This is a genomic window from Clostridioides sp. LIBA-7602, assembly GCF_056688945.1.
This window is the reverse complement of the sequence record NZ_CP196991.1, coordinates 3,517,957-3,633,299: the sequence shown is the minus strand read 5'-3', so window position 1 is coordinate 3,633,299 and position 115,343 is coordinate 3,517,957. Positions and strand designations below refer to the sequence as shown.

At 28.4% G+C, this 115,343-nt stretch carries 96 protein-coding genes, 1 pseudogene and 2 riboswitches (1 of these 99 running past the window's edge); of the genes and pseudogenes, 80 read left to right on the top strand and 17 right to left on the bottom strand.

What is annotated here, in order from left to right; translation table 11 throughout:
* Both ACTG45_RS16940 and ACTG45_RS16935 read left to right on the top strand, forming a co-directional pair.
* Positions 1-1,438, top strand: the 3' portion of a protein-coding gene (locus tag ACTG45_RS16940; RefSeq protein ID WP_479919461.1) for a beta-glucoside-specific PTS transporter subunit IIABC. It extends 491 nt beyond the left edge of the window; the window shows 1,438 of its 1,929 coding nt (coding positions 492-1,929); its start codon lies beyond the left edge, outside the window; its stop codon occupies positions 1,436-1,438.
* Positions 1,439-1,517: 79 nt separating this feature from the next.
* Entirely contained in the window at positions 1,518-2,945 is a 1,428-nt protein-coding gene (locus tag ACTG45_RS16935; protein ID WP_479919460.1) for a 6-phospho-beta-glucosidase, read from the top strand.
* Between the two features lie 451 nt (positions 2,946-3,396).
* On the opposite strand, the gene ACTG45_RS16930 is transcribed toward ACTG45_RS16935, so the two are convergent.
* Positions 3,397-3,945, bottom strand: coding sequence for a PadR family transcriptional regulator (locus ACTG45_RS16930; RefSeq protein WP_021385958.1), 549 nt, complete (start codon positions 3,943-3,945; stop codon positions 3,397-3,399).
* A 188-nt stretch (positions 3,946-4,133) separates the two neighbouring features.
* On the opposite strand from ACTG45_RS16930, the gene ACTG45_RS16925 reads away from it, so the two are divergent.
* The 4 genes from ACTG45_RS16925 (at position 4,134) to ACTG45_RS16910 (ending at position 11,376) form a co-directional block, all read left to right on the top strand.
* Positions 4,134-5,390: an L-lactate MFS transporter gene (locus ACTG45_RS16925; RefSeq protein ID WP_479919459.1), complete on the top strand. Its 1,257-nt coding sequence runs from the start codon at positions 4,134-4,136 to the stop codon at positions 5,388-5,390.
* A gap of 19 nt (positions 5,391-5,409) precedes the next feature.
* Entirely contained in the window at positions 5,410-7,365 is a 1,956-nt protein-coding gene (locus tag ACTG45_RS16920) for an oxidoreductase (protein WP_479919458.1), read from the top strand.
* A 1,390-nt stretch (positions 7,366-8,755) separates the two neighbouring features.
* Complete coding sequence (locus ACTG45_RS16915; protein ID WP_021386030.1) at positions 8,756-9,964, top strand: hypothetical protein; 1,209 nt, start codon at positions 8,756-8,758, stop codon at positions 9,962-9,964.
* Positions 9,965-9,996: 32 nt separating this feature from the next.
* Positions 9,997-11,376, top strand: coding sequence for a M20 family metallopeptidase (locus tag ACTG45_RS16910; protein ID WP_479919457.1), 1,380 nt, complete (start codon positions 9,997-9,999; stop codon positions 11,374-11,376).
* Between the two features lie 203 nt (positions 11,377-11,579).
* Here the strand turns inward: ACTG45_RS16910 and ACTG45_RS16905 are convergent, their stop codons facing one another.
* Positions 11,580-12,905, bottom strand: a complete 1,326-nt coding sequence (locus ACTG45_RS16905; RefSeq protein ID WP_479919456.1) for a hypothetical protein — start codon at positions 12,903-12,905, stop codon at positions 11,580-11,582.
* Between the two features lie 252 nt (positions 12,906-13,157).
* Here ACTG45_RS16905 and ACTG45_RS16900 point away from each other — a divergent pair.
* From ACTG45_RS16900 to ACTG45_RS16890, 3 genes and pseudogenes are all read left to right on the top strand, one after another.
* A pseudogene (locus ACTG45_RS16900) lies at positions 13,158-13,349 on the top strand (helix-turn-helix transcriptional regulator); the annotation flags it as partial.
* Between the two features lie 27 nt (positions 13,350-13,376).
* Entirely contained in the window at positions 13,377-13,592 is a 216-nt protein-coding gene (locus ACTG45_RS16895) for an AbrB/MazE/SpoVT family DNA-binding domain-containing protein (RefSeq protein WP_479918803.1), read from the top strand.
* A 33-nt stretch (positions 13,593-13,625) separates the two neighbouring features.
* Complete coding sequence (locus tag ACTG45_RS16890) at positions 13,626-14,801, top strand: macrolide family glycosyltransferase (RefSeq protein ID WP_479917510.1); 1,176 nt, start codon at positions 13,626-13,628, stop codon at positions 14,799-14,801.
* A gap of 198 nt (positions 14,802-14,999) precedes the next feature.
* On the opposite strand, the gene ACTG45_RS16885 is transcribed toward ACTG45_RS16890, so the two are convergent.
* Entirely contained in the window at positions 15,000-16,217 is a 1,218-nt protein-coding gene (locus ACTG45_RS16885; protein ID WP_479917509.1) for a 6-phosphofructokinase, read from the bottom strand.
* Between the two features lie 390 nt (positions 16,218-16,607).
* Between ACTG45_RS16885 and ACTG45_RS16880 the strand changes: the two genes are divergently transcribed.
* Together ACTG45_RS16880 and ACTG45_RS16875 are read left to right on the top strand one after the other, a co-directional pair.
* A complete protein-coding gene (locus ACTG45_RS16880; protein ID WP_479917508.1) occupies positions 16,608-17,324 on the top strand; it encodes a ribulose-phosphate 3-epimerase in 717 nt (238 codons plus the stop codon).
* A gap of 135 nt (positions 17,325-17,459) precedes the next feature.
* Positions 17,460-18,086, top strand: coding sequence for a YitT family protein (locus ACTG45_RS16875; RefSeq protein ID WP_021386047.1), 627 nt, complete (start codon positions 17,460-17,462; stop codon positions 18,084-18,086).
* Between the two features lie 68 nt (positions 18,087-18,154).
* Here the strand turns inward: ACTG45_RS16875 and ACTG45_RS16870 are convergent, their stop codons facing one another.
* Positions 18,155-19,699, bottom strand: a complete 1,545-nt coding sequence (locus tag ACTG45_RS16870) for a BglG family transcription antiterminator (RefSeq protein WP_479917507.1) — start codon at positions 19,697-19,699, stop codon at positions 18,155-18,157.
* Positions 19,700-19,724: 25 nt separating this feature from the next.
* Positions 19,725-20,366 (bottom strand): transaldolase family protein, encoded by a 642-nt coding sequence (locus tag ACTG45_RS16865; protein WP_021385967.1) that lies wholly within the window; start codon positions 20,364-20,366, stop codon positions 19,725-19,727.
* Positions 20,367-20,671: 305 nt separating this feature from the next.
* Here ACTG45_RS16865 and ACTG45_RS16860 point away from each other — a divergent pair, with 305 nt between their 5' ends.
* The 6 genes from ACTG45_RS16860 (at position 20,672) to ACTG45_RS16835 (ending at position 29,502) form a co-directional block, all read left to right on the top strand.
* Entirely contained in the window at positions 20,672-21,823 is a 1,152-nt protein-coding gene (locus ACTG45_RS16860) for an iron-containing alcohol dehydrogenase (protein WP_021386097.1), read from the top strand.
* Between the two features lie 12 nt (positions 21,824-21,835).
* A complete protein-coding gene (locus ACTG45_RS16855; protein WP_479919455.1) occupies positions 21,836-22,648 on the top strand; it encodes a Cof-type HAD-IIB family hydrolase in 813 nt (270 codons plus the stop codon).
* A gap of 25 nt (positions 22,649-22,673) precedes the next feature.
* Positions 22,674-23,165 carry a PTS sugar transporter subunit IIA gene (locus ACTG45_RS16850; RefSeq protein ID WP_021386018.1) on the top strand — a complete coding sequence of 164 codons (492 nt, stop codon included), beginning with the start codon at positions 22,674-22,676 and terminating at the stop codon, positions 23,163-23,165.
* Positions 23,166-23,525: 360 nt separating this feature from the next.
* Positions 23,526-24,929, top strand: a complete 1,404-nt coding sequence (locus ACTG45_RS16845) for a Sapep family Mn(2+)-dependent dipeptidase (protein ID WP_479919454.1) — start codon at positions 23,526-23,528, stop codon at positions 24,927-24,929.
* A gap of 19 nt (positions 24,930-24,948) precedes the next feature.
* Positions 24,949-26,589: a PTS transporter subunit EIIC gene (locus ACTG45_RS16840; protein ID WP_479919453.1), complete on the top strand. Its 1,641-nt coding sequence runs from the start codon at positions 24,949-24,951 to the stop codon at positions 26,587-26,589.
* 90 nt (positions 26,590-26,679) lie between these two features.
* Positions 26,680-29,502, top strand: coding sequence for a DEAD/DEAH box helicase (locus tag ACTG45_RS16835; RefSeq protein WP_479919452.1), 2,823 nt, complete (start codon positions 26,680-26,682; stop codon positions 29,500-29,502).
* A gap of 18 nt (positions 29,503-29,520) precedes the next feature.
* Here ACTG45_RS16835 and ACTG45_RS16830 read toward each other — a convergent pair whose 3' ends face one another.
* On the bottom strand, positions 29,521-29,910 hold the full coding sequence (locus ACTG45_RS16830; protein ID WP_479919451.1) for a (deoxy)nucleoside triphosphate pyrophosphohydrolase: 390 nt from the start codon (positions 29,908-29,910) through the stop codon (positions 29,521-29,523).
* A gap of 166 nt (positions 29,911-30,076) precedes the next feature.
* A riboswitch (cobalamin riboswitch) is annotated at positions 30,077-30,242 on the top strand.
* Positions 30,243-30,389: 147 nt separating this feature from the next.
* Here ACTG45_RS16830 and ACTG45_RS16825 point away from each other — a divergent pair.
* The 9 genes from ACTG45_RS16825 to ACTG45_RS16785 all read left to right on the top strand — a co-directional run bounded on the left by ACTG45_RS16825 (position 30,390) and on the right by ACTG45_RS16785 (position 40,875).
* Positions 30,390-31,970, top strand: coding sequence for an ABC transporter substrate-binding protein (locus tag ACTG45_RS16825; RefSeq protein WP_479919450.1), 1,581 nt, complete (start codon positions 30,390-30,392; stop codon positions 31,968-31,970).
* Complete coding sequence (locus ACTG45_RS16820) at positions 31,970-32,917, top strand: ABC transporter permease (RefSeq protein WP_479919449.1); 948 nt, start codon at positions 31,970-31,972, stop codon at positions 32,915-32,917. Before ACTG45_RS16825 ends, ACTG45_RS16820 begins: the two co-directional genes overlap by 1 nt.
* Position 32,918: 1 nt before the next feature.
* Positions 32,919-33,755, top strand: coding sequence for an ABC transporter permease (locus tag ACTG45_RS16815; protein ID WP_479919448.1), 837 nt, complete (start codon positions 32,919-32,921; stop codon positions 33,753-33,755).
* 14 nt (positions 33,756-33,769) lie between these two features.
* A complete protein-coding gene (locus tag ACTG45_RS16810) occupies positions 33,770-34,720 on the top strand; it encodes an ABC transporter ATP-binding protein (RefSeq protein ID WP_479919447.1) in 951 nt (316 codons plus the stop codon).
* Entirely contained in the window at positions 34,704-35,468 is a 765-nt protein-coding gene (locus ACTG45_RS16805; RefSeq protein ID WP_021386011.1) for an ABC transporter ATP-binding protein, read from the top strand. Before ACTG45_RS16810 ends, ACTG45_RS16805 begins: the two co-directional genes overlap by 17 nt.
* A 126-nt stretch (positions 35,469-35,594) precedes the next feature.
* The gene (locus ACTG45_RS16800) at positions 35,595-36,413 is read left to right on the top strand and encodes a class I SAM-dependent methyltransferase (RefSeq protein WP_021386104.1); all 819 of its coding nucleotides are present in this window, start codon (positions 35,595-35,597) and stop codon (positions 36,411-36,413) included.
* A 121-nt stretch (positions 36,414-36,534) separates the two neighbouring features.
* Positions 36,535-36,714, top strand: a riboswitch (Lysine riboswitch).
* A gap of 147 nt (positions 36,715-36,861) precedes the next feature.
* Positions 36,862-38,253: a YfcC family protein gene (locus tag ACTG45_RS16795; protein ID WP_021386101.1), complete on the top strand. Its 1,392-nt coding sequence runs from the start codon at positions 36,862-36,864 to the stop codon at positions 38,251-38,253.
* 13 nt (positions 38,254-38,266) lie between these two features.
* Positions 38,267-39,454 (top strand): M20 family metallopeptidase, encoded by a 1,188-nt coding sequence (locus tag ACTG45_RS16790; RefSeq protein ID WP_479919446.1) that lies wholly within the window; start codon positions 38,267-38,269, stop codon positions 39,452-39,454.
* Between the two features lie 281 nt (positions 39,455-39,735).
* A complete protein-coding gene (locus ACTG45_RS16785; protein ID WP_479919445.1) occupies positions 39,736-40,875 on the top strand; it encodes a glycerate kinase family protein in 1,140 nt (379 codons plus the stop codon).
* Between the two features lie 152 nt (positions 40,876-41,027).
* On the opposite strand, the gene ACTG45_RS16780 is transcribed toward ACTG45_RS16785, so the two are convergent.
* Entirely contained in the window at positions 41,028-42,941 is a 1,914-nt protein-coding gene (locus tag ACTG45_RS16780) for a BglG family transcription antiterminator (RefSeq protein ID WP_479919444.1), read from the bottom strand.
* A 245-nt stretch (positions 42,942-43,186) separates the two neighbouring features.
* On the opposite strand from ACTG45_RS16780, the gene ACTG45_RS16775 reads away from it, so the two are divergent.
* The 11 genes from ACTG45_RS16775 (at position 43,187) to ACTG45_RS16725 (ending at position 53,039) form a co-directional block, all read left to right on the top strand.
* Positions 43,187-43,504: a PTS sugar transporter subunit IIB gene (locus tag ACTG45_RS16775; protein WP_009898152.1), complete on the top strand. Its 318-nt coding sequence runs from the start codon at positions 43,187-43,189 to the stop codon at positions 43,502-43,504.
* Positions 43,505-43,526: 22 nt separating this feature from the next.
* The gene (locus ACTG45_RS16770; RefSeq protein ID WP_479919443.1) at positions 43,527-44,759 is read left to right on the top strand and encodes a PTS sugar transporter subunit IIC; all 1,233 of its coding nucleotides are present in this window, start codon (positions 43,527-43,529) and stop codon (positions 44,757-44,759) included.
* A 28-nt stretch (positions 44,760-44,787) separates the two neighbouring features.
* Entirely contained in the window at positions 44,788-45,147 is a 360-nt protein-coding gene (locus ACTG45_RS16765; protein ID WP_021385998.1) for a PTS lactose/cellobiose transporter subunit IIA, read from the top strand.
* Positions 45,148-45,164: 17 nt separating this feature from the next.
* A complete protein-coding gene (locus ACTG45_RS16760) occupies positions 45,165-46,613 on the top strand; it encodes a glycoside hydrolase family 1 protein (protein ID WP_479919442.1) in 1,449 nt (482 codons plus the stop codon).
* A gap of 87 nt (positions 46,614-46,700) precedes the next feature.
* On the top strand, positions 46,701-47,318 hold the full coding sequence (locus ACTG45_RS16755; RefSeq protein WP_479919441.1) for a YczE/YyaS/YitT family protein: 618 nt from the start codon (positions 46,701-46,703) through the stop codon (positions 47,316-47,318).
* Between the two features lie 282 nt (positions 47,319-47,600).
* The gene (locus tag ACTG45_RS16750) at positions 47,601-48,353 is read left to right on the top strand and encodes a MurR/RpiR family transcriptional regulator (protein WP_479917493.1); all 753 of its coding nucleotides are present in this window, start codon (positions 47,601-47,603) and stop codon (positions 48,351-48,353) included.
* 101 nt (positions 48,354-48,454) lie between these two features.
* Positions 48,455-49,375: a 1-phosphofructokinase family hexose kinase gene (locus tag ACTG45_RS16745; RefSeq protein ID WP_021386048.1), complete on the top strand. Its 921-nt coding sequence runs from the start codon at positions 48,455-48,457 to the stop codon at positions 49,373-49,375.
* 2 nt (positions 49,376-49,377) lie between these two features.
* Positions 49,378-51,294 (top strand): fructose-specific PTS transporter subunit EIIC, encoded by a 1,917-nt coding sequence (locus ACTG45_RS16740; protein ID WP_479919440.1) that lies wholly within the window; start codon positions 49,378-49,380, stop codon positions 51,292-51,294.
* Positions 51,295-51,313: 19 nt separating this feature from the next.
* The gene (gatY, locus tag ACTG45_RS16735; RefSeq protein ID WP_479917491.1) at positions 51,314-52,183 is read left to right on the top strand and encodes a tagatose-bisphosphate aldolase subunit GatY; all 870 of its coding nucleotides are present in this window, start codon (positions 51,314-51,316) and stop codon (positions 52,181-52,183) included.
* Between the two features lie 339 nt (positions 52,184-52,522).
* Complete coding sequence (locus ACTG45_RS16730; protein WP_479917490.1) at positions 52,523-52,903, top strand: nucleotidyltransferase domain-containing protein; 381 nt, start codon at positions 52,523-52,525, stop codon at positions 52,901-52,903.
* Entirely contained in the window at positions 52,893-53,039 is a 147-nt protein-coding gene (locus tag ACTG45_RS16725) for a hypothetical protein (RefSeq protein ID WP_479917489.1), read from the top strand. The genes ACTG45_RS16730 and ACTG45_RS16725 overlap by 11 nt, the downstream gene beginning before the upstream one ends.
* Positions 53,040-53,112: 73 nt before the next feature.
* Here ACTG45_RS16725 and ACTG45_RS16720 read toward each other — a convergent pair whose 3' ends face one another.
* Positions 53,113-53,679, bottom strand: coding sequence for a CD3073 family putative ECF transporter S component (locus tag ACTG45_RS16720; protein ID WP_021386034.1), 567 nt, complete (start codon positions 53,677-53,679; stop codon positions 53,113-53,115).
* 164 nt (positions 53,680-53,843) lie between these two features.
* Between ACTG45_RS16720 and ACTG45_RS16715 the strand changes: the two genes are divergently transcribed.
* The 6 genes from ACTG45_RS16715 to ACTG45_RS16690 all read left to right on the top strand — a co-directional run bounded on the left by ACTG45_RS16715 (position 53,844) and on the right by ACTG45_RS16690 (position 59,555).
* Positions 53,844-54,365 (top strand): CD3072 family TudS-related putative desulfidase, encoded by a 522-nt coding sequence (locus ACTG45_RS16715; protein ID WP_479919439.1) that lies wholly within the window; start codon positions 53,844-53,846, stop codon positions 54,363-54,365.
* Between the two features lie 602 nt (positions 54,366-54,967).
* A complete protein-coding gene (locus ACTG45_RS16710; protein WP_479919438.1) occupies positions 54,968-57,046 on the top strand; it encodes a glycoside hydrolase family 31 protein in 2,079 nt (692 codons plus the stop codon).
* Positions 57,046-57,825 (top strand): PTS mannose/fructose/sorbose/N-acetylgalactosamine transporter subunit IIC, encoded by a 780-nt coding sequence (locus ACTG45_RS16705; RefSeq protein WP_021385973.1) that lies wholly within the window; start codon positions 57,046-57,048, stop codon positions 57,823-57,825. Before ACTG45_RS16710 ends, ACTG45_RS16705 begins: the two co-directional genes overlap by 1 nt.
* Positions 57,812-58,627, top strand: coding sequence for a PTS system mannose/fructose/sorbose family transporter subunit IID (locus ACTG45_RS16700; RefSeq protein WP_479919437.1), 816 nt, complete (start codon positions 57,812-57,814; stop codon positions 58,625-58,627). The genes ACTG45_RS16705 and ACTG45_RS16700 overlap by 14 nt, the downstream gene beginning before the upstream one ends.
* 20 nt (positions 58,628-58,647) lie before the next feature.
* Positions 58,648-59,130, top strand: coding sequence for a PTS sugar transporter subunit IIB (locus ACTG45_RS16695; protein WP_044213929.1), 483 nt, complete (start codon positions 58,648-58,650; stop codon positions 59,128-59,130).
* Positions 59,131-59,150: 20 nt separating this feature from the next.
* Positions 59,151-59,555, top strand: a complete 405-nt coding sequence (locus tag ACTG45_RS16690; protein ID WP_021386091.1) for a PTS sugar transporter subunit IIA — start codon at positions 59,151-59,153, stop codon at positions 59,553-59,555.
* Between the two features lie 474 nt (positions 59,556-60,029).
* Here the strand turns inward: ACTG45_RS16690 and ACTG45_RS16685 are convergent, their stop codons facing one another.
* Positions 60,030-61,211: an ROK family transcriptional regulator gene (locus ACTG45_RS16685; protein ID WP_479919436.1), complete on the bottom strand. Its 1,182-nt coding sequence runs from the start codon at positions 61,209-61,211 to the stop codon at positions 60,030-60,032.
* Between the two features lie 213 nt (positions 61,212-61,424).
* Between ACTG45_RS16685 and xylB the strand changes: the two genes are divergently transcribed.
* Positions 61,425-62,969 (top strand): xylulokinase, encoded by a 1,545-nt coding sequence (xylB, locus tag ACTG45_RS16680; RefSeq protein WP_479919435.1) that lies wholly within the window; start codon positions 61,425-61,427, stop codon positions 62,967-62,969.
* 87 nt (positions 62,970-63,056) lie between these two features.
* The gene (gene xylA, locus ACTG45_RS16675) at positions 63,057-64,394 is read left to right on the top strand and encodes a xylose isomerase (protein ID WP_479917485.1); all 1,338 of its coding nucleotides are present in this window, start codon (positions 63,057-63,059) and stop codon (positions 64,392-64,394) included.
* Between the two features lie 171 nt (positions 64,395-64,565).
* Here xylA and ACTG45_RS16670 read toward each other — a convergent pair whose 3' ends face one another.
* From ACTG45_RS16670 to ACTG45_RS16660, 3 genes are read right to left on the bottom strand one after another with little or no spacing between them, the layout of a single operon-like run.
* Positions 64,566-66,296, bottom strand: coding sequence for an alkyl sulfatase dimerization domain-containing protein (locus ACTG45_RS16670; protein ID WP_479919434.1), 1,731 nt, complete (start codon positions 66,294-66,296; stop codon positions 64,566-64,568).
* Positions 66,297-66,326: 30 nt separating this feature from the next.
* A complete protein-coding gene (locus tag ACTG45_RS16665) occupies positions 66,327-67,586 on the bottom strand; it encodes a DUF1254 domain-containing protein (protein ID WP_479919433.1) in 1,260 nt (419 codons plus the stop codon).
* Positions 67,587-67,600: 14 nt separating this feature from the next.
* Positions 67,601-68,374: a sulfite exporter TauE/SafE family protein gene (locus tag ACTG45_RS16660; RefSeq protein WP_479919432.1), complete on the bottom strand. Its 774-nt coding sequence runs from the start codon at positions 68,372-68,374 to the stop codon at positions 67,601-67,603.
* Between the two features lie 354 nt (positions 68,375-68,728).
* Between ACTG45_RS16660 and ACTG45_RS16655 the strand changes: the two genes are divergently transcribed.
* The 8 genes from ACTG45_RS16655 to ACTG45_RS16620 all read left to right on the top strand — a co-directional run bounded on the left by ACTG45_RS16655 (position 68,729) and on the right by ACTG45_RS16620 (position 77,461).
* Positions 68,729-69,928 carry a S41 family peptidase gene (locus tag ACTG45_RS16655; RefSeq protein ID WP_479919431.1) on the top strand — a complete coding sequence of 400 codons (1,200 nt, stop codon included), beginning with the start codon at positions 68,729-68,731 and terminating at the stop codon, positions 69,926-69,928.
* A 339-nt stretch (positions 69,929-70,267) separates the two neighbouring features.
* A complete protein-coding gene (locus ACTG45_RS16650; RefSeq protein WP_021386031.1) occupies positions 70,268-70,726 on the top strand; it encodes a helix-turn-helix domain-containing protein in 459 nt (152 codons plus the stop codon).
* 20 nt (positions 70,727-70,746) lie between these two features.
* Positions 70,747-71,103 carry a DUF4180 domain-containing protein gene (locus tag ACTG45_RS16645; protein WP_479919430.1) on the top strand — a complete coding sequence of 119 codons (357 nt, stop codon included), beginning with the start codon at positions 70,747-70,749 and terminating at the stop codon, positions 71,101-71,103.
* Between the two features lie 159 nt (positions 71,104-71,262).
* A complete protein-coding gene (locus ACTG45_RS16640; RefSeq protein WP_479919429.1) occupies positions 71,263-72,015 on the top strand; it encodes an ABC transporter ATP-binding protein in 753 nt (250 codons plus the stop codon).
* Positions 72,016-73,923, top strand: coding sequence for an FtsX-like permease family protein (locus ACTG45_RS16635; RefSeq protein WP_479919428.1), 1,908 nt, complete (start codon positions 72,016-72,018; stop codon positions 73,921-73,923). It abuts the gene before it with no gap.
* Positions 73,924-74,077: 154 nt separating this feature from the next.
* Entirely contained in the window at positions 74,078-74,755 is a 678-nt protein-coding gene (locus ACTG45_RS16630; protein WP_479919427.1) for a response regulator, read from the top strand.
* A complete protein-coding gene (locus ACTG45_RS16625) occupies positions 74,752-75,771 on the top strand; it encodes a HAMP domain-containing histidine kinase (protein WP_479919426.1) in 1,020 nt (339 codons plus the stop codon). Before ACTG45_RS16630 ends, ACTG45_RS16625 begins: the two co-directional genes overlap by 4 nt.
* 628 nt (positions 75,772-76,399) lie before the next feature.
* Positions 76,400-77,461 (top strand): transglutaminase domain-containing protein, encoded by a 1,062-nt coding sequence (locus tag ACTG45_RS16620; protein WP_479919425.1) that lies wholly within the window; start codon positions 76,400-76,402, stop codon positions 77,459-77,461.
* Between the two features lie 115 nt (positions 77,462-77,576).
* Here ACTG45_RS16620 and ACTG45_RS16615 read toward each other — a convergent pair whose 3' ends face one another.
* Positions 77,577-78,551 carry an aromatic acid exporter family protein gene (locus ACTG45_RS16615; RefSeq protein WP_479917475.1) on the bottom strand — a complete coding sequence of 325 codons (975 nt, stop codon included), beginning with the start codon at positions 78,549-78,551 and terminating at the stop codon, positions 77,577-77,579.
* A gap of 470 nt (positions 78,552-79,021) precedes the next feature.
* On the opposite strand from ACTG45_RS16615, the gene pepI reads away from it, so the two are divergent.
* The 6 genes from pepI to ACTG45_RS16585 all read left to right on the top strand — a co-directional run bounded on the left by pepI (position 79,022) and on the right by ACTG45_RS16585 (position 87,542).
* Complete coding sequence (pepI, locus tag ACTG45_RS16610; RefSeq protein ID WP_021386032.1) at positions 79,022-79,903, top strand: proline iminopeptidase; 882 nt, start codon at positions 79,022-79,024, stop codon at positions 79,901-79,903.
* A gap of 290 nt (positions 79,904-80,193) precedes the next feature.
* Complete coding sequence (locus tag ACTG45_RS16605; RefSeq protein ID WP_479919424.1) at positions 80,194-80,997, top strand: hypothetical protein; 804 nt, start codon at positions 80,194-80,196, stop codon at positions 80,995-80,997.
* A gap of 11 nt (positions 80,998-81,008) precedes the next feature.
* Positions 81,009-82,139: an ATP-binding protein gene (locus ACTG45_RS16600; protein ID WP_479919423.1), complete on the top strand. Its 1,131-nt coding sequence runs from the start codon at positions 81,009-81,011 to the stop codon at positions 82,137-82,139.
* 3 nt (positions 82,140-82,142) lie between these two features.
* Positions 82,143-83,552: a vWA domain-containing protein gene (locus ACTG45_RS16595; protein WP_479919422.1), complete on the top strand. Its 1,410-nt coding sequence runs from the start codon at positions 82,143-82,145 to the stop codon at positions 83,550-83,552.
* Positions 83,553-83,757: 205 nt separating this feature from the next.
* Entirely contained in the window at positions 83,758-84,261 is a 504-nt protein-coding gene (locus ACTG45_RS16590) for a CarD family transcriptional regulator (RefSeq protein WP_234781145.1), read from the top strand.
* 1,925 nt (positions 84,262-86,186) lie between these two features.
* A complete protein-coding gene (locus tag ACTG45_RS16585) occupies positions 86,187-87,542 on the top strand; it encodes a peptide MFS transporter (protein WP_479919421.1) in 1,356 nt (451 codons plus the stop codon).
* 199 nt (positions 87,543-87,741) lie between these two features.
* Here ACTG45_RS16585 and ACTG45_RS16580 read toward each other — a convergent pair whose 3' ends face one another.
* Positions 87,742-88,623 carry a PhzF family phenazine biosynthesis protein gene (locus ACTG45_RS16580; protein ID WP_479919420.1) on the bottom strand — a complete coding sequence of 294 codons (882 nt, stop codon included), beginning with the start codon at positions 88,621-88,623 and terminating at the stop codon, positions 87,742-87,744.
* A complete protein-coding gene (locus tag ACTG45_RS16575; protein WP_479919419.1) occupies positions 88,616-89,362 on the bottom strand; it encodes a TrmB family transcriptional regulator in 747 nt (248 codons plus the stop codon). Before ACTG45_RS16575 ends, ACTG45_RS16580 begins: the two co-directional genes overlap by 8 nt.
* A gap of 254 nt (positions 89,363-89,616) precedes the next feature.
* Between ACTG45_RS16575 and trxA the strand changes: the two genes are divergently transcribed.
* Both trxA and ACTG45_RS16565 read left to right on the top strand, forming a co-directional pair.
* Positions 89,617-89,934: a thioredoxin gene (gene trxA, locus ACTG45_RS16570; RefSeq protein ID WP_479919418.1), complete on the top strand. Its 318-nt coding sequence runs from the start codon at positions 89,617-89,619 to the stop codon at positions 89,932-89,934.
* A gap of 171 nt (positions 89,935-90,105) precedes the next feature.
* Positions 90,106-90,990 carry an NAD(P)/FAD-dependent oxidoreductase gene (locus ACTG45_RS16565; RefSeq protein ID WP_479919417.1) on the top strand — a complete coding sequence of 295 codons (885 nt, stop codon included), beginning with the start codon at positions 90,106-90,108 and terminating at the stop codon, positions 90,988-90,990.
* Between the two features lie 231 nt (positions 90,991-91,221).
* On the opposite strand, the gene ACTG45_RS16560 is transcribed toward ACTG45_RS16565, so the two are convergent.
* Positions 91,222-92,496 carry an aminotransferase class V-fold PLP-dependent enzyme gene (locus ACTG45_RS16560; protein WP_479919416.1) on the bottom strand — a complete coding sequence of 425 codons (1,275 nt, stop codon included), beginning with the start codon at positions 92,494-92,496 and terminating at the stop codon, positions 91,222-91,224.
* A gap of 343 nt (positions 92,497-92,839) precedes the next feature.
* On the opposite strand from ACTG45_RS16560, the gene ACTG45_RS16555 reads away from it, so the two are divergent.
* From ACTG45_RS16555 to ACTG45_RS16490, 14 genes are all read left to right on the top strand, one after another.
* Positions 92,840-93,511, top strand: a complete 672-nt coding sequence (locus ACTG45_RS16555) for a response regulator transcription factor (protein ID WP_021386039.1) — start codon at positions 92,840-92,842, stop codon at positions 93,509-93,511.
* The gene (locus ACTG45_RS16550; RefSeq protein WP_021386085.1) at positions 93,499-94,545 is read left to right on the top strand and encodes a sensor histidine kinase; all 1,047 of its coding nucleotides are present in this window, start codon (positions 93,499-93,501) and stop codon (positions 94,543-94,545) included. Before ACTG45_RS16555 ends, ACTG45_RS16550 begins: the two co-directional genes overlap by 13 nt.
* A gap of 63 nt (positions 94,546-94,608) precedes the next feature.
* The gene (locus ACTG45_RS16545) at positions 94,609-95,970 is read left to right on the top strand and encodes an FtsX-like permease family protein (protein WP_479919415.1); all 1,362 of its coding nucleotides are present in this window, start codon (positions 94,609-94,611) and stop codon (positions 95,968-95,970) included.
* Between the two features lie 10 nt (positions 95,971-95,980).
* Entirely contained in the window at positions 95,981-96,685 is a 705-nt protein-coding gene (locus ACTG45_RS16540) for an ATP-binding cassette domain-containing protein (protein ID WP_479919414.1), read from the top strand.
* A 901-nt stretch (positions 96,686-97,586) separates the two neighbouring features.
* Positions 97,587-98,423 (top strand): PRD domain-containing protein, encoded by an 837-nt coding sequence (locus ACTG45_RS16535; RefSeq protein WP_021386110.1) that lies wholly within the window; start codon positions 97,587-97,589, stop codon positions 98,421-98,423.
* A gap of 433 nt (positions 98,424-98,856) precedes the next feature.
* Positions 98,857-100,434 carry a PTS transporter subunit EIIC gene (locus ACTG45_RS16530; RefSeq protein WP_021385997.1) on the top strand — a complete coding sequence of 526 codons (1,578 nt, stop codon included), beginning with the start codon at positions 98,857-98,859 and terminating at the stop codon, positions 100,432-100,434.
* Positions 100,427-101,608: a MalY/PatB family protein gene (locus tag ACTG45_RS16525; RefSeq protein WP_021386044.1), complete on the top strand. Its 1,182-nt coding sequence runs from the start codon at positions 100,427-100,429 to the stop codon at positions 101,606-101,608. Before ACTG45_RS16530 ends, ACTG45_RS16525 begins: the two co-directional genes overlap by 8 nt.
* Positions 101,609-101,627: 19 nt before the next feature.
* Positions 101,628-102,227 (top strand): KpsF/GutQ family sugar-phosphate isomerase, encoded by a 600-nt coding sequence (locus ACTG45_RS16520; protein WP_021386113.1) that lies wholly within the window; start codon positions 101,628-101,630, stop codon positions 102,225-102,227.
* 24 nt (positions 102,228-102,251) lie between these two features.
* Positions 102,252-102,722 (top strand): PTS sugar transporter subunit IIA, encoded by a 471-nt coding sequence (locus tag ACTG45_RS16515; protein WP_021386073.1) that lies wholly within the window; start codon positions 102,252-102,254, stop codon positions 102,720-102,722.
* A 353-nt stretch (positions 102,723-103,075) separates the two neighbouring features.
* Positions 103,076-103,822 carry a DUF2087 domain-containing protein gene (locus tag ACTG45_RS16510; RefSeq protein ID WP_021385955.1) on the top strand — a complete coding sequence of 249 codons (747 nt, stop codon included), beginning with the start codon at positions 103,076-103,078 and terminating at the stop codon, positions 103,820-103,822.
* Between the two features lie 67 nt (positions 103,823-103,889).
* Positions 103,890-104,564 carry a 4Fe-4S binding protein gene (locus ACTG45_RS16505; protein ID WP_479919413.1) on the top strand — a complete coding sequence of 225 codons (675 nt, stop codon included), beginning with the start codon at positions 103,890-103,892 and terminating at the stop codon, positions 104,562-104,564.
* Between the two features lie 61 nt (positions 104,565-104,625).
* On the top strand, positions 104,626-105,582 hold the full coding sequence (locus ACTG45_RS16500; RefSeq protein ID WP_479917463.1) for a DUF1848 domain-containing protein: 957 nt from the start codon (positions 104,626-104,628) through the stop codon (positions 105,580-105,582).
* Positions 105,583-105,746: 164 nt separating this feature from the next.
* Positions 105,747-106,679, top strand: a complete 933-nt coding sequence (locus ACTG45_RS16495) for a TDT family transporter (protein ID WP_479919412.1) — start codon at positions 105,747-105,749, stop codon at positions 106,677-106,679.
* A 105-nt stretch (positions 106,680-106,784) separates the two neighbouring features.
* Positions 106,785-107,252, top strand: coding sequence for a C-GCAxxG-C-C family protein (locus ACTG45_RS16490; RefSeq protein WP_479919411.1), 468 nt, complete (start codon positions 106,785-106,787; stop codon positions 107,250-107,252).
* Positions 107,253-107,369: 117 nt separating this feature from the next.
* On the opposite strand, the gene ACTG45_RS16485 is transcribed toward ACTG45_RS16490, so the two are convergent.
* The gene (locus ACTG45_RS16485; RefSeq protein ID WP_479919410.1) at positions 107,370-108,224 is read right to left on the bottom strand and encodes a GRP family sugar transporter; all 855 of its coding nucleotides are present in this window, start codon (positions 108,222-108,224) and stop codon (positions 107,370-107,372) included.
* Between the two features lie 165 nt (positions 108,225-108,389).
* On the opposite strand from ACTG45_RS16485, the gene ACTG45_RS16480 reads away from it, so the two are divergent.
* The 5 genes from ACTG45_RS16480 to ACTG45_RS16460 all read left to right on the top strand — a co-directional run bounded on the left by ACTG45_RS16480 (position 108,390) and on the right by ACTG45_RS16460 (position 114,960).
* Positions 108,390-110,354 carry a BglG family transcription antiterminator gene (locus ACTG45_RS16480; protein WP_479920302.1) on the top strand — a complete coding sequence of 655 codons (1,965 nt, stop codon included), beginning with the start codon at positions 108,390-108,392 and terminating at the stop codon, positions 110,352-110,354.
* The gene (locus ACTG45_RS16475) at positions 110,354-110,812 is read left to right on the top strand and encodes a PTS sugar transporter subunit IIA (protein WP_479917459.1); all 459 of its coding nucleotides are present in this window, start codon (positions 110,354-110,356) and stop codon (positions 110,810-110,812) included. The genes ACTG45_RS16480 and ACTG45_RS16475 overlap by 1 nt, the downstream gene beginning before the upstream one ends.
* A gap of 2 nt (positions 110,813-110,814) precedes the next feature.
* Positions 110,815-111,135: a PTS fructose transporter subunit IIB gene (locus ACTG45_RS16470; protein ID WP_479919409.1), complete on the top strand. Its 321-nt coding sequence runs from the start codon at positions 110,815-110,817 to the stop codon at positions 111,133-111,135.
* A gap of 15 nt (positions 111,136-111,150) precedes the next feature.
* On the top strand, positions 111,151-112,251 hold the full coding sequence (locus ACTG45_RS16465; RefSeq protein ID WP_479919408.1) for a PTS fructose transporter subunit IIC: 1,101 nt from the start codon (positions 111,151-111,153) through the stop codon (positions 112,249-112,251).
* 132 nt (positions 112,252-112,383) lie between these two features.
* Positions 112,384-114,960 (top strand): alpha-mannosidase, encoded by a 2,577-nt coding sequence (locus ACTG45_RS16460; protein WP_479919407.1) that lies wholly within the window; start codon positions 112,384-112,386, stop codon positions 114,958-114,960.
* The last annotated feature ends 383 nt before the right edge of the window (positions 114,961-115,343 follow it).

The following is a 115,343-nucleotide window of genomic DNA, read 5'->3' as shown; positions in this document are numbered from 1 at the left end:
TTCAGCTAAAAAATTTGGTTTAAAACCAATGTTGGGATTAGCACTAGGAGCTGCAATGTGTTATCCTGCTATACAAGGTAGCAGTATATCAGCAGGTACAGATGCGATGTATACTTTATTTAAAGGGACTATGTTTGCATCACCAGTATATATTGATTTCCTTGGATTACCAATAATATCAATGGATTACACTGGAACAGTTGTACCAATTATATTTATAGTGTATTTTGCATCTAGGTGTGAAAAATTATTTAATAAGTTTATTCCAGACTTAGTTAAGTTCTTCTTTGTACCAATGCTTACATTATTAGTTACATTACCTGTTGCACTTATAGTTATAGGTCCTATAGCAACATTTGGTTCTACACTTATTTCACAAGTTGTACTTTCAGTAAGAGATTTTAGTCCATTATTAGCAGGTGCTATAGTAGGATTTACTTGGCAAATTCTTGTTATTTTTGGTATGCACTGGGGATTTATTCCTGTATATATAAACAATGTTATGACTTTAGGATACGATAATGTTATGATGCCATTCTTTGCTTGTACATTTGCAAGTTCAGCAGTTGTATTAGCGATATTTTTCAAGACTAAAGATAAGAAATTAAGAGAGATGGCAATACCAAACTTTATATCTGGTATATTTGGAGTTACAGAACCAGCAATTTATGGAATATTACTACCTTTAAAGAAACCATTTATAATAAGTTGTATTGCTAGTGGTATTGGAGGAGCTTTCTATGGATTCTTTAATCTTAGAAAGTTTATAACTGGAGGTATGGGAATATTCGAACTTCCAGCGATGATTGAGCCAGATGGAGGAATGGGCAACTTAATAGTAGCTATTTCTGGTATAGCCATATCAATGATTGTAGCTTTTGTATTAACTATGGTTTTATATAAAGATGAGAAAACAGAAGAAGCTAAAAAGATAGAAAATGAGGTAAAAGAAGAAATAAAAGAAGTTAAGTCTGCTAAATTAGAAAAAGAAATAGTAGTAAGCCCTATAAAAGGAGAAGTATTAAAATTAAGTGATATAGAGGATGCGGCATTTGCATCTGGTGTACTAGGTCAAGGTGTGGCAATAATACCTAGTGATGGAAAAGTAGTTGCGCCAGTAGATGGAGTGGTTACAACTTTATTTCCAAGTTTACATGCTATAGGAATTCTTTCAGATGAAGGTGTTGAAGTACTTATTCATATTGGATTAAATACGATTCAGTTAGAAGGAAGAGGTTTTGAGGCATGTATAAAACAAGGTGACAGGATTACAAAAGGTCAAACAATACTAAAATTTGATATTAATGTAATAAAAGAGTCAGGATATAGTGTTGTAACTCCAGTTGTTATTACAAATTCATCACAGTTTTTAGATGTAGTAGAAACAGAAAGTAAAAATACTGAATTAGAAGATAATCTGATTACAGTTATATTTTAGTAAAATATTAAAGTATTAATAAAAGACTAAAGTATTCGCATAGGTTAATGCTTTAGTTGTAATTTTAGGAGGCTTAACTATGAGTTTTAAAAAAGATTTTCTCTGGGGAGGAGCTACTGCTGCTAATCAATGTGAAGGTGGATATAATGAAGATGGAAGAGGTCTAGCAAATGTAGATGTATGCCCAACAGGAAAAGATAGAACGGCAGTTATTACAGGAAAATTAAAAATGCTTAATTTTGACGATGAGCATTACTACCCAGCTCAAACTGGTATTGATATGTATCATAATTATAAAGAAGATATAAAGTTGTTTGGCGAAATGGGATTTAAAGTATACAGAATGAGTATCGCATGGAGCAGAATATTCCCAAAAGGTGATGAAGAAACACCAAATGAAAAGGGACTTCAATTTTATGAAAATATATTTAAAGAATGTAAAAAATATGAGATAGAGCCACTAGTTACTATTACACACTTTGATTGTCCAATGTATTTAATTGAAAAGTATGGTGGATGGCGTAATCGTAAAATGATAGATTTCTATGAGAAACTATGTAATGTTATCTTTAGAAGATATAAAGGATTAGTGAAATATTGGTTAACTTTTAATGAAATAAATATGATTTTACATGCTCCATTTATGGGTGCTGGTATTTATTTTGAAGAAGGCGAAGATGTTGAAAAGATAAAATATCAAGCTGCTCATCATGAACTTGTAGCTAGTGCAGTTGCAACTAAGATAGCACATGAAGTTGATGCAAATAACTTAGTTGGATGTATGTTTGCAGCTGGAAGTGTATACCCTTATAGTTGCAATCCTAATGATGTATGGGAAGCTACGAAGTTAGATAGAGAAAATTATTTCTTTGTAGATGTACAATCTAGAGGAAAATATCCTAACTATGCACTAAAGTATATGGAACAAAGAGGTATTACACCAAAAATGGAACCTGCTGATATTGAATTATTGAATAAATATACAGTAGATTTTATTTCATTTTCATATTACAATAGTCGTTGTGTTAGAACTGATGAAAATACAGATGATGTGGCTGAAGGAAATATATTTACATCTGCTAAAAATCCATATCTTTCATATAGCCAATGGGGATGGCCAATTGACCCATTAGGTTTAAGAATTACATTAAATCATGTATATGATAGATATGAGAAACCACTATTTATTGTAGAAAATGGATTGGGTGCTAAAGACATAGCTGACGAAAATGGTTATGTAGAAGATGATTACAGAATTGATTATTTAAGAGAACACATAAAAGCTATGCGTGATGCAGTTTATATAGATGGTGTAGATTTATTAGGTTATACTACATGGGCACCTATTGATTTGGTAAGTGCTGGTACGGGTGAAATGGAAAAGCGTTATGGGTTTATATATGTAGATAGAGATAATAGTGGTAATGGAAGTTTAAGAAGAACGAAAAAGAAAAGCTTTGAATGGTATAAGAAAGTAATTGCTTTAAATGGTGAGGATTTATATTAAATAAAAAGAATATAAAACTAATAGTGGGTATAATTTTTCATCCTTGTATCGACTATTTAAACTCACAAAAAGATATTGGAGAAATAACTTATAATTATTATATTAGATTGATTGTGACGAAGATTCGATTTAATATCCATAAAAAGATATGAAAATAGAGTTAAATTAAAATGTACCCTATAGAGTAGATACCTAAAAAGTCTATTTTGTAGGGTATTTTTACATATAAAATAAATATAGCGTGGATGATTTAATATGAACTGTAGTAGTTTTTATAACTTTAAGAATGAATTAAATATAAAATCATGCTCTAATTTTAAATAGTTAAAAGATGAGATAGATTAGTATATGTATTACTGTAATAGTTAAAGGAATCATTGAGAGTAAAAAAGATGACTCCTATTCAAAATGGAAATCATCTTTTTTATGTTGTATAGCTCTTTAAAAACATTTATTTTTTACTTTGATTTAAACAAATATCTATACAGTTATTTAGCCATTTAATTTGACCCTCTTCTCTTATAATGGCACCATCTAATACAAGATAATCACCAAAATAATCATCATAAAAATCAGGAATTTCAGTATAAGCATTTTTTTGACTTATTAAGAATTCAAGTCGTTTACTATGCTGAACAAGTTGGTGTTTAAGTAAAGCAATTCGATTTTCTAAATCTAAATTATTATAAAAATACACTCTCAAGCGAAACTTATTTTTAGGAGTAGGTTCCATTGGAATATCTTTAGATAACCAAATTAAAAATTCATCTTTTCCTTTTTCTGTTATGTAGTAAACTTTTTTTTCTAATACATCACCACTAATTTCAACTTCATGAACTATCAAATCTTCATTAGTTAATTTTTTTAGTTCTGGATAAATTTGGCTATGTTTTGCACTCCAAAATTCATTTAGTTGAAAATTAAACTCTTTACTTAAATCATATCCTGTCATAGGTTTTCTATTTAATAGTCCTAATATTGCATATTTAAGGGTTCCCATGTTTCACCTCTTTAGTTTTATTATCAATAAGTCTATTATATCATTATTTATAAAAAAATAGATTAAATAAAAAAATGTAAATACAAACATGTAATTTATTACATGTTTGTATTTACATGAAAACATTATTATGATAATATTAACCTAAATAAAAGGAATAGATTGAATTATTTGGAGGGGAAAAGATAATGAACTATACTAAAAAAAGATGGATTATATTAATCGCAAGTTGTTTTATTAATTTGTGCATTGGGTCAATCTATGCATGGAGTGTATTTGCTACACCTATGGCAGAATACTTAAGTGGAATTAATGGAACAGTATTTACTGCAGGAACTTTAGCAATAGTATTCACGGTTACTAATTCTGTTGGACCTATAACTATGATTACTGGAGGAAGAATAAATGATAAGTTTGGGCCTAAAAAAGTTATTTTTGTAGGTGGTCTTATATTTGGTATTGGAATGATTTTATCTGGATTTTCAAAAAGCTTACCAATGTTAATTTTAACATATGGAATCATACTAGGACTTGGGGTAGGTATGGTATATGGATGTACAATAAGTAACTCTGTTAAATTTTTCCCAGACAAACGTGGGTTAGTAGGGGGAGTAACAACTGCCGCCTATGGATTTAGCTCTGTAATTATACCACCAATAGCAAATAGCATAACTACTAGCTTTGGTATTACAATAGCATTTAAATCAATAGGAGTTGTATTTCTTATAATTGTATGTGGAGCATCATTTTTTATTGAAAAATGTCCAGATGATTTTGCACCAGAGGGATGGACTCCACCAGTTATGAAAGGCAAACAATTAAAAAATAAAGATTGGAGAGAAATGCTTTCTTCATCTATATTCTATGTGATGATTATTTTATTAACATGTGGAGCGTTTTACGGATTGATGTGTACATCAATGGCATCTGCTTTAGCACAAAATATGATAGGAATGACATCAGCAACAGCTGCGATGGCAGTTTCTATTTTAGCTTTATTCAATACAGCAGGTCGTATTGTAGCAGGTTATATATCAGATAAGATAGGTAGAATAAATACTTTATCAATGGCATTTCTAATTTCAATTGTAGGTTTATTATGTCTATCAACTTCAGTACAAGGAGATGTAGTGAAGTTTTACATAGGGATTTCTATTATAGGAGTATGTTTTGGGTCATTTATGGGTGTATTCCCAGGATTTACAGTAGATCAGTTTGGTCCTAAAAATAATAGTGTTAATTATGGAATCATGTTTATAGGATTTGCATTTGCAGGATACATTGGACCTACAGTAATGAAAAATGTTTATGCAGTAGATGGTAATTATACAAGAGCATTCACAATAGGAATTGTTATGGCAATAATAGGATTAGGATTAACATTTGTTTATAGATTTGTAAATAATAAAGAAGTATCAAAATATCAAAGTAAAAAAATAAGTTAATATGGGGGGAAATAATATTATGAAAAGAAAATATCCAAATTTATGTAAGCCAATTCAAATAGGAAATGTAGTATTCAGAAATAGAATGTTTTCTGCACCAATGGGTGGAACAGATATAACAGCTGATTGTACAATAGGACCAAAGTCAACAGCATTTTATGAATTAAGAGCAAAGGGTGGAGCTGGAGCTGTAACTATAAGTGAGTGCATGGTTCATCCAGAAACTGATGGTTCACATGCGTATCATTTAGATTTAAAAATAGTTGATTCTTTAGCTAGTTTTACATATACAGCAGATGCTATAAGACGCCATGGAGCAATACCAAGTGTAGAACTATCACATTCTGGTCAATATGCGGGGACTTACCTAGTGGATAAAAATAAAAAGCAAGGTTTGTCACAATATGGAGTAAGTCCAAGTATAAGGGCTGATGGTCTAGAAATAAAGGAATTAACTCAAGAATTAATTGATGATATAGTAAAATCTTATGGTGAAGTTGCAGGTCTTGCTAAAAGAGCTGGATTTGAAATGATAATGGTTCATGGAGGACATGGATGGTTAATCAATCAATTCTTATCACCATACTTTAATAAAAGAACTGATAAATATGGAGGTACTTTAGAAAATAGAGTACGTTTTGCACAAGAAGTATTAGATAGTGTTCGTAAAGCTGTAGGTCCAGGGTTCCCAATAGAATTTAGATTAAGTGGTTCTGAATTATTTGAAGGTGGATATGATTTAGATGAGGGTATTGAAATATCTAAGTTATTAGAGTCAAGAATTGACTTACTTCATGTTTCAGCAGGAACATATCAAAGAGGATTTGGAATAACACATCCATCTATGTTTGTACCTCATGGCTGTAATGTTTATCTTGCATCAGAAATCAAAAAACATGTAAGTGTACCAGTTGCAACTCTTGGTGGATTAAATGACCCATCTCAAATGGAAGAGATAATAGCAAGTGGAAAAGCTGATGTAGTTGAAATGGCAAGAGCATTATTGGCAGACCATGAACTTCCAAGAAAGGTAATGTCAAATAGAGATGAAGATATAGTTAAGTGTTTAAGATGTTTCACTTGTATGGCTGAAAGAGCTGCAACTTCCACTAGAAGATGTACAGTAAATCCACTTATAGGTCGTGAAATAGAAGGTATGGAAATAACTCCAGTATTAAAACCTAAAAAAGTTTTAGTAGCAGGTGGAGGGCCAGGTGGATTAAAAGCAGCAATAACAGCAGCACAACGTGGTCATAAAGTAATACTTTGCGAAAAATCAGATGCATTAGGTGGAATATTAAAAGGAGAAAAAGCTATACCATTTAAATACGAAATGTATGAACTTGGAAATACTTTTAGCAAATTAGCAAAAGATGAAGGTGTAGAGATTCGTTTAAATACAGAAGTTACTAAAGAGTATGTAGAAAAAGAAAATGTGGACGCCTTAATAATAGCAGTAGGTTCGTCTCCTTTAGTTCCACCAATTCCAGGACTTGATGGTGATAATGTAGTAGTTGTAAATAATTATTATCTAGAAAAAGATAAAGTAGAAACTGCAAAAGAAATAATAGTACTTGGTGGAGGTCTTGCTGGATGTGAAACAGCAATACATTTATCGAAAGAAGGTAAGAAGGTTCATCTAGTAGAAATGAGAGGAGAACTTGCTCCAGATGCAAATATAAGACATCGTCCAATACTTTTAAGTGAAATAGAGAAACAAGATATTAAAGTACATACAGAGTTTAAAGGATTAAAAGTATCAGAGAAGGGTGTTCTTTGTGCTGATAAAGATGGTAATGAAATTTTAGTTTCAGGAACACATGTTATATGTGCACTTGGTCAAAGAGCTAATCGAAATATAGTAGATGAGTTAATAGATTGTGCTCCACATGTGGCACAAATAGGTGACTGTGTACGTCCATCTACTATAACAACTGCAGTATATCAAGGATATCATGCAGCACTTGATATATAATATATGTGAAGTTTATAAAATAATAAAGTTTGAATAGTGGGTATAGGTAGATTTTTGTGAAAATAAATCTATCTATACTCTTTTTTTAACAAATTAATAATTGTGAATATGATTTTCTATGAAAAAAGTAAAATTTGTATTGAAAATAATACTAATTTTTTCGGTAATTAGGAATTTTAGATATTATTCTTAAAATAAGATAGGCAAAGGATTTACATAGTGACTATAATATAACATTTAATAGTATCAATTTAATATGTGAATTTTATAGTGGAATTGCTTTTTATAATAGATATAAAGAAGAGATAGCTTTATTTAAAGAAGTGGGCTTTAGTGCATTGAGAATATCTATAGATTAGTCAAGGATTTTTCCAAATGGTGATTATAAGAATCCTAATGAGTTAGAGATTAAATATAATTACTATAACTGGAGGTACACATTTTTTATGTATAGTAAAAGTATTCACTCTTATAGATATCATATTCGTTTAAAATATGATGAATTGTGATAATTAAAGTATTAAATATTATGGCAATAAAAGATAGGGACACTTTTATGGTTTTGTTTAAGTAAAGAGATGTACACGTTCATAATATGATTTATTTACTATATAAAACTATAAATTTACGATTTATTGTCAGAATATATTGACAAAAGTAACGTTTGAAATTATAATTTATATCAAGAATAGTTTGACAAAATAAAAACTAGTGACTTTAGAACTTAATAAATTTTTTTATTTTTATTTTAAGAATAATTTAGGACTACTATGTCTATATAGTTCATCATTGATTTAATATGATAAATAATTTTTGTTTTTGGACATATGATTTCTAAAGTCTCTAGAGATAGTCTAATTTATAAATGAGGGGGGGGATGTACTAGCAGATAGAATTTGCACCAAAAGGAAGGCTTAAATTTAAGAATTGAAATAATATATGTTTTAACTGTGATGATGTACATGTTATTAATTTATATTAGATATTTTAGGAATAATTTGAGACGTATATACAACGTAAATTACATATTCAATATTTAAATTAATATAAGTATTCTAACATGTATATTAAAATTGAAGCTGATTGTAGTATAATTCTGTATTTATACAATGATGCAGAAAGTTAAATACTTAAAAGAAGTCTAGTAAATTAATAAATAGTGATGAAGAAAGCGAAACACTTAAAAGAAATCTAGCAAATTAATAAATATGGTTAATATTTAAAAGTTAACTCTAGTTGTCTTTATTTAAGTATTTTAAGAATAATTTGAGACGTATAAAAAACGAGAAATATCAAGCTGTACTATTTGTAGTTAAAATAACTACAGTATATACATTTTATAATTATTGTTTTATTGATAAAAAATTATTATATTCAGGAGGAAACAACAATGGAAAATTTTTGGAATCCACTTACTTGCTTTACTGTATGTGTAATGATTTATGCTTTTAGTGAGTTTTTATCTAAGAAAACAAAAGGTGCAATTTCAACATTGCTATTTGTATGTATTATATTTTTAATAGGATTTTGGACAAATATTCTACCAAAAGACATTACAGGAGCATCAGGCATATTAGCTGCAATGAGTAACTTTGGTATAGCTTTATTAATAACTAACCTAGGGACACTTATAAATCTTGAAGACTTATGTCATGAATGGAAAACGGTTGTAATTGCATTAGTAGGTATTGTAGGAATAGGGGTTGGCTGTTTAACAGTGGGTAGTATGTTATTTGGTAGAGAGTATGCTTTAATAGCAGCACCTCCAATAGCAGGTTCTACTGTTGCTGGTATTATTGTAACAACTGTTGCAGAAGCAGCAAATAGACCTGAACTTGCAGCATTTGTAATTCTAGTATTATCATTTCAAAAATTCTTTGGTATTCCAATAACTACATATTGTATAAATAAAGAACTAAAATTTAAAAGAGATAAAGGAGATTTCTTAAAAGATGAATCAAAAAGTGATTTTAAGCTTCCAAGTATGAGGATTTTTAAAGAAGAATCAGGTAAAAAATCGTCTACTTTAGTATATCTTGCAAAACTTTCATTTGTTGCTATGATTGGTAACTTTGTAGGATTGGCTACTATAATACCAGGTTTTACTCCTGCAAACTATTATTTAAATCCCAATATAGCATGTTTGTTAGTGGGATTAATTTTTACAAGAATAGGATTTTTAGAAAAGGGAATTTTAGATAAATCTCAATCTAATGGGATTATAATGTTTGGTTGTATGTTAATGTTACCTGGAGGACTTGCTAAGGTAACTCCAACTGCATTGTTTTCAATGATTGTTCCAACTGTAGGAATACTTGTTGTAGGAGCTGTATTTATCATACTCTTTACTGCAATCGTAGGAAAATTATTAGGATATTCTCCAAGAATGTCAGCTGCAATTGGTGTAACTTGTATGCTTGCTTATCCAGCAACACAGATAATTTCTAATGAAGGTATTGATGCTATGGAAGGCACTTTAGAAGAAAAACAAAGGGCAACAGATTATTTATTGCCAAAGATGATTATAGGGGGATTTGTTACAGTTACTATTGCCTCAGTGGCATTTGCTAGTATAATAGGTCCACTTATATTTGGTTAATATTAAAATAGATTTATAGGGGGTATGAAATAATGATAGGAAGTATATCTATAAGTGAGATAGAGGAAAAAAGATTTAAACTTGATGATTTGAGTAAGAAGATATGGAAAAATCCAGAAAAGGCATTTAAAGAGTTCAAAGCATGTGAAAATACAGCAAATTTTCTAAAAAGTGAAGGGTTTGATGTGGAAGTAGGGGTGGGAGGCTTAGCTACAGCTATTAAAGCTAGTTTTGGTTCAGGCAAACCAGTTATAGGTTTTATGGGAGAGTTTGATGCATTACCTGGTTTAAATCAAAAAGTTTCAACAAAGCAAGAAGCATTTGAACTGGGAGCTTATGGTCATGGATGTGGGCATAATTTATTATGTACTGCACATGTAGGAGCAGTAGTAGGACTTAAAAGAGAAATGATAGAAAAGAATTTAAGTGGAACTATAGTATTTTATGCATGTCCAGGAGAAGAACAATTAACAGGAAAAGGATTTATGGCTAGAGGAGGTGCATTTGAAGGTCTAGACTTAGCTATAAATTTCCATCCAAATAAAATTAGTGAAGCTACGGTTGGTATATCAACAGCTGTTAACTCTGTAAAATTTCATTTTAAGGGAAAAACTGCACATGCAGGGTCAGATCCTCAAAATGGAAGAAGTGCTTTAGATGCTGTAGAACTTACTAATGTAGGAGCTAATTATTTGAGAGAGCATGTTACTTCTGATGTAAGAATTCACTATACTATTACAGATGGAGGAGTAGCACCTAACATAGTTCCTGATAAAGCATCAGTATGGTATTATACAAGAGCCTTAAGTAGAGAAGCTGTAGAAAGTACATATGAAAGACTTATAAAAGTAGCAAAAGGAGCTGCAATGATGACTGAAACTGAGGTTGAAGTAGAGTTTTTAGGAGGATGCTATAATACTTTAAACAATCATGTTTTAGCAAATCTTGTATCAGAATGTATGAATGATATTAAACAAGAGCCTTGGACTCAAGAGGAATTGGATTTTGCAGCTGAGTTAGATAGACAAAGCCCACAACAATATAAGGCTATGATAAGTAAATATAATTTACCAGAAGGAACTCATCTATATTATGGTGGAGGAAATGTTACAAACTTTAATAGTTATGGCTCTACTGATATTGGAGATGTAATGCATATAGTTCCAACAGCATACTTTTTTACAGGATGTACAAATCTAGGTGCACCAGGTCATAGTTGGCAGTTTACATCCTGTGCAGGAAGTTCTATAGGAGAAAAAGGTATGATATATGCAGCGAAAATTATGGCTATGTTTGGAGCTAAAATATTAAACAATCCAGAAATAGCTAAAAAAGCAAAAGAAGAATTTGATAAATCTATAAATGGAAGAACATACAAATGCCCTATTCCAGAGGGTATTCCGACTCCTTAAAAGAGATGTAAAGTTCAAAATATAGAATTATAATTTTTATACTAGTTTATATACTTATAAAAAACGTGAAATTTTGTTGGTTGTTTGATTATAAATACTACAAAAGGTATATCTTATATTTGTGTTTTTAAGATATACCTTTTAAAAAATTATATAATTTTATTTATCATTCAAATATAAAATATTTTTATGCATTCTATATTTTAATACTCATTTTCTGATATAAATAATTTGTATACCCTTTCAGGTCTACCTTTTGTTGAGTTTTGTTTTTCATATAATATAGTAGCATTTCCAGACTTTAATAGACTACTTAGAAATCTATTGGCAGTTCTTACTGTTACATTTAAACAAGAAGATAATTCCTTAGGAGTAACTTCATCTCTTTGTAGGATTTCAGTAACGGATATAATCTTTTGAATAGTAAGAGTAGAAAGTTTAGAATTTTTAGCAATTGTATTTATGTGTGGAGTCACTTTATTTGAAACAGTAAGTAGCTTATCAGATAATAAAGGCCCTACTGTCTCATAATTTTCATTAACTAAGAAACTGTAGTTTAAAGGGTTTATTTTAGACTCCTTATTAGCACTTATTGCACTAGACATAGCTTGTTTTATATCATTACCGATTCCATATCCAACACATACCTTAATATCAATACTATTTTCAATAGATTCTTTTATATAACACGTAGTAAAATTTTTAGTTAATGATTTAATAGTTTCACATTTAGTGAAGATTTTAAAAGAATTACTATTTTTTTCAATTATAAAATCGGTTAATTTATCTTTTTTTATACTATTTAATATTTTATAAACTTGGTCTAGAGTATAATCATCATAATTTGTATCTTTAACTGTGATATATATTACACTTGGTTGATTTCCCTTCATTCTATGTAAATGAATATCTTTTATTAAGTTGTTAAAAGTACTTTTTAATAAACCTATATCAGGGTATATGAAATGAAAATTTACTCCTGCATCTTGTAACATAGGAACAATACTACTGAAACGAGTAGTAGAAAAATCAATTTTACCTTCATTCCATAAATTAATATGTTTTTTTGCAATATTTTTTTCGAGTTTTGCTATATCAGATAAACTCATTTTAGACGCATTTCTATTAATACTATTCATTAAGTCTCCAAATGTACCATTTGATAAATAATATGAGATGTCCTTTGGATTATCTGCCCAATCCATTAGGTCAAAGTATGCTCTAGAAAAATCTAATGTATTATATTTGAAAATAAGCTTTAGAAACATATCATAGTAACTTTGTAAATCAGTACCAAAATCAACTAAAGGTTTTTTTATAGTCCCAGCCTTTTTTGTAATAGCTTCCTTAGGAATAGGACCACTAACTGCAAATCCATCAAATTTATCTTCGATTTCTAGATACAAATCTCCAACATGAGAAAAATCTTTATAAATATATATTTCAATTTCTGCATTAATATTTAACTTTTTTATAGAATTCTCTACAAAATCTTTTAAAAATTCTGTTGTTATGATTGCTATTTTCATATATTACTTCCTTTTCAATTAGTATAATTATTTCATATTAAATCTTCTATATAATTTTTACTTTTTCTAGTCATGATAAAACTATTTCTCTCTTTACTATTATACATAATAATAGCATGACTAAATATTTATTGTCTAACTAATTATAATTTAAGAAGATATGTTAGCTAAATGTATATAAGTATACACATTAATGTTAAGATTAGGTGATAGAATTTAGGTGATAAATCCAATACTATAAATATAGGAGGTATGAAAAATATGATTAATACGAATTTGAAAAGACTAAGAAAAATACACCAGTACACACAAGAAGAGATAGCTGAAAAGCTTGATGTCTCTAGGCAATCAGTAGCAAAATGGGAAAGTGGAGAATCTACTCCAGATATAGATAGTTGCATTAAACTTACAAAATTGTACAATGTCAAACTAGATGACTTAGTTAATCATTCGGAAGAAAAAACAGGTATTATAGTACCACCTAAAGGAAAATTTTTCTTTGGAACTGTCATAGTTGGTGAACGTGGTCAGATTGTTATTCCAAAAGAAGCCAGAGATATATTTAATATAAATGCAGGAGATAAATTATTGATACTTGGAGATGAAGATAGAGGATTAGGAATTGTTCATCAACGTGATTTGATAAATTTTGTAGGTAGTATAGGAGTGGTAAGTAAAGAAGAGTGAGTTCTAGAGAGATTGTAAAAGGAGGATTAAAATATGAGTAAAGTAGTCTTTTTCAGTATTCCAGCATATGGTCATACTAATCCTACGATTGAAGTAGTTCGTGAATTGGTAAGTAGAGGTAATGAAGTATGGTATTATTCTTTTAAAGAATTCAAAGATAAAATTGAGGGTGCGGGAGCAAAATTTATTTGCTGTGATAAGTATCTTCCAGAATTACACCCTGGAGATGAGAGCAAAATAGGCAAGGATTTTGCTGGATTAATTGAGATGATTGTAGATACTACGATATCTTTTGATGTAAAAGTTTGTACAGAACTTAAAGATTTTAATCCAGATTGTATTGTATCAGATTCATTAAGTTTTTGGGGAAAGTTATTTGCACAAAAACTTAATATTCCATATATATGCTCTACAACAACTTTTGCAATTAATAAATATACAGCAAAAATGATGAAGCAAAGTTTTAGTGAAATTATTCGTATGATTTTTGGTATGCGACGCATTAATAAAAAAGTAAAGCTCTTACGAAAAAAAGGATATAAGGTAAAAAATTTTATTTCTATAGTTTCTAATGATAACGATGTGAATACTATTGTATATACATCAAAAGAATTTCAACCGAGGGTAGAAACTTTTTCTAGTAAGTATTCTTTTGTAGGACCATCAATATCAAAGGTGATTGTCGAATCTAAAGAGAGAAAGAAAAAACTAATATATATTTCACTTGGTACAATTAATAATAAAAATATTGAATTCTATGAAAACTGTATAAGTGCATTTAAAGATTATGATGTTGATGTAATTATGTCTGTGGGTCGAAATACTGATATTAAAAATTTAGGACATATACCAAATAATTTTAAGGTTGAAAATAGTGTTGAACAGATTATCATACTCCAAGAAGCTGATGTGTTTATTACTCATTGTGGAATGAATAGTGTTAATGAAAGTTTATATTATGGAGTACCCATGGTATTATTTCCACAACATTCAGAGCAGAGAATGGTAGCTAATAGAGTTGCTGATTTGGGGGCAGGACTTATGTTAAAAGAAAATAATACAGAATATATTAAGGATGCAGTATTTCAAGTTATGAATGACAGTGAATACAAACAAAATGCAAATAGACTCTCAAAAAGCTTTTATGATGCAGGAGGTTCAAAAAAAGCAGCTGATATAATATTACAGGTTATACATGATAGTAGATAAATTAAAGTATAGTGAGTTGATTAAGAATGTTAGAAAAATTTTGTCGAAATTTAATTGAGGATACTATTCCTTGGAATTGTATCTACCATTGAAATCCATGGAGGGGCTGTCAAATAACGATTTATAATTGTTAGCGTGACAGTCCCTTGTGTATTCAAATGTGAGTCTATTGAATATATTCCACATCTTGACGATTGTTTAGTAAAGTACTGAGAAAGAAGGTAGTCCATTTTTATATTTGATATCTGGGTTACCTTGAATAAGTGGAGATAGGTAATCTAAAGCATCATCAGTCACATGATTACATTCTTTATTTATCCACTCTATAGGGAAATACTTTGTCTTATTAGCTATTTTAGAAATATCAGTATGATTAACTTCATACTTATAAGGAGTATTACTTATTCTATTAATAGTAGCCATAACACCTGTATATCCTTTTTGAGAAAGTTCTAATCCATGTGCACCAACTTCAGCAGCTTGTCTTAAGTCAGTATCTGCAGCTAAATGTATAGCACATCTTTGTATTACGCCAAGTTCTAAAGTTTTTACTCTTGTTGTAATTGATGATGATACTATAAGGTCCTTTAGATAGTTACTTACTCCACCTAATTGAGAATGACCAAATTTATCATGAGTAGAAGTTTTTTGCTCACATATAAAGTTTCCATATTTATCTCTTATACCTTCTGATGCAACTATATAAACCTTATTTTTTTCTTTAAATACTCTTCTAACATCTTCTACAAACTTATCTTCATAGAATTCAATTTCTGGAAGGTATATTAAATCAACTAGTGGATTGTCGTCATTGAGTCTAGCCAGTGCAGAAGAAGCGGCTAACCAGCCAGTATCTCTACCCATAGTTTCAAGTATGAATATTCCATTATTTTTATATATAGAAAAATCTAAGTAAGTTTCCATTATTAGTGTAGAAATAAGCTTTGCAGCGGAACCAAATCCAGGACAGTTATCAGTTCCCAATAAATCATTATCTATTGTTTTGGGAATTCCTATAAACTTTATTTTACAAGTAGTGTTTTTACAGTATTGAGAAAATTTCATGACTGTGTCCATAGAGTCGTTTCCACCTATGTAAAATAATGTATCTATTTCATACTCATCTAGTATATTTATAACTCTGTCATAATCATAAGAATTTATTTTATAATCAGCTAGCTTATACCTACATGAACCAAGACCAGAAGAGGGGGTTTGTTTTAAATTTAGTACGTCTTCCTTATTTAAACATTCTGAATCTACTATATTCTTATTTAATATACCTTCGATTCCATTGATACCAAAATACACTTTATAAAAGTATTTAGTTTCTAAGTTCTTTTCATAAATACCAATGGCAGAAGCATTGATAACAGCTGTAGGGCCTCCAGATTGAGCAATAATACAGTTTCTCATTTTACATCTCCCCTTTATTAATATTATTATGAATGATGCTTTTTATTAAGCAAATTTGTATTTATAGTCTGATTATATATTAAGTGAACTAGTGATATCAATTGACCTAGTATAGACAATAAATGCCATAAGAATGTGGTAAAAAACTAACTTTTATACATAATTAATGTCTATAATTTACCACAATATAAAGGTAATTTTAAGGAGTAGTAAAACTGTTGTGAAAAGAATTATATCAGTGTAATATTAATTTACAAAGCAAAATAAGTTCACAAAAGCAGAATAAGTTCATACAAGAAATACAGACATCAATAAAAGTAATAATACGTTAAAAAGTATCAAAAACTAATATCTAATACTAATTAAAGTAAAATATGGAGGTACATAAATATGAAACACATAAAAATAGCAGCAGGATTAGCACATGTAAATTATGGGCACATATCAGCAGTAGTTAAGGAAGCAATGGATGCTGGCGTAGACTACGTACATTCAGATGCAGCAGATATGCATGACTTAAAAAATATGCAACTTATGGGTGGGCATCAAATAATAGAAGCAATAAGACCAGTAACAGATAAGCCAATAGAATGTCATATATACACAAGAGATTGTGATAGATTATTTATAGAAAAAATAGCGGCGGCAGGGTGCAATATGTTAATAATACCAGCTGAGCAATTCTTAGGAGCTCCTCTTGCATACATAATAAATTACTGTAGAGAATTTGGTATGAAAGTAGGATTAACAGTTGGATGTTACACACCATTATGTTTTGTTGATGAAGCTATATATGATATAGATAGATTACAAATAGTTGTTCATGGTGTTGATGAAACAGATGGAAAAGATAACTGGGGATGGAGAAAGAGTTCTGTTGATTTAGTTAAGAGAGCTAGAAAAATGATAGACGAAAAGAATCCTAAATGTGAGTTGGCAATAGATGGTGGATTAAGAGCAGATAATATGGAACCATTAATAGAGTGTAATCCAGATATTGTAATATTATCTTCAGCAATATTCAAAGATAAAGATGGTATAACAGCAGGTGTTAAGAATTGTAGAAAAGCTATAGATGAAGCAACTGCAAAATTTGGTTTAGAATAAGGTAAATAAACTATGATAAAAGAGATGCTTTCTTAATGTTTTAAGGAAGCATTACTTTTATGAAAAACTATGAGAAATCAGAATAATCTAATTGATTTTTTATACTGAAATAATGTAATTATTGGAGGTTATTAAATGAAAAAAGAAATGGTAAAAGACTATTTATTAATAACAATATCAGCATTTTTAATGGCATTAGCAGTTAATTTTTTCTTTGCAGAGCATACACTAGCTCCAGGAGGTATAACAGGATTATCTGTTGTACTTAGTACATTTTTATCAATGCCTGTTGAGAATATCTCTTTAGGAATATCTATGCCACTTCTAGTAATGGGAGTATTATTTTTGGGTAAAGGCTTTGGAATAAAAACATTATATATAACTCTTATGGGTCCATTATTCTTAAAAGTAATACCACAAACTCATATAACTGACAACTTATTAGTGGCAGGGATAATAGGTGGATTATTAGTGGGAACTGCTATAGGTATAGCGATAATAAGGGGATGTAGTACTGGTGGAACTGATTTAGTGGCCATGCTTATTAATAGGATAATTAAGTTCTTGAAGTTACCAGTTATACTATTTATTTTAGATGGATTTATAATAGTTGCATCTGGAATCATAAGTAAGAACTTTATGATATCTATATATTCATTAATATCTTTGCTATTAATAATAAAAACAATAGGGTTTGTAACTACAAAATTTGCAAAAAATACTGAAGAAACTAACAATATGAATAGTGCTTGTACTCAATAAAATAGTAAAATTTACTTTAAATATAAAAAATATCAAGATAACTTAAGTCATCTTGATATTTTTTATGTTTATTTAAATGATAGTATTTTATTTTTTTCAGAATATAGCTTTTTAATAATTGTACTAAGTCTAGAGATATCATGCTTGCTTAAAAGGGCATTTATATTTATCAACTCAGCATGATGTTCAAAGTCTACAGGAGCAGTAGTTAGTATTAAGTCTACATCTTCAAAATTTGTAAATGAAATAGAAGAGATGGGGATAGATTCAACTATATTAATCTGGTTAAACTCAAAGCTTAATTTTTGAACTAATAAGTTGGATACACCAGCACTACAATGACATATTAAAACAGTATTTAAGGGAGCTTTGTTTCTATCTATTGCTGATATTAAATATAAAGTAAGATATCCTATTTCATCTTCATTGACCTCGTAATTCATCAAACGTTTAATAACAGTATTAGACTCTTTGGCAGCCTTATATGTGTATGGAAATGTTCTCTTTATATCATTTAATATGGGATTTGTAATAGTAAATCCATAATTTATTCGGTGTAAAACTGACTTAAGGTGATTAGCAAGAGATTTTATTAATACTAAATCTTCTTTTAAATTTAGATTTAGTATATCACCCCAATAAGTAGCTATTGCTTCAGATAGATTATACTCTGTAATTTCTTCACTTCTAAGGGGTTCAAGAGTAGTTATTTTCTTTATTGATTTGAGTAATCCCTCTATATGAAGAAGAATATAACAAACCTCTTCATCAATAAATTCTACATCAAAAGCTTCACTTAGATTAGAGCATAAGGTTTTTGATTTTCCAAAGCACTCATGTTCTAATAATTCTTTAAAAAAACTTTCAGATAAGTTAATATATCTGTTAATAGAAATTCTTTTAATACATATAGCTATATGTATTAAGAAATTTATATAATACTCATCACTGAGATTACTTTTTTCTACTTGTAAAGTATGTAGAGTAATTTGAGATAATTTCTCGAAATCATAATTGAATAACTCCTTAAATATTTTTGTTGAAGGAGTATCCTTATCTTTATCAGATATCGAGAATAATATTTCTTTAAGTTCAGTATAACTTTTATTAGAAGTAGCAAGTTCAAAAATTGCCTTTCTAATATCTTTTTCTTTACCTTCTAGATATACACCATTATTGGTTTTTCTAACTAGTACTACTTTAAAGTTTTGCAAAAACTTTTGAATAACTACCAAGTCCTTATGCACAGTGGCTCTACTAACATGTAGTTCATTGCAAATATCACGAATCCTAAACTTAGAATTTTTAATAAACAATTTACTCAAAATATATCTTTTTCTATCTTCAGGAGAGTACGCATATATACAATTTGATTTATCGTTGATATCTCTAATAACTTTAAGTTTTATATCTTCATTACCTAGAATAATAACTCCTGAACCCGTCTTTTTATCTAAGGATAAGTCAAACTCTAAAAGCCATTCATCTAAAATAACAAGGTCATTACGAATAGTTTTATTACTAACATTTAATTCTTCAGCAATAGTATTTACAGTAATATAGTCTGAACTATTTAGCAATAATTCTGCAATATCTAATAATCTTTTGTTCAATGCAAACCCTCCTAAATCTTAATTGCTATTTATTAACTTGGGACCAATCTTTTTCAAAAGTATTGGTACCATCTACTGTAAGCTGGTTAAAAGAAGCTTTTTTAAATAAATCATATGTTACAGCTGCATAATCACATCCACAAAGAGATGCTTGAGTTAAGTGGAATACATTTTTAATAGAAGCTGCAACAACTTTAGTATTATATCCATTTATTGATATAAGGTTACATATTTCTGTAAGGTTTTTTATACCATCATATCCATTTTCATCATTTCTACCTATGAAAGGGAATAGGTAATCAGCACCTGCATTTATAGCTAATGACGCTTGATTTGTATTAAAAATTAAGGTGCATGCAGTTTTTACACCTTTACCATTCAATATGTTTATAAGTTCTAAGCCAACTTCAGAAAAATTTATTTTTATTATAGTGTTCTTGTTTATATTTGATATCTTATCACAAGACTCAAGTAATTCATATAAATCATTTCCTATAACTTCAGCAGTTAATATTTCTGGATTTAAATTAGTACATGCTTCAATGAATTCATAAAAGTTTACATTTTCTTTAAGATACATAGATGGATTAGCTGTTATTCCTTTAAATCCATACCTTAAACACTTTTGAATTTCATCAAGATTTGCACTATCTATTAAATATTTCATAATTTAATTCTCCTTTAATTTATTTATTACAATAAAAGTACTCTTTTATTAGCTATAGACGTCCTCTGAATACAATAATTTTTATTTATAAGATATTAAGTTAATTATACAATAAGATTGTTTATAAAATTATCACATGACTACTTAATAAAATTTACATAATGATATGGTAATAATAAAACATTGATTGTTTATTAATTGCCATAAGCTTTAGTAAATAAGAGTTAACAGTTAAAGTATTGCCTTAAAAATCCTGTGATAGGTATAATTTGAATATGAAGGCAATAATTTAAGGGAGGAAAAATATGATTAACTTTTATCAACCATCAAGAATCAATTTTGGACAAGGAACTTTAAGTGAGTTACCTAGAATAATAGGAAAATATGGAAAGAAATGTTTGTTAGTTACTACTCCAAATGTAGAGCCATTAGACAAGTTATATGAAAGAGTTAGATTAGATTTAACAGGAAAAGGTATAGAAGTTGTACACTTTGATAAGGTACAGCCAAATCCAACTGTAGAGCTAATAAATGAAGGCTTTGAGTTAGCTAAAAAAGAATCTGTAGATGTTGTTTTAGCTGTTGGTGGAGGTTCAAGTATAGATACTGCTAAAATATTAGCCTTAACTTTTGGACTAGAAAAAATAGATTGGGATTATATGTTTAATACATATACAAATGCATTTAAAATATATGATAAAGTAAGTGAAAAAGAATTACCATTAATAGCTGTATCAACTACTTCTGGAACAGGAAGCCAAGTTACACAAGCAGCAGTAATATCAAGAGGAAGCGAGAAAAATACAATATTCCATCAAAATTGTTTCTCAAGAGAATGTATAGTAGACCCAGAACTTATGCTGACTTTACCAGAGAGAATTACTGCATCAACAGCATTTGATGCCTTTACTCATGCATTTGAAAGTTACATAAACCCAAATGCTAATGATTTTACAGAGATAATGTCTGAAAAATCTATGGAATTAGTTGTTAACTATCTACCTAAGGTAATGGAAGAAAAAAACAATATAGAATATAGAACAAAACTAGCAGTGGCAGATACATTAGGTGGAAGCTCACTAGCAAATGCTGGAGCAGCAGCACCACATCCACTAAGTGAGATAATAGGAGGGGTTACACATATTCCTCATGGTGAAGCTTTAGCTATAGTATTCCCAGCATTTACAGAAAAGTTCTGTGACAATAATATAGCTAAATTTGCTAAAGTAGCTAGAATATTCAACAAAGAATTAGAAAATGTAGAAGATAATGAAGCAGCTAAAGCTTTAAAGAATGAAATAGAAAGTTTTTTAAAGAATGTAGGCCTTAAGACAAAAATGTCTGAGTTTAATGTTACAAGAGAGCAGTTAGAAGAAATAATAAGTTGTCCAGTTTTAGGATTTTTACCTTTTGGAAAGAAAGAAGACCTTGTTGAAATATTAGAAAAATCTTACTAGGATGTGATACAAATGAGCTATAAATTAATTTGCACTGATATGGACGGGACTTTAATGGGTAAAGGATTTGAAATATCAGAAGAAAATATTAAAGCATTAAAAGAAGCTATGGAAAAGGGAATTAAGGTAGCATTAGTTACAGGAAGACCTTATAATGTTATGAGATACTTTACAAGCATTTTAGGTGATGATATATATGTTATTTCAACTAATGGAACATATTTTAATTTACCAGGATATGAGTATAAAAAAGCTTTAAGTAAAGATGCACTAGAAAAGATATACACAATAGGTGAAAAATATAATTTAAATAGACATTTTAAGGGATGTAGAAGAATTATAGCTAACAATGAAATAGGAGAAGAACATCCATACAGATTAGTAAACAGTAAAAATAAAGAAGAAGACAGAATTGAAATAATAGAAAATGCAAGCTGTGAAATTTTACTAGAAAGAGCTGAAGATGAGATTTTAAAGTGTATACTATTTTCAGAAGACTCAGAGTCTCTAAAAAAAGCAAAGAGTGAGCTTAAAAAACAAGGAGATTTAGAAGTAGTAAGTTCTGGAAAGATAAATTTTGAAGTTATGAGTAAAGGTACTTCAAAAGGTATTGCAGTTAAAAAGTTTTGTGAGATATTAGGTATAGATAGCAAAGAAGTTATTTGTATAGGTGATAATGAAAATGATATATCTATGATTGAATTTGCAGGTCTTGGTATTGCTATGGGAAATGCTATAGATGAAGTAAAGTCTAAGGCGGATTTTGTAACTGATACAAATGTAAATGATGGAGTAGCAAAGGCTTTAAGAAAAGTATTAGCATAAAATTTTATAGTATGGAGAGTGTGTTATGTTTAACATATTTAAGAAAAAAGAAAATAAGACTGAGAAGATATATAGTCCATTTAAGGGAAATTTAGTTAATTTAGAAGATGTCCCAGATTTAGCTTTTGCTCAAAAGATGATGGGAGATGGAGTAGCTATAATACCGAGCGAGGGAAAGTTATATTCTCCTGTTGATGGTGAAATAGTCAGCATATTTGATTCAAAGCATGCTGTAATGATTAAGAGTGCTGATGGAACAAACATGTTAATACATGTAGGATTAGAGACAGTATCACTAGAAGGAAAACCATTTGATGTTAAGGTAAAGGCAGGAGATAAGGTAAAAGCTAAAGATTTAATAATGGAAGTAGATTTGGATATTATAAAATCAAATGATTTACACGTAATAACTCCTGTAGTAATAATGGATGATGTGGATGCTGTTAAGAGAATAATAAAGTATAGGCTAGAACCTAGAAATGTAGATATCAATAGTGTGATAATGGAAATTGAATAGATATAAAGAGGCTATCTCAAAATAGAGATAAGCCTCTTTTTCATTGTTGAAATGGTGAAAATATATTTGATTTCACACAACAAAGAATGTCTCATGGACTAAAAAGTTCATTTTGAGAGACTCTCTTTTTGAGATATTTTATTAGAAGTAAGTTACATTAAATTTAGAGATAACAGTTAATTAAAATGTTAATAAATGGTAGATTATGATTTTGTCACAATCTGTTGATTATTTACCGTATCATTATGGTAATTTAGAGAAGTATTTGAAATATTGAAAAAACAATATTCAAAATTTATAATGTAGATATGAACTTAAATGCTTTGTAAAACTAATATAAAGGGGTGATAAATAATTAAGATGATAGTAAATAAAGAGCTAATTATTGATTATTTAAAATCCAATCAAGAGAACATAGTAAAAGATATTGCGAGTCTAGTTGAGATACCTTCAGTTAGAGATGAAAGTACAATAGATATAAATCAGCCATTTGGGGTAGAAATAAGAAATGCATTTGATAAGCTTATTCAAATAGCAAAAGACAAAGATTTTGTTGTAAAAGATTTTGATGGATATGCAATCCATATAGAATATGGAGAAGGCGAAGAAGTAGTTGGGGTACTTAATCATATAGATGTTGTACCAATATATACTAAAGAGCTGTGGAAGAGTGAACCTTTTAAAGTTTGTGAAAAAGATAATTATCTTTATGGTAGAGGCGTTAATGATAACAAAGGACCTTTGGTAGGAATTTTATATGCATTACTTTTCTTAAGGCAACTTAATGAAAAACCAAAGAGAAAGATTAGATTGATAGTAGGTGGAGCTGAAGAAACAACTTGGGAATGTATGGAGCATTACTTTAGCATCAATGAACAGCCAAAGTTTGCATTTTCTCCAGATGGAAACTTCCCAATAGTAAATGGAGAGAAGGGTATTTTGTACTTTAATCTAAAAAAGGAAATAAAAGAAGATAGACTTAGAAATCACAATTTAGTTGAGATAAAGTCAAATAAAGAAGATGGATTTGTATGTAATAAAATTGAAGCTATTTTTAAAACTAATGATAAGGAAGATTTAATAAAATTATTGGTTTATTATACAGAGATAGAAGAAATTGAAGAAGATAAAATATTAGTAAGATATATAGGAAAAAGGGCTTTATCAAGGAACCCACACAGGTCGTATAACTGTGCATTCAATTTAGCAAAGGACTTAGATAAAATCAAAAAGCTAAATGATAAAGGAATCATAATAAAAGATATTTTAAATTCATACTTTACAGATGATAATCATGGAAAAAAATTAGGATTATATACAGAAGATGTAGATATGGGAATTTCTACAATATGTATAATGAGCCTTTTATTAGAAAAAAATGAGTTAAGTATGAAAATAGATTTTAGATATCCTAAGGGTATAAGTTGGGAATTTATAATTAATAAAATCAATGAACTTGGAAAAAAAGAAAATTTAATAGTTAATATATATAAGGATTTAAAACTATTGTATGTAGAACCAGATAGTAAGTTAATAAATAAGTTATCAATTGCATATAAACAAGTTTTTGGAAAAGAAGCAGAACTTTTTACAAAAGGAGCTGCATCTTATGCAAGGGTATTAGAAAATGGAGTTGCATTTGGTCCCACAATAGAGGGAGATATTCCAAATTCACACCAGGCAAATGAAAACATAAGTATGGACACACTATATAAAGCTATAGAAGTTTATATATATGCATTATATAGTTTAGCATTTCAATAAAAATGGAGGAAATAATACTATGAAGGATAAATTACAAGTACTTTCTGGAGCAATGATGATTCCTGTTATATTACTTGTTGTAGCAGGAGTATTTATAGGATTAGGGTCAGCTTTTGCAAATATGGAAAACGTTTCTGCTTTAGGGCTCAGCGGGTTAATACAGGAAGGTTCATTTATAAATGTATTCTTTAAAGTAATAAATGACCTAGGATTTATGGTAATGAGATATTTACCTATATTCTTTGTTACTGGTATAGCTTTTGGATTATCTAAAAAGGAAAAAGGGTGGGGTGCATTAGGAGGAATTGTTTTATTCATAGGAATGCACACAGTTATAAACACATTATTAGTAGCAAATGGTATAAATTCAGACACAGTTACAGCGGAAGCATTTATGGCATCTGGATTAGGTGAGGCAGAAGCATATAGTCGTAGCTCATTATATGGTTCTTTCTTAGGAATATTATCATATGACTGTAGTATATTTGGAGCTATAATAGCAGGTTTTGTGGCTAGTGCAGTACATAACAAATTTGTTGACACAGAACTTCCTAGTGCATTATCTTTTTTCTCAGGAGCAAGGTCTTCAATGATTATGATGTTTATAGCAGCAATAGTATTAGGCACAGGAATGTACTTCATATGGCCACCAATAGGTTTAGCATTATCTAAGCTTGGTAATTGGATAGGTTCAAGTGGATTATTAGGAACGTTTACTTTTGGAGCAATGGATAAAGCGTTATTACCATTTGGGATACACCACTTAATTGCATTTCCTATAGAATACACAAGAGTAGGTGGAACAATGGAAGTAGGTGGAGCAATTTACGAAGGTGTTAACAATATCAGATTGGCTCAAATGGGAGACCCAGATACACTATCTTATATTACTCGTAATTTTACAACAGGGCGATTACTAATACATTTTGCAATATTACCAGCAGCAGCTTTAGCTATGTACAAGTTATCCGATAATGTTAATAAGAAAAAAGCCCTAAGTATATTGATACCAGCAATAGTGACAGCTATGCTAGTAGGAGTAACAGAACCTATAGAATATACATTCCTGTTTGTTGCACCATTATTGTACTTTGTGGCATATGTTCCACTAGCAGGATTAACATATGTGTTTACAGAGATGTTTAATGTTTCTATAATGGGTGAATCATTTAGAAATATGTTCCCTAACTTATTACAACCTCAAAAGGTAGATGCATTACCTCTATTATTTTTAATACCAATATTCTTTATAGTTACTTATGTAATATTTACATGGGCAATTAAGAAGTTTGATATAAAAACACCAGGAAGAAGTTCAGAAGAAGTTAAGCTTTACAGTAAGAAAGAATATAGAGAAAAACAATCTGCAGGTGCTGTTAAATCTACAGACAATGGGACAGTAGAAGATAAGGATACAGAACTTGTATATTCTATAATAGAAGGTTTAGGAGGGAGTGACAATATAAAAAACATTACGAACTGCGCAACTAGACTTAGAGTAGAGTTAAATTCAATAGATGGATTTTATGAAGATTGTTTTTGGGTAAATGAGTTAGGAGCAAGCGGAGTTGTTAAAAAGAAAAACTCAGTTCAAGTTATATTTGGACCAAGGGTTATTACAATAGCATCTAAGGTTAAAGCTGTATTAGGTGTAGATTAATAGATGTAGAGCCATACAAGCTAAAATAAGGACGCTTCTCTATTTTTATGCTATAATTTAAACATATTTATAACAATTAAGGGGAAAACAATGCAGGAATCAAAACAACTAATTATAAATTCAAAATATAGTAATTTATTAAATGAACTAAAGAAAAGCTTAAAAGAATGTAAAGCATTTTATTTTAGTGTAGCATTTATAAATTATAGTGGAGTACAGTTGTTGCTAGATACATTTAAAGAATTAGAAGAAAAAAATGTAAAAGGCAAGATAATAACTACTACATATCTAAATTTTACAGAGCCAAAAGCATTAGAAAAAATAAAAGAATTTAATAATGTAGATATGAAAATATTCATAGCAGATAAAGAAAAAGGTTTTCATACAAAGGTATACATTTTTGAAAATGTAGACCATTATAAAATTATAATAGGTTCTTCAAACATTACTCAAAGTGCATTAAAAAGCAATATAGAATGGAATGTAAAGATAGTTTCAAAAGAAGAGGAGCCATTTATAAAGGATGTATTAAAGGAGTATGACAACCTTTGGAAGATGAGTTCAAATCTTAATGATGAAGTGTTACAAAGATATATGTTATTTCTAAATGAAATTAAGAGAACAGAATTAAAAAGAAAAATGGTGTTTGATAATTTTGTACCTATTAGACCTAATAAGATGCAGATAAAAGCTATGGAAAATCTAGAAAGGCTAAGGGTTCATGGAGAAAATAAAGCTTTAGTTATTGCAGCTACTGGGACAGGGAAAACATATATGTCCGCATTTGATGTAATGGAATTTAAACCGAAGAGATTATTATTCATAGTTCATAGGGAAGAAATTTTAAAGAAGTCAAAAGAAACATTTGATAGATTATTAAGAGAAAGAAATTTAAAAACAGGTTTATTTACTGGCAATAAAAAAAACTATGAGGCAAATTATCTATTTGCAACGATACAGACTATGAATAAGCATTATACTGAATTTGAAGAGGATTATTTCAATTATATTATAGTTGATGAAGCTCATCATAGTGCTAGTAAATCATATCTAAATGTTTTGAATTACTTTAAACCTCAGTTTACATTAGGTATGACTGCTACTCCAGAGAGATGTGATAGTTTAAGTGTATTTGAGCTTTTTGATAATAATGTTGCCTTAGAAGTTAGATTGCATGAAGCACTTGAAGAAGATTTAGTAATACCATTTCATTACTTTGGTATAACAGATGTTGAGGGTGTAGATTTAGAGGATATTAATTTAGATGATACATCAGAATTGGCTAAACGTTTAATGATACATAAAAGAGTAGATTTTATTATTGAAAAAATGAAATTTTATGGACATGATGGACAGTTTAGAAAATTATTAGGATTTTGTGTAAATATAGAACATGCAAGATATATGGCTGAAGAGTTTAAAAAAAGAGGTATAAATAGTGTTGCACTTTGTGGCGAGGATTCTATTGATAAAAGACAAGAATACATTAAACTACTAGAAAGTAATAAGGATAGCCTACAGGCTATATTTACTGTTGATATTTTTAATGAAGGTGTTGATATACCTTCTATAAATACAGTTTTAATGTTACGACCTACTGCATCTCCTATAATATTTATTCAACAATTAGGGAGAGGACTTAGAAAAAGTGGAGATAAAGAATTTTTAACAGTACTTGATTTTATAGGAAATCATAATAAGACATTTTTAATAGCTATAGCTTTAAATGGTGCAAGATATTATGATAAGGATAGTATAAAAGTAGCTGTAAGTACTGATTTTGCTAATATACCAGGATGTACTCATATTCAAATTGATGAGATTTCCAAGGAAAGGATTCTAACACAAATTGATGGAGAAAATTTCAGGTCAGCACAATATTTGAGAGAAGAGTATAATCAGTTCAAAATATTATGTGGAGGAAAAGTACCATATTTGTTATTAGATTATATAAAATTTGATGGCTCACCAGACCCAGTTAAGTTTATAGATAAAGATGGGACCTATTTAAGTTTTGTAGGTAAAACAGAAAAGGATGATAGTATTAAAACTTTATTAATGGATGAAGATTTTGAAAAAATATTAAGAGAATTAAATACTAGTCTACCTTTAAAAAGAATAAATGAATTTATTATACTTAAATATTTATTAAATCATGATAGTATTAGCATAGAAATAGCAAGTAATGAAATATTGAAGTATATTAATAAAGTAGACCATGATAGTATAATTCATGCTTTTGAATGTTTAAATCATCAATATTGTGATTCATCAATAATAAAAAATAAGGTTAAACTAATAGAGTATGAAAGGAATACTTTATATAGAAGTAGTATATTTAATCAAATAATTAATGATAAAAAATATAGAAAATATATAGAGGATGCTATTAATTATGGTATTATTAGATATGAAAAAGAGTTCAAAGAAGATTATTATGGAGTACCATTCTTAAAGTTATATGAACAGTACAAAATGATTGATATAGCATTACTTTCTAATTATAGAAAGATTCATTCTTCATTTAGGGGTAGTGGACTTTTAGCTAATGGGAATGAATATTTCCTGTTTATCGATTTGCATAAGGAAGAAGGAATAGACGAAAGAATAAACTATAAGGATAAATTTTTAAATCAAAATTATTTTCAGTGGCAATCTCCAAATTCTACACGACAGTTGACTGATAGAGGTAAGAATTTAATTCATAATAAAGATAGAAAAGTTAACTTACATTTATTTGTGAGAAAATATAAAGAAATAGATAAGAAGGCACAGCCATATATTTATATAGGTAAAGGTGACACTGTAGAATACAGTGGGGAGAAACCTATAACAATGAAAATAAAACTTCATCAAGAAGTTCCTGTTAAAATATATAGAGAATTTATAAAAAAAGTAGAGATAATGAAATAGGGATATATCAATATATCCCTATTTCATTATCTCTTTTACAATAGGGATATCTGCAGGAGCCCATACTAAAGAGCTTAAATTTTCCTTTGCAAGGAAAACTAACTTAGAATGTTCATTAGGAGTAAGAAACCTTTCTATTAATGAACATTTTATACCAATTAAGTTTACTATAATTTTTTCATATTCATGAGTGTTTTCAGCAAATATAATATCTGCTTTTACTTTACAACTTAATTCTTCTTGTATTTCTCTTTCTATTGCATCAAATAAAGATTCCCCTTCTTTAACCTTTCCACCTGGAAATTCCCAGTGATTTGGTAGAGACATATTTGGGGCTCTAAGAGCGCATAGAATTTCATTATCCTTATTTTCTATAATTGCAGCAACAACTTTTATTGTTTTTTTCAACTAAATCACCTCATAAAATAAAATACCATAATTAACAAATTTAAACAAATTTAAAATTATAGAGTTAATTGTAAGTACAATAGTGTATATCGTTTTTTGGAGGGGATTTACTTTACAAATAGTGATATATTTTGATTTAAGTTGACAATCCATATAAGATTGCATACAATTAAGTTAATAATTGAATAAACATATTTAAAGAGTAGGGAAGTTGGTGAAAGTCCAACACGAACCCATCACTGTAAGCATGAATAAATTCCTCATATCTACTATAGGTTACTTGGTAAGGTTGAGGTATAAAATGTAAGTCAGATACCTACATTAAATATTAGTAAATAAGTTTAGGGGGGAGCAACTAAATTTATTATTTTGTATATTGAATTTGGAAACTAAAGTATACATATTAAAATGGGATGTTATAGCATTATTTGCTATAACTTTTTTAATGCTCATATTTATAAATAAGGGGGAAGTATATCATGAGGAAGAATTTAAATGGGAAGCTGATTAGTATAGTTTTAACAGTTGTGTTAATGTTGTCCTTATTAGTTGGATGTGGCAAACCAAAAGAAAATAATGATGTTAGCAAGATGAATAATGAAAAGGAAGTAGTTTTAGCAGCAGCTAGGGATTTGGCTCCAGGAGAGCAAGATGCGTATTACACAAGTTCAATACTTTATGTCTGGGAGCCATTAATAGGGTTAAGCGATGACGGAAAACCAAAAGCTGAGCTTGCAGAGAAGTGGTCAAATTCAGATGATTATAAAGAATGGACATTTACAATAAAGAAAGGTGTAAAATTCCATGATGGAGTAGAATTAAATGCAGATTCAGTAGTAAAAAACTTTGAGCGTTATATGAGTATGAAAACTAAATCTTCGCCTTTTTATTCATTTGATATAGAAAAAACATATCCTAATTTACAAGATGTGAGTAAAGTTTCAGACTATGAAGTTAAACTTACTTTTAGTAAACCGATATCAACTTTAATATATAATATGGCTAGGTTTGGAAGTGCTATGTATAGTCCAGAGTGTTTTGATGTACAAACTGGAGATTTTACTAAATATGCACAAGGAACTGGGCCATTTAAAATAAAAGAAAGAGAAAAAGAACAATATGTTTTGTTAGAGAGAAATCAAGATTATTATGGAGAAAAAAGTAAAATTAAAAATGTAAGAGTAAACGTAATTAAAGATGCTCAAACTCGTTACACAGCACTTAAATCAGAAGAAATTATGGGTGTTATGGATTTAGGGGCAATTACTCCAGAGTTAGCTAGTGAACTAGTAAAGGATGAAAACTTTGAGATTAAATCGTCTCCATCAACAATAACTCAATTTATATCAACAAATGGTACTAGAGCACCGTTTAATAATGTGAAAATAAAAGAAGCTTTAAGTTTGCTGGTAGATAGAGAAACCATAGTAGATAAATTTTATGGAGGATACGGAACTCCAACTATGAATATATTGAATCAAGGTTCTCCTTTTGGTAAGGAAATTAAACCTGTTTATGATGCAGAAAAAGCAAAGAAAATAATAAAGGACGAACTAAATGGGGAAATAAAGGAGCTAGAGTTTATAATTCCATCTTATGGTGTAGACCGTTACCCATATAAAACTGTTGCTGAATATATACAATCTGTATTAAGTGAAGTTGGATTAAATTCTAAAATAACTATACTTGATGGAGCTGCTTTTAAGGAAGCACAAAAAACAGGAAATTATGATATAGCACTTCACACACAAGGGCTTCCAAATGCAGAACCATTTTCTATATTTGATAGTTATATGAGAAGTACAGGGTCAAGTAATATAGCTTATTCGTTAGGTTATAAGAACGAAAGAGCAGATGAGTTAATAGCTAAATTAGAAAAAACAATGAATTTAGATGAAAGAAGTAAAATATATGATGAACTTCAAGATATATCAGCAGAACATCCATCAGCTATACCATTATTTGAAGATGTTAACTTAATTGCCTATAATAAAAAAATAGCTGGGTACAAGCCGACATTATATGGAACTACATTAGTAAATATGGAGTGGAGTGAGTAGTGAAAAATTCATTTAAATATTTAATTAAAAGAATATTGATGACTATTCCTATTTTGGTAGGAATAACATTTCTAGCATTTATATTGGGTATTATAGCTCCTGGTGACCCAGCAGTTGAATATTTAAGCATGGATGGTGTTTCTGCTCCTACAGAAGAAGAAATAGAAATAGTTAGAGAAGAGTTAGGATTAAATGATAGTATTGTAGTTCAATATATTAATTGGACTAAAAAAGCTATAACTGGAGATTTAGGACTTTCCTATATCAAAAAGACATCTATCACAGAAGATATATTGAGAAGGTTGCCAATAACCTTCTCTTTATCTTTAATGGCTATGTTTTTTGTTATAGTATTATCTATACCATTAGCTATAATCATGGCTCTTAAAAAGGATTCAGCTATAGATAAGATTGGTACTTTTGTATCATTATTTCTGACTTCTATCCCAGGATTTTGGTTAGCAATTATCATGCTAGGTATATTTTGTGAAACTCTTAGGTGGCTACCTACGAGTGGGTATGGAACAATTAAACACTTAATAATGCCTGGATTTGTTTTAGCAGCTGGTACAATAGGAACTGTAGTTAGGTTAAATAGAGCAACTTTAATAGAAAGTATGGGACAAAACTATATAACAGTAGCAAAATCTAAAGGATTGCCAAATAGGATAATTACTTTTAAATATGCTTTTTTAAATTCTTTAATGCCTATTGTAACCGTTTTAGGAAACTATTTTGGTGCAATTTTAGGAGGTTCTACAGTAGTTGAGGTTATTTTTAGTATTCCAGGTATGGGAAGCTATGTAATACAAGGAATAATGAGTAGAGACTATCCAGTTGTACAGGGATACGTACTATTTACAGGAATTATATTTGTATTATTTAGTTTAGTTGTGGATATATGTTATCTATTTCTTAATCCTAAAATAAGGATAGGGGGTAAATGATATGGAGAAATTTAAAGGAATGTTATTTATACATAAAGTAGCTTTTTTAGTGTTAATAATTATGATACTTTTTGCTTTTTTTGCACCTAAATTAGCTCCATATGACCCTAATAAGGTGCAAATGGCTGATAGGTTAATGGGAATATCTAGAGAGCATATACTTGGGACTGATACTCTAGGAAGGGATATTTTAAGTAGGATATTGTATGGAGCTAGAGTGTCTATATCTTTAGCATTTGTAGCAACCTTATTAACAATGATATTTGGAAGTTTTGTAGGTATAGTAGCAGGGTATTGTGGTGGTATAGTAGATATGATAATTCAGTCGATTGTAAATATATTTCAAGGTCTTCCAAGTCTTAGCTTTATGATTGCTCTTGCTGGAGTTCTTGGTCCAGGAATAAAAAGTTTATTAATAGCAATAGTATTTACTTCTTGGGCTGGGTTTTCAAGAGTAGTTAGAGGAGAGGTACTAAAGGTAAAAGAGGAAAAATATGTTGAAGGTGCAAGAGCATTAGGTGCCAGCCATCTTCATATAATTTTTCATTATATAATTCCAAACATATTTGCTCCATTTATAGTACTATTTACAATAAGAATAGGGAAGAGTGTACTTTCTATGGCATCGCTAAGTTTTTTAGGATTAGGGATACAACCTCCACAGGCAGATTGGGGAGTTATGATAAATGATGCTAAAACACATTTTAGAAGTTATCCTAATTTGTTGCTGGCACCAGGCTTTAGCATATTATTATTGTGTTGTAGTATAAATTTAGTTGGTGATGCGCTAAGGGATATGTTTGATGAAAAAATCAACTCTTTAAGTCAATATCTTTAGAAGGAATCAAAAATATGAGCAGAGATATAAATATAAAAGATTTAAAAATTTATTTTAATACTAAAGAAGGAAAAGTGAGAGCTGTAGACGAAGTATCTGTAACTTTTCAAAGTGGTAAAATTACAGGAATTATTGGAGAAACTGGTAGTGGAAAATCAGTACTAGGATTGGGAATTTTAAACCTTGTATCCAATAATTCAATTGTCTCAGGTAGCATTTTATATGAAGACAAAGATTTATTAAAACTTAAGGAAAAAGAACTCAGAGAAATTAGAGGAAAAAAGATAGCATTAATACCACAAAATCCGTCGAGTTCTTTTAATCCAATGTTAAAGATAGGAAGTCATATTAATGAACTTTTCTATTATCATGCAAAAGAAAAAAAGAGCTCATGTAAGAGTAAGAGCTTAGATATATTAAGAAAATTTTCATTTTCAAATACTGATTTAATTTACAATTCTTATGGTTTCCAACTAAGTGGAGGAATGAGCCAAAGAGTATTGGCAGCTATAGGGACAGCACTAAACCCAAACTGGATAATTGCAGATGAACCAACTAAAGGGCTAGATGCAATAATAAGAAAACAAGTATACGAGGTATTTTGTGATTTAAGAAGTAATATGGGTGTTAGCATGATACTTATAACTCATGATTTAATGTTAGCCAAAAAACTTTGTGATGAAGTTATGGTTATGTATGCAGGGAAAATCATAGAAAGGGGTTCTAAAGATAGTGTATTTAATAACCCTTTACATCCTTATACAAAAGGTCTAATTGATTCACAGCCAAATAAAAAATTAATGCCTATTGATGGGATAGCACCAAGTCTAACAAACTTACCAAAAGGATGTAGATTTTTTCCAAGATGTAAAGTTGCAAAAAAATCATGTTCTGATTATGAGCCAGTGCTATTTGATGTAAATGGCTCAAAGGTGAGGTGTTTTATTTATGATAAAAGTTTGTAATCTTTATAAGGAGTTTAGGAGCGGAATAATTAATAAGAAAATAGTTAAGGCAGTAGATGATGTATCATTTGAAATAGAAGAAGGAAAAACCTTGGGTCTTGTAGGAGAAAGCGGATGTGGAAAATCAACTTTATCAAGGCTTATTTTAAGACTTGTTAAATCTGATGGAGGTAAAATTTATTTTAATGGTAGAAATATAAGTAATTATAATTTTTCTCAGATGAGGAATTTAAGAAAAGAGATGCAAGTAATATTTCAACATCCAGATTCAGCTCTAAGCCCTAAGAAAACTATATATGATAGCCTTGTAGAACCATTAAAGATTCATAAAATCTATGAGAAGAATAAATCAACAGAATATATAAAGGAATATTTAAGTTTTGTTGGAATCAGCGAGGAAATCTTAACTAGATACCCATATCAAGTCAGTGGAGGACAAATACAAAGAGTTGCTTTAGCCAGAGTCCTTTTATTAAAGCCTAAATTTATAATATTGGATGAGCCTACATCAATGTTAGATGTATCTGTACAAGCTCAAGTTGTACAAGTTCTGAAAAAAGCTCAAAAACAATTTAATATAACCTATTTATTTATATCTCATGATATAGACTTAGTAAAGGAATTTAGTGATGAAATTGCAGTTATGTTAAATGGTAAGATAGTTGAAATTATAGGTTCCAAAGAATTATATAAAAGTGCAAAGCATACTTACACTAAAGAGCTTATTGAGAATTTTATTAATTTTTAGAGCAGAGTAATCAATTATTTAGTTAAGCACTTAATTAATATAGCATTAATTTAGTAAAAGTGGTTTACTTTGATTATGGAAAATGATAAGTCTCAACCTTAACATTTTTAGAAAGGAAGATTAATCATGTATTATAAAGATATAGATTTCGAAAAAAAATGGCATGAGTATATTGAAAATAAAGAAGGATATGCAAAGGAAAGAGCATTTGATGATGAGGTGGAAAGACTATTTTTTAAAAAATTATCTCATAAGTATGATGATAATCCAACACTTTATGATTATTCAAAAGAAGTATTTGATTTTATTGATAAATTAATAGATGAAGGAAAAAATCTTATAGAAATTGGTGCAGGTACAGGTAAATTTACTATACCACTTTCTAAAAAATGCAAGGTCGTAACTGCTAATGATTTTTCAAGGGATATGCTTGATGTACTTGGACAAAAGATTAGGGAACATAATATAACTAATATAAACACAGTACAAGGTAAGTGGGAAGATGTCAATATTGAGTGCAGTGACTACATTTTATCTGTGAATTCACTTTATAGAATTTGGAATATTAAAGATGCCTTGAATAAAATGAATAAGTTGGCTAAAGAAAAAGTAATTATAGTAAGGACTATTCAAAAGCCATTATTCAATGACTTGTATATTGATTTAGGGGAGAAAGATAGAACCTGCCCAGATTATATATATATTCCAAATATACTACATTCTTTGAATATATGTGCAGACACAAAGTTTATTGATGTAGAAAATGAAATTGAATTTGATAGCATAGAAGATATACATCTTAAAATGGAAACTGAATTAAATAAAAAGATTAATTTTGGTGAAGTGGTAGATAAATATATAGATAATATAGAAAAAAGAGAAGATAAATATATTTTTAAACATAAAACTAAAGTTATAATTATATACTGGAATAGTATAAATTAAACTTGTCAATGTCATTAAATGTAAGTATTATTATATTGAAAATATTTACAATCTCGACATATTATGCTACAATTATTTACAATAAATAAAATTTAATAAGCATTACCTCATCTAATAAAAAGATTGAGGTAGAGGTTGCATTTACTAAGATTAATATTGAAGAGGTCGGAAACCAATGAAGCAATATAAAAGGAGTAAGTGCCGAAGTGCTAGTGTCCAAAGCTAGTGCTGGGACTGTATTTAATAAGTACAGTACTGTCATCAAAATCAGCCCGAATTTTGATGGAGAGCTATCTTAGATAAGATAAAGGGAAGATGTAGGTATGTTGTATTTAGCACATTTAGCTCAACATGTATCCATGTTGAGCTTTTTTACATCTATGCAAAATAGGATAGAAAAGGGATGCAATAATAAAATATTTTAATTTAAAAAGTGGGGAGATTACAAATGAGCAGTTTAAAAAAGAAGAGGTTTAGTATGCCACAGACACTTACTATAATATTCTTATTAATAGTGGTAATGGCAGTTCTTACTTGGATAGTACCAAGTGGAAATTTTGAAAGGGTAGATATAGATGGAAGGTCAGTTGTTGTAGCTGGAACTTATGAAAAAGCACCATCAAATCCACAAGGTGTTACTGATGTATTTTCAGCTCCTATAAAGGGATTTATAGATGCAGCTGAAGTAGTTGGATTTGTTTTGATAGTTGGAGGAGCTTTTGGAATAGTTAACAAAACAGGTGCAATAGAAGCCATTATAGCACACACTGTAAATAAAATGAAGAAGTTTCAATTTTTAATAATACCTATATCAATGATTTTGTTTGGTCTTGGTGGTACAACTTTTGGAATGAGTGAAGAAACATTACCTTTTTATATGATATTTATTCCACTTATGACCAGCATGGGATATGATTCATTAACTGCGGTGGCAACAGTGTTTATAGGAGCAACAGCTGGATTTGGAGCGGCAACTACTAATCCTTTCTCTGTAGGAATAGCACAGGCATTGTCACAAATAACACCAGGTTCTGGAATAGAGTTTAGAGTTGTTATGTTTATAATATATATGGCTATATCCATAGGATTTGTTATGATGTATGCCAATAGAGTTAAAAAAGACCCTAAAAAGTCTTTAGTACACGATATATCACTAAATCAAGAATCAATGACTAATACTGATACAAACATAAAAGAATTTACAAAAAGAGAAGCCATGGTAATAGCAATTTTCGTAATAGGTATGGCAATTATGATATTTGGAGTTTTAAGGTTAGGATGGTATATAACTGAGATTGCAATGATATTTACAGCAATAGGTATAATATCAGGAATAGCGTCAGGGCTTAAACAAGATGAAATAGTTAATTCATTTATAAGTGGAGCAGGAGATTTAATGACAGCTGGGTTATGTATAGCATTTGCACGTGGAATCGTAATAATAGCAGAAAATGGATTTATAATAGATACAATTTTAAATTCTGCAGCAAATTTATTAAATGGACTACCAAAAACTATATTTATAAATTTAACTTTCTTGATAGAAGGTTTAATAGCATTTTTAATACCATCAGCATCAGGACTTGCATCACTTACAATACCTGTACTTGCACCACTTGGAGACTTAGTTGATGTATCTAGACAAATGATAGTTACAGCTTATCAATTTGGTATAGGTGTAACTAACCTAATAACACCTACATCAGGTGTTTTAATGGGAGCACTAGCAGTAGCTAATATTCCTTGGTCAAAGTGGGTTAGATTCGTAGTTCCTCTAATGGTAGTATTAACAATTCTTGTAATGGTATTCTTGACAATAGGATTATATCTAGGATTCTAATAGGAGGTAAGTTATGATAGAGAGTGTAAAGAAAAGAGCTTATGAGATAGAGGATGAACTTGGAAAAGAAATTGAAGAAGTATGTGATTTTATATTCAATAACCCAGAACTAGGCGAAGAAGAATATATATCATCAAAGTACTTAGTAGAGAAAATGAAGGAATATGGATTTGATACAACTTATCCGTACTGCAATATGGATACTGCTTTTAGAGCAGAATTAGGAGATAGTGATGGTCCTACTATAGCATTTTTAGCTGAGTATGATGCACTTCCTGGATATGGAGAAGATAAAGAGCCAGGTCATGCTTGTGGACACAACTGGATTGCGGCATCTACACTAGGAGCCTGTATAGTATTAAGTAAGTTAAAAGAACATTTTAAAGGAAAAATTGTATTAATAGGGACACCAGCTGAAGAAACAACAGGAGGAAAATGTGACTTAGTTAAAGCAGGAGCTTTTGACGATGTTGATGTAAGCTATCAGATGCATATAGAAGCGTTCAATAATATAAACTGCAAGGCTTTGGCAATAGATTCATTAGAGTTTAGTTTTGAAGGGGTATCAGCACATGCAGCTAGTCATCCTCATATGGGAGTTAATGCATTGGATGCAGTGCAACTTACTTTTGCTGGAATAAACGCTTTAAGACAACATGTAAAATCAGATGTTAGAATACATGGTATAGTTTCAAATGGAGGAGAAGCCCCAAATATAGTTCCAGAAAAAGCAGCTTGTAAGTTTTTTGTAAGAGCTGCTGAAAGAAGTTATTTAGATGAAGTAACTAAAAAAGTTATAAACTGTGCAAAAGGAGCAGAGTTAATGACAGGAGCTAAACTTTCTTATAGATATTTTGAAAATTCTTTTGACAATATAATAAACAATAAAGTACTTCAAAGGATAACAAAAAACAATTTAATCGAAGCAGGTATAACAGATATACTAGAAGGGAAAGATGGGCCAGTAGGTTCTACAGATATAGGTAATGTAAGTCAAGTTTGTCCTACTATGTATACAGAAATAGCTTTAGATATAAATCCAATGGTATATGTTCATGAAAAAGAGTTTCTAAATTATGCAAATTCTGAGGAAGCTTATGATAAACTTCATAAATCAGTAAAGGCAATGGTGGGCTGTGCATTGGAGATTTATCTGGAAGATGGGCTACTTGATGAGATTAAGAAAAATCACTTAAATTAATTTAAATTGAAAATAAAACAAAGAGGTATTACCTAAAAATTGGTAATACCTTTTTTATATGATGGAAGTGAAGGCTTGCTATAACCAATTTGGGTGTATAAAGAGAAACATGTATGATAATAATTACGTAAATAGTTCTACAAACGAAAATCTATTTAATATATATTTGTATTTTTACAAAATAAAAATAAGATAAATAGTATATGTTATATACAAAGAAAGATGTAGGGTATAAAATAAAAATGAAATTATTCTTATAATAAAATAAGGAGTAGATAAATATGAAAATATTAATCTCTATAGATTCCTTGAAAGGAAGCTTATCTTCAATAGAGGCAGCGAATGCAATAAAAAAAGGAATATTAAAAGTTAAAAAAGATGCAGAAGTAAAGATATTACCACTTGCAGATGGTGGAGAAGGAACAGTAGATGCTTTAGTTCAAGGAATGAATGGTGAAAAAGAAATCATAGAAGTTACTGGTCCAATAGTTAAAAAAGTAAATGCAACATATGGATTATTAAAAGAGACAAATACAGCAATAATAGAAATAGCTCAAGCATCAGGACTGACATTGGTTCCAATTGAACTTAGAAATCCTTTATACACTACAACTTATGGTGTTGGAGAAATAATAAAGGAAGCAATAAATAAGGGATGTAGAAACTTTATAGTAGGTTTAGGAGGAAGTGCCACCAATGATGCTGGAGTAGGTATGCTTCAAGCCTTAGGATTTGAGTTTTATGATGAAAATAACAAACTAGTAGGATTAGGTGGAAAAGTTTTAAATGAAATAAGACATATAAAAATAGATAATAGATTAAAAGTACTAGATGAATGTAATTTTAAAATAGCTTGTGATGTAAACAATTCACTGTTTGGGAAAAATGGAGCTGTACATATATATGGCTCTCAAAAAGGTGCAACAGCAGAAATAATTGAAGAGTTAGATAATGGGCTTAGAAACTTTGCTAATGTAGTCAAAAATGATTTAGACAAAGATATAGCAAATGTGGAAGGGGTAGGAGCAGCAGGAGGGCTGGGTTTTGCGTTTTTAGCATTTTTAAATTCAAAGTTAGAATCTGGAATAAAAATAATATTAGAAGAGATTAAATTAGAGGAAGAGTTAAAAGGTGTAGACTTTGTTATAACTGGAGAAGGTAGATTGGATAATCAAACTGCTATGGGAAAGGCACCAATAGGAGTTGCAAAATTAGCTAAAAAATATGGTGCAAAAGTAATAGGCTTAGCTGGAGCGACAACAGAAGATGCAGTTAAGTGTAATGAAGAGGGGATAGATGCTTATTTTTCTATAGTAAATAGGGCTATGACAATAGAAGAAGCAATGGATAAAGAAACTGCCATTGATAATATGACTGCCACAACAATACAAATATTTAATCTTATAACTAGTGTACAATAACTATGAAATAAGTAATAAAAATAAGATATATTAATTAAAGAAGAAAGCTATTACGAAAAAAAAGCTATCACGTAGAAATTTAGACTTTTAGTGTAATAGCTTTTTTATTTTGTATTAATAGTTTTAACAATATATATTGTAAATACATGCATTTAGATATTCTGAATAAGATAAGCTATTCTATTCATAAAACTACTATAGCTATCTGCTTTAGTAAGTTCTTTAACATTACTCCACTCAGACAGTATTTCAATAAGGCTTTCGAATATGTAATTGAATTTTTCTTTTTCATTTTCATTTATGGGTATCATGGCTATAATTTGTACTTTTTCCTCACCCCATTTAACTGGTTTATCATTGACAATTAAACAGACACCAGTTTTTAAAGCATCCATTTTCATGCTATGAGGAATTGCTACATTGTTATTAAAAGCAGTTGAAGACATGTTTTCTCTTATAAGAACATCATCTACATAAGTAGTTTTAACATATTTATTTTTGTGAAGAATATTTCCCATAAATTTTATATAATCTTTAGCGCTATCTAAATATATATTTTTCATAAATAAAGACTCACTAAAGTACATTTCTAAATGATTTTGTACAGTAAGTATGTTTTTTCTATCTTTGATTTGAATAAATTTACTTTGGATATTATCATAATCTTTTCTATTTGGATAAGGATTTATATATACAAAAGGTATGGGGCATCTATTACTAATTGGTAAGGTAGTGATGACCATGTCTACTTTGCTATCAAAGTCTAGTTTATGAATATCTGAAAAAATTTGAATAACTTCTATAGATTCATTAAATCTTTTTTCAAGGTCTCTTACTATTCTTAGTTGTAAATCATAGTAATTTGGAGTAATTAATGCACAAAGAACTTTATCTTCTAGTAGTTTTTGTCTATCAAAAAATGAGCCTACATGTAGAGATATATAAGATATTTCATCTTCATCTATTTCTATGTTTTCTAAAATTTGAATCTGATTACAAATATAAACAGATATATCATATATCAGAGGATAGGAATCTTTTAACTTCTGAGGTATTTGATTTCTCAAAATTTGATTATTCTTAGCCCTACTGATTAAATTTTTTACATGAAGAGTAAATTTAACAACAAATTCATCATCAGATAAATCTATAAAGTATAAATCATACACATTTTTAATTATTTTTTTAGTTAGATTAATAAAATGTTCATTTATATAATTTGATAAAGATTTAGTATCCATTTTATGATAGTTTAAAACTGTGGTTTTGTTTGTTAACTGAAATACTAAATAGTATAACTCTGTACTAGTTAAAGTTATGTTGTACTCTGATTCTAAAAAATTTGATATATCTTTTGCAATATTTATATCTATATTATTGTCTATATAGTTTACTACTTCAACAGACTCTATGTAGTTATTCTTTTTTATTCTATCTATAGTTATCATTAGATGAAGAAGTATATTATTTATAGCGTACTCATTTATAAATAAATTGTATTTTTTTAATATATATATTATGTTTTCTTTTAGTTTAGTTAGATTATATTCTTGATATATTTTTTGTACATCAAATAAACTTAAAAAATCACTTCCTGTTTCTTTAAATATTATGGAACTCATTAATTTACGTTTTTCAGATTCATTTCCAATCAGTTTCAATAAAAATCTTGATTGTTTTATCTTTAAATTATAACTTCCTATAAATTTATTAGCTTTAACTATGTCACTTTCAATGGTAGCTGAACTAACGAATAATTCTTCACTTAAATCAAATATATTAATTCCACTACTATTAACTATAAGTTCTTTTAAAATTAAATTTAACCTATTATCAGGTGATGTATTTTCTGAACTATCAATTTTAGTTTGACAATTATTATTAAGATTTACTTTGTATCCTTTTTTAGAGGACAGTATAAATTCACCAGTGGAGTTAATTTCATTTACATATTTTCTAATCGAACGTGTTGATACATTAAGGTAATTAGCTAATGTGGATGAATCTATCCAATCGTGTTGCGTTTTTATATAATTTAAAAATAGCTCTTTTTTAGATGTTTTCATTAGTATTCCCTCGCATAGTTTTAAAATAAAATCTGCATGATATGATATATTATATAATTGAATGTGCGTATTATAAAGTACATTATACTATATATTAATAGGCTTAGTTAAGAGTAAATGATTTCCTATTATTAGGAAATATATTTATGTGAAATGAACTTATTTAGGAAGTACAATATAATCATAATCAAATAAAAAATTCATTAAGAAATAAACTAATGGATAAAAATACTGGAGGTATTAATATGAAAAATATAAGAGTATTATTGGCATGTGGTTCAGGAGCCAGTACAGGTTTTATGGCAACTAGTATGAGAAAGAGTGCAAAGAAAAAGGGCATAGAAGCAGATATAAAAGCGAGAAGTGAGTCAGAAATAGATAAGTATTTATCGGAAATAGATTGTTTATTATTAGGGCCACACTTAGATTATATGAAGGAAGAAATTCAACAAAAAGCTAATGAATATAATGTGCCAGTAGCATGTATATCTAAAACTGCATATGGAAGATTAGATGGTGCTAAGGCTTTAGAAGAAGCATTAGAGTTAATATCAAACAAATAAAATACTTATGGGGAGATTATTTATGAATAGATTTATAGATTTGTTAAGTGAAAAGTTTACTCCTGTTGTAAATAAAATAACTAAGAATATATGGGTACAATCAGTTCAATCAACTATAATGAAAGTTTTACCTATGGTATTTGTAGGTTCTTTAGTAACTATCGTTTCTGTCTTGAAAAATTACATAAGTTTTTTACCTGATTTAAGCCCAATAAATCAATATACATTTGGGATTTTAGGATTGTTTATAGCATTTTTATTACCTATGGAAATAATGAAGAATAAGAAATTTGAAAATATGAGTATAGTTGCAGGCCTTGCAGGAGCTGGATTGATGCTGATGATGATTCGTCCAGAGATTACAGAACAAGGTGCTTTATTTAACTTCAATAGATTTGGAGGAGAGGGGATGCTTGTGGCACTAGTTGCAGGATTGTTCTCTGGATTAATAATGTCCTTATTTGGCTCTTTTTCATTTTTCGGTGAAGATTCAGCACTTCCTGATTTCGTAAGTAAATGGTTTGACAGTATGTTACCTATAGCAGTGATAATGTTTATAGGTTGGGGATTAATTTATGGACTTAATTTTGATATGTTTGAGATAATAGTTAGAATATTTAAACCAGTATCAGACATAGCACAGACATTGCCTGGATTTGTACTGTTAAATTTCTTAGTAGTATTTTTATACTCTTTAGGTATAAGTGGCTGGGTACTATCCCCAATAACCTATGCAATTCAGCTTAGTGCAATTGCCGCCAATGCAGCAGCTGTAGCATCAGGTGGCATGGCAACTAATATATATACTTATGAAGTTATTCAAACAGGATGGATAACTTTAGGTGGATGGGGAGCGACATTGCCACTAGTATTAATGATGTGTATATCCAAAGCTGGTAGAATAAAAGCAATAGGAAGAGCATGTGTTGTTCCTTCAATAATGAACATAAATGAACCAGTAATGTTTGGAGCTCCAGTAGCATGGAACCCTTTTTTAATGTTACCTATGTGGATAGGAACAGTGTTAATATCAATAACTACTTACTTATCAATGAGTATGGGATTCGTTGCAATTCCAAGTAAGGTGTTTAATTTATGGTATCTTCCTTTTGGTATATCTACTTTTATGATAAATCAAGATGTTAAGGGACTCATTGTTTTAGCAATAAATATAGTATTATTATTTATGATATGGTATCCATTTTTTAAAGCTTATGAAAAAGAAGAACTAAAATTAGAGAGTCAAGAAGCTTAAATTTAGATGTTGAAAGGAAATTATAACTATGACAATTGAAGAACATATAATAGATGAAGAGTTAGTAGAAGTAGCAATGCAAATAATACTTAGTGCAGGAGAGGCTAGAACTGAAATTAAACAAGCTCTTAGTGATTTGGAAAAGTTTGATTATAAAAATGCTGATTTGAAACTAGCTAAAGCAAAAGAGTTTATGACAGAAGCACATAGAGCTCAAACTAAAATTATACAAGGAGAAGCTAGTGGAGAGAAAAGAGCTCACTCACTGTTATTTGCACATGCTCAAGATACTCTTATGACAATATTCAGCGAATTAAATATAACTAGGTCTTTAGTAGGAATAGTAAAGTCTATAGAATACAAAGTAAATGATTTAAATAACAAATAGAATAAGGAGTGATTAAGTTGAGTAAGTTTCCTAAAGGTTTTTTATGGGGTGGGGCCGTAGCAGCTAATCAATTAGAAGGTGCCTGGAATGAAGGTGGAAAAAGGTGGTGTTTAGCTGATGTACATATATATGATAAAGATAGAGATATATCTAAACATTATGAGTCTGATATGACTATAGAAAAAATAAAGTTTGCTATGAAAGATAAGAATGGATATTATCCTAAGCGAAGTGGAATAAACTTTTATCATACATACAAGGAAGATTTAAAGCTTTTAAAAGAACTAGGATTAAAGTGTTTTAGATTCTCAATAAATTGGGCTAGAATATTTCCAAATGGAGATGATTTAGAGCCTAATGAAGAGGGGTTAAAGTTCTATGATAATCTTATAAATGAAGTAATAAATAATGGCATGGAGCCTATTGTAACACTACTTCATTATGAAACACCTTTAAATTTAACATTGAAATATAAAGGGTGGGTTAATAGAAAAGTAGTAGATTTCTTTGTTAGGTATGCAGAATTAATGTTAAATAGATACAAAGATAAAGTTAAGTACTGGATAGTTATAAACCAAATAAATTTGATGTATCATGAATCATTTAATTCAGTTGCATTTTGTGTAGATCAGGTAGAAGATGTAGAAAATGCTAAATATCAAGCTATTCATCACCAATTTATGGCTACAGCTTTAACTAAGAAGCTTGGAAAAGAAATAAATTCAGATATGATGATAGGTATGATGATGGCAGATTGTACATCCTATCCAGAAGACTGTGACCCCGAAAATGTAGTATTTGCTTTAAAACGAAATAGAATACAATACTTCTTTACTGATGTAAGTTTTAGAGGGGAGTATCCAGCTTATATTAAGAGGTTTTTCAAAAAAAATAATATAAATATAGTTATGAAGGACGGTGATGAAGAGGTATTGAAAGAAAATACTATGGATTTTCTAGCTTTATCATATTATTATTCTACAACGGTTTCAGCAAGTAAAAATACTATGAATCCAATTGACAATATAAAAAATCCATACCTAAAAGCAAATCCATGGGGATGGGCAATTGACCCAAAAGGATTATATCATACTTTATCTCAATACTATGATAGATATCAAAAACCAATAATGATAGCAGAAAATGGATTTGGAATGCATGATAAATTTGAAGATGGAAAAATCCATGACAATTATAGAATAGATTATTTAGGAAAACATATAGAGCAAATAGGTGAAGCTATAGCTGATGGAACTGAAATACTAGCTTATTGTATGTGGTCACCGATAGATATAATAAGTTGTTCATCTCAAGAAATGGAAAAGAGATATGGATTTATATATGTAGATATAGATAACAATGGAAATGGAAGCAAAGAACGTCATAAAAAAGATAGTTTTTATTGGTATCAAAATGTAATAAAAACTAATGGAGAAGAATTAGGAGAAAAAGTAAATAATTTCTAAATATAAATAATCCCTCTTATAAATACTATATTATTAATATAGTTTTATAAGGGGGATTATAATTATAAATAAGGTGGTTTATTAATTATGAGTGTTATAAAAAAATTTATGTTTGTATTTTTAATTATAAATATGTTGGGATGTGGTATATCTATTATACTTCAGTCAGGTCTTGGTAGTGATTCAATTACACTATTAAATGAAGGTATACATCTAAAATTAGGTGTAAATTATACAATAGCAGGATTAATATATAATGGAACTTTGTTATTTATAGCATTGTTATTGAATAAAAAAAATTTGGGATTAGGAAGCTGTGTTTATGTATTACTAGCAGGAATATTTATAGATTTTTATATATATTTATTATTAGATTTTAATATAGGTAGTTTAGGGACTACTATTAAAATAATGAGTTTCATAATTGGTCATATACTTATGTGCACTGGATTTGCAATGCTCATAAAGTTTGATATTGGGATGAGCCCCTTAGACGCTATATTAATCTATATTGAAGATAATTTTAGATATTCATACAAAGTTTTAAAAACTATAGCAGACGTATTGTTTTTAATTTTAGGTATATATTTAGGGGGAAATATAGGGTTTGGAACTCTATTTTCAATATTATGTACGGGCACTACAATTTCAATTGTTAGTAAGGCAATTTCTATTAATAAAAAAAGATATTACTCAAGTATATAAGCAGAAGATAAAGTTTATTGTTTGTAAATCATTTCTAATAGTTTAAGTTACTTGAAGGTTGTAAAATGGGGGATTAATCAGTACTAGTAATTGAATAATTCCTTTTTTATTGCAAAATAACATACTGAATTAAAGCATAAAATTATGATATTATAAATTTACATATATAGACATTGACTAAATCTTAATTGTGTATAAAAATTAATACTTAAGAGGTAATATATTATTATAAATACTTGATAAATTTAGACAAATAAAACTATATACGAGGAGATAAAAAATATGATAATTGAGTTAAACAAAAGCAACTCTGAAAATCTAACAAAAACAGAACTTGAAATAATTAAATTTATAAATGAAAATGAGTCAATATTGCCAGAATTATCTATAGTAGAGATTGCTCACGAAACATATTCATCTCCAGCAACTGTTTCAAGAGCAATTAGAAAATGTGGTTTAAATGGTTTTAATGAACTTAGGTATAGGTTAACAGTAAAAGATGAAAATGATGATATACAAAATATGGGGGATATAATAAATAAATCTTTTATAGAAGCACAGAGGGTTATAGAACAAATATCTTTAACTACATTAATTAATATAATAAAAACTATAAATAAATCTAGTAAGATATACATTTTAGCAAGAGGACTTACTGAGTATGTAGCAAAAGAGTTTAGTCTTAAATTGCAACTACTCGACTTCAATGTAGTGTTTATAAATGACCCAAATATAATGAAAATAAAATCTAAATCAATAAAAAAAGATGAGCTTATAATTATATTTTCATTGAACGGAAATACTGTAGAACTTGTAGAATCAGCACAAAATGCCAACTTAGGAGGAGCTAAAGTTATAACTTGCTGTTGTAGTGAAAATGCAAAACTTATAAATTATTCAGATTTATATATTGTTGGATATAAGCATGAGCATATCTCAATTTCTGAATATGAAGTATCATCTAGGTTACCATTGTATATTATATCTAGAATAATTATAGACTATATGGTCAGATATAATAATTCTGAAAACTAAATTAAAAAGTCTATGAAAATCGATTTTCTATTTGTGAAAAGATTTTCATAGACTTTTTTATTATAATGAAAACATACACAACAGAAGCAAGGGGGAAGACAATGATATATACATTAACTACGAATCCAGCAATAGATATGAATATATCTACTAATGGTATAAAGAGTAAATTAGTAAATCGTACATCCAATGCTATATATTCTCCTAATGGAAAAGGTCTAAATGTATCATTTGTACTAGGTCATTATGGAATAGAATCTAAAATATTGGGTTTTTTTGGAGGATTCTCAGGAAGATATATAGTTGAAGAAAGTGAAAAGAGAGGGTTTGATGTATTACCCACTTGGGTAGAAGATACAACCCGTATAAATATATTTTTAAATGATGGAAATGATGAGTTTAAATTTGTTAACTCTGGGTCATATGTAGATGAAAAACAAAAACTAGATATGTTAGAGAAGATAGAGGCTCTAGAAGATATAAGTCATTTATCAATAAGTGGGAGTCTACCACCTGGCATTGATGATAATTATTATGAAGATATATTTAAGATATGTAAAAATAAAAATATAAAAATAATACTGGATATAAGTTCACCAAAATTAAGAGAACTATTACAATATAATCCATATTTAATAAAACCAAATGATGAAGAAATCAAAGATATATTTGGAATTATTGTAAGAGATGAAGAGGATATTAAAGATGTACTTAAGTTATTACACTTGAAAGGTGCTCAAAATATATTGTTAACCTTAGGAGAAAAAGGTTCTTATTTCTATAATGGAAAATCAATTTATTATGCGAGTACTCAACCAGTTACAGTTGTTAGCTCTGCCTGTGCTGGAGATTCTGCATTGGCTGCTTTTCTAAGTATATGGTTGAAAAATCCAGAAGATATTGAAAATGCATTGAAAAGGTCATCAGCAACAGGAGCAAGTGTAGCTGAAAGTAATGGGATAGGCAATTTAGAAAATGTAGAAGATTATATAAAAAATATAAAAGTCAGAAAGGTGGTATAAAAATGGGGAAGAAAATGATTCTAGGGGTAACGGGTTGTCCAACTGGAATAGCTCATACTTTTATGGCAGAAGAAGCTTTAAAAAAATCAGCCAAAGAATTAGGTTGTGATATAAAAGTTGAAACTAATGGAGCCATAGGAGTAGAAAATAAATTAACAGCAAAAGATATCGAAATGGCAGATGCAATAATAGTGGCTTGTGATAAAAATGTTGATATGGATAGATTCAATGGAAAGCCAGTAATAGAAGTACCTGTCAAAGAAGGTATACATAAAGCTAATGAACTTATACAAAGGTGCATTGATGAGAAAGTACCTATTAGAAAAGGAAATAAGTCAAGTAGTAAGCTTAAAGAAGAAGGTAATTTGTCATTTGGTCAAAAGTTATATAAAGACTTAATGAATGGTGTATCTCATATGTTACCTTTAGTAGTAGCAGGTGGAGTACTAACTGCTATATCATTTTTATGGGGGATTTACTCATTTGACCCAAATTCAGAACAGTATAACCAGATAGCAGCTACATTAAAATCTGTTGGTGGATATTCTATGAATTTGATGGTTCCTGTATTAGCAGCGTTTATAGCTCAATCTATAGCGGGAAGACCTGGTATGCTAGCAGGTCTTGTTGGAGGAATGATATCCTTTGACACAGGTTCAGGTTTCTTAGGTGGAATTATAGCAGGATTTTTAGCAGGTTACTTAGTAAATTTATTTGTACATGTATTAAGAAAATTACCACGACAATTAGAAGGACTTAAATCTATTTTTATAATTCCTATAGTCAGTGTAGGTATTGTTGGTGTAGTTATGTTATTGCTTGGAGGTCCATGCTCAGCACTTAACAATGCTATGATGAACTTTCTTTCAGGATTACAAAATTCAAGTCCTATAATCTTGGGAATAGTAATAGGTTGTATGTCAGCGTTTGATATGGGAGGTCCAGTAAATAAAGCAGCATATGTAACTGGAACGATGCTTCTAGGACAAGGAAACTACTTATTTATGGCAGGTGTATCTGCAGCTTGTATAACACCACCATTAGTAATAGCAATAGCATCTACTTTATTTAAAAACCGATTTACAGAAGAAGATAGAGCAGCAGGGTTAATTAACTATATACTAGGTAGTACTCACATAACAGAAGGAGCAATACCTTTTGCAGCGAAGAATCCATTAAAAGTGTTGCCAGTACTTATGATTGGTTCATCAATATCAGCAATTTTAACTTATATAATGAAAATAGAGGTACCAGCTCCACATGGAGGATTTTTAGTTCTAGGATTAGTCAATAAACCGCTTTTATGGGTAGGATGTATATTGGCAGGTTCATTAGTAGGTGCTGTGCTTTATATGATGGTTACACCTAAAGTAGTAGATAAGAAAAATACTACAGAAAATACAAGTGAAATTAAAAATGAAAACAAACATAAAAATGTAAAGTCGGAAAACGTATCTAATGATATCTCTTTATATAGTGAAGAAACAGTAGTTTTAAATGTTAAGGGAAAAAATAAAGCAGATGTAATTGATGAAATGATTGGGATACTTGATAAATCAGGTGTTATTTCAGATAAAAATAAGTTTAAAGAAGAAATCCTTAAGAGAGAAGAAATATCTTCTACAGGTTTTGGTATGGGAATAGCGATACCACATGCAAAAACAGATGCAGTAAAAATACCACGTGTAGCGGTGGGTATATCAAAAGAAGGATTTGACTTTGAATCAGAGGATGGAAGTCTAGTACACATTATATTTATGATAGCTGCAACAGATAATGGCGATAATTTACACTTAAAGACATTATCTCAACTATCTTCAAAGTTAATGAATGAAGAATTTTTAAATGAGTTATTAAATAGTAAGACAAGTAGAGAAATAGTATCAAAATTAAACAATGAAGAAATTAAATCATTATAAGTATATAGGAGGATGAATTATGGCATTAGTGACAACTAAACAAATATTATTAGATGCACAAGAGGGACATTATGCAGTAGGAGCATTTAATGTTGAAAATATGGAGATGGTTATGGCAGTAATAGAGGCTGCTGAGGAACTTAAATCACCTGTAATACTACAAACGACACCTTCAACAATAAAGTATGCAGGACTAGATTATTATTTAGCAAATGTAAAGGTAGCATCAGAAAAAGCAAGTGTTCCTGTAGCGATGCACTTAGACCACGGTTCAAGTTTTGGACTAGCTATGCAGGCACTTAGAGTTGGGTATACTTCTATTATGATTGATGGTTCCCATGAAAGTTACGAAGATAATATTTCAATATCTAAATCTGTTGTAGATGCATGTATGCCTTCATATATACCTGTTGAAGCTGAATTAGGTAAAGTTGGAGGTAAGGAAGATGACTTAGATGGTGGTGATGGTGGAGCATACACAGACCCACTAGAAGCAAAGGAATTTGTGGAGAGAACGGGAGTATCATCTTTAGCAGTAGCAATAGGTACGGCGCATGGGATGTATAAGGGAGAGCCAAAGCTTGATTTAGATAGATTGTCCGAGATTAGAGAGGTTGTATCAGTTCCATTAGTGTTGCATGGTGGGTCTGGAATACCAGATGAGATGATTAAGGAATCTATAAAAAGAGGAATTTGCAAGGTTAATTACGCAACAGAATTAAGGATTGCTTATAGTAATGGAGTTAAGGATGTGCTTAATTCTGACCCAGAAGTGATTGACCCTAAGAAGTATGGTAAAAAAGGTTTAGATTCAGTTAGAGAGTTTGTTAAGAGTAGAATGGAAGTTTGCGGATGTGTAGGAAAAGCATTAGGGACAGTAGAGTGTTAATAATAAAATAATAAGTAAGATTAGAGTAAGAGTTCTATGATAGAGCTCTTATTTTAATTCTTATAATTAAAAATTTAATTGAGAAGTTTGAATTAAGAAAGACATTATAATGAAATGAAAAGTTTTTTACTATTCCAAGTCAATATTGAAGAACATGATAGAGATATAGTTATCTAAGGAGAGGATATACTTCTATGATAAATGTGTGATAAAATAATTTTATGCACACTTGAGATAAAGTTATATATAATTACAGAAAAATTAAGAGATAAAATAGAGAAGATTTAGTGTATATTTATTTAATTAGATAATAGTGGATAATAAATGTGAGGTGATTATATGAGGAATATATCAGAGGATATTAAAAACTCAATAATAAATATATTTCCAAAAGAAAATACTATGGCCATCATAATATTTGGTAGTTATGGTACAGATAGGTATACATCAAAAAGTGATATAGATATAGCATGGATTCCTATCAAAAAAGTACCAATTACAGAACTTGCAATTAAAACAGAAGCTCTAAGAAATATATTAGATATTGATGTAGATTTAAAAATCGTTACAGATAATTATACAATAGCACTTAGAAAAACTATTCTAGAAGGTGATGTTATTTATGAAGCTAAAGATTTCAAGGATTATATAAATAATTTCTATTTTGAAAATAGTGATGTAATAGATATCTTAAATTGGAGGGATATGTATGATAATTAGAAACAAATTGTCTTGGAATTCGATAGAAGAAGTAAGCAGAGATTCTGGTTCTTGCCTGTATGATTTGCAAAACTTCAAAATACTATATACTAAAGAGGAAACACTTGTAAGAAGTAATTTTTTATGGATAACATAGATATACAAAAGAGATATTGAATGATTCTGCAATATCTCTTTTGAGTTAATAAATCATATGTATAAATACCTCATTAAGACGAACTAGACGTATTTCTACTATATTGACTTATAAAACCTTTAGGCATTTTACTTATAAAATATACAACCATTATGCAAGATAAAGGCTTGTCCACTATATTGCTGAGAATTCTTGGAAAGAATGCAGCAGTAAATATCTTCTGCCCAGACTGAACTAAAAAACCAACCAATAAATCAGCACCACTTCCACTTAAACCACCAAACAATAAAACTGAAATAGGAGTACCAATTAAAGGGCAAACAACAGATAAAATTATTCCTGTGATAATAGCTTCTTTATAACCAAAACCTTTTTTCTTAGAAATATAACCAACAATAAGACCAAGAGCAATATTTACAAGAGCAAAAGGTATATTTGTAGGCCCTGATATGACACCTAAAACTAAATTTGTGCATCCACCAATAAGAGCACCCCAAAAAGGACCTAATACAACAGCCCCAAGTACAGTACCAACTGTATCTAAAAATAATAATGGTATGTTTATCATAGATATAAACATACCTAAGACAATGTTAATAACTATACACATTGAAGAAAATGTGATTTTTTTAGTATTCAATTATAATACCTCCTAAAAAATGTATACATTTATCATATTATAGATTATAAAAGATTACTAATTGTATATTTCTATATAGAATATTAGAAATATAGAGCAAATAAATAATATAATTGGCGAAATATATAGTATTATTAAAATTAAGAATAACTAAGGAGATTATTATGAAAAGAAATAGAGAGATTGTAGTAGTATGTCATTGTATATTAAACTGTAACTCTAAGGTGGAGGGGCTATCAGAATTTAAAGGTGCACAAAGTATAGTAATAAATTTAATAAATAATGGATATGGAATAATCCAACTACCATGTCCAGAGATAATGATGTATGGAATAAATAGGTGGGGACATGTAAAAGAACAGTTTGACAATATGTTTTTTAGAGAACAATGTAGACAAATGTTATTACCTTATATAATGCAGTTTGATGAGTATTTAAAGAATAATTATGATATAAAAAGTATTATTGCAATAGATGGTAGTCCAAGTTGTGGTTATAATAAGACGTGTAGTTCTAAGAAGTGGTTTGGTGAATTGAGTGGTTGTCGTGATTTAAAGAACAAGATAAATGATGTGCAAGTAGTAAATGGTAAAGGAATCTTTATAGAAGAGTTGGAGAAGTTACTTAATGAATACAATTTGAATATACCAATAGTTGGATTTAATGAATCTGGAGAAGATAAGTAAATATACTATAAATATATTTTTAGAAAGTATGATAATTATTTATAATTAAAAGAATATTGAATATCTATAATGCTATAAATAAGTTTATAAAAGTATTATTTATATATAAGTTAAGTTTTTAATAATTTTAAAATTAAAAGAGTAAAATTTTTTTAAGATACTAGTTTGGTAAAACTAGTATCTTTTTTTGTCATAAAATCTATAAATTACATTTAAAATATGTATGGTTGATTAAATTACAAACAAATTTAAATTATGACCATTACTATTATAGAATGATTTAATATGTATGGGTTAGTGACATAAAAAAACTACTAGAAATATATGATTAGTTATCTTACCCAATCATGAGAAACCAAAAAAGTGTAAATTAAAAGAAATTTAGGGTACTAAAAATGATTACCTTTTATCAAATTGGAAAATTACGTTAAATTATGGAAAACGATTGACAAATAGAGTCAAATAAAGTATATTATTGGTAAGTTAGTTTAACGTACAAATAAATACTAATATAAAATCTTCTACATCAATTCATATATTAAAGTAGTTGACCTAAAAGTACATTAAATATAACACTATATCATCAATTTAGGAGGGTGGCTGTGGTAAGAATATTTGAAGACTATATTGAAAAAAGATTTGACAATGAACTATTGCGAATAGAAGCATGGGGAAAAAATTCCTTACGTATCAGGTCATTTGTAGACCAAAATTTTGTTGACGAAAACTATGCTCTTAACGAAAAGCCTAAGTTAAATAAAGACGATATTATAATTAATAAAAATGAAGATAATAGTGTAATCATTAAAAATGGAAAGATAAAGGCTGTCTTAGACCATAGAGATAGAATTACTTTTTACAATGATAAAAATGAAATATTATTGAAAGAGTATATTCGATTAAGAGCTGTAAAACATGATGACGGTGGAGAGGATGTAGGTACAATTGAAATTACCAAAGACTTTAACTCTACTCTTAAATTAAAGTCAAGAGAATATCGACCAAGTTACAGTGGAGACTTTGAAGTAACTACTAGATTTGAGTCTGAGCCTTCTGAAAAGGTTTTTGGAATGGGACAATATCAACATAAATTTTTAGATTTAAAGAATACTGTGCTAGAACTGGCACAAAGAAATTCTCAAATATCAGTTCCTTTTTATATTTCTAGTTTAGGTTATGGATTTTTATGGAATAATCCAGGGATTGGAAAAGTATCTTTTGCCAAAAATATGACAGAATGGAAGATGTTTTCTACAAAATTTATAGATTATTGGATTACTTGTGGAGAAAGTCCAAAAGAGTTAAACAAAAATTATTCTCAAGTTACAGGAACTGTTCCTATGATGCCTGAAGACCTTTTGGGGTTATGGCAAAGCAAATTAAGATATAGAACTTCAGAAGAAGTTTTAGATGTTGTGGAAGAATACTCGAAAAGAGGAATTAAACTTTCATCAATTGCAATTGACTATTTTCATTGGCCTAAACAAGGTGAATATAAATTTGACCTAGATTATTGGAAAAATCCTAAGGAATTAGTTAGGAAACTAAAAGAAGAGTATTCAGTAGAGCCAATGGTATCAGTATGGCCTACAGTTCAAAGTGATGCAGAAAACTACAATGATTATTTAGAAAATGGTTATTTAGTTAATGTTAATCGCGGTGTCAGAATGACAATGCAAATTCAAGGAAATACAGTATTTGTAGATATGACAAACAGAGATGCAAGGGACTATGTTTGGGATAGAATAGATAAAAATTATAAACAGCTTGGAATTAATTACTATTGGTTAGATGTAGCTGAACCTGGATATTCTGTTTATGATTTTGATAATTATAGATATAAAAAAGGAAATGTTTTAAGTTGTGGTAACATTTATCCTATTGATTATTTAAAAATGATTTATCATGGTTTACATGATGATACAGAGTCAGTTGTAACTCTTGTAAGAGGAGCTTGGGCAGGAGCTCAAAAGTATGGAGCTTTAGTATGGTCTGGTGATATTGATTCTAGTTTTGAAGCTTTTAATAATCAAGTGAATACAGGATTAAATATGGGACTAGCAGGTATACCATGGTGGACGACAGATATTGGAGGTTTCCACGGAGGAAATCCTAAAGACCCAGAATTTAGAGAACTTATGGTAAGATGGTTCCAATATGCTACTTTTTCACCAATTTTAAGAATGCATGGAGATAGATTGCCTCATAGCAAACCATTATCAAATAAAGGTGGAGGTTCAATGGTAACTGGAGCTCCGAATGAGATATGGTCTTATGGTGAAGACGTTGAAGTAATTCTTACAAAGTTCATCAAAATTAGAGAAAGTATAAAAACTTATTTATCAAAATTGATGAAAGAAGCTCATGAAGAAGGAACACCAATTATGAGAACTTTATTTTATGAATTTCCTGAAGATGATAAAACTTGGGAGATTGATAATACATATATGCTTGGAGATGAAATTTTGGTCGCTCCAATAATGAATTATAAAGATAGAAGTAGAAAAGTATATTTGCCAAAAGGATATACATGGGAGAATATCTTTAGTGGTGTTAGTTATGAAGGTGGAAAAACTTATGAAATTGAATGCCCACTTGAAGAAATTCCTATTTTCTTAAAGCAAAATTCTAAGTATAACTTTGAAGAACTAAAAAATATTTTGAGCGAGGTGAAATCATAATGGAACCACAATTATGGCAATTATTATTAATAGTAGTATATGGATTTTTTATAAACTATGAAAAAAATTCAACAATGTTTGGGACATATCAACCAGTAACAGCAGGTTTTATTACTGGTCTTATCTTAGGTGATATAAACACAGGTTTATATATTGGAGGTACACTACAACTATTATCATTAGGTATTAGTAACTTTGGTGGAGCATCAATACCTGATTATCAAACAGCAAGTATAGTAGCTACATTTATAACTATTACAACTAAGCAAGAAGCATCTGTAGGAATTTCTATAGGTATCCCAGTTGCTTTATTGATGGTACAGTTAGATGTTCTTAGAAATACTATTGGTATATGGTTAGTTCATAAAGCAGAAGATGGAGCTAGAAAAGGAAATTACAAAAATATAACGTATATGCAAATGTTAGGAGTATTATTAACAGCAGCTACAACAGGTATTCCAGTAGCTCTATCTGTAATATTTGGACCTTCTTTAATTAACACAATTTTAAAATATACACCTGAATGGTTAACAGGTGGTTTAACAGTAGCTGGAGGATTACTTCCAGCGGTAGGAATAGGATTATTACTTAGATACCTTCCTGCTAAGGAGTATTTTAGTTATTTAGTAATTGGTTTTGTTTTAGCAGTATATATGAAAGTACCATTGTTAGGTGTAGCTTTAATTGGAGGAGCAATTGCACTTATAATTTACAAAAAGAATGTAGAAAATCAAGCACAACATTATACTGTGGCAGGAGGTATGGATGAAGATGAGTGATAATGTATCAGTAAATAAATCAAATGAAAAAGTTAAAAAAAGTGTTCTGTGGCGTTGGTTTTTCACTAGTTCTGTTTCTTCAAATTATGAGAAGATGCAAGCTTTAGCATATTGTTATGCAGTACTACCATTTCTAAAAGTAGTATACAAAGATAATCCAGAAAAACTTAAAAATGCTGTATTAAATCATTTACAATTTTTTAATACTAACCCATGGGTTGCACCTTATATTTTGGGTATTAATGTAGCTATGGAGGAATTATCAAGTGAAGACACTGAAGAGGCTGTTACCTCAATTAAAACAGGATTGATGGGACCAGTAGCAGGTTTAGGAGATAGTTTATTTGTTGTTATTCCATGGACAATTTTTGGAGCAATAGCAGCTAATATGGCGATAGATGGAAGTCCATTTGGAATCCTGCTATGGATTGCAGTGAGTGTAGCGTTAAAATTATTAAGTATACCACTATTTAATGCTGGGTATACATCAGGTACTAAGCTAATATCTTCAATTGAAAAAAGTTTGAAGATTTTAACTGAAAGTACATCTATTTTAGGCTTAATGGTAGTAGGTGCATTGATACCATCTGTAGTAAAAGCTAATGTTGCTTTGAACTTTCAACAAGGCGACTTTACAATGAAAGGTCAAGAAATATTAGACCAAATTATGCCTGGATTAGTTCCTGCAATTTTAGTTTTAGTTGTGTATTGGGCTCTTAAAAAGAACATAAAGCCTATATACTTAATTTTAGGTGTGATGGTTGTTTCAATAATTTTATATGTATTAGGTATTTTAAAATAAGGAAAGGGTGATATTTAGATATGGAAATGAAAGGCATTAAAAATATTCGTATAGATGACCGTTTAATCCATGGTCAAGTTGCAACTATGTGGAGTAATAAATTAGGTGTTACAAGATTAATGGTAGTAAATGATGCAGTAGCTAATAATTCTGTGCAAAAACAAGTCTTAAGAATGGCTACACCTGCAGGAATAGCATCGTCTATAATTACAGAAGAAACTGCTATAAAAAATATTACTGCTGGGAAGTATGAAGGACAAAATGTATTATTAATTGTCAAGTCTCCTGTTGACCTTATTCCATTTGTGGAGGCAGGATTAAAAATACATAATATAAATGTAGGAAATATGTCAAGTAGAAAAGATACAACAGTATTAAAGCCTAATATCAGTGTTACAGAAGAAGAGAAAGAAGCATTTAAAAAACTTTTAGATGAAGGAATTGAAATAACAACTATAATGACGCCTGATGACAAGAAAACTTATCTTGTAGACATTTTATAGATTTAGAGAGGTGTATTAAAATGAATAGTATTATTTTGATGAGCCATGGAAATATGGCTGAAGAAGTCTTAAATTCTGCAAAAATGATAATAGGGGATTCTGTAGATTATCCTACTGTAAATATGAAACAAGATGATGGGATTGAAGGGACAATAAAAAAACTTAAAAAGGCCTTGGAAGTATATAAGGAAAGTTCAGAAATAGTTATAATGGTAGATTTACTAGGTGGAACTCCATGCAATGCAGCTTTATTAGAGGCTAGTAGTGATAGTAGAATTAAAATTATTTCAGGGCTAAATTTAGGTATGGTTGTTGAATCAGCTTTTTCAGATGCAGAAGAATTAGCAACAAAATTAGAGCAAATAGGCAAAGATAATATTTCTATTGTTGAACCAACATCAGGTTTATTATCTGATGATGAATAGATATATTATATTAATATTTAATTAATATATAACTTCTGAGAAAAAGAGTACAAATAATTTTATGTAAACTCCAGAATAAATTTAATTTTAGAATATATAATTTAAAGGGGTTATGGCTATATAGTCATAACCCTTATTTAAGATTATTTCTATTCTTGTAAAAATAGTATATTTCTAAGTATATTCTTAACTTTTTTGATTTTCGTAATTACTATAACTAGTATTTAATTAAGATAAATATTTAATTGATTTAATAATTTAGGTCAGTTTCTAAAACTTTGAATTCACTTATATATAATTAAAGCTATTAGATAAAGTGACTTATGAAGTGGTTCATCTGTTGTAAATGTTGATTTAGACGTAGTTATCTTTTCTAGTGTTCTATTATATTTTTAGTAAAAGTAATATATAGATTCACTTAGATATTAAAAAATGTAACTAGCTTAAATAAGCTAGTTTTTAGATTATCCAATATTATAGTACAGCTATTTTATCATTTATGTCATTCATCAAAGTTAGGTTTTGTATATTTAAGAAGCTTTTAATATTGACAGCAGAGCCACCATATAGAGATGCCTCAGAACCTAATGATGAAATTTCTATATTTATGCCTTTGTTAAAAGAGCTAACCAGCATATCTTTTGTAATATCTAATATTTCAGGGATATTTCTGATTATTTGGCTGTTTAAATATATTATCTCAGGAGCATAAGTTGCAATAGCATTGTTTATAGCTAGTGATAGGTAACTACAAAACTCATGGATAACTTTTTTAGTATTCTGATTATCTTCATAGTATAGTTGTTTTACCATGTCAGAATCTATCTTAGGAATATTTTCCAGACAACAAATCTGTTCAAATACTTTTTTCTCTGAACAATACTGTTCTAAACAACCACGGTTTCCACACGGACATAGTTTACCATTAGGCATGATAATAGTGTGGCCAATTTCACCACTCATACCATTTCTACCACTATATAATTTATTGTTTATTATAATGCCTGAACCGAATCCACTGTGGATGCTAAGACTAAGTAGTGAATTATGTACAGTTGAGAAAGTACTCTCAGCTAAAGCTGTTAAGTTTGCTTCATTTTCTATATGAATAGGGAAGTCGTATTTTTTACTTAGGATACCATATAAATCAATCTCATTGAGATTGTAATATGGAGTGAATAATATGTTATTTTCACAAGTAATCCCATGTATAGCTAAAGTAAGCCCTATTACATTATAAGGAGTATCTATTTTGGATATGTTATAACTATCTATAATTTCATCTATTAATTGCATAACGTTACCTTTATTTACTTGTATATCTGTTAATTTCTTAGATTTTATAATAGTCCCATCTAAGTAAGATAGAGAAGAAAATATATAGTCATATCCAATATCCATACTTAAAGAAATCCCTGCACACTTATTAAATACTAAAAGTATGGGCTTTCTTCCACCACTATGAGTACTATTTCCAATTCCTATTTCATGAATCAGAGACTCATCTATAAGTTTTTTGGTAATAGCAGATATAGTTGCTTTATTTAATCCTATAGTAGAGGCTATACTTGCTCTAGAAATAGGACCATTCTTTATAATTTGTTCAAGTACCAATCTTTCATTCATTTCTCGAATCGTGTATTTATCAGTAACCAATTTGATATTCCTCCTTAAAATAATATTGTAATACTTTTTAGACAAAAATAAAAGGCTATTTTGCATTGACAAAGATAATTAAATATTTTATTATTAGTTCATAAGTTAGTTTAATATACTAACAAAAATAAAGCAAGTAAAATATACCTAAAATATAAAAAATTAGAATAGGAAAACGATAATTATGAAGTGATGTCTCAAGGAGGGATAAAGTTGGAGTATGTGTTAGGTGTGGATATTGGTACATCAGGTACTAAAACAGTCTTATTTGATAAATTAGGAAATACTATAGAAAGTTGTACATATGAATATCCTCTTATACAAGAGAAAGCAGGTTGGGCAGAACAAGATGCAAATGATTGGTGGGAAGCTGTAGTTGAATCTATAAGACATGTAGTTCAAAGTTCCAATATAAGTAGTGAATGTATAAAAGGAATTGGGTTATCAGGACAGATGCATGGTCTAGTTATGTTAGATAAAGAGGGAAATACCCTAAGAAACTCTATAATATGGTGTGACCAACGTACAGTAAAAGAATGTGAAGAGATAACTGATTTGGTAGGTAGAGAAAGACTGATTGAAATAACTGCCAATCCAGCACTTACAGGATTTACAGCATCAAAGATATTATGGGTTAGAAATAATGAACCCAATATTTATAAGAATACTAATAAAATACTTCTTCCAAAAGATTATATAAGGTACAAATTAACAGGTGAATATGCTACAGAAGTATCGGATGCAAGTGGTATGCAGTTACTTGATATAAGAAAAAGAAATTGGAGTGATGAAGTACTAGAAAAGTTAAATATAGATAAAAGTCTTTTAGGTAAAGTTTATGAATCTCAAGAAATTACAGGATATGTTACTAGAGAAGTAGCAAACTTAACAGGGCTTAAGGAAGGAACAATAGTTGTAGGTGGGGCTGGAGACCAAGCAGCAGGAGCTATAGGAAATGGAATAGTTAAAGAGGGGGTAGTTTCATCGACTATTGGTACATCAGGTGTAGTCTTTGCATATACAAAAGAACCAAAAATTGATAAAGAAGGTAGAGTTCATACTTTTTGCCATGCAATACCAAATACATGGCATGTTATGGGAGTTACTCAAGGGGCTGGATTATCATTAAAATGGTTTAAAGATAACTTCTGTCAAAGTGAACTGGAAGTATCAAGCTCTTTAGGTAAAGACGTATATGAAATTATAAATAGTCAAGTAAGCCAAGTACCAACAGGATGCAATGGATTACTTTACCTACCATACATGATGGGGGAGAGAACTCCTCATCTTGACCCTTATGCAAGAGGAGTGTTCTTTGGATTATCTCCAATACATTCTAAAAAAGAAATGGCAAGGTCAATTATGGAGGGAGTTTCATATAGTCTAAAAGATTGTATGGATATAATAGAAAAACTTAATATAGAAGTCAATGAAGTAAGAGCCTCAGGTGGAGGTGGTAAAAGTAAAGTATGGAGACAGATGCAAGCAGATATGTTTAATCAAGATGTATATACTATAAATTCAAGTGAAGGACCAGCGCTAGGAGTTGCAATTCTTGCATTAGTAGGAGCTAGAATATACGAAAATGTCCAAAAAGCTTGTGAGACTATAATAAAAACTTCAACTAAATTAGAGCCAATAAATCAAAATGTAGATACATACAAGAGATATCATAGATTGTATAAGAAGATATATAATTCTTTAAAAGATGATTTTAAATTATTAGATGAAGTAGTTAATTTTAAAGATGAAGAATAAAAATAGCTACAAATGAATATGAAAGATATTTTTAAATTAAAAAAATATTACATACATCATATGTGTAAAACATTAGGAGGATATGAAATGAGTGAAATATTTAAAGGAATAGGACAGATAAAATTTGAGGGGCCACAATCTAACAATGAGTTAGCATTTAGATACTACAATCCTGAACAAGTAGTAGGCAATAAGACTATGAAAGAACACTTAAGATTTGCAATGAGTTACTGGCATACTTTATGTGGAGAAGGGAATGACCCATTTGGAGTAGGTACAGTGGATAGACCTTGGAATAATATAACAGACCCAATTGAAATTGCAAAGATTAAAGTTGATGCAGGATTTGAATTCATGTCTAAGATGGGAATTGAGTATTTCTGTTTTCATGACAGAGATATAGCACCAGAGGGAAGAAATTTAGAAGAAACAAATAAGATATTAGATGAAATAGTTGAGTACATAAAAGCTAAGATGAAAGAAACAGGTATAAAATTATTATGGGGAACTGCTAATATGTTTGGAAATCCAAGATTTGTTCATGGTGCATCTACAACATGCAATGCTAATGTTTACGCTTATGCAGCAGCTCAAGTTAAGAAAGCTATGGAAATAACTAAGTATTTAGGAGGAGAAAACTTTGTATTCTGGGGTGGAAGAGAAGGTTATGAAACTTTACTTAACACTAATACAGAACTTGAAATGGACAACTTCGCAAGATTCTTACAAATGGCTGTAGATTATGCTAAGGAAATAGGATTTACTGGACAATTTTTAATAGAACCTAAACCAAAAGAGCCTACTAAACATCAATATGATTTTGATACTGCCACTGTTTTAGGATTCTTAAGAAAGTATAATCTAGATAAATACTTCAAAATGAACATAGAAGCAAACCATGCTACACTTGCAGGTCATACTTTCCAACATGAATTAAATATGGCAAGAATAAATGATGTTTTAGGAAGTATAGATGCAAATCAAGGAGACCTATTATTAGGATGGGATACAGACCAATTCCCAACAAATATATATGATGCAACACTTGCTATGTATGAAGTGTTAAAACAAGGAGGAATAGCTCCAGGAGGATTTAATTTTGACTCTAAAGTGAGAAGAGCATCTTTTGAAGTAGAAGACTTATTCTTAGCATATATTGCAGGTATGGATACATTTGCAAAGGGATTATTAATAGCTCATAAATTATTAGAAGATGAGGTATTTGAAAACTTTACCAAAGAAAGATACTCAAGCTTCAGTGAAGGCATAGGTAAAGATATAGTAGATGGTAAGGTTGGGTTTAAAGAATTAGAAACTTATGCACTACAAATGCCAGTTATAAAGAATAAGTCTGGAAGACAAGAAATGCTAGAAGCTATACTTAATAGATATATATATGAAGTAGATACAATCTCTAAGAAGTAGATAGAATCTCTAAAGTGTAAAATTAAATTAAAATCATAATAAAAGAGGCTATTTCAAAATAGAGATAAGCCTTTTTTTATTGTTGAAATGATGAAAATATATTTGATTTCATACAAAAAAGAGTGCCTCATGAACTAAAATGTTCATTTTGAGACACCACCATTTTAAAGATTATTGCAACCAAAATGGCATATTTACAAATGGAGTAAATTTATCAAATAAGTCTAAATACTCCTGAGCTTTTTTAGGTTCATTACATTGAACTAAAGAATTTTCAATAGCTTGAATAATTGTGATTTCTTTTGTAATTAATTTTGCCCAGGTTTCTTTAGAAGTTTCAATTGAAACATCAGCTTTTACATCACTATCATGATTCTGCATTTCAACAATCCCTCTACGTAACTCTAGCTTAAATGCTTCATTAGTATCAGTCACACATGCCAGTAGTGTCATATGAACATCAGAACTTTTAGGACCATTTAATTTAACCTTAAAAGATTCAAACATAGCTTTGGATGTTAGACCTATAAATGAGTTTGAAAATGGAGGAAATCCAGCATTAGCTCCAACTTGATTTATTATCTTTTCAAAACCTCCATCTAATGCCATAGCACTAGTCAAATACCAATTACGCCAAGTAGCATTTTCTGTTTGGTATCCAAGCATACGAATAGCAGTTGCTTTAAGGTCTCTAGCTTCCATATCATTATTATCTATACGTATAGGATAATTTAATATCTCTGTAGCCCATTCATAATCTTTTTCATCAATAGCTTTTTTAGCTTCAGCTAATATTATTTCACGACCACCCATAATTTTCACATATTTTTTAGCTGCATCTTTAGGATAAATAGGATTTAATTTACTTGATTCACCATTAAACCAACCTATATATTGGTCATAAACAGCTTTAATTCCTTGTTTAAATGTTCCATAAAATTCACCTAAACGTTCTCTTTGAAATAGATGAGGAGGAAGTTTTCCTAACTCGTTTATTGCATAATCAGGAGTATAACCCATATTTATAAGTCTGACTGCTTGGTCATGGGTATATTGTATGGCATCTCTATAATCCATCAGAAGAGAACTACATTCATCTTTACCATGTAGTGGTCTCATATGAGTTCCAACTAAATAATGTGGTTTATATTTACGAATTTTATCAATTCCTGTATACCATTTCTTAGCATCACGAACAGTCCCTCTAACAGTATATATATTAGGGAATATTTCACCTTGAACAGCATCTCCGACAAACATTATCTTTTCTTTAGATAAAAATATACACATAGCATCTTCAGTCTCAGCTTCACAATGGAACAGTTCTAAATCAACTCCTGATATAGTTATTTTTAATCCATCTTCAACAGATACAAATGTATTTGGTTCAATAAATTTATTAGAACCCTTTGATAAAACAGGTCCACATCCTAAATTAACATAACCATGTTCTCCTTTAGGAAGTATAGAGCCATACATCCAAACAGCTCTTCCCATTCTAATGTCTAGCAGTTCTCCACTAGCTTGAGAGAAATGTTTTATAAATGTCTCATCAACAATAACAAGAATCTCTTTATTTTGGCTTTGTTCTTGACTCACACAAACACTCATACCACCCCAATGGTCACCATGATTATGAGAGATTATCACAGCTTTAATAGGTTTATCAGTAATCTTACGAAAATGCTTCATGATTTCTTCCATCATTTCAATAGTTTCACCTGGGTCAATAATTATAATTCCATCAGTTCCTTCAATCATAACAGGATAAGATAATCCAAAACCAACTGCACTATATACATTTTCGCCTGTTTTATAAATTTTTTGTTCCATTGTTTTAGAATGTTCTGTTAATCTAGGATTAACAAATTTTGATTTTTCAGTATATGCAAAATTGCTCATGAATATAACTCCTTTTAAATATTAAAAAATTTACTGGTTTGCTCTAGTAACAACTGGAGGTAACCATTTACCCGAAATGGCATCTTTACTTGGACCATATAACCTTAGTGTCATGTAAAATTTCTCTTTAGGGGATGGTAGCCAGTTTGATATTTTATTTTCATCTTTTGGTGGTTTATTTTGTATATATATAGTTAGTGAACCATCCTCAGCGTAAAATAGTCCTTTTGTACGGTCTCCAATAGAGTAGCGGTCAATCTCATTATCTACTAAGAATGCATTTTTAAATAAATACATTGTTAATGACCAAAATTGGCTTACGGGAGGAATCTCATTTTTATTGAACTTTAGCTCATAGTCGAAATTTCCATCTAAAAATTGACCAGTACTATCTTGAAAAATACTTGGATATAAAGATTCTTCTGGTTGATTAGCTAAAGCACCTTTATGCCAAACTATTGAACGTTGCAAATAATCCTCTCCATAATTACCAATGCCTTTTCGAGCAATTCTCCAGAAGTTATGGGATTCTCCAAATGCTAAGCCACCTTCATTAATAAGTTTTTTTGCACTATCACAAGCTTCATTTAATATATCATCAGGAACTTCTTTTAGTTGTCTTGATGATAGTATGTTTGTCCTAGTTTTTAAGTATGGAATTAATAAAAGTATGCTATTAAGGGTCTCAAAGAATTCATAGTAATTTGAATTTTTATATATTGGTAAATATTTAGTATCATAGTTATCATGATGTGTTTTATTAGACATTTCAGAAGGTCTATGTATTTTAAACTTGCTTTGTATATCTTTAACTTCTTGAATATCATTTTTATCATTGATAAGAATTCTTAAAAATGCTAATGCAAAAGGTGTATCACTTTTAATTATATGAGTATCTTTAGGTAAGTCACCATTCCAACCTGGTCCAATAACAGTAAATTTATTTGATTTTGTTCCAGTTAATCTTCTACCAATATTAGTAATTGTCTCTGTAAATAAGTCTAATAACTGTATAGAGTAGTATCTATCATTAGTATCTGGGACTTCTATTATTGCTGGTTGCTCACGTAAGTCTAACCAAGCTCTTGAATATGTTGTATCATTGTTTGGTGCTGGGATAAAGGATGTTTTTGGTGATGCTACAGTAACAGTATGAGCAAATTCATTAAAATTTGTTGTTTTAGTTTTTGAATTAATAACTTGTGTATAGAGTAATTCATACATCCCTACTATTGGATATCCATATATATAAGCATTTTGAACTGTTTCAAGTAAATTAGTTTTATTCATTGAGAGCCTCTCCTTTAAAATAATCTTATTATATTCCACAGACATGTCATTATAACGAATAACATGACTGAATTATAAGCAATGATTAAATGATTTTTATTTATTTTTCTATTAATAGTTGTACCTAATAGTCCTCCTAAAATTGCAGCTGGAATTATACAGAGTAACATTGATATTTCAAGCCCTGAAGGTATTGATTTTGAAATTAATAGAGTTATTATTTTTGAAGCTTGTGAGAATAGTATTAGTATTACTGAGTTAACAGATGCACTCTTTAAATTCATTGAGAAAAATAATGTCAGAGCTGTTATATTTATAGGACCTCCACCTATTCCTAAAAAAGATGAAATCATTCCTAAAGTATATCCAAGTAAAAGTGTAAATATACGATTCTTTATGTGGAATTGTTTTTTGTTAGGTAGATTTATGTATACTAATATAGTTAATAATAAAGATAAAAGGAGTCCGTTTTGAATTAGCTTTATAAACCTATCCTTGTTAATAAAATCAACTATAAGTTCAAATATCTCAGTACCAATTAAACCACCTAAAATTGCACCCATTCCAAGTAATACAGTCGTAGGCTTTTCAAACTTAGTTTTATATTTAATATGTTTAGTAACAGCAGAACAAGACATAGTAAATACTGCACATGTTGATAAAAAGTTTATAACTGAAGCATCTAGTTCAGTTACTGCATCTAGTACTGGTTTTATGATAATCCCGCCACCAAGTCCAGAAATTGCACCTATAATAGAGGCTATAAATCCTACTATAAAAAACACCATATGTATCTCTCCTTTTCTTGAGTTTTATGTTGATTTCTTGGTAGTAAGTTTGCCCTAAAATAGTAAAATAATTTATTCTAAGGAGGTTTAAATTTAAAATAATATATCTATTTTTACAAATAATATAGATATATGATAAAATGTAGTAATTATTTGACTAGTATATTTTGATTTGTCTAAAGTCATTTTGAATTAAAGTAAATTAAAAAAGAGGAGAATAGTAATTTCTATTTACGATAAGAATATTAAGATGCTAAAGATGTCTAACTAATATATGAATTATAATAAGATTATTAGATATTTATGATAGTAAAATGTATTAAAATATAAAATTTGAAAGTTGATGAGAATTATATGAAAAAGAAAATATTGTTTTTAGTAATTATTTTAACATTTATAATTTTATTAGGTAATTCTACTTATTCACAAAAAAATCAACTATCTGAAGAAGAAAAAGTAGATGATTTTAAATATGTATATAATGTTATAAAAACAGGATATCCTTATCTAGATGTAAATAAAAGACTTAATAATACTGATTGGTTACAAAATAAGGAAGATTATATAAAAAGAATAAAGAGTACTGAAAATGATGAGGAATTTATAGAAGAAATGTCATCTATATTATCTGAATTAAATAATAAACATACAGAGTTAATTGATAATAAAAAACGATATGAGCTTTTTAAGAAATCATATTCTAATAATGATTGGTATGATTTTCTTAATGATAAAAAAGTTGTGGTGAGATATGATTCTATAAATTCTAAGATAAAAATGCCAAATGATATTTTTGTAAAAAAAGAATTAATTTTAGAAGATGTAATCAAAGGGAAAGTAGGATACATGTATCTACCATCAATGTCATCAAAGCATGGAGCTATAGATAATGATTTAAAGGAAATTGAAACCTATATTAACACTTTAGAAAAGCATAAAGCTCTAATTATTGATATAAGAGGAAATTCAGGAGGAAGTGATAGATATTGGCAAGGGATTGTATCTAAACTTATAAAAAATGATGTTAAAATAGATGGATATAGAGTATATAGAAATGATAATGAAATAGTAAAAAAATACACTAATGTAAGAAATATAAAATTAGAACCTATAGAAAATTTGCCAACAAGTGTAAAGAAAAATGCGCCAGAAGAAATTATGAAAAATTTTAATGGTTTTGAAAATACTTCTTATACCCTAAAATCTAAAAATGATTTGAAATTTAAAGGTAAGATATATTTGTTTGTAGATAAAAAAATATATTCGTCATCAGAGTCACTTGCTATGTTTTGTAAAGAAACTAAATTTGCAACTTTAGTAGGTGAAACTACTGGAGGAGATGGAGGATGTATAGACCCTGTGTTGTTTAACTTAAAAAATAGTGGTCTGATAGTCAGAATGGCGAGTTGTATGTATTTAAATAAGAATGGAATATGTGATGAAGAATTTAAAACTATTCCAAACTTTAAAGTGAAAGATTGTGAAAGAACTGCAAATTTTAAAGATGATAATTGTATAAAAAAGGTACTAGAACTTGAAAATATTACTTACTAGGTAGTCTTTTAAGTATCACTTTAGTGGTTGAAGTATTGGAATTTAAAAATTTAAAAACATACTATGAAAAGCAATTTAAAAAGATTTTAAATCTTTTTAAATTGCTTTTTTAATTATGAAAATTTTCATTCTAGTGGTGTATTATTATAGAGTTTGATTTATAGGTTAAGTTGAGGTATTATCATGATTTATTAGAAAATATCATAATATAATAAAATATAAAAGTATATGAAAATACAATAAAAGGAAATAAAAAGCAATAAAATACAAAATAAATTTGACTTTTTGATATTCCTAAATTAATATATTATTATTATCAAATGAAAGGTAAGTGTAGCTATGGAGGAAAAGTTTTATACAATAGACCAAGTCGCAGATGCTTTGGAAATGCATCATAAGACAATAAGAAAATTTATAAAAGATGGGAAATTAAAGGCTAATAAAGTCGGTAAGCAATGGAGGATATCAAAAGAAGATTTAGATAGATTTATGGATGTAAAGAGTGATAAAAGTAATAGTTTGGAATTTAAATTGGATTCCTCTAAAGAACGAGGGTGTATTCCAAAGGTTAATGTATCTACAGTAATTGACATAAATAGTATTTCTAACAAGGAATACTCACGTCTATCAAACTTACTTTTGGCACTTGTAAATAATCCAACTTCAATATCAAATGGCTCTACTATTAATTTGAAATATAATGAAAATGAAAGTAGGCTTAGAGTTATGTTATGGGGAAATATAAAATTTATTGAGGATATGTTAGGTTCTATATCCATATTAATAGAAAATATTTAAAACAGAAATGAGGAATAAGAATGAATTATAAGATAAAAGAAAAAAATAACAAGAAATATATTTTTTTAGATAGTAAATTTAATAATGAAGGAGAAATAATGGATATTATATCTCTATGTATGGAACATGGTGTAAATTATCTGATGCTTAGTAATAATTCATTTTCAGATGAGTTTTTAAATTTGAAGACTGGACTAGCAGGTGTAGCATTACAAAAATTTATAACTTATAGAATACAAGTTGTTGGGATTATTGCTGATGAGAATAGGATAAATAAAAGATTTTCAGAATTAATGCTAGAGCTGAATAAATCAAATAATTTTAGAATAGTAGGTAATTTTGAGGATGCTAAAAAATGTATCTTAAATATAAATTGATAGTAGAAAGATATAGATCAAATATTTTAATAGCCATCTTGTTCATGTTACAAAAGTGTAATGTTAACAGTTAAAATGTAATATTTACTTAAGGATTTATTTAAATAAAACCTTTAAAATAAATATATATTAAAAAATTAGCAACTGGAGGCTATTATTATGAAAGAAATATTAAAAATAAAAAATATATCAAAAGATTATGGAATAAAAGGATTTAGAACAAATGTATTAAAAAATATATCACTTACAGTCAATGAAGGTGATTTTATAGCAATAATGGGTCCATCTGGTGCAGGTAAAACAACATTACTAAATCTCATGTCTACACTTGATAAACAAACTTCTGGAGAAGTAATACTAGATGGAATCAATATATCAAAAGTAAAAAATAATGAACTGTCAAAACTAAGAAGAGAAAAAATAGGTTTTATATTTCAAGACTATAATCTATTAGATAATATGAAACTAATGGATAATATAGCGCTTCCTCTAGCATTAGGAAAAAAGAAAAGTAAAGAAATAGAATCTAAGGTGTTTTCCATAGCCCAAAAATTTGGATTAGAAAATCATTTAGATAAATATCCTTATCAGTTGTCAGGAGGACAAAAACAAAGAGGTGCAGCAGCTAGGTCATTGATTACAAATCCAGCAGTCATATTTGCTGATGAACCAACAGGTGCTTTAGATTCGAAGTCAGCATATGAACTTTTAGAATCATTGGAAAGAATAAATAAGGAGAATAATGCTACTATTATAATGATTACACATGACCCCCTAACTGCAAGTTATTCCAATGAAGTATATATGATAAACGATGGGAATATAAAGTGTAAATTAAACAAAGGAAGTAGCAGAAAAGAATTTTATAAAAAAATTATGGATATGTTAGCCTCTATGGGAGGTGACATGTAAGTGAGTATACTTGGAATTGCGTATAATAATTTTAAGAGTAATATAAGAACGTATCTAGCATTTTTTATATCTATGGTTTTTTCAGTAGTTGTACTAACCAACTTTGAATTATTAAGATATGGCGATGCTATAAATGTATTACAAGGAGAAAATAAAAATTTTACATTATCAGTATTGGTAGCTGTGATAATGATACTATCAGTGTTTTTGTTTTTCTTCATTTGGTATGCAACAAATATATTTTTTAAAAATAGGTCTAAAGAAATTGGTATATTGTCATTTATGGGGTTAGACCTATATACGATAGGGAAAATATATTTTGTAGAAAATATGCTTATAGGAGTAAGTTCTTGTATAACAGGAATAGTTATAGGAATAATAACATCTAGATTTTTTCAAGTAGTGATAATAAAGCTATCTGGATTTGATATAAATGTATCTAATGGACTTAGCATGGAGGCTATACTATATACTACTTTGATATTTATGTCTATATTTATGGTAATGGCTATAAAAGGTTTTATAACAATATGTAGAAGTAGTGTAATAAACCTAATTAATACATCCAAAAAGCAAGAAAAAATACCAAAGATAGGAATAGGTATATATATTTTAGCTATAGTATCAATTATAGTAATAGGATATGGTTATTACCTTTCTACTAATATAAGGACTGGAAATATAACTAGTGTAATACCTGTTATAGCTATAATAATAGTTGGGACTTATGGTCTATTCAAATCAGTTGTTCCTGTTATATTTGATATTATCATAAAAAACAAAAAAATATTATTCAAGGGAAATAATATAATAGCAATAAATAATATAAATTATAGATTAAATAAAAATTACAAAACTTATGCTATAATAGCAATAATTATAACCACTACGATATCCACTCTTGGAGCGTCAGTTGCAATGAAATATATACATCAAAACGCTCAAGAACAAAGAAATGTATATACTGCCAGTATAGTTTCAATGAACAAAGATGAAGTGAATAAAACAAAAATAGAGAATATAATAAAAGATACTAATAAAATAAAATATTCAGTAAATCTAGAACTAACAATTTTAGAAAACACAGATAGTAAGGATATTTATGATAAAACTGATGCCATAATGAAATATAGAGATTTTAGTAGTATTCTTAAAGAGAATGGTCATGATGAAGAATTAAAAGAATATAGTGATAAACTAGTTAAAGGAAATAATGTAATAGAGTTAAAAAGCCCTCAAACGATAGTATCAATACCTACAAAAGAAGCCCACGTAAACATTGATGGACATTTATATAATATTTCAAAAGGAAAAGTAAAAGTTCCAGTGTTAGGGACAGGATTCAATCAAAGCATCATAGTAGTAAATGATGATACATATTTCAAATTAAGAGATAAGGGACAACAAGTATATTTTTACGGAGCAAAGGTGTATCAAGAAGAAAATAGCCAAATGATGTTTAAAAATCTTGAAAAGAATATAAATTTAAAAAATAGCTATATTCAGAATGGATATAAAGGTCTAAATGAGGGTCGATGGATGAAATTTGCATATGTAGTGCTTGTATTTTTATTCTTAGTATTTGTACTTGTAGCTGGAAGTATAATTTACATGAAAATATATAGTGATGCATATGAAGATAAAGGTAAATATAAGATTTTATTAAAAATAGGTACTACAGAAAAAGATATAAATAGAGCTATACTTAAAGAAGTAGCCATCTTTTATACTTTACCAATGTTAAGTGCAACAATATCTAGCTATTTTGCATTGAGGTTAGCAGGAGATTTATTGATGACTAATTTATTTGGTATATATATACTAAGTTTAGTTATATGCTTGATAATATTTATAATATATGGAGCAGTATCCGTCAGTAAGTTTAAGCGTGTAGTATATAAAAATTAACTGATAAATTGCTAAAAAACAAGGAGATTCTTTTAATAAGAGTCTTCTTGTTGATTAACGAAACAACTTGGTTAATCAACCTATATAATAAAATATGTTATTATAGTAATAGTTTATAACATAGTTAAATATTAAAATAATGGAGAATACACAAATGTATAAAATTTTATTAGTAGAAGATGATATTGATTTGGCCAAAGAAATTGCTCTTGCATTGGATAAATGGGGATTTAACATAGAATTAATTAATAACTTTGAGGTAGTATTAGATGAATTTGTAGACAAAAAACCAGATGTAGTACTTTTAGATGTAAACTTACCATTATATAATGGGTTTTACTGGTGTGAGAAAATTAGAGCTATTTCTAATGTACCAATAATATTTTTATCATCAAGAGATTCTGACATGGATTTAATAATGGGGATAAATAATGGAGCAGATGATTATATTACCAAACCATTTTCTATAGATATATTGGTTACCAAAATAAATGGTATAATAAGAAGAGTCTACAATTATAGTGACTCTAGTAGTATTATGTACTACGACGAGTTGATATTTGATACAGGAAGAGGAGTTATAAAGCACAAATACAAGGATGAAAGTTTAGAATTGACTAAAAATGAAATAAAAATTTTAACCTTATTATTAAAAAATAAGAATAGAGTTGTATCAAGGGAAAGTCTTATGATGACTCTATGGAATAATGATGAGTTTGTGACAGATAATGCACTTACTGTAAATATGAATAGATTGAGAAGTAAAGTTAAAGAATTAGGTTTTGATGATTTTATAAAAACTAAGAAGGGCGTAGGATATATAATACAATGATAGCGAAATATTTAAAAGGTAGGTCTAAGTATATTATCATCTGTTTAATTATAGTCAGTATAATAAATATATACTTATTTGCTATAGATGTATTTAAAAATAAATATGCAGAGTTGGTATATTTAGATTTTTTAGTACTATTTATAACAATATTATTTTTTGTTGTGGATTATATCAGCTTTAGAAATAGTTATAAAAGTTTATATAATTGTATAGAAAGTAATGGTGAAATAGATAGTTATTTGATTGAAGGACAATCTTTTGAAGAGAATCTAATGAGAGTTATTATAGAAAATCTAAAAATAAAAAATAACAATGATATAGAAATTTATAAACAATCTTTAAAAGAATTAGACGAGTACATGGCTAAGTGGGTTCATGAAATAAAGATTCCAATATCTTCTTTGAGTATAATTACAGATAGGTTAAGTAGTATAGAAGATAGTATTGATATTAAGAATCAGGTTGCTAAGATAAACTTTTTAGTTAACTCCATTTTATATAGTAGTAGAAGTAATACCATGTTTGAAGATGTATTTATAAATAAGGTTAAATTAGAAAAATTAGTAAAAATGGCTGTAAAAAATAACTCATTTTTGCTTATAAAAAATAACATTGAAGTTAGTTTAAATAAACTAGACTATGATGTCTATACAGACTCTAAATGTATGTCATATATTTTAGACCAAATTATTAATAATGCCATAAAGTATTCTAAAAAAGCTGGTAAAATTGAGTTTGATTCAAGAGAGTTAGAAAATGGAGTGGTATTATCTATAAAAGATTTTGGAATAGGCATAAGTGAAGAAGATATAGTTAGGATTTTTGATAAAGGTTTTACAGGTACAAATGGAAGAAATCAACTGTATAAGTCTACTGGAATGGGGTTATATTTTGTAAAGAAAATGATAGATAATTTGGGTCATGACATTGATGTATGTTCAGAAAATGGTTCGTATACAATTTTTAATATCTATTTTTATGATATATCAGATTATTTAAACCTAAATAGTTAGGTTATTATAAAGACTATAACAATATTAGAGATAAAAATATTTGCATAAATTTTATAAAGATTTTTATCTATTTTAAAATAAAAATATTATTGGAATAAAAAAAGACCAGTAATATTTTTATTTTAAACTTGTCAGTATATTTAAATGAATAATATTTATAGTATAATTAAAATATAATAAAGTTTATCATAATATAGTATTTTTATAAACATATCCTATATTTTTCCAAAAACTGTATTGAATATAAAAATTATAATAGATATAATATTAGGTGGAGATTGTATAAAGTGTATACAAATTTGCCTTTAATTCTCTTATTGACAATTCTATTTATTCTTGCCATTACTAATAATTGAAAAGAGATATCATTTGCTACATGATAATGGTTTTGAATATATTAATTACCATCATTTTATCAAGCTGACAGCAAAGGCATTGATTTGCTAGTTGTACTGTATACAAACCATGTAGAAAATATCGACTAGATTTTTCATTAAATTTGAACATTTCACGAACGTATGAATGGAGAAACCTACATGTTGACAATCCACCTTTTTAAATCCAAAGTGAGCATTATTAATGGCAAGGAATAGGAAGTAACTATATTTTATAAAGGAGAATATTGAGTATGAAAAAAATTAGGAAGTTAGCTACCAAACTATTGATTGCAACCATAGTTTTAACCTCAAGTATGAGTATGACAGTTTATGGTATGACAGCCAAGGAAGTAACAGCAAAGACACCAAAAAGCTATGTCACAGGAACTAATAGTATATATGGCCCAAAGCTGTCACAAGCACAATTGAATTCAGTAGCACAAGCAACAGCGGATTTTATGAACAAGAAAATCACAAAGAATATGACCACAGATGCTAAGATTTTAGTCGCCTATAATCACATTAAAAATAACACAACATATGTTGACTGGAATGCATCAGAGGGAGCCAATACTGCCTATACACTGGTTACTAAAAAGGGAGCATGCTCTGGAATGGCTAGGAGCTTCAAAGCTTTATGTGACGCTATGGGAATTGAATGTTATTATGTCCATAGTACATCAAATGACCACCAGTGGAATCTTATCCGTTTTGGTGATGGGCGTTTGTATCACGTAGATATTGATGCTAATAAATCGGCAGGAAAGGACATCATATATAAGAGTCTTAGCCACCCATTACCATTTGACAAGAAGGCATATCCAGAAGTTGGGGCAGTAGTACAGACGACAAAACCAGAACAGACACAGAAACCAGCGCCACCTGGTAAGCATACTATGCAAGCACATCAAGAAGGGGCAAAAGTTGTTGGAAATTTTGGAAAAAATGGAGAAGATATAAATAATAAACATATAACATACCAAGGTGTTCGATGTGCTTTAGTCAACTCATCAGTAAATACAATTACATTTTCTGGAAAGGAATCAAATTTAGACCCATCAAAGCATACATATGCTGTAATAGGATTTATGAACACACCATATGGTATGTTTGCATTAGCGCCAGAAGGTAAACCTGTTGAATATCCTTTTGAATATGATAAGCCTTTTTCTTTAGATTTTAGTGGTAAGAACCGTTCTGGTGCAGAATTAGCGAAGTACTGCAAAAAAAATGATGTAACTATTAAAATAGAAATCACTAATCCAAAACTTAATAATGGAATTGGTCAAGTAATGTATGTTCGATATGAATAATGATTAACTCATGACAGTAGAATAGATTATAAACAATGCGCCCTCTTACTAGGGGCGCATTTAACATTATATTTGATATTTTGTAGTTGGGTCAACTGCTGGATTTCTCATCTTTTTATTTATAAAAATTATTATCTCTAAGTTCCTGAGCATGTATACGATTAATTAAAAACTGTTTTAGCTTAGTCAAGCATAAGAATAAAATAGCTCTATTTTCAAATTCTATTCTATTTACAGGTAAAGGTTGATTTTTCATACTTAACAATAATCTATCCAATTCTTCAAGAAGTAGATTACCTGTTTTAGCTTCAAATTTGGTATAACCTATCTTATGTATGAAAGCAGATAGAATATGAGCTTGTGGTGGTGTAGAATTTAGTTGAGATACATAACTATACAAATTTTCTAAAATATCCCGTTGACTTTTTATAATATCCATGTGCTCTAAGAAGAATCTAGTGTCATTTAATAAAGTATTATTAATATTATCATAAGTTTCAGAAATACTTCTATCAATAAGTGAATTTAATGTATATAAATCTCTACTATATTCATTTTCTTTTTTAGGATTTACAATAATATCTGCAATGTCTATAAGTACAACGCTCACTTCTTCCTGTAACTTTTTTTGAACTTCATAGATTTTATGTATATTTGTTGGAATATACATGTTTATTATGACACCTATTCCAGTACCTACTGCAAATATTCCAGCTTCGTTTAAAATCCACTTAATAGATGTTTCTTCTTGAATAAAGTAATGGGATGCGATGACTACACACATAGCAATGACATCTTGAATATTTAATAAAAAACAAAGTGGTATAATTATAAATATAAATATTGAAAATGAAGTCAAATTATATCCTAAAATATTAAAGCATAAATATGAAAAAAGAGTACATAAAAGAAAACCATAAAACTTTCCAATAAAACCTTTAAGAGTTTCTTTTTTAGTGTCTTTTACTGTAAGTAGTACTATAACTCCAGCAACCATTGAGTATTCTAATTTTAATAGCCAAGCAATAAATATAGCAAGAGAGCATCCTAAAGATAACTTTATAACTTTAAGCAAATCAATATCGTTCAAATACAAACCTCCTTTAAAATATAATAAAAATAATTTTATCATAAAATCAATTTTATTTGAAATTGAGTTAACAATATTTTATTTAAAAAATACTGTAAAATTCGATAAAAAAATAAGTAAATAGAAACACAAAGATATTTTTTTTAATGTAATACATTGTAGAATACAAAATATTATAATGAATATAAAATAATTATACTCTATTGAGGAAATAATATTTGAAATTACTATTATATTAGTGAACGATATAACTATAGATATATCTATTATTATTAACATAAAATAAAATTATATAGTTAATGTTATTTTATAATTGATTTGGTATGGAGATTTTTTTCTTTTATGTTATACTATTTATGAAAGCAGATATAAAGATTAAAATACATTAATAAATTATGTATTAGAAGTTTTAAATAGCCATATTAATGAACTTAATTATTGTTCATAATAGCAAATTGGAGGAGATAAACATGAAAATTACTGAAGGATATATGCCTTTTGAAGGTTTTAAAACTTATTACCGTATAGTAGGAGAAAACACTGAAGGGAAAAAGCCATTAGTACTACTTCACGGAGGACCAGGTTCTACACATAATTATTTTGAAGTGTTGGACAAGATAGCTGAGAGTGGTAGACAAGTAATAATGTATGACCAAATTGGTTGTGGTAATTCATTTGTAGAAGGACATCCTGAGTTATTTAATGCGGACACTTGGATAAAAGAGCTTATTGAACTGAGAAAACATCTAGGGCTTGAAGAAATTCATCTATTAGGTCAATCTTGGGGAGGTATGCAGGCTATTTGGTATGCTATTGAGTATAAACCAGAAGGTATTAAGTCATACATTCTTTCATCTACTCTTTCATCTGCAAAGCTTTGGGAGAAAGAACAAAAAAGAAGAATATCATATATGGATGAAGCTGACCAAAAAGCATTGCTTGATGCAGTAAATACTGGAGATTACTCTAGTAAAGAATATAATGATGCACTAGAAAAATTTATGGCAATGTATTGTGCAGGTGAAGTAACAGAAGATTCTCCAGAATGTTTAAGAAGACCTAAAAAATCAGGTTCTGAAGCGTATATTGTAGGATGGGGACAAAATGAATTTTCTCCTACAGGAACTCTTTCTGGATATGAGTTTACAGATAGATTACATGAAATCAAAGAACCTTGCTTAGTAACTAGTGGAGCAATAGATTTATGTTCACCATATATTGCAAAAACTATGTATGATAGAATTCCTAACAGTAAATGGGAGTTATTTGAATATTCAAGACATATGCCATTTGTTGAAGAAAATGATAAATATATCGAGGTTCTAACTAAGTGGTTAGATGCTAATGATTAAAAATAATATAAATTTATATAAAAAAGAGGCTGGACATATTGTCTAGTCTCTTTTTTATTATTAATAGAAGTACTAAACTTTTATGTGATTTTACAAATAGTGGAAATATATTTGTGTATATGTATTTAATTTTATTCGATTCTAGAAATTTTTTTATATATTGGTATAATTATTCTGTTTAAATTTGCTTAAAAAGTATATTAATTATAATAAGAAACAATTATATAAATAGGAATAGATTATTATAATTAGTATAGAGATGAAAATAATTATAGAAAGAAAGGCATATTATGGAAAAATCAAGAGTTGTTGAAATGATAAAAAATAATCCTAATATTATATCTACTTTAAATAATCCAACTGATGAAATGAAAATACTAGCTATCAAAGAAAATGGGCTTGTACTAGAATATATAAATAATCCAACTAGAGAGATGCAAGAATTAGCTATAGATAATAATGTTAGAGCAATTAAATTTGTAGATAATCCAACAGAAGACATGATGATAAAAGCAGTAAATGAGGGGTGGAGTATACTAGACTATATCAAAAATCCAACTGATAGAGTTATTAAGATGGCCATAAATCAAGCAGGATGGGCTATTAAATATGCTAAAAATCCAAGTGAAGAACTGCAATTATTAGCAGTAAGAAAAAATTATGATTCAATAAAATTTATAAAAGAGCCTTATGAAAGTGTACAAGAAGAGGCAGTTAGAATAAGTTATGATGCATTAAGATATATAGAATCACCTAGTTATAATACAGAAATTATAGCTATAAAAAATAATGAAGCAGCTATTGGCTTTATAACTGATTTAGATAAGAATAAAATGTTAGAGTTTTTGAAAGTTAATATTTTAGTGATTAAATATATTATAAAGAAAATATCTAAAGATGAATTAGAGGGAGTATTAAAAGACGTATTATCAAAGGAAAATGTTGAAGAAAAATATGTTAGAGATTTTTTAAACTGTAGTGTTATAGATAGGAATAGTGAAAATCTGACAATAGATAAAATTATGTTTATTTATAAGTATGGAAGTAAGACAGCAAAAAAAATCTCTGTAGACGAGAAATTAAAGATTATGTAGGAGAGAGAAAAATGAATTTTATAGACACATTAAAAAGCGTTGACTTAATATTATCCACTGGAGAAGTTCCCTTAATAGTGGGAGAAAGTGGGATAGGAAAAACAGCTTTAGCAAAAAAACTTGCTGAAGAAAATTATTGGAGTTTAGTTGTTATTGATGGGAACCTACTTAAAGAGGGCGAAATAGGAGGCCTTCCAACTATAGAATCTTATGTAGGAGTTGATTCCAATGGATATAAGATTGAAAAGAAAACAACAGTATATGCTGTTCATAATAAATTAAGAGAAATTGATGAAGAGATATCTAAAGGTAAGATTGTTCTTTTATTTATAGATGAGATAAATCGTTGTGAGCATACAGTACAACAAGAACTTATGAATTTAATTCTAAATAGAGAGATTAATGGATATAAGTTGCATGATGATGTAAAGATTTTAGCAGCAATGAACCCATCAAGTAAATATGGTTCAGACTTTGATTATCAAGTTGTGGATATGGACGCAGCTCAAGAAAATAGATTTGTCTGGTTAAATATGGAGAGTGAGCATACACAATGGTTAAAATGGGCAGTTGATGAAGGAATTGAAAGAAAGGTTATAGAGTTTATTTCTACTTTTCCAGAATATCTTCATAAAATAAATGAAGATGATGTAAGGGCAACTCCTAGAAGTTATGAAAGAGTATCTAAAATTTATAAAGTTTATAAGGAAAAAAATAATTCAATTCCTAGAGCAGTATTTTTAAATGTTATAAAAGGGAATATAGGTAAGGTTATTGCAGAAGAGTTTATAAGCTTTATTGAATCAGATTCTAAACCACTAATATCTTATGAAGAGGTTTTTTTAGGAGAATCTATTGATGAGTCTATTATAGAAAGAGTAAAAAATGAAAGTCATACAAGACTTTATCTATCAGCTATAAATATCTTAAAAAACTTAGAATCAAATGTGAAGGATGGTAAATATGAATCAAACCGATACATTAATAGATTCATTGAGTTTTTAAAAGTATACCCTGTAGATTTAATGATAGGAATTATGAAGGACATTAGAAATAGTTATACTGAAGTGTATAAAAAAGCTATAGAAAATGAAGAGTTTGTAAAATCATATTTTGAATCTTATAGTTTAATAAGGGGATAGTGTATGGAAAATTATTTTAATAAGCAAGCAAAAGAACTTTATAATAAAGCAAGTGAAATTATAAGTACTCATTCTATACTAAAGGCGAATCGTGCCAATGAGAAATTTGATGTAGATATACCACAAGATTTTAAATATGAATTTTTTAACCTTATAGATAAAGTTAATTTAAGTCTTATGGAAGAAAAGGACAATTTTTATGGATATTTTTTATTTCAGATGTCAAGAGAGATACGATTTGATATAAGTAGTCCTACGGGTGTGAATTTTAAAGGAGCTAAGTATGTTATATACTTTAATCCAATGATTTTTTTAACACTTGACATAAAACAAATGGAGACTACAATCAAACATGAAATTCATCACATATTATCTATGCATTTGGTGAGAGCAAAGGAATTAAAAGGAAAGTATAGTACATTAGCTATCAACATGGCAATGGACATAGTAGTAAATAAATTTTTAAATAATTTACCACCATATGCAACTACCTTGGAATGGGTAAATTTAAAATATTCCTTAAAACTTGAGCCATATGAACCTTTTGAATATTATGTAGAAAAGATTCAAACTGAATTAGATTTACTAGAAGAGGATGAAGATGGTGAAGAAGATGATAGTGATAAGTATGGAAATATAGAAACTGATTATAGCCCAGAAAAAACTCATAATATTTGGGAAGAATCTAACGATGTAGATGAAAAAACGCTTAAAGAATTTACTGAAAAATTTATTGATAGTTCTCAAAAAGGTACAATTCCTGCTTATTTAGAAAGTATGATATCGTCACTTAAAAATAGTAAAGGTGAACTGCCATGGAATTTGTATCTTAATAGGATAATGGGAACCGTTGAAAGTAATAAAAAGAAGACTATAACAAGAAGAAATAGAAGACAACCAGATAGATTAGACTTGAGGGGTGAACTTAGAAGTCATAAGGCAGAAATAGCAGTTGCACTTGATATAAGTGGAAGTATCAGTGATGAAGAGTTTAAACAAGCGATTAAAGAGGTTCTTAATATCGTAAAAAACTATAGCCATGAAATTACGATTATAGAGTGCGATAATGAAATTAGACGTGTATATAAGGTGAGAACTGAAAAAGACATAAAAGATAGAATTAGGATAGGTGGAGGTACTAGATTTTCTCCAGTTTTTGAATATGCTAATAATAAAAAGATTAATTTACTAGTTTACTTTACTGATGGAAAAGGTGAAAATAAGCTACAAATAGCACCTAAAGGGTATAAGATTTTATGGGTTATTTCTGGAAGAGGAGATGAACTTTCATTGAAAGAGCCTTATGGAGCAGTTAAGAAACTTACAAAAGTCGAAATAAAGGGCGAAATTTTAGAGATAAATGATGTAAGAAATGATGGATATTCAATGAATAGTCAAGCCCCAATTTTATAAGTACTCATAGAAGATAAACTATTTTAAGTTATATTTACTATGTAAATCTAAAAAATACGTTAACTAGTAGTTAATGTATTTTTTTATTTTAATAATATAAGTTTTATTTACATTAAAGTACCAAAATATGTTAAAATTAATATATAGCAAATAGTTTTGGCAAGATAAATTCAGTTGTCAAAGCTATTTTTTATTAAGGAGGGTGATGTTTTTGTTTAAGGTTGATGATTATATAATGTATGGTATGACAGGAGTATGCAAGGTTCTAGATATAACAAATGAAAAATTTACAAATGGAATAAAAAGAGAGTATTATGTGTTGAGCCCTATTTATTCTAATAATACAGTAATAAAAATTCCTGTAGATAATGAGAAAGTACCAATGAGAAAGTTACTTTCTAAAATTAATGTTATTTCATTAATAAATGATATTCCTAATATGGATACACTATGGATAGATAATGAAAAAACAAGAAGTGAGCAATTTAAAAAAATACTTAGAAATGGTAAATGTGAAGAGCTAATAAAATTAATAAGAAGTATATATGATAATAAAGAGTATGTAAAATCTATTGGTAAAAAAACACATCAAGCAGACGACAATATAATGAAAGAAGCCGAAAGATTATTGAATGAAGAGTTTGCAACTATTTTAGATATCTCTCCTGATGAAGTTAGTTCATATATATCAAGTCATATACCTCAATAAAGTATTTTATAGTATCTTTTATTTAAAAATCATAATCTAATAAAATATAATATAATTAAAAAAATACGAGAATAATGTAATTATAGATTATAAGTATTAGAATGTAAAAAAATATTGAATTTAAAGTAATTATACATAATTTAAATATAGACTGTAATAAAGTTGAAAAATTAACATTCAACATAAAAGATAAAATGAAATTTAACAACAACTTTAAAATAGGAGGTTATCAATATTTTATTGTTGTTTTTAGTCATTTTAAAAAGTTGATTATCTAGGTTAATAGTATGATGAGTTATCTAGATTCTAAAATGTATAATACTATCAAAAAGTTTTTTTGTTTCGAGTAAATAAGATGGATACTATGTTAAATAGAATCCATCTTATTTAAATTTTATTTATAGTTATTTTTTAGGCTCTATTTTTTATATATGAAAATCTATTGTAATAGAATATATCTAGATTAGGAAATCTTATAAAAAATATAATCGACAAAATAAGACTAAATATCTATTGGAATTTATAACTAAGATAATTACTGCATATTTATAGCCTAACCTGAAAAATTATAGATGTGCGAAATTTATTAAGTATTTTATAGGAGTAATATAGAATAATTAAAAAGTTTATTTTTAAACAAACTTTTTCTTTTTTAGATAAAATATTATTTGAATAATAAATAAATATAATTATTTATAAATAATTCAAACTAGTTAAAAAAATGTTTATTGATGTGATTAGTTAGATTACTTATAACACATTTGAAATAATTGTATTTATCTATATTTAGAAATTTAAGATAAAGAGTCATTTTTATAAGATAAGATACATATAAGTTTAAAAATTAATGAATTCTATTAAGATAATTAAATATATAACAATTATTTAATTATCTTAATAGAATTTATAAAACTCAATTTGGATTTATTTCATTTCTTAATTTATCGTTTTTATTCTTAAAAAAATAGATGTTAATAGTATGTAATTTGATTATTATATATTGGATACAAAAAACTTATTTTTGAAAATAAGCGAATTAAGAAAAAGATTAAAATTTCATTTCTAAAAAACCATTCTAGATGTTGATTTAACTTATATTTCCATATAAAAAAATATATATAATATACTTGACAAATATAATTTAAATTTTTCTAATTATTTACTGTCGATTAATCGATTTTTTTCTTGCATATAAGTATATATTTATGGTACGATTTACATGGTGAAATAAATAGGGGGAGGTGGAAAATAAATATTCGTGAAAAAGTTTTCAAATTGAAGCATTTTTATGGAAAATATATTATAAATACATAACATAGCTTCAGTTAATAGTATTAAAGCGAATATATGGATAATCACTTTAAAATAACAGTTTTTATGTTTAGATTCACAGTGTTTAGTATAGTCTTATATCATAAGAAATAAATCTAATCTGTGAATGGATAGTAGTTTATTTATTTAAGTTGAGAATTGGTTAGACGAAGTAACATAGAGATTTAAAAAATAAATAAAAACATTATTTGAATAAAATATATGTTGCTTTATTCGAGACTCCTTTAAAAAAGCACTTAAATGTAATTATATAAGTTGCCACAAAAGGAGGAATTTAGTTTGTAAAATACTATCACGTAAAAAAATAAGAATTGCTATGATGAAGATTTTTTCATGGTCTTAAATAAGAATCTAATGATTTATAAATATATCTGAAAATAATGAATTTATATAATTTAAATTTATAATTAAAAAGCATATTTAATTTGTTCCATGAAAAAATAAATTCTACAAATAAAAACGCAATTATCTTAATAATTATTACAAATTGTTTTACAAAACAATATCACCGAATCTTTCACCAAAAGAAAGAATCTAGGTAAAACGTAAAAATATAAAAATACAAAAATACAATTAAGAAAGGATTTAAACTTATGAGCACAACAGTAAATAAGAAGGGTAAATTCCCTATAGGATTTTATATCTGCTCAACAACTTTCTCATTTGAAAGAGCAGCATATTATTCTGCGAAGTTTTTAATCTATATATTCCTTACAACAGCTGTAATTCATGGTGGTCTTGGAATAGATAAAGGACAAGCTGCCATAATGCAAGCTAACCTTGTTGCATTCACATACCTTGCACCAATCATTGGGGGATATATATCAGATAGGTGGATAGGAGCTAGATATACTATACCTATAGGTATGCTTATCATGGGGATAGGATATTATCTTGGTTCTATTGCAACTACAGTTTCTATGGTAAATGCAATGATAATATTAGTTTCAATTGGTACTGCATTCTTTAAAGGAAATGTATCTGCAGTAAATGGACAGCTTTTTGACAATCAAGAAGAACTTGATACAGCATTCTCAGTACAGTATTCTTTTGTTAATATAGGTTCTTTTATTGGAACTACAGCAGTTGGTATACTTTATGCTAAAACATTTGCAAAAAATGGTGTACTTGGATTCTCTCAATGTTTCTTCATAGCAGCTGTACTTTGTGTAATAGGTGCAATATGGTTCACATATGGATGGAGATTCCTTGGAAATGCAGGAAAGAGACCATTTAAAGAAGGCGTAGTTGCTGAAAAAGTTGAAGCAAAAGATAATTCGCCTCTTACAGGTATGGATAAGAAAAGAATTTGGGCTATTATACTTATTTCATTCTTCTCTGTAGTATTCTGGTTATTCTGGTACTTAACTTATCTTGCAGTTTATGATTATGGTGCAGCATTTGTAGACATGACTATTGGAGGATTTGAAATTCCTCTTGCTTGGTTTGACTCATTAAATGCACTTGTATGTATAGTATTAGGACCAGTTCTTGGAGCATTATGGTTCAAACTTGCCAGTAGACCACAAGGAGATATAAGTTTATTTAAAAAGACAGGTCTTGGATTAGCATTCTTAGGTCTTGCATTCTTAATGCTTGTTGGAGCAGAACTTTCAAGAGGTGTTGGAGCCCCTGAAACTGCTAAAGCTAGTATAATATGGATAATCATGTTTGGTATACTTCTAAGTTTTGGAGAAATGTTATTCTCACCACTTGGTAACTCTTTCGTAAGTAAGTATGCACCTAAGAAACTTCTAGGTGTTCTTATGGGAGTATGGACATTTGCTACTTTCTTAGCTGGTCAAGGATACGGATATATATATGCATTCACTCTTAAATTTGATATGATTAAGGTATATACTGTAATTCCAGTAATACTATTTGTTGCAGCTATACTATTATTCTTATCTGACAAGACATTAAGTAGACTTGTTGAGGATGATAAATAATCAATAAATAATTATTATTTTATATAGATTAATCTACGATAATTATATTAGGTTGATTTATATCTAATTAGTAAGAATAATAAAAATTTACGTTTAAGCATAATATTATTATATATTGAAGTAAATTTATTAAAAAATATATAAAAAAATACTAGTCTTAGTTGGCTAGTATTTTTTTTATCTTAAATTATATAGAGAATTAATACATAATTTCTCCACTTAAAACAGTATAAGCACTTCCTCCGATTTTTACAGAAGATATATCATTATTTTCCTCGGCTATATTTACATATACTTTTCCAGGTCTGTTTATAAAGTTACCTTGTTCACCAATAAGACTAGCTTTATCTAAAATATTATGATGTACTATATAAGATGATACACAAGCATTTCCAGTTCCGCATACAGGGTCCTCTGTAACTCCAACATATGGTGCAATAGATCTTAAATGATAGTCACATTTTTCATCTATAGTCTCTATGCAAAATGGAGTTATACCAATTATATTATTTTCACCACTAAATTTTTTGATTTCATTTAAGTCTGGAGAAATATTTTTTAAATCATCTAAAGATTTTAATCCAAATACAAGCCACCAAAGTCCAGTATTTACCTTCATAATTGGATACTCAAGAAATCTATCTTCATTTACACCTATCATTTGTGCAAGCTCTTTTCTGTAGTTATCTAAATTTTCAAATTCAGGGGGATTTTGTTCCATCATAAATATATTTTCATTATCTATTTCTTTAAGCTCTACAGATAGTACACCAGCTTTTGTTTCTTGATAAAATATATTCTTATTAGCATCAAGTTTCCCCTCTTCTAAAAGTGCATGAAAAGCTCCTACTGTTGCATGACCACATAAATCAACTTCTAAACCAGGTGTAAAGAATTGTACCTTGAAATCTGCAACATTTGATTCTGAAACAAATGCAGTTTCTGATAAGTTCATTTCTTTAGCTACATTTTGCTTGATTTCGTCAGAAATATTGGATGCATCAGTAACTACACCAGCAGGATTTCCTCCAAAAGGTACAGTTGTAAAAGCATCAACTTGTTTAATATTAATTTTATTCATTTTTAAAACCTCCTTTTGTTTTTTCTGAAATATAAATTTCATGTTTTATGTATTGAGTTCCAATATATAAAATATTAGAGTTTCTTGTCCAGATTGAAATAGCTTCACTTCCTTTAGATAAGTTTCCTGTCAGTATTTCATTGTTATCTACAATTAAAATAATTCCCCTGTAAAGCTTTTTATTTTCAAGTGTAGTATCATTTCCTCCATGGATATGAATATTACTTAGGCCTTCTAGTTTTTTATTTTCTGAAAGAAGTATTTCAACATTAATATTTTTTTTACAAGCGATTAGAAGGTCATTTTTTAGTTCAAGAGTTTCTTCATAAGGGCAAGAAAGTATAATTTCTTGTTTTGCATTATTTATCATTTCTATTGCCTTTTTTAAGATATTTTTATTATCTTTTATATTTAAAACATATTCTATACTTTTACCTTTATTTAATACCTGTAAGTTGTCGTTTAGCTTATCTATAGAATTATTAAATTCTTCTTTTTTATTTTTTAATAATTCGCTAGGATTTATAGGTACATATTTAATAGGGTCAGTTCCAACATTGACAATTATATTATTGTTTATTAGCTTTGTTATATTTTCATATACTTTTGATTGTGGGACACCTGATAATTTGCTTATCTCATATCCTGTTAAAGGATTTTCTTTTAATAATGCTATGTATATTTGAGATTCATACTTTGTAAATCCTATATTTTGTAATTCATTAACTATATCATCCATAGGTAAACTCCTTTCATAAAAGTTTAGTAACTACATAGGTAGTTATTAATTTAATTTTATAACCTAAATAGTAAAATGTCAACTATAATTAAGCAGAAAATAAAAATATATAGTATAGATATGTAACCTCATAATCATACTTAGCATGAGATTAAAGTTATTAAAAATGAGTAGTTACAAAAAAGTGACTAATTGAACTGTTGCATGGGTCGTAGTATATTAATATCAAGAAAACAATAAAGGAGATATACATTATGTCAAAAGTAATAAATAACAATGAATTTATAAACGAAGTAGAAAATAAAGATGGATTAGTAGTTGTAGATTTCTTCGCAACTTGGTGTGGACCTTGTAAAATGTTATCACCAGTATATGAAGCATTAGGAAATGAGATGGTTGAAAAAGCAGACTTTTTAAAAGTAGATATAGACCAAAGTATGGAATTAGCTCAAAAATTTGAAGTATCTACAGTACCAACTGTAATAATATTTAAAGATGGAAAGCCTGTAGATAGATTAATAGGTTTTATACCTAAAGATAATTTAAAAAATAAAGTTGAATCATATATGTAATTAAAATAAATCATATATATAAACAAAAAACTCATTATAATGAGTTTTTTTGTTTATATAGTATAAATCTTAAAGTGGTTACAAATAAGTGCCTAATTGGCAATGATGTCATCTGTTGATATAGTATTTATATAAAAGAAAAAGGAAAGGTTATAAAAAATAGGTGAAACTATGAGATATGATATTGCGATAATAGGAAGCGGTCCAGCAGGATTTGCAGCTGCTATAAATGCTAAAATTAGAAACAAAAATATAATTTTATTTGGAAGTGAAGATATAAGCCAAAAGCTTATTAAAGCACCTTCTATAGAAAATTATTTAGGAATTGGCAATATAAGTGGTTTAGAACTTAAAGATAAATTTAAAAAGCACATAGATGATATGGGAATAGAGATAAATCAAAAAAGAATTAATAATGTATATAGTATGGGTGAATATTTTACATTAGTTTCTGGAAATGATACATATGAATCAACTACGGTTGTATTAGCTACAGGTATTGAATATGGAAAAATGATAAATGGAGAAGAAGAATATCTTGGAAAAGGGGTAGGATATTGTGCAACATGTGATGCAATGCTATATAGAGATAAAAAAGTGGCTATAATAGGATACAACCATGAAGCAGAAGAAGAAGCAAATTTTTTAAGTGAAATAGCCAGTAGTGTTTACTATATACCTATGTATAAATTAGAAAATAAAATCAATAGTAGTATAAATATAATAGATGATAGACCCTTAGAAATAAAAGGTGAAAAACTAGTCAATAAATTAGTATTGAGAAAAAGTGAGTTGGATATAGATGGTATATTTATCATAAAAGATAGTATATCACCCAAATATATGGTTCCAGGATTAGAAGTAGAAGATTCACATATAAAATCAGATAAAAACATGAATACAAATATTGAAGGTTTATATGTGGCAGGAGATTGTGCTGGGAAACCATATCAATATTTAAAATCAGCAGGTCAAGGTCAGACAGCTGTATCTAGTGCAATTTCTTATCTAGATAAGCAGAAGATAAAGAAATCAATGCTTGTTAATACTTATTAGATAAAAATTAATAAAAACCTAAGGTATTATTTTTTTAATACATCCACCCAACATTAAGAAATGTTATTTGAAAATAAAGATTTAATGTAAAAAGGTGAATTCTATTATATGAATTCACCTTTTTACATTAAATCTTATATAAGTTGTGTATAAAAATGTATTTCTTTTGATGATTAAAAATATTTTGATAGAGTTAATTTTTATCTATTGCTGAAAAAGAATAGAAAAATCTTATTTAAAAGCCAAAGTTTTAATAGCATATATAAATTTATCTATCTCATCAAAAGTATTGTACATTCCTAAACTTATTCTAACAAGCCCTACAGGACTTTCCCTCATAAATCTAATATATGCCTCTTTTGGACTTATACCTAACAGTTTTTGTACATAAATATCTGCACCTACTACTCCAGCTCCAGTTTCTATTCCAAAGTTATCAACCAAATATTTTGCTACATCCTTATAGTACATATTACTTATATTAAAAGATATATTTGGGATAATTACATTGTTTGACTTATCTCCATATATTATCACATTAGGTATTTTCTTCATTTCCTCTTTAGCATATAAAAATAATTCTCTTTCATATTCTGAAATTCTGTTTAAACCAATTTTGTTTAAAGTGTTTAGTGCTTTTCCCATTGCAAGAGTTCCAAAATACTCTGGATATCCTGCTTCAAAACGTTGAGGTATATTTGCATATATTATTTTGTCATCGGTTACAAATTTTGTAGAACCTGAACCATATAATACAGGAGTAAATTTTTCAAAGAATGCTTTAGGACCTACTAGAGCCCCACCATTTAATGGGGAATAGCATTTATGTCCACTAAAAACAATAAAGTCTATATGCTCAGCACATTCATGTGGCATCATTGAAAAAGGTTTATGCTGAATTACTTGAACAATATCCACTAATATCTTTGCACCGTATTTATGAGCCATTCTTGCTATTTCATATATAGGAGTGGTTATACCTGTAACATTACTAGCACCTGTAACCGTAACCAGAGATATATTCCCAGCATTATTTCTAAGTATATTCTCTAATTGGCATAAATCAAGTTCTCCTTTTTCTGTAATTCCAACAACTTTTGTAGGAAAATTAACTTTAAAAGGCAGGTAATTAGCCATATGTTCCATTGCTGTAGTAATAACAAGTTTATTTGGACTTTCATTCTTAAAAAATTCCGCTAATAAGTTTATTCCTTCTGTAGCATTTTTGACATAAATAACAGAGTCTTTTTCTTTATCTCCATCAATGAGTTTTAGAATGGTATATCGTACATTCTCATATTCTAAAGTATTTTTTTCTGAGATTATTCCTGGAGCATTAATATAAGTAAGCCACGGAATCTCGCAATTTAAATTATCCACTACGTTTTTTAGAACTAATGGAGTAGCAGAATTGTTAAAATATATCCTTTTAACAGTTTCACTACTCTTAGTTTTAACTTTAAGATTTGCACCTTCAATGTATTCAGATAAATCCATGAATGGCATAAAAAAACCCCTTATCTAACAAACTATTGTATTTTTTATTAAACAAGTTCAAGTTTTAATCAAGAGCTTGTTTAATATATGTTATGTTTTTAGAAAGGGTTTTGTTAATTAGCTCTTGTTAAGTTATTTATTGAATTTATTAATATTTGTAGATAGATTATTAAATCCATTACTAGAAACATTAAAAGATTGGATTGACTCAAATTTGACACATGCAAATATTTGAATAATAATAAGGTTGAGTTTTGTTTAAAATATAAATAGTTATAAGGTGAAGTTAACATTCAATAAACATTCATTATATATAATAAATAGATTGATATTTTATTTAGGAGATGATTATGTGAGAGTATTAATAATAGAGGATAATAAGGAACTTTCTTATAATATAAAGTCAGGCTTGGAAAATGAAGGACTTGTAGTAGATATAGCAAATTGTGGATTAGATGGAGAAGAAAAAGCATTTATAAATGATTATGATGCTATATTATTAGATTTAAACTTACCTGATAAAGATGGAATAGAGATATTAGAATTTTTTAGAAGTAATAATCTAGAGATACCTATAATAATTGTAACAGCAAGAGATGGAGTAAATGAGTTGGCAAAGGGGCTTGATTTAGGAGCTGATGATTATATAGTAAAGCCATTTCAAATTATAGAATTAAGAGCTAGGATACAAGCAGTTATAAGAAGATTTTATGGTAGGACAAACCCAGATATAAAAGCAGGACCCATTACAATAAATCCAGCATCGAGAAAAGTATATGTATATGATAAAGAAGTAAGTCTGGGAAGCAAAGAATTTGATATAGCAGAATATATTGCAAGTAGATATCCAAATATTGTGTCAGGTATAGATATATCAGAACACGTTTATGATGAATATTTTGACCCTTTATCATCTGTACTAAGGGTACATATAGCTAGATTAAAAAAGAAATTAAAAGAAGTGGCAGGTAAAGAGATAATAATAACTACTAGAGGGATAGGATATTCTATATGCAAGGATTAAAGAATAAAAAGACTATAGTGTTAATTTTATATTCTGTTATAGTTTTTATAATTTTTGCAATAGGTCTAAAATATATTATAAACATATCTGATATAGATAAGAATTTAATTTCTAGAGATTTAACTCCATATAAGGGCGAAATGATGCCAGACAATGTACATGATATAGATAAAGGAGTAATAACTAATTATGATCTTATACTTAAGAATAATTTTAATGTAGTTATAATATTATTTTTTGCTTTTATAGTGACATCTAATTTCATACTTTTATCGATACTAAATAGATTGGAGTTTAAAGAAAGAATAGAAATATTAAATAATATAAATAACATTGAAGATGAGGACGAAATATTGAGCATAGACCCTATTATGTCTAGAGTGTATAAAGACTTAAAAAATAAATTTGATTCTCATATTGAGGACTATAAAAGATTGAATTCATATTTATCACATGAACAAAAAAACGCTATATCTATATTGAAAACAAGTTTAGAACTTGATGGAAATAATGAATTATTAAATACTCTTGATAAAGTTTCAAATAGTGTAGAAGATGTACTTGCAATAAGTGATATAAAAAATAATGAGGATATGTATGAGGTTGATATAGCTTTAATATGTGCACAAGTGTGTGATAATTATTCTAAAGTGTATAGCAATTTGAACTTTGATTTTGATGAAGATGAAAATATGAGTATCTATGGAAAAGAAAAGTGGATTTATAGAGGTGTATCCAATCTTTTAGATAATGCAATAAAATATGGTGAAGGTAAAGATATATATGTAAGTGTAAAAAATCAAAAGGGAAGTGTTATTGTATTGGTAAAAGATAATGGCATTGGAATGAATAAGCATCATATAGATAAAATATTTTATGATAGGTATAGAATAAATGAATTAAATAAGGACGGGTATGGTATAGGTCTTAGTTTAGTAAAGCATGTATGTAATTTATGTAATGGTTTTGTATGGGTTGAAAGTGAAGAAAATAAAGGTTCAACTTTTTATTTAGTGTTTAAAGAATATAAGTAATAATTAATAAGAGTTCTAATAATATCGATAACATAGTATTCAATTGATAAGAGGAGATATAAAGTGTATATTTTAAATAATGCAATTAAAAATTTGATTAGAAATAAAATTCATAGTTCATTTAGTATAGTTATTATGTTATTAATGGTTTTATCAATTGCTATTTTCTCAATAATAAATTTAAGTGCATCTATTATAAATCAAAAATATGAGAAAAAACTTGAGTCAAAGGTAAGTATTAAAATTAATGAAAAAAAGATTGGCCAAAATGATTCAATAGAATCTTTGAGAGGATATAATGTTTTAAATTTAGATGACTATTTAAACTTTTCAAAATCAAAATATGTAAGAAAAATGTCACTTATAGGAAATATTGTTTTGTATCTTGATAATAATAAAAAACCTGTAGTTAGTAATGATAAAAATCTTGTATATGATGATATAGGCACAAATTTTGTGGTTATGGGATTTACAGATAAAAATATAAATCTTAAATATTATAATTTAGATATGAGTAGAGGGAGATTATTTGAAAAAGATAATGAATGTATAGTAAGTGAAGGCTTTCTAAGTGTTAGTGAGTTTAAGCTTGGAGATACAATATCTTTGCTAAATGATTATGATGCTAATACTATGTTAAATCTAAAAATAGTAGGTGTATATAAGAAAAAACATGGCAATAAAGTAGAAAATGCTCAAGATATAAGCATATACAATAACATATTAACCTCATACAACACTTTACTTGAGTTTGAAAAAAAGATTAGACCAGAGAATCAGATGATTTATACAAGTGCTAATTTTTTGCTTAAAGATTCTAATAGTAGAAAGGTTTTTGAGAAAGAACTAAGAAATAAAGGGCTAAGTGATATATATAAAGTTACTATAGATGATTCAGTGTATCATAAATTAATGGCACCAATAAAACATTTGTCTAGTGTAGCTTTTACATCTATTTTTGGAATATTAGTGTTAGGCTCAATATTATTGATGATAAGTTCTGTAATATCAATAAAAAAAATAAAATATGATATAGGGGTGTTGAGGCTAATTGGAATGTCTAAATTTAAGATAATTAGAAGTTTCGTTTATGAAAGTATCATAATGATTTTGATATGTATTATACTTGGATTAGGAATTGCAAGTATATCAGAAAAAGCAATATCAAATTATGTTTTTGAATATCAGTATAAATATAATGTAACATATAATGACTCTGTATTTGATTATGGAGGATATAAAGATATAAACATAAATTATAGTAACAGCAAACAAGAGATGAAAAATTTAAAAGATAAATCAACTTTAAAATTTATGTTTAATATAATTATTATGGCAATTATATTGATATTGTTGACTAGTATAGTATCCATATATAGTACAATTATGTACAAGCCAATACAAATAATTTATGATAGAAATTAGGTGATGGAGATTGCCAATACTTAAATTAATTGATGTTAATTATAAATATGAGGGCAGTAGTAAGTTTGTATTAAAAGATATGAGTGCAGAGTTTGAAACTGGAAAAATGTATGTTATTATAGGAAAAACTAGAGCGGGAAAGAGTACTTTATTGTCTACAATATCGGGTCTCGATGATTGTACTAATGGAAGTATTATATATAATGGTGAAGATTTAAAAGATATAAATAAAAATATTTATAGAAGTAAGTATGTAGGTGCAATATTTAAAGGTTACAACTTGTTAAATGATGCCACTGTTTTAGATAATATTATTCTGACTATGTTGGTTGGTGGAAACAGAGAAAAGAATAAGGATGAAATTGTATATAAGACTCTACAAAAAGTAGGAATTAATAAGGAAAAAGCAAATTGTAAAGTGAAAGATTTATCTAACTATGATAAGAAGAGAGTCTGTATTGCTAGAGCATTGTCTAATAATCCAAGTTTAATAATTTGTGATGATATCATAGAAAATGATGATATTATAGAAAGTACTGATGATAAAAGCAAAAAAAGCTTGGTAGATATACTTTACAAACTAGCATCTAAAGATAATAAATGTGTGATAATAGCTACAACTTTAGATAGAATTGCTTTATGTTCAGATGAGTTATGGGGAATAAGTAATGGCAAATTGATGTTTATAAAAAGTAGAGATAATAGGATAGACTAAAAATATAATAAGATAGATTAAGATAAAAGCATTATTATAAATTTGTAATAGTGCTTTTATTTATGAGTTATTATGTAAATAATTTGTGTAATAGTCTATATATTTTTTATGAAGATATCAAAAAGTATAGGACAATTAAATTATTAAATTACACGAAAATGAGCTACAGTTGGGGGAAACTGTAACTCATTCTATTTTGGGGGAGATAGGTTGAACTTATTGGTTATCCGTATCATATTTTTAGTATAGTCACTTATTTAAATTTATATACATTTTTTTATAAATTTTACATAAAATGTTAAATATTAATTGAAACTAATGATAAATATGACCAGTAAACTTATAAAAATATTAAAGATATGACTAAATAAAAGTAGTTAAAATGTATTGTAAATAATTAGAAAAAATGATTTTATAAGTAATTATAGACATATAAGTATAATAATCCAATAAAAAAACATAAAACAAAATATAAAAATTATTATAAAATATATTATAAAAAACTATGCCTAATTTATCTAAATTAAAATTTATATTAGTTAATACATATATTTGAGAAAAAATTAAAAATACAATATAATTTGAATTTCAATATATATCTATATAGTTCAAATTGAAATAGTTGAAAATACTGGAAAATAGTTTGAAATTAGTTTCAGAATATAAAATGTCGATTAATTTTAACTAATTGAATATACAAAAGAAATATTTAAATATATTTAAATAAAAAAACGACAAAATATGATAATTTGATTGAGAATAATTAAAATATTTTGTCATTGTAGTATTATAGGGTAAAATGCAAAATATATTCGAAAATAAAATTTTAAATATTGACATTAAATTAAATATAATATACTATGTAAGTGTGATGAGAGATTTTTTTTAGAGGGGATTTATAGTGAATATAAAAAAAATATTTAATAACAATGTCGTAGTAAGCTCCTTAGAAGATGGCACAGAAATAATTGTTACTGGTGCTGGAGTTGGATTCAAGAAAAAAGTAGGAGATTTGATAGATGAAAATTTGATTTCTAAGAAATATTTTGTTCAAGATAATCAAAAAGACAAATACAATCAAATACTTAATAAGACCTCTATTGAATACTTTAAAATTTCAGAAGAAATTATAGAAAAGGCTAATGAAGTTTTAAATACTCAAGTGAATGATTCAATAATATTAGCCTTAACTAGTCACATAGAATTCGCTGTCCAAAGAGAAAAACAAGGTATAAAATTACCAAACTTAATATTGAATGAGACAAAACAACTTTATAGAGAAGAATTTGAATTTGGATTATGGGCAATTGATGAAATTGAAAAAAGGATAGGAGTAAAATTGCCTGAAGATGAAGCAGGATATATTGCTATTCATATAATCAATGGTTTGGAGAATTCTCAAAAAGATGAAGGTATTAATATACTTGAGTTTTCAAAGCAAGTTATTCAGATAATTGAAGAAGTACATGGGTTTAAATTAGATGTAAATTCACTAAATTACACTAGACTTATAACTCACTTAAAGTTTTTTGTTCAAAGGATTTTAAGAAAAGAAACTTATAAAGATAGTGATATTGAAGATATGTACAAATTGGTAAATAAAAATTATAATAAACCTAAAATATGTACTGAGGAAATTGCAGCATTGGTATTAGACATGTTTGAATATAAAATTAGTAAAGAAGAAGAATTATATCTAATGATTCACATAAATAAAATAACAAACAGTGGTTGTTAGGATTGTAACTGATAAGCAGGCAAAACCTAAGTCATTGAACTTAACTATAGATTAAGTTTTTTGATTTAGGCTTTTTTATTAAATACAGACAGTGAGTTTTAGGATTGTAACTGGTTAAGCAGGCAAAACCTAAATCATTGAACTTAACTATTAGATTAAGTTTTTTGATTTAGGTTTTTTTATTAAATACAAGCAGTGAGTTTTAGGATTGTAACTGGTTAAGCAGGCAAAACCTAAATCATTGAATTTAACTATTAGGTTAAGTTTTTTGATTTAGGTTTTTTTATTAAATATAGACAGTGAGTTTTAGGATTGTAACTGGTTAAGCAGGCAAAACCTAAATCATTGAACTTAATTATTAGATTGAGTTTTTTGATTTAGGTTTTTCTATAAATTTGATTATGTTTTTAGATAAAAATAGGAGGGTAAAATTATGAAAAAAAATAAGTTAGGTTTATGGAACTTCTTCCAAATGTTAGGAAAAACGTTTATGTTCCCAATAGCACTACTTAGTGTTTCAGGGATGATGTTAGGGCTTGGTGCAGGTTTTACAGACCCTAAGATGATTGCCATGGTTCCATTTTTAGGAAATGAATATGTTAACATGATTTTAAATTTCATGCTGACAATAGGATTATTTGCATTTAATAATTTGGGAGCATTATTTGCAATGGCAATTCCATTAGGATTATTAAAAAAAGAAAAAGAGTTTGGGGCATTTTCAGGTTTAGTAGGATTTATAGCAATGCATATAGGTACAAATTTTTATTTAACAAGAGCTGATTTATTAGTACCAGTAGACCAAATGTCAACTAATGGTCAAGCTATGATTATGGGGATACAAACATACAATACAAGTGTTTTAGGTGGTATTGTAGCAGGTCTAATTGTTTATGCAATATATGATAAAGTTAGTAATTTAAAAATGCCAGAATCATTAGGATTCTACAGTGGTCCAAGATTAGTTCCAATTGTTAGTTTAATAGTTATGAGTATTGTTGGATTATTAATACCTATTGTTTGGCCACCATTTTTCAATGCGTTCCAAAATTTAGGAAAATGGATTTCTTCAGCAGGACCATTAGGCTATTTCTCATATGCAGTGGCAGAAAGAGTTACAATTCCATTTGGATTAAATCATCTTGTAACATCAGTATTCCGTTTTACACCAATAGGTGGAACTGCTGTTATTGACGGAGAAACATACTTTGGTACATTGAATATGTTTATGGCATATGTAGAGAATAATCAGATTATACCTCTTGATTTAGCTGGTAAAATGGAACAAGGTAAATTAATGATTCAATATGGATTAGCTGGTGCTGCACTAGCTATATATCGTACAGCAAAACCAGAAAATAGAAAAGCACTTAAAGGACTTTTAATATCAGGAGTGTTGACAGTTATTATAGGTGGTATAAGTGAGCCAATAGAATTCTTATTCTTATTTATCTCACCAGCATTATTTGCTTTCCATACATTTATGAATGGTTTAGCAAACATGGTACTTCCATACTTAGGTGTATTAATGGGATTCACAGGAGATTTAATTGCATTTATAAGTTTTGGTGTGTTAAGAGGTACAGCTACAGGATGGCCAATAGCAGTATTAGTAGCAGCCTTATACTTTGCAATATACTATTTTGTATTTAAGTGGGCAATTATTAAGTTTAATATAAAGACTCCAGGACGTGAGGATAAAGAAATAAAAGTATCTGAGGGAAATGGTTCAGATTTTAAAAATCTATCTACATATAAAGGACAGCAAATGATAGCTGCTTTAGGTGGACAATCTAATATATTATCATTAGATAATTGTGTAACTAGACTACGTTTAAAATTACAAGATGTATCACTAATAAATGAGGATGCAATTAAAGAAGCTGGTGGTATAGCAGTTGTTAAATTAGACGAACACACAATACAAGTAATTATAGGGACTCAAGTGTATTCTTTAAGAAAGCAGATGGATAAAGCTATGGAAGGTCATTTGGAGGCATGTAATGATTAACTTTGATAAAAAAATAGACCGATTGGGTACATATTGTACCCAATGGGACTATGTAGAAGATAGATTTGGAAAAAAAGGGTTACTTCCTTTTACAATATCAGATATGGACTTAGAGTTTCCATATGAAATAACAGAAGTCTTACAAGAAAGATTAAATCATAGAGTTTTGGGATACAGTAGATGGAAACATGATGATTTTAGAAATTCAGTTACGAATTGGTACATTAGAAGGTTTAATTGTAGTATTGACAGTAATTGGATATATTACAGTCCTAGTGTAATGTACTCAATTAGTAAACTTATTGAGATATTTAGTGATGAAGGAGATGGAATCCTGATAAATACTCCTGCATATAATGCTTTTTATGATGTTATAGCAAATAATAATCGTAATATTATAAAATCGCCTCTTGTAAATGAAGGTGGATTATATTTGATTGATTTTGAGGATTTTGAGAAAAAATGCAAAAAATCTAAGATATTTATTTTATGTAATCCTCATAATCCAACTGGAAGAGTATGGAGTGAATTAGAACTCGCTAAGATTGTAGGTATATGTAAGGACAACAATGTAAAGATAATATCAGATGATATACATATGGATATTGTATATGATAATAGAATGACTCCTATCTTAAAGGTTGCAGAAAGCTATTTAGATTCTATATTTATTTGTACATCAGCATCTAAGACTTTTAATATACCAGCATTAACTGGGTCATATGTGATTATACCAAATGAAAGTATTAGAAATCAATTTGAAAATATCACTAGATACCGTGATTTTGTAAATTCACCTGCAATACTAGCAATACTAGCAACAATGGTTTGTTATAATGATTGTGAATATTGGTTGGATGAGCTATTAAAATATCTTAAAGATAACCTTGAATATACAATTAATTATATAAAAGATAGTTTAGAACCATTAAAATTGATTATGCCAGAAGGTTGTTACTTTGCTTGGATAGATTTTTCTGACCTTAAGATAAGTAGTGAGGAATTCCAAAAGTTATTGATGGATATTGGAGAAGTAGCTATTATGTCAGGAAACGTATATGGTGAAGAAAGTGAGTTTTATTTAAGGTTAAATGTAGCATGTTCAAGAGAAAAACTTGAAGATGGTTTAAATAGAGTTAAAAAAACTATAGATTATATTGCAAAAAATATTTAATATAGAAGGGGAGATAGTTATGAGCTATTTAAAAACAATGGTTGATGTTATGACTACTGAAATGAATGCCATAAAGTGTTTAATAGATGAAGCAGGTATTGAATATGAAAGTATAGTTAATGAAATTGCCAACTGTGAAGGTAAAGTAATTTTTATGGGAGTAGGTAAATCTGCACATATAGGCAAGAAATTGGCAGCTACATTTGCTAGCACTGGGACACCAAGTTTTTTTGTACATGCAACAGAGGCAGTACATGGAGATTTGGGAATGATTGAAAGTAAAGATATTACAATTTTAATCTCAAATAGTGGAAATTCTATGGAAGTAGTAAATTGTATAAAGTATGTTAAAGCAATAGGTTCTAAAACAATTGCATTTACTTCAAATAGAAATTCAGTATTGGCAAAAGAGTGTGATTATGCTTTAATATATCCTGCAAAGGATGAAGCAGACCACTTAAATTTAGCACCAACAACATCATCTACGATTACTTTGGTTTTAGGAGATTCTATTGCATGTGCATTATCTAAGAATAGTAACTTTGATTCAGCTGATTTTTATAAATATCATCCAGGAGGAAGTCTAGGAGAGAAATTAAAAGCAGCAAATAATGGTTAAAAGTAAAAAAGGAGAGTATGCTTTATGTTCAAAATGTTTAAAAAAAAATCAATAAAGTCACCCATATCAGGAAAAGTAATAGAATTATCTAAAATTCCAGATGCTGTATTTTCTCAAAAACTTATGGGAGAAGGTGTAGCTATAGATTCTACAGGAGATATTGTTTATGCACCAATTAATGGAAAGATAGCGGTAATAGCAGAGACTAAACATGCATTCGTGATAGAATTAGAAAATGGAATGGAGCTTCTTATTCATATTGGATTAGATACTGTAAATTTAAAAGGAGAAGGGTTTGAAGCATTAGTAAGTGTGGGTGAACAAGTAAAAGAAGGAACACCAATGTTGAAAATTAACCGTTCTTTGATTGAATCAAAGGGGATATCACTTATTACTCCAGTTACAATAACTAACTATTCAGAGTACAACATGAATACATATAATGTAGGTAATAGTGTTGAGGGTGGAAAAGATACTGTAATTGAGTTTAAATAAAAAACTAAGGTACAAGACTAGTATTTATAAATTTATGTTTTATAAGTTTAATTACATAGATTTGTTGAATAAAAAGGAATTCTTTAATTATTAATTGAGGAGTTCCTTTTGTTTTGTAAATATTAAATAGTTTTATGTATATAGAAAAATATTTAATGTTAAATAAGACAAATAAGTACTCATATAACTAATAATTTAGATATATTTGTTTAGATATATTGTTTTGTATATTGTAATTTAAAACTAATGAATAAGTAGATGTTGCAAACAAAAAATAAAAAAGTTGACTATATAAATAAACTTTAATATAATATATCTATAAAATTTATAAACTATAGAGTGGAGGTAGAGGTATGAAAATTGAAAATCTTTCTATTAATGATATTAAACGAGGTTATGTATTTAATGATGAGTTAAATTGTTATACTTGCATTACATGTACAAAAACGTATGAAGTTGGAGAGATATACAGAATAGGTGATAGATTCTTTGAAGCTTCAAAAGCCATTGAATTACATATGGAATTAGAGCACAGTGATTATTTGGAAAAATTGATTAATGGTGATTCAAAGTACAACACACTGACTGAAAATCAAAAACACTTATTTCAATTATTCATTAGTGATTTACCAGATAAGGAAATTGCAAAAAAGATTGAAGTATCTACATCCACTATTCGCCATCAAAAATTTATGTTTAGAGAAAAAGCAAAACAAGCTAAACTATATTTAGCATTATATGAGTCTGTATTTGAAGAAAAACCTAATAGAGGTAGTACTATAGTACCAATACATGAACATGCTAGAATGGTTGATGAAAGATATGTAGTAACTGAAGAAGAGAGAAAACACATTTTAGAAACTTCATTTGAAAGTATGAACCCTCTAAAATTAAAAGTATTTTCCTCAAAGGAAAAGAAAAAGGTTGTAATTTTATCCAAGATTTTGGAACAATTTGAATATGGAAAGCAATACTCAGAAAAGGAAGTTAATAAGATTTTAGAATCAATATATAATGATTTTGCAACAATTAGAAGATACTTAATTGAATATGGTTTTATGAGTAGAAATAAAGAATGTACAAAGTATTGGTTAACATAATGATAATAGTAAAATCTACTAACATATAATGCTATTTTTACTTTGTTAATTGTGGAAGGAGTTAAGTATGAATGATGAATTGAAATCTATTTTGCACAGTAAAGGTGTAGATATTGTTCGCTTTGTTGATATATCTGAATTTCCAGCAAGTAAAACACATGGTTTTTCTAAAGCAATTTTATTTTGTATAGGATTATCAAAAAAATTCGTTACAAATATATATAATAACTTACCTACAGATAGTGATGATTTCTTAGAAAAAGAGGAAAAAGTAGAAGAGTTAGCTGATTGGATTTCAAAATATATTCAAGATAAAGGTTATAAAGCTTATTCTCAATCAGAAAAAAATAATCTAGAACATGGATATTCTGAAAAGGGTTATATTAATCCAACAATGCAATCTGGTATTAGTACTTTACCACATAAGACAATAGCAAATATTAGTGGTATTGGATTTATGGGGAAAAATAATTTGTTTGTAACTGAGGAATATGGTTGTGCTTTTAGCATGTGTACTGTACTTACAGATGCTCTAATTTCTGTTGAAAGATATCCTTTAATGGATTCGAAGTGTTTAGACTGTAATATTTGTGTAGAAAACTGTCCTGCAAAAGCTATACATGGAAATGAGTGGACTCTGCCAGGTAAAAGAGAGTCTCTTATTGATATTTCAAAGTGTTTTTGTGTATTGAAGTGTATGATGAGTTGTCCATGGTCATTAAGATATGCAAACCAGAAATAAGTCTACTAGATATTATGTTAAAATATATTAGAGCATAATTATATTAATAAGGAGGCTGAATATGATAGTAAGTGTGAGTAGGAGAACAGATATACCTGCTTTCTATAGTAAATGGTTTTTTAACAGACTTAAAGAAGGTTTTGTATATGTTATTAATCCAATGAATCCAAAGCAAGTTAGTAAGATAGAGTTAAATCCACATACTGTCGATTGTTTTGTATTTTGGACAAAGGATGCAACTCCAATGATACAGGATTTAAATAAATTAAAAGACTATAAATATTATTTTCACTATACTATAACATCATATGGCAAAGAAGTAGAAACACGAATTTCAGACAAACAAAAGATAATAGATTCATTTAAGGAACTATCTGGAAGAATAGGTAAAGAAAGAGTAATTTTGAGGTATGACCCAATTTTTCTAAGTGAAAAGTATACTGTAGATTACCATATTAAAGCATTTGAAAGGTTATGCAATCAACTTGATGGATTTACAGAAAAATGTATAATGAGTTTTATCGATTTGTATAAAAAAACAAAATTTAATACTAAGTCATTACATATAAAACCATTAGAAATTGCAGAAGTAGAAATGTTATCAAAAGAGCTTTCTAGGATTGCTCATAAATATGGTATAGTGCTTGAAATGTGTTCAGAGGGATACAATCTAAGAAAATTTGGGATTGAAGAAAGTAAGTGTATTGATGATAAGTTAATATCAAAAATCATAGGTAGTGAAGTAAAAGTAAAAAAAGATGATACACAAAGAGATGTTTGTGGGTGTGTCAAAAGTGTTGATATTGGGCAATACAATACTTGCAGACATTATTGTTTGTATTGTTATGCTAATTTCAATTATACCAAAGTAGAAGAAAACTATAGACTTTACAAAGAAGACAATAAATTACTTATAGGTACTTTAAGAGATGATGCTAAAATAACTACTAGAGATATGAAGAGTATTAAAGTAGATAAAAGTGAAAGTACACAAATTAACATGTTTGATTTAAAATAAATAAACAAATTACCTTAATATATTAAGGATATAGATACTTATAATAACAAAATTAAACTTAATAGATATTTTCTATATAAGAAAAATGGTCATAATATGTCAACTTGACCATTTTTTTGATATAATTAAAAATACAAATAACTTAGTAACAAAGGAGGTAGAATTTGAATTTTTTTAAAAAATATCCTATACCTATTGCAAGTTTGATTTTATCAATATTTACTTTAGGTAACTTATTACAATCTTATAGTGAACCATTACGTAATGTAATTGGATTTATAGGCTTTGTTTTGTATACAATTTACATAGTCAAAATAGTATTACTTAAAAAGGGTGTTAAAGAGCAATTAGAAAATCCCTTAATATCAAGTACATTTCCAACTATAACAATGGCAACGATGATATTTGCTACATATGTAAAACCATTATCTTTAGAATTAGGTATTGTAATTTGGAGCATCGGAGTTGTAGGTCATATTGTGTTGATAATCTTATTTAGTAAGAAATTCTTAGTTAAATTCTCAATAAAAACAGTATTTCCATCTTGGTATATAGTCTATGTCGGGATAGTTGCAGCAAGTGTTACAGCACCAGCATTTAATCAGCTTTTAATAGGTAAAATTGCTTTTTGGATAGGATTTATATCTTATATAGTTCTTATACCAGTAGTTTTAAAAAGAGTGTGGATAATCAAGGAAATGCCTGAACCATCTTTACCAAGTATAGCTATATTAGCTGCACCAGGGTCATTACTATTGTCTGGATATATTAATTCTTTTTCAGATAAGAATAGTGTAATATTATACTTATTATTTATACTGTCAATTGTATTTTATATTATAGTTTTGGGGTATTTACCAAAATTATTAAGGTTGCCTTTTTATCCAAGTTTTGCTGCATTTACATTCCCTATGGCAATAAGTGCAATGGGCATGAAACTAATGAATGGTTATCTAACTAAATCAGGTCATCCTGTAAGTTGGATTTTATATGCTTTTAAACTAGAAGAGATAATAGCTACAGTGATTATTTTGTATGTTTTAGTTTTATTTATTATATATCTTAGTAAATCAGAAACTACATCTAAAGCTAAATAAAAATTATTAAATATACGTATTTAATAAAGATATTAATATCAATGAGTGAAAGTGATATGAATTTTAGAGACTTAATTTAGCTTAATTTTATTGGAGGATAAACAAATGAAAACAAAAGAGGAATATTTACAAGAGGTTAGAGAAATATCAGAAGAATACTTTAGAAAAGGAGAGTTTTTTTGTTCTGAAGCAGTTCTTCAAACAATAAATGATGCTTTAGGTCAACCTTTGAGTCCAGATATAACTAAGTTAGCATCAGGATTTCCAATAGGTCTTGGAAAATCACAATGTCTTTGTGGAGCAATATCTGGAGGTGAAATGGCTTTAGGTATTGTATATGGAAGAGTTCATGGTGAAACTATGAATCCAAAGATGTTTGAATATGCTAAAGATTTACATGATTATATTAAGAAAGAATATGGTGCAACATGTTGTAGAGTTATTACAAAGAAGTGGGATGGTGATAACTTTATGTCTCCTGAAAGAAAAGAACACTGTATTAAAATAACAGGTCAAGTCACAGAGTGGGTTGCAAATAAACTTGTTGAAGATGAAGAACTTAAGATTAAATAGAATTATAGTAGCCTGTAAATTTTAAAAACTAAATTTACAGGCTTTAATTATATAACTAATTTTAATAATACAATTAACTATAAATATATAAATAAAATTGTTCAAACAAATAAATAATTACTTTATAATACTCAACATAAGGACACCAAACATGATTAATATTATGCCAAGAGAAATAGAAAACCATTCTTTTTTATTTTTCTTCTCTTTAAAGAATATAATACCTCCTAAAGTGGCTACTATCACACAACTTTGGGAAATAGAAAAACTTATTGTAACCCCCAATGCATTAGTTGTTATAAACATACCTAAATTTGCTATTGACCACAATACTCCAGTAGTTAAATTAAATGAAACATTTTTCTTATATACAATCTCTTTAGAAAAATACTTAACAATAATAAATGAAGTTATCAACATACCCACAGATTGAGGTAATATAATTCTATATCCTTCGATTGAAAATATTTGATTAGTTACAACGTATAATGCTAAAAATAAAGAAGATAATAATACAACTCCTACACATTTTAATATATTGTTATCAGTAGATTTTTTTGTTTGATAGTTTGTAAGAAGTATGCCAAGTACTATACATAATATCGATGAAGAGCCAATCAAGAACATTTTAGAACTAGTCCACTCATTAAATAAGAGTACAGCTAATAATGTTGTAAAAGTCAATTGTGAACCATTTGAAATCGGCATTACTTTAGATACACTAGTAATTTGAATTGCTTTAAACTGCATTAGTTGTCCTAAACTCCAGAATATCCCAGAAATCATACTTACAAAAAATGAAAAAAATGTAATCTCAGGACGCATAACCAAAGTTATTATAGTGGAAAATATAAACGCACTTATAGATGTACCTAAAAGTTGTTCATAAGGAGAACTTTTTTTTAGGTTTGCAACTATTGGCATCAGTCCCCATCCCATTACAGGAAGTAAAGCAATAATTATTGTCAGCATTAGGTTATTTCCTTTCATATTAAATTTAGACAGTTTTTAATTTATCATCTAAAATTAAAGTGTTCAATACATCAAAATTACCGTATTTAATAAGGAAATATTAGTAGTTTTTTAGAAAAACATTTTCCATTAAAATAAAAACAAAGGGAAGGAGTAAATTTGAAAATGTTAACTGATATGATTCAAAATCGTGAAATTAGAATAATAAAGTTTTTATTAAAAGAAGGTCATACAACTGTCAAAGAAATAGCAGATGATTTAGATGTTTCAGAAAAAACAGTTTCAAAATCTCTTAAAGAAGTGGAAGCAGTACTTAAAAAGATAGGTCTTTCTTTAGTTAGAAAACCCAAAATAGGTGTTTATATTGATGGAGATTTGAAAAAGATACTTCCTTACCTAGATAATAAAGGAAGTCAAATTCCTACAACTAGAGAGGAGAGAGTAATATATATATATTCAATTTTGTTAAAAAGCAATGATTATATTACTATACAACAAATTTCTGACGAATTATATATAAGTCGTGGAACTATTGAAAGAGATTTAGCTGAGGTTGAAAAATTACTAAAAAACGAAGGAGTTTCTATATATAAAAAACCTAGTAAAGGAATAAAGTTGGACATAAGTGAAAGAGATAAAAGGCAACTCACTGCTAAGTTTATACATAAATTTTGGAGCAGAAACTGGTATATTAAGCAAGAACAAGAAAGCTTTTATCAGGCATTTGAAAAAATACAAGCGGATGTAAATGGTATTTTTTCTGAAGATGATTTATCTATAATTATTGATATTCTTAGGAATTTCAGCAAAGAAAGAGAGTTTGAGTTTTCTGATTATGAATTTCAGTCATTAGTTATTCATTTAGCCATAGCTGTAGAGAGGATTAGAAAAGGTGAGTATATAGAAGAAAGCTTGTATGTTGATAATATTGAAAATAATCAAGTGTTAAATACAAATTATTTGGCAAAACAACTAGAGCAAAAGTTTTCGATACTGTTGCCAAAATCTGAAATTGGATATATAAACTTACATCTAGTAGCAGCTGACCAACATAGAGATACTACTGAACTAAAAGATGCTTCAGACAATCACTATGAGACAAATACAAATAATATCTCAAATCTTCGAGAAATTATTAAAAATACACTGTATGAGACAGCTTATGACAAAGATTTGATTGATGGACTAACTTCACATGTACATTCATCAATAAATAGATTGAAATACGGTCTTAGTATTAAAAATCCATATGTAAATACAATCAAGCAAAACTTTTCTTTATCATTTGAACAGGCTTTGGATTTAAAGAAGGTAATTGAATTTATATATGACATTAGGATAAATGATGATGAATGTGCTTATATAGCACTACATTTTGAAGCTTTTAGGGAAAGAATGAAAGAGCTTCCACAAAATGTTAGAGTAATTCTAGTATGTAGTACAGGACTAGGCTCATCTAGATTATTATCTGCAAGGATAAAAAAATACTTTCCTATGATAAAAATTGAGAAGATACTTTCTGTACAAGAATTAGTATCTAGTAAAATTGATGCAGATTTGGTGATAAGTACTATTTATTTAGAGTTAGAGGCTATTCCTACAATAATAGTTAGCCCTATTTTAAATGAAAGTGATATAAGAACATTGGAAAAAAATATACAAAATGTTTCAGAGAATACTTCTAAAAAATATAAATCTTTTAAAAACCTAATCTTTGAAGAAAATATTTTGTTAAATATTGAAGCTTTAAATTATGAAGATGTAATTAAATGTATAACAGATAATTTGATAAAAAAAGGTTTTGCAAGAGATGGAATCGCTGAGAGTGCAATTGAGAGAGAAAATTTATCTTATACTTCTTTTCAATCTATAGCTACACCTCATGCTAATCCTAGTTATATTAAAAAATCTAATATATCTGTTGCAACTTTAAAAAATCCTATCACATGGGGAAATGAAAAAGTAGAAGTTATTTTCTTTATTTCATTAGAAAATGATAAAAACTTAGAGCTTGATGAAATATATGAAGTTTTTTATGACTTCATTGACAATAAAAAAAATATAGATGACATATTAAGTGCAACTTCACCAAAAGAAGTGTACGGTTTGCTAATGGAGGAGAATATATAGTGAAAATATCAGATGTATTAAAAAAAGAGCAAATTGTTTTTAATCTTGATACAACTACAAAAGAAGAAACAATAAAAGAATTAAGTAGCATATTTGTTAAAAATGGAATTGTAGATAACAAAGAAGAATATGTTAAGTCTGTGTTAGAAAGAGAAGAACATGCAACTACAGGTATTGGGAATGGTATTGCTATTCCTCATGGGAAAAGCGATGCTGTCAAGAAATCTTCTATAATATTTGCAAAAACTAAAAATAAGATTGAGTGGGACGCGTTAGATGAAAAACCAGTAGATAGTATTTTCTTACTGGCTATAAGTAACATTGATAAGGATAGTAATCATCTTGTATTATTATCTAAATTGGCTACTAAGCTTATGGATGATGATAATGTGGATGCATTAAAATTAGCTAATTCAGCACAAGAAATAATTAATATATTTAATGAAGGAGATATGTAGAAATGAAAAGAAAAATTATAGCAGTAACAGCATGTGCGACAGGAGTTGCACATACATATATGGCAGCACAAGCATTAAAGAAAGCTTCAAAAAAAATGGGGCACCTCATAAAAGTTGAAACACAAGGAGCTACAGGAATCGATAATGAATTAACTACAAAGGATGCACAAATTGCCGAAGTAGTAATATTTGCAGTAGATACTAAAGTTAGAAATGCTGAACGTTTTGAAGGAAAAGAAATATTAGAAGTACCAGTTAATGCACCTATAAAGGATGCAGAGAAAGTAATAAATGATGCACTAAAGCTAATTGACAATAAATAAGTGGAGGGAAATACAATGTTAAAAAAGACCGTCTCTGAGTTAAAAAAGCATGTCTTAACAGGAATCTCATATATGATTCCATTAGTAATTGCAGGTGCTATGATAATGGCAATATCCCGTGTGGGTGGTTCTTTCTATAATATACCAGATATATGGGATGCTAAATATGCAGAAAGTGCTAGTAGTATTATCAGGCTATTGCATGACTTAGATGGTTTTGGAGGCACTGCTTTAGGATTAATGTTTCCTGTAATTGCTGCATTTATAGGATTTTCTATAGCTGATAAATTAGCCATTGTACCAGGTCTTGTTGGAGGTATGATTGCTAAAGATATAGGGGCAGGATTTTTAGGAGCTTTAGCAGTTGGTCTAATAGCAGGATACACATGTTTATTTATTAAAAATCATGTTAAACTACCAAAATCAGCAGCTTCAATAGTGCCAATATTCATAGTACCAGTATTTGGTACGTTAATCACTGTTGTATTAATTAATTATGTGATAGGTATTCCTTTTGCTACATTAAATACTGGATTAGAAAATTGGTTAAATGGATTATCAGGTACAAATCAGATATTAATGGCAGCTATTATTGGAGCTATGATGGCAGTTGACCTAGGGGGGCCAGTTAATAAAGCAGCCTTAACAACATCACTTGCATTATTAACAAGTGGGATTTATGCACCTAATACTGCTGCTATGGTAGGAATTGTTATACCACCATTAGGATTGGGTCTTGCTACTATATTAGCGAAACAGAAGTATAATAAGCAGTTACGTGAAGCTGGTAAATCATCTCTTATAATGGGGTTAATTGGAGTAAGTGAAGGGGCTATTCCTTTTGCAGTAGAATCTCCATTGAAAGTAATACCTTCATGTGTGATTGGAACAGCAATTGCTTCAGCTATGGCAGTTGGTCTAGGTTCAGTAAATGCAACTCCAATTAGTGGATTTTATGGGTGGTTTACAGTGGAGAACTGGCCAATGTATATATTATCAATAGCAGTTGGAACAGCAATTGTAGCAGGTCTAGTTATAGTATTACGTGGAAATCCAGTGATTGAAGATGATGAATTTGAAGATGATGAATTTGATGAAGCAGAGTGGGAATCTTAAAATGTAATATTAATTTAAGAAGAGTTATAAATTGTATGTGAATTATATTCTTAAGATAAATCCTATACTCAATGAAGTATTAGAGATTGATTTTGGACTTAAATATTAAAGATAAGGAACAGAGGAGAGTAAATGATAAAAGCACACATTGTTAATCATACACATTGGGATAGAGAATGGTATTTTACTTCTGGAGACGCACTAGTACTTAGTGAACAACTATTTACAGATGTAATTGATGAACTAGAGCGCAATACAGATGTAAGTTTTGTACTTGATGGACAACTTTCTATTTTGGATGACTATGTACAACTACATAGAGAAAAAATAGAAATCATCAAAAAGCTAATAAAGGAAGATAGACTTCACATTGGACCATGGTTTACTCAAACAGATGCATTCTTTGCTAGAGGAGAGTCTATTTTAAGAAACTTAATGATTGGAATTTTTGAAAGTAAAAAATATGGTAAGTATATGAAAATTGGATATTTACCAGATACATTTGGGTTTAATGCACAGATGCCTGTATTATTAAAGCATGTAGGTCTTGATAATATATTCTTTTGGAGAGGAATACATCTTGGTAAACAGGTGCAATCACCATATTTCAAATGGAAAAGCCTAAATGATGAAAGTTACATATATGCTGTAAATATGCCACATGGATATGGAACAGGGATGCTTTTAGAGCCTTCATCAAAATATGTTAATGGACGTTTAGACCCTGCAATTGATTTTATCAAATCGTATAGTGATGTAGATGAGGTACTAATACCATCAGGAAATGACCAGTTGAATATAATAGGTGATTTTAAAAACAAAGTTAAAGAGATTAATGATATTGGAAAATATTCATATATAATAAGCTCATATCAAGAGTTTTTGAAGTATGTAAAATCTATAGAATCACTAGAAAGTTACAGGGGTGAATTTAGAGAGCCAGTACTTGCAAGAATACATAAATCAATTGGTTCTAGTAGAATGGATATAAAATTAGCGTGTGATAAACTAGAAAATAAGCTAATTAAAAGGATAGAACCATTACTAGTAATTGCCAAAAAGAGTAAGATTGAAATAAGCAATCAGTTGTTGATAAATACATGGAAAAAACTTTTAGAAGGGCAGGCACATGATAGTTTGGCTGGATGTGTAACTGATACTGTGACAGAGGATATTCTTCATCGTATAAGAGAAGCGAACGAAATATGTGATAGTATTGAAAATACTATTGTCAAAAAAATTTCAGAAGGGCTTAAATTATCTAAAAATGATATTTTAGTATTTAATACAGAAGTTAAAAGTTTTAATGGATATAAAGAGATACAGGTTGTAAGTGATAGTAAAAAAATTTGTTTTAAAGAGGATTTAGATGCCACTATAATTGAAGAAACTTATGTTAAATCGAGAGAAAATATATTAGAAGAGACACCTGCTGGTAATATATTTATTGAAGAGCCAGGTTATTATATATTAAAAATAAGAATAAATATACAGCTTCCTGCACTTGGATATAAGGTTGTCAGTTTTGAATCAAGTGACAAGGAAATGTTGGTACTTAATGAATCTAATGATACCTTTATATCTAATGATAATTATAAGATAATGTATGAAGATGGAAGTTTAAATTTACAGCTTAAAGATGGAACTTATATATCAAACTTTTTAATATTAAAAGACAGTGCAAACGCAGGAGATACTTATGATTTTTCTCCATTAAAAAATGATAAGGATATAAAACTTTTATTTGGTAAAGTATCTACAGAAAAAGCTTTAGGATATGAAAAAATAGTGGTTGAAGGTACTACTTTACTACCACTCACACTAGAAGATAGAAAAAATAAATATCTTAATGGAAAGTTAAATGTAAAAGCTAGTATTACATTATCAAAAGAAAATCCATTAATGGATGTAAAACTTTGTGTTGATAATACAGTATATAATCATAGACTACGTGTTCATATAAAAACTAATATAAAAGATAATAAAAACATAGCATCACTACCATTTGGATATATAATAAGAGAAAATGGAGTTTTAAACAACTGGGAAGATATTTACAGTGAAATGCCTATAGATTTAGAGCCATTAGAAAGTAATATTACACTGACAAATCAAAACAGAAGTTGTACTGTATTTACTAGAGGAATAAAAGAATACCAACATGTTGAAGATGAAATTGCACTGACTTTACTTGCTACTACGGATGAATTAGGGAAGCCTGACTTATTATATAGACCAGGACGTGCTTCTGGTGATACGACTAAAAAAGGTCATATAAGAATTAAAACTGATAAAGCCCAAATTCTTAAAGAGGTAGAGTTCTCATTTGCAGTATACATGAATTCTAAACCATTTGATGAACTAGAAGTTACAAGTTTAGCTCATAATTATCTACAAGAATGTGTAAATTATCAATTACAAGATTACAATTTCTTTTTATACCGTATAGATAATAAGATTCAAAAATCTATTGTTGAAAAATCTGTAAGTAGAGAATTGGAAATAATATCTTTACCAGAGAACTATCTTGTGTCAGCATGTTACCCTTCTTACTATAATAAAGAAAAATTTATAATAAGATTGGAAAATCCAACTAGTAAGAAAATAATATTAGATGAGCAAATATTTAAAAATAGAAACGGGAAAATAGTAAATGCAATAGAAGAATTACAAGAACAACAAGTGTATGAAATAGCACCTTTTGATTAAAAAATAGCTACGCACACTCGTGACTTTAGTCGTGAGTTAGTAGCTAAAGTAGTCAGCATATAGGGAAACTTATATGTAGAGATAGGATAGAACCTATCCAATACTACTTGAATTGCTGGAAACCCCTAAAGCTAACCAAACTAAAACATAAGGATGAAATAAACCTAAGTGTGAAAGTTACGAAAGTAGAAAAAATTGGTTAGATGGTATAAGGTTAAACCCTAAGTACTTTAAAATGGGCAATCAGCAGGTAAGCTCCGAATAGGAGAAACTTCAACGACTATTCCTCTTGAGGGAAGTACACTACAAGCTATTGGTAGTGGAAGTGGGTAGACCTTAACGGATAATGCCGAAGGATAAGATATAGTCTGTGCTTGCATGAA

Excerpts from the sequence above, each read along its gene's own strand:
- ACTG45_RS16935 (WP_479919460.1), top strand. The coding sequence starts at position 1,518 with ATGAGTTTTAAAAAAGATTTTCTCTGGGGAGGAGCTACTGCTGCTAAT.
- ACTG45_RS16930 (WP_021385958.1), bottom strand. The coding sequence starts at position 3,945 with ATGGGAACCCTTAAATATGCAATATTAGGACTATTAAATAGAAAACCT.
- ACTG45_RS16925 (WP_479919459.1), top strand. The coding sequence starts at position 4,134 with ATGAACTATACTAAAAAAAGATGGATTATATTAATCGCAAGTTGTTTT.
- ACTG45_RS16920 (WP_479919458.1), top strand. The coding sequence starts at position 5,410 with ATGAAAAGAAAATATCCAAATTTATGTAAGCCAATTCAAATAGGAAAT.
- ACTG45_RS16915 (WP_021386030.1), top strand. The coding sequence starts at position 8,756 with ATGGAAAATTTTTGGAATCCACTTACTTGCTTTACTGTATGTGTAATG.
- ACTG45_RS16910 (WP_479919457.1), top strand. The coding sequence starts at position 9,997 with ATGATAGGAAGTATATCTATAAGTGAGATAGAGGAAAAAAGATTTAAA.
- ACTG45_RS16905 (WP_479919456.1), bottom strand. The coding sequence starts at position 12,905 with ATGAAAATAGCAATCATAACAACAGAATTTTTAAAAGATTTTGTAGAG.
- ACTG45_RS16890 (WP_479917510.1), top strand. The coding sequence starts at position 13,626 with ATGAGTAAAGTAGTCTTTTTCAGTATTCCAGCATATGGTCATACTAAT.
- ACTG45_RS16885 (WP_479917509.1), bottom strand. The coding sequence starts at position 16,217 with ATGAGAAACTGTATTATTGCTCAATCTGGAGGCCCTACAGCTGTTATC.
- ACTG45_RS16880 (WP_479917508.1), top strand. The coding sequence starts at position 16,608 with ATGAAACACATAAAAATAGCAGCAGGATTAGCACATGTAAATTATGGG.
- ACTG45_RS16875 (WP_021386047.1), top strand. The coding sequence starts at position 17,460 with ATGAAAAAAGAAATGGTAAAAGACTATTTATTAATAACAATATCAGCA.
- ACTG45_RS16865 (WP_021385967.1), bottom strand. The coding sequence starts at position 20,366 with ATGAAATATTTAATAGATAGTGCAAATCTTGATGAAATTCAAAAGTGT.
- ACTG45_RS16860 (WP_021386097.1), top strand. The coding sequence starts at position 20,672 with ATGATTAACTTTTATCAACCATCAAGAATCAATTTTGGACAAGGAACT.
- ACTG45_RS16855 (WP_479919455.1), top strand. The coding sequence starts at position 21,836 with ATGAGCTATAAATTAATTTGCACTGATATGGACGGGACTTTAATGGGT.
- ACTG45_RS16850 (WP_021386018.1), top strand. The coding sequence starts at position 22,674 with ATGTTTAACATATTTAAGAAAAAAGAAAATAAGACTGAGAAGATATAT.
- ACTG45_RS16845 (WP_479919454.1), top strand. The coding sequence starts at position 23,526 with ATGATAGTAAATAAAGAGCTAATTATTGATTATTTAAAATCCAATCAA.
- ACTG45_RS16840 (WP_479919453.1), top strand. The coding sequence starts at position 24,949 with ATGAAGGATAAATTACAAGTACTTTCTGGAGCAATGATGATTCCTGTT.
- ACTG45_RS16835 (WP_479919452.1), top strand. The coding sequence starts at position 26,680 with ATGCAGGAATCAAAACAACTAATTATAAATTCAAAATATAGTAATTTA.
- ACTG45_RS16825 (WP_479919450.1), top strand. The coding sequence starts at position 30,390 with ATGAGGAAGAATTTAAATGGGAAGCTGATTAGTATAGTTTTAACAGTT.
- ACTG45_RS16815 (WP_479919448.1), top strand. The coding sequence starts at position 32,919 with ATGGAGAAATTTAAAGGAATGTTATTTATACATAAAGTAGCTTTTTTA.
- ACTG45_RS16810 (WP_479919447.1), top strand. The coding sequence starts at position 33,770 with ATGAGCAGAGATATAAATATAAAAGATTTAAAAATTTATTTTAATACT.
- ACTG45_RS16805 (WP_021386011.1), top strand. The coding sequence starts at position 34,704 with ATGATAAAAGTTTGTAATCTTTATAAGGAGTTTAGGAGCGGAATAATT.
- ACTG45_RS16800 (WP_021386104.1), top strand. The coding sequence starts at position 35,595 with ATGTATTATAAAGATATAGATTTCGAAAAAAAATGGCATGAGTATATT.
- ACTG45_RS16795 (WP_021386101.1), top strand. The coding sequence starts at position 36,862 with ATGAGCAGTTTAAAAAAGAAGAGGTTTAGTATGCCACAGACACTTACT.
- ACTG45_RS16790 (WP_479919446.1), top strand. The coding sequence starts at position 38,267 with ATGATAGAGAGTGTAAAGAAAAGAGCTTATGAGATAGAGGATGAACTT.
- ACTG45_RS16785 (WP_479919445.1), top strand. The coding sequence starts at position 39,736 with ATGAAAATATTAATCTCTATAGATTCCTTGAAAGGAAGCTTATCTTCA.
- ACTG45_RS16780 (WP_479919444.1), bottom strand. The coding sequence starts at position 42,941 with ATGAAAACATCTAAAAAAGAGCTATTTTTAAATTATATAAAAACGCAA.
- ACTG45_RS16775 (WP_009898152.1), top strand. The coding sequence starts at position 43,187 with ATGAAAAATATAAGAGTATTATTGGCATGTGGTTCAGGAGCCAGTACA.
- ACTG45_RS16770 (WP_479919443.1), top strand. The coding sequence starts at position 43,527 with ATGAATAGATTTATAGATTTGTTAAGTGAAAAGTTTACTCCTGTTGTA.
- ACTG45_RS16765 (WP_021385998.1), top strand. The coding sequence starts at position 44,788 with ATGACAATTGAAGAACATATAATAGATGAAGAGTTAGTAGAAGTAGCA.
- ACTG45_RS16755 (WP_479919441.1), top strand. The coding sequence starts at position 46,701 with ATGAGTGTTATAAAAAAATTTATGTTTGTATTTTTAATTATAAATATG.
- ACTG45_RS16750 (WP_479917493.1), top strand. The coding sequence starts at position 47,601 with ATGATAATTGAGTTAAACAAAAGCAACTCTGAAAATCTAACAAAAACA.
- ACTG45_RS16745 (WP_021386048.1), top strand. The coding sequence starts at position 48,455 with ATGATATATACATTAACTACGAATCCAGCAATAGATATGAATATATCT.
- ACTG45_RS16740 (WP_479919440.1), top strand. The coding sequence starts at position 49,378 with ATGGGGAAGAAAATGATTCTAGGGGTAACGGGTTGTCCAACTGGAATA.
- gatY (WP_479917491.1), top strand. The coding sequence starts at position 51,314 with ATGGCATTAGTGACAACTAAACAAATATTATTAGATGCACAAGAGGGA.
- ACTG45_RS16730 (WP_479917490.1), top strand. The coding sequence starts at position 52,523 with ATGAGGAATATATCAGAGGATATTAAAAACTCAATAATAAATATATTT.
- ACTG45_RS16725 (WP_479917489.1), top strand. The coding sequence starts at position 52,893 with ATGATAATTAGAAACAAATTGTCTTGGAATTCGATAGAAGAAGTAAGC.
- ACTG45_RS16715 (WP_479919439.1), top strand. The coding sequence starts at position 53,844 with ATGAAAAGAAATAGAGAGATTGTAGTAGTATGTCATTGTATATTAAAC.
- ACTG45_RS16705 (WP_021385973.1), top strand. The coding sequence starts at position 57,046 with ATGGAACCACAATTATGGCAATTATTATTAATAGTAGTATATGGATTT.
- ACTG45_RS16700 (WP_479919437.1), top strand. The coding sequence starts at position 57,812 with ATGAAGATGAGTGATAATGTATCAGTAAATAAATCAAATGAAAAAGTT.
- ACTG45_RS16695 (WP_044213929.1), top strand. The coding sequence starts at position 58,648 with ATGGAAATGAAAGGCATTAAAAATATTCGTATAGATGACCGTTTAATC.
- ACTG45_RS16690 (WP_021386091.1), top strand. The coding sequence starts at position 59,151 with ATGAATAGTATTATTTTGATGAGCCATGGAAATATGGCTGAAGAAGTC.
- xylA (WP_479917485.1), top strand. The coding sequence starts at position 63,057 with ATGAGTGAAATATTTAAAGGAATAGGACAGATAAAATTTGAGGGGCCA.
- ACTG45_RS16670 (WP_479919434.1), bottom strand. The coding sequence starts at position 66,296 with ATGAGCAATTTTGCATATACTGAAAAATCAAAATTTGTTAATCCTAGA.
- ACTG45_RS16665 (WP_479919433.1), bottom strand. The coding sequence starts at position 67,586 with ATGAATAAAACTAATTTACTTGAAACAGTTCAAAATGCTTATATATAT.
- ACTG45_RS16660 (WP_479919432.1), bottom strand. The coding sequence starts at position 68,374 with ATGGTGTTTTTTATAGTAGGATTTATAGCCTCTATTATAGGTGCAATT.
- ACTG45_RS16655 (WP_479919431.1), top strand. The coding sequence starts at position 68,729 with ATGAAAAAGAAAATATTGTTTTTAGTAATTATTTTAACATTTATAATT.
- ACTG45_RS16650 (WP_021386031.1), top strand. The coding sequence starts at position 70,268 with ATGGAGGAAAAGTTTTATACAATAGACCAAGTCGCAGATGCTTTGGAA.
- ACTG45_RS16645 (WP_479919430.1), top strand. The coding sequence starts at position 70,747 with ATGAATTATAAGATAAAAGAAAAAAATAACAAGAAATATATTTTTTTA.
- ACTG45_RS16640 (WP_479919429.1), top strand. The coding sequence starts at position 71,263 with ATGAAAGAAATATTAAAAATAAAAAATATATCAAAAGATTATGGAATA.
- ACTG45_RS16630 (WP_479919427.1), top strand. The coding sequence starts at position 74,078 with ATGTATAAAATTTTATTAGTAGAAGATGATATTGATTTGGCCAAAGAA.
- ACTG45_RS16625 (WP_479919426.1), top strand. The coding sequence starts at position 74,752 with ATGATAGCGAAATATTTAAAAGGTAGGTCTAAGTATATTATCATCTGT.
- ACTG45_RS16620 (WP_479919425.1), top strand. The coding sequence starts at position 76,400 with ATGAAAAAAATTAGGAAGTTAGCTACCAAACTATTGATTGCAACCATA.
- pepI (WP_021386032.1), top strand. The coding sequence starts at position 79,022 with ATGAAAATTACTGAAGGATATATGCCTTTTGAAGGTTTTAAAACTTAT.
- ACTG45_RS16605 (WP_479919424.1), top strand. The coding sequence starts at position 80,194 with ATGGAAAAATCAAGAGTTGTTGAAATGATAAAAAATAATCCTAATATT.
- ACTG45_RS16600 (WP_479919423.1), top strand. The coding sequence starts at position 81,009 with ATGAATTTTATAGACACATTAAAAAGCGTTGACTTAATATTATCCACT.
- ACTG45_RS16595 (WP_479919422.1), top strand. The coding sequence starts at position 82,143 with ATGGAAAATTATTTTAATAAGCAAGCAAAAGAACTTTATAATAAAGCA.
- ACTG45_RS16590 (WP_234781145.1), top strand. The coding sequence starts at position 83,758 with ATGTTTTTGTTTAAGGTTGATGATTATATAATGTATGGTATGACAGGA.
- ACTG45_RS16585 (WP_479919421.1), top strand. The coding sequence starts at position 86,187 with ATGAGCACAACAGTAAATAAGAAGGGTAAATTCCCTATAGGATTTTAT.
- ACTG45_RS16580 (WP_479919420.1), bottom strand. The coding sequence starts at position 88,623 with ATGAATAAAATTAATATTAAACAAGTTGATGCTTTTACAACTGTACCT.
- ACTG45_RS16575 (WP_479919419.1), bottom strand. The coding sequence starts at position 89,362 with ATGGATGATATAGTTAATGAATTACAAAATATAGGATTTACAAAGTAT.
- trxA (WP_479919418.1), top strand. The coding sequence starts at position 89,617 with ATGTCAAAAGTAATAAATAACAATGAATTTATAAACGAAGTAGAAAAT.
- ACTG45_RS16565 (WP_479919417.1), top strand. The coding sequence starts at position 90,106 with ATGAGATATGATATTGCGATAATAGGAAGCGGTCCAGCAGGATTTGCA.
- ACTG45_RS16560 (WP_479919416.1), bottom strand. The coding sequence starts at position 92,496 with ATGCCATTCATGGATTTATCTGAATACATTGAAGGTGCAAATCTTAAA.
- ACTG45_RS16550 (WP_021386085.1), top strand. The coding sequence starts at position 93,499 with ATGCAAGGATTAAAGAATAAAAAGACTATAGTGTTAATTTTATATTCT.
- ACTG45_RS16530 (WP_021385997.1), top strand. The coding sequence starts at position 98,857 with ATGAAAAAAAATAAGTTAGGTTTATGGAACTTCTTCCAAATGTTAGGA.
- ACTG45_RS16525 (WP_021386044.1), top strand. The coding sequence starts at position 100,427 with ATGATTAACTTTGATAAAAAAATAGACCGATTGGGTACATATTGTACC.
- ACTG45_RS16520 (WP_021386113.1), top strand. The coding sequence starts at position 101,628 with ATGAGCTATTTAAAAACAATGGTTGATGTTATGACTACTGAAATGAAT.
- ACTG45_RS16515 (WP_021386073.1), top strand. The coding sequence starts at position 102,252 with ATGTTCAAAATGTTTAAAAAAAAATCAATAAAGTCACCCATATCAGGA.
- ACTG45_RS16510 (WP_021385955.1), top strand. The coding sequence starts at position 103,076 with ATGAAAATTGAAAATCTTTCTATTAATGATATTAAACGAGGTTATGTA.
- ACTG45_RS16505 (WP_479919413.1), top strand. The coding sequence starts at position 103,890 with ATGAATGATGAATTGAAATCTATTTTGCACAGTAAAGGTGTAGATATT.
- ACTG45_RS16500 (WP_479917463.1), top strand. The coding sequence starts at position 104,626 with ATGATAGTAAGTGTGAGTAGGAGAACAGATATACCTGCTTTCTATAGT.
- ACTG45_RS16490 (WP_479919411.1), top strand. The coding sequence starts at position 106,785 with ATGAAAACAAAAGAGGAATATTTACAAGAGGTTAGAGAAATATCAGAA.
- ACTG45_RS16485 (WP_479919410.1), bottom strand. The coding sequence starts at position 108,224 with ATGCTGACAATAATTATTGCTTTACTTCCTGTAATGGGATGGGGACTG.
- ACTG45_RS16480 (WP_479920302.1), top strand. The coding sequence starts at position 108,390 with ATGTTAACTGATATGATTCAAAATCGTGAAATTAGAATAATAAAGTTT.
- ACTG45_RS16470 (WP_479919409.1), top strand. The coding sequence starts at position 110,815 with ATGAAAAGAAAAATTATAGCAGTAACAGCATGTGCGACAGGAGTTGCA.
- ACTG45_RS16465 (WP_479919408.1), top strand. The coding sequence starts at position 111,151 with ATGTTAAAAAAGACCGTCTCTGAGTTAAAAAAGCATGTCTTAACAGGA.
- ACTG45_RS16460 (WP_479919407.1), top strand. The coding sequence starts at position 112,384 with ATGATAAAAGCACACATTGTTAATCATACACATTGGGATAGAGAATGG.